The 97,155-nt window shown below is 35.1% G+C and carries 102 protein-coding genes, 2 tRNA genes, 3 pseudogenes and 1 CRISPR repeat array; of the genes and pseudogenes, 57 read left to right on the forward strand and 50 right to left on the reverse strand.

Annotated features, from left to right (window positions below; all coding sequences use genetic code 11):
• Positions 1–131: 131 nt before the first annotated feature.
• Positions 132–1,312 (reverse strand): annotated as a pseudogene (locus GQ594_RS07490) (tyrosine-type recombinase/integrase).
• Between the two features lie 175 nt (positions 1,313–1,487).
• Here GQ594_RS07490 and sbcB point away from each other — a divergent pair.
• The 13 genes from sbcB to GQ594_RS07555 all read left to right on the forward strand — a co-directional run bounded on the left by sbcB (position 1,488) and on the right by GQ594_RS07555 (position 12,458).
• Positions 1,488–2,921: an exodeoxyribonuclease I gene (gene sbcB / locus GQ594_RS07495; RefSeq protein ID WP_160411999.1), complete on the forward strand. Its 1,434-nt coding sequence runs from the start codon at positions 1,488–1,490 to the stop codon at positions 2,919–2,921.
• A 97-nt stretch (positions 2,922–3,018) separates the two neighbouring features.
• The gene (locus tag GQ594_RS07500; RefSeq protein WP_160412000.1) at positions 3,019–3,474 is read left to right on the forward strand and encodes a CidA/LrgA family protein; all 456 of its coding nucleotides are present in this window, start codon (positions 3,019–3,021) and stop codon (positions 3,472–3,474) included.
• Positions 3,471–4,160, forward strand: coding sequence for a CidB/LrgB family autolysis modulator (locus GQ594_RS07505; RefSeq protein ID WP_160399869.1), 690 nt, complete (start codon positions 3,471–3,473; stop codon positions 4,158–4,160). Before GQ594_RS07500 ends, GQ594_RS07505 begins: the two co-directional genes overlap by 4 nt.
• A 52-nt stretch (positions 4,161–4,212) precedes the next feature.
• Complete coding sequence (locus GQ594_RS07510) at positions 4,213–4,809, forward strand: ElyC/SanA/YdcF family protein (protein ID WP_202112525.1); 597 nt, start codon at positions 4,213–4,215, stop codon at positions 4,807–4,809.
• A gap of 164 nt (positions 4,810–4,973) precedes the next feature.
• Positions 4,974–5,702, forward strand: coding sequence for an arginine ABC transporter ATP-binding protein ArtP (gene artP / locus GQ594_RS07515; protein ID WP_160412002.1), 729 nt, complete (start codon positions 4,974–4,976; stop codon positions 5,700–5,702).
• Between the two features lie 23 nt (positions 5,703–5,725).
• Positions 5,726–6,460 carry a transporter substrate-binding domain-containing protein gene (locus tag GQ594_RS07520; RefSeq protein ID WP_160412003.1) on the forward strand — a complete coding sequence of 245 codons (735 nt, stop codon included), beginning with the start codon at positions 5,726–5,728 and terminating at the stop codon, positions 6,458–6,460.
• A 144-nt stretch (positions 6,461–6,604) separates the two neighbouring features.
• Entirely contained in the window at positions 6,605–7,333 is a 729-nt protein-coding gene (gene artQ, locus GQ594_RS07525) for an arginine ABC transporter permease ArtQ (protein ID WP_160399955.1), read from the forward strand.
• Between the two features lie 12 nt (positions 7,334–7,345).
• Complete coding sequence (artM, locus tag GQ594_RS07530; protein WP_160412004.1) at positions 7,346–8,023, forward strand: arginine ABC transporter permease ArtM; 678 nt, start codon at positions 7,346–7,348, stop codon at positions 8,021–8,023.
• Position 8,024: 1 nt separating this feature from the next.
• Entirely contained in the window at positions 8,025–9,860 is a 1,836-nt protein-coding gene (gene uvrC / locus GQ594_RS07535; RefSeq protein WP_160412005.1) for an excinuclease ABC subunit UvrC, read from the forward strand.
• Positions 9,861–9,970: 110 nt separating this feature from the next.
• Positions 9,971–10,525, forward strand: coding sequence for a CDP-diacylglycerol--glycerol-3-phosphate 3-phosphatidyltransferase (gene pgsA, locus GQ594_RS07540; protein WP_160412006.1), 555 nt, complete (start codon positions 9,971–9,973; stop codon positions 10,523–10,525).
• Between the two features lie 208 nt (positions 10,526–10,733).
• A tRNA-Leu gene (locus GQ594_RS07545) sits at positions 10,734–10,821 on the forward strand.
• Positions 10,822–10,839: 18 nt separating this feature from the next.
• Positions 10,840–10,915 (forward strand) — tRNA-Gly (locus GQ594_RS07550).
• Positions 10,916–11,204: 289 nt separating this feature from the next.
• Complete coding sequence (locus GQ594_RS07555) at positions 11,205–12,458, forward strand: toxin-antitoxin system YwqK family antitoxin (protein WP_160412007.1); 1,254 nt, start codon at positions 11,205–11,207, stop codon at positions 12,456–12,458.
• A 205-nt stretch (positions 12,459–12,663) separates the two neighbouring features.
• Here GQ594_RS07555 and GQ594_RS07560 read toward each other — a convergent pair whose 3' ends face one another.
• Entirely contained in the window at positions 12,664–13,251 is a 588-nt protein-coding gene (locus tag GQ594_RS07560; protein WP_160412008.1) for an NAD(P)H oxidoreductase, read from the reverse strand.
• A gap of 98 nt (positions 13,252–13,349) precedes the next feature.
• Here GQ594_RS07560 and GQ594_RS07565 point away from each other — a divergent pair, with 98 nt between their 5' ends.
• The 7 genes from GQ594_RS07565 (at position 13,350) to GQ594_RS07595 (ending at position 20,115) form a co-directional block, all read left to right on the forward strand.
• Entirely contained in the window at positions 13,350–14,234 is an 885-nt protein-coding gene (locus GQ594_RS07565; RefSeq protein ID WP_160412009.1) for a LysR family transcriptional regulator, read from the forward strand.
• A gap of 803 nt (positions 14,235–15,037) precedes the next feature.
• The gene (locus GQ594_RS07570) at positions 15,038–15,457 is read left to right on the forward strand and encodes a PTS sugar transporter subunit IIA (RefSeq protein ID WP_160412010.1); all 420 of its coding nucleotides are present in this window, start codon (positions 15,038–15,040) and stop codon (positions 15,455–15,457) included.
• On the forward strand, positions 15,458–15,931 hold the full coding sequence (locus GQ594_RS07575) for a PTS system mannose/fructose/N-acetylgalactosamine-transporter subunit IIB (protein WP_160412011.1): 474 nt from the start codon (positions 15,458–15,460) through the stop codon (positions 15,929–15,931).
• Between the two features lie 47 nt (positions 15,932–15,978).
• The gene (locus GQ594_RS07580) at positions 15,979–16,797 is read left to right on the forward strand and encodes a PTS mannose/fructose/sorbose transporter subunit IIC (protein ID WP_160412012.1); all 819 of its coding nucleotides are present in this window, start codon (positions 15,979–15,981) and stop codon (positions 16,795–16,797) included.
• A 26-nt stretch (positions 16,798–16,823) separates the two neighbouring features.
• A complete protein-coding gene (locus GQ594_RS07585) occupies positions 16,824–17,645 on the forward strand; it encodes a mannose/fructose/sorbose PTS transporter subunit IID (RefSeq protein WP_442903533.1) in 822 nt (273 codons plus the stop codon).
• A 134-nt stretch (positions 17,646–17,779) separates the two neighbouring features.
• Positions 17,780–19,024: a zinc-binding dehydrogenase gene (locus tag GQ594_RS07590; protein WP_160412014.1), complete on the forward strand. Its 1,245-nt coding sequence runs from the start codon at positions 17,780–17,782 to the stop codon at positions 19,022–19,024.
• Positions 19,025–19,143: 119 nt separating this feature from the next.
• The gene (locus tag GQ594_RS07595; protein ID WP_160412015.1) at positions 19,144–20,115 is read left to right on the forward strand and encodes a sugar-binding transcriptional regulator; all 972 of its coding nucleotides are present in this window, start codon (positions 19,144–19,146) and stop codon (positions 20,113–20,115) included.
• A gap of 237 nt (positions 20,116–20,352) precedes the next feature.
• Here the strand turns inward: GQ594_RS07595 and GQ594_RS07600 are convergent.
• A pseudogene (locus tag GQ594_RS07600) lies at positions 20,353–21,039 on the reverse strand (IS3 family transposase).
• Between the two features lie 205 nt (positions 21,040–21,244).
• On the opposite strand from GQ594_RS07600, the gene ygfZ reads away from it, so the two are divergent.
• Positions 21,245–22,120 carry a tRNA-modifying protein YgfZ gene (ygfZ, locus tag GQ594_RS07605; protein WP_160412016.1) on the forward strand — a complete coding sequence of 292 codons (876 nt, stop codon included), beginning with the start codon at positions 21,245–21,247 and terminating at the stop codon, positions 22,118–22,120.
• A 114-nt stretch (positions 22,121–22,234) separates the two neighbouring features.
• On the opposite strand, the gene GQ594_RS07610 is transcribed toward ygfZ, so the two are convergent.
• The 8 genes from GQ594_RS07610 to ppdD (GQ594_RS07645) all read right to left on the reverse strand — a co-directional run bounded on the left by GQ594_RS07610 (position 22,235) and on the right by ppdD (GQ594_RS07645) (position 28,922).
• The gene (locus tag GQ594_RS07610) at positions 22,235–23,392 is read right to left on the reverse strand and encodes a M20 aminoacylase family protein (RefSeq protein ID WP_160401441.1); all 1,158 of its coding nucleotides are present in this window, start codon (positions 23,390–23,392) and stop codon (positions 22,235–22,237) included.
• Between the two features lie 170 nt (positions 23,393–23,562).
• Positions 23,563–24,357 carry a prepilin peptidase gene (locus GQ594_RS07615; protein WP_160412017.1) on the reverse strand — a complete coding sequence of 265 codons (795 nt, stop codon included), beginning with the start codon at positions 24,355–24,357 and terminating at the stop codon, positions 23,563–23,565.
• A complete protein-coding gene (gene hofC, locus GQ594_RS07620) occupies positions 24,357–25,532 on the reverse strand; it encodes a protein transport protein HofC (protein ID WP_160401439.1) in 1,176 nt (391 codons plus the stop codon). The genes GQ594_RS07615 and hofC overlap by 1 nt, the downstream gene beginning before the upstream one ends.
• Entirely contained in the window at positions 25,529–26,638 is a 1,110-nt protein-coding gene (locus tag GQ594_RS07625; protein WP_160412018.1) for an ATPase, T2SS/T4P/T4SS family, read from the reverse strand. Before GQ594_RS07625 ends, hofC begins: the two co-directional genes overlap by 4 nt.
• Before the next feature lie 39 nt (positions 26,639–26,677).
• Positions 26,678–27,109: a prepilin peptidase-dependent pilin gene (gene ppdD, locus GQ594_RS07630; RefSeq protein ID WP_160401437.1), complete on the reverse strand. Its 432-nt coding sequence runs from the start codon at positions 27,107–27,109 to the stop codon at positions 26,678–26,680.
• A 413-nt stretch (positions 27,110–27,522) separates the two neighbouring features.
• Positions 27,523–27,816, reverse strand: coding sequence for a hypothetical protein (locus GQ594_RS07635; RefSeq protein WP_160401436.1), 294 nt, complete (start codon positions 27,814–27,816; stop codon positions 27,523–27,525).
• A gap of 398 nt (positions 27,817–28,214) precedes the next feature.
• The gene (locus tag GQ594_RS07640; protein WP_160412019.1) at positions 28,215–28,451 is read right to left on the reverse strand and encodes an ATPase, T2SS/T4P/T4SS family; all 237 of its coding nucleotides are present in this window, start codon (positions 28,449–28,451) and stop codon (positions 28,215–28,217) included.
• A gap of 39 nt (positions 28,452–28,490) precedes the next feature.
• Positions 28,491–28,922: a prepilin peptidase-dependent pilin gene (gene ppdD / locus GQ594_RS07645; protein ID WP_160401437.1), complete on the reverse strand. Its 432-nt coding sequence runs from the start codon at positions 28,920–28,922 to the stop codon at positions 28,491–28,493.
• Positions 28,923–29,119: 197 nt separating this feature from the next.
• Between ppdD (GQ594_RS07645) and ampD the strand changes: the two genes are divergently transcribed.
• Positions 29,120–29,971 (forward strand): 1,6-anhydro-N-acetylmuramyl-L-alanine amidase AmpD, encoded by an 852-nt coding sequence (gene ampD, locus GQ594_RS07650; RefSeq protein WP_160412020.1) that lies wholly within the window; start codon positions 29,120–29,122, stop codon positions 29,969–29,971.
• 122 nt (positions 29,972–30,093) lie between these two features.
• Here the strand turns inward: ampD and mltG are convergent, their stop codons facing one another.
• The 3 genes from mltG to GQ594_RS07665 all read right to left on the reverse strand — a co-directional run bounded on the left by mltG (position 30,094) and on the right by GQ594_RS07665 (position 32,735).
• Complete coding sequence (gene mltG, locus GQ594_RS07655) at positions 30,094–31,116, reverse strand: endolytic transglycosylase MltG (protein ID WP_160412021.1); 1,023 nt, start codon at positions 31,114–31,116, stop codon at positions 30,094–30,096.
• Positions 31,117–31,123: 7 nt separating this feature from the next.
• On the reverse strand, positions 31,124–32,209 hold the full coding sequence (gene alr / locus GQ594_RS07660) for an alanine racemase (protein WP_160412022.1): 1,086 nt from the start codon (positions 32,207–32,209) through the stop codon (positions 31,124–31,126).
• 196 nt (positions 32,210–32,405) lie between these two features.
• Positions 32,406–32,735, reverse strand: a complete 330-nt coding sequence (locus tag GQ594_RS07665) for a nitrous oxide-stimulated promoter family protein (protein WP_160412023.1) — start codon at positions 32,733–32,735, stop codon at positions 32,406–32,408.
• Between the two features lie 72 nt (positions 32,736–32,807).
• On the opposite strand from GQ594_RS07665, the gene GQ594_RS07670 reads away from it, so the two are divergent.
• Positions 32,808–33,638, forward strand: coding sequence for a shikimate 5-dehydrogenase (locus tag GQ594_RS07670; protein WP_160412024.1), 831 nt, complete (start codon positions 32,808–32,810; stop codon positions 33,636–33,638).
• 66 nt (positions 33,639–33,704) lie between these two features.
• Here the strand turns inward: GQ594_RS07670 and ycaO are convergent, their stop codons facing one another.
• A complete protein-coding gene (gene ycaO, locus GQ594_RS07675; RefSeq protein WP_160401428.1) occupies positions 33,705–35,471 on the reverse strand; it encodes a 30S ribosomal protein S12 methylthiotransferase accessory factor YcaO in 1,767 nt (588 codons plus the stop codon).
• 123 nt (positions 35,472–35,594) lie between these two features.
• Between ycaO and GQ594_RS07680 the strand changes: the two genes are divergently transcribed.
• Positions 35,595–35,924 (forward strand): DUF4282 domain-containing protein, encoded by a 330-nt coding sequence (locus GQ594_RS07680; protein ID WP_160401427.1) that lies wholly within the window; start codon positions 35,595–35,597, stop codon positions 35,922–35,924.
• 114 nt (positions 35,925–36,038) lie between these two features.
• On the opposite strand, the gene tsaD is transcribed toward GQ594_RS07680, so the two are convergent.
• Genes tsaD through coaE form a run of 4 tightly spaced genes read right to left on the reverse strand, consistent with a single transcriptional unit; the run spans position 36,039 to position 38,665 of the window.
• Positions 36,039–37,064 (reverse strand): tRNA (adenosine(37)-N6)-threonylcarbamoyltransferase complex transferase subunit TsaD, encoded by a 1,026-nt coding sequence (gene tsaD, locus GQ594_RS07685; RefSeq protein ID WP_160401426.1) that lies wholly within the window; start codon positions 37,062–37,064, stop codon positions 36,039–36,041.
• The gene (gene yacG / locus GQ594_RS07690) at positions 37,064–37,282 is read right to left on the reverse strand and encodes a DNA gyrase inhibitor YacG (protein ID WP_160401425.1); all 219 of its coding nucleotides are present in this window, start codon (positions 37,280–37,282) and stop codon (positions 37,064–37,066) included. The genes tsaD and yacG overlap by 1 nt, the downstream gene beginning before the upstream one ends.
• A 35-nt stretch (positions 37,283–37,317) precedes the next feature.
• Entirely contained in the window at positions 37,318–38,055 is a 738-nt protein-coding gene (gene zapD / locus GQ594_RS07695; RefSeq protein WP_160401424.1) for a cell division protein ZapD, read from the reverse strand.
• A 4-nt stretch (positions 38,056–38,059) separates the two neighbouring features.
• Positions 38,060–38,665, reverse strand: a complete 606-nt coding sequence (gene coaE, locus GQ594_RS07700; protein WP_160412025.1) for a dephospho-CoA kinase — start codon at positions 38,663–38,665, stop codon at positions 38,060–38,062.
• 268 nt (positions 38,666–38,933) lie between these two features.
• Here coaE and lexA point away from each other — a divergent pair, with 268 nt between their 5' ends.
• Together lexA and GQ594_RS07710 are read left to right on the forward strand one after the other, a co-directional pair.
• A complete protein-coding gene (gene lexA, locus GQ594_RS07705; protein ID WP_160412026.1) occupies positions 38,934–39,560 on the forward strand; it encodes a transcriptional repressor LexA in 627 nt (208 codons plus the stop codon).
• A gap of 62 nt (positions 39,561–39,622) precedes the next feature.
• Entirely contained in the window at positions 39,623–40,003 is a 381-nt protein-coding gene (locus GQ594_RS07710; protein ID WP_160412027.1) for a hypothetical protein, read from the forward strand.
• A gap of 116 nt (positions 40,004–40,119) precedes the next feature.
• On the opposite strand, the gene hisM is transcribed toward GQ594_RS07710, so the two are convergent.
• The 3 genes from hisM to GQ594_RS07725 are packed head-to-tail and all read right to left on the reverse strand — an operon-like array spanning position 40,120 to position 42,321.
• Entirely contained in the window at positions 40,120–40,839 is a 720-nt protein-coding gene (gene hisM / locus GQ594_RS07715; protein WP_160401420.1) for a histidine ABC transporter permease HisM, read from the reverse strand.
• Positions 40,840–40,845: 6 nt separating this feature from the next.
• The gene (locus GQ594_RS07720; RefSeq protein ID WP_160401419.1) at positions 40,846–41,529 is read right to left on the reverse strand and encodes an ABC transporter permease; all 684 of its coding nucleotides are present in this window, start codon (positions 41,527–41,529) and stop codon (positions 40,846–40,848) included.
• 3 nt (positions 41,530–41,532) lie between these two features.
• Positions 41,533–42,321, reverse strand: a complete 789-nt coding sequence (locus GQ594_RS07725; protein ID WP_160412028.1) for a lysine/arginine/ornithine ABC transporter substrate-binding protein — start codon at positions 42,319–42,321, stop codon at positions 41,533–41,535.
• Positions 42,322–42,719: 398 nt separating this feature from the next.
• Here GQ594_RS07725 and GQ594_RS07730 point away from each other — a divergent pair, with 398 nt between their 5' ends.
• The 3 genes from GQ594_RS07730 to GQ594_RS07740 are packed head-to-tail and all read left to right on the forward strand — an operon-like array spanning position 42,720 to position 44,491.
• Positions 42,720–43,076, forward strand: coding sequence for an ArsC family reductase (locus GQ594_RS07730; RefSeq protein WP_160412029.1), 357 nt, complete (start codon positions 42,720–42,722; stop codon positions 43,074–43,076).
• A gap of 13 nt (positions 43,077–43,089) precedes the next feature.
• Positions 43,090–44,229, forward strand: a complete 1,140-nt coding sequence (gene dapE / locus GQ594_RS07735) for a succinyl-diaminopimelate desuccinylase (RefSeq protein WP_160401416.1) — start codon at positions 43,090–43,092, stop codon at positions 44,227–44,229.
• Between the two features lie 58 nt (positions 44,230–44,287).
• On the forward strand, positions 44,288–44,491 hold the full coding sequence (locus tag GQ594_RS07740; protein WP_160412030.1) for a YpfN family protein: 204 nt from the start codon (positions 44,288–44,290) through the stop codon (positions 44,489–44,491).
• 19 nt (positions 44,492–44,510) lie between these two features.
• Here GQ594_RS07740 and cysZ read toward each other — a convergent pair whose 3' ends face one another.
• The 7 genes from cysZ to GQ594_RS07775 all read right to left on the reverse strand — a co-directional run bounded on the left by cysZ (position 44,511) and on the right by GQ594_RS07775 (position 51,224).
• Positions 44,511–45,332 carry a sulfate transporter CysZ gene (gene cysZ, locus GQ594_RS07745; protein WP_160412031.1) on the reverse strand — a complete coding sequence of 274 codons (822 nt, stop codon included), beginning with the start codon at positions 45,330–45,332 and terminating at the stop codon, positions 44,511–44,513.
• Between the two features lie 87 nt (positions 45,333–45,419).
• Positions 45,420–47,450, reverse strand: coding sequence for a tRNA(Met) cytidine acetyltransferase TmcA (locus GQ594_RS07750; RefSeq protein ID WP_160412032.1), 2,031 nt, complete (start codon positions 47,448–47,450; stop codon positions 45,420–45,422).
• A gap of 3 nt (positions 47,451–47,453) precedes the next feature.
• Complete coding sequence (locus tag GQ594_RS07755; protein ID WP_160401412.1) at positions 47,454–47,909, reverse strand: DUF441 domain-containing protein; 456 nt, start codon at positions 47,907–47,909, stop codon at positions 47,454–47,456.
• A complete protein-coding gene (purC, locus tag GQ594_RS07760) occupies positions 47,909–48,619 on the reverse strand; it encodes a phosphoribosylaminoimidazolesuccinocarboxamide synthase (protein WP_160401411.1) in 711 nt (236 codons plus the stop codon). The genes GQ594_RS07755 and purC overlap by 1 nt, the downstream gene beginning before the upstream one ends.
• A 71-nt stretch (positions 48,620–48,690) precedes the next feature.
• On the reverse strand, positions 48,691–49,455 hold the full coding sequence (gene bamC, locus GQ594_RS07765; RefSeq protein ID WP_160412033.1) for an outer membrane protein assembly factor BamC: 765 nt from the start codon (positions 49,453–49,455) through the stop codon (positions 48,691–48,693).
• Between the two features lie 34 nt (positions 49,456–49,489).
• Entirely contained in the window at positions 49,490–50,368 is an 879-nt protein-coding gene (gene dapA / locus GQ594_RS07770; protein ID WP_160412034.1) for a 4-hydroxy-tetrahydrodipicolinate synthase, read from the reverse strand.
• A 97-nt stretch (positions 50,369–50,465) separates the two neighbouring features.
• A complete protein-coding gene (locus GQ594_RS07775) occupies positions 50,466–51,224 on the reverse strand; it encodes a Nif3-like dinuclear metal center hexameric protein (RefSeq protein WP_160412035.1) in 759 nt (252 codons plus the stop codon).
• Positions 51,225–51,424: 200 nt separating this feature from the next.
• Between GQ594_RS07775 and rnt the strand changes: the two genes are divergently transcribed.
• Positions 51,425–52,108, forward strand: coding sequence for a ribonuclease T (gene rnt, locus GQ594_RS07780; protein ID WP_337189484.1), 684 nt, complete (start codon positions 51,425–51,427; stop codon positions 52,106–52,108).
• A 60-nt stretch (positions 52,109–52,168) separates the two neighbouring features.
• Here the strand turns inward: rnt and GQ594_RS07785 are convergent, their stop codons facing one another.
• The 7 genes from GQ594_RS07785 to GQ594_RS07815 form a co-directional block, all read right to left on the reverse strand.
• Positions 52,169–52,495 (reverse strand): Grx4 family monothiol glutaredoxin, encoded by a 327-nt coding sequence (locus GQ594_RS07785; RefSeq protein ID WP_160412065.1) that lies wholly within the window; start codon positions 52,493–52,495, stop codon positions 52,169–52,171.
• Positions 52,496–52,890: 395 nt separating this feature from the next.
• Positions 52,891–53,158: a CRISPR direct-repeat array (repeat unit 28 nt; unit sequence TTTCTAAACCACCTACACGGCGTTAAAG).
• Positions 53,159–53,354: 196 nt separating this feature from the next.
• Positions 53,355–53,747 carry a hypothetical protein gene (locus GQ594_RS07790; RefSeq protein ID WP_160412036.1) on the reverse strand — a complete coding sequence of 131 codons (393 nt, stop codon included), beginning with the start codon at positions 53,745–53,747 and terminating at the stop codon, positions 53,355–53,357.
• A gap of 63 nt (positions 53,748–53,810) precedes the next feature.
• Entirely contained in the window at positions 53,811–54,404 is a 594-nt protein-coding gene (locus GQ594_RS07795) for a UbiX family flavin prenyltransferase (RefSeq protein WP_160412037.1), read from the reverse strand.
• Between the two features lie 275 nt (positions 54,405–54,679).
• Positions 54,680–55,888: an aldose 1-epimerase family protein gene (locus GQ594_RS07800; RefSeq protein WP_160412038.1), complete on the reverse strand. Its 1,209-nt coding sequence runs from the start codon at positions 55,886–55,888 to the stop codon at positions 54,680–54,682.
• A 187-nt stretch (positions 55,889–56,075) separates the two neighbouring features.
• Complete coding sequence (locus tag GQ594_RS07805) at positions 56,076–56,654, reverse strand: thymidine kinase (RefSeq protein ID WP_160412039.1); 579 nt, start codon at positions 56,652–56,654, stop codon at positions 56,076–56,078.
• 117 nt (positions 56,655–56,771) lie between these two features.
• Positions 56,772–57,524 (reverse strand): 2,3-diphosphoglycerate-dependent phosphoglycerate mutase, encoded by a 753-nt coding sequence (gpmA, locus tag GQ594_RS07810; RefSeq protein ID WP_091123425.1) that lies wholly within the window; start codon positions 57,522–57,524, stop codon positions 56,772–56,774.
• A gap of 118 nt (positions 57,525–57,642) precedes the next feature.
• Positions 57,643–58,665: a peptidoglycan DD-metalloendopeptidase family protein gene (locus tag GQ594_RS07815; RefSeq protein WP_160412040.1), complete on the reverse strand. Its 1,023-nt coding sequence runs from the start codon at positions 58,663–58,665 to the stop codon at positions 57,643–57,645.
• A gap of 466 nt (positions 58,666–59,131) precedes the next feature.
• On the opposite strand from GQ594_RS07815, the gene rsmI reads away from it, so the two are divergent.
• The 3 genes from rsmI (at position 59,132) to moeA (ending at position 62,557) form a co-directional block, all read left to right on the forward strand.
• The gene (gene rsmI, locus GQ594_RS07820) at positions 59,132–59,959 is read left to right on the forward strand and encodes a 16S rRNA (cytidine(1402)-2'-O)-methyltransferase (RefSeq protein ID WP_160401242.1); all 828 of its coding nucleotides are present in this window, start codon (positions 59,132–59,134) and stop codon (positions 59,957–59,959) included.
• Between the two features lie 151 nt (positions 59,960–60,110).
• Positions 60,111–61,202 carry a redox-regulated ATPase YchF gene (gene ychF / locus GQ594_RS07825; protein WP_160401243.1) on the forward strand — a complete coding sequence of 364 codons (1,092 nt, stop codon included), beginning with the start codon at positions 60,111–60,113 and terminating at the stop codon, positions 61,200–61,202.
• Between the two features lie 128 nt (positions 61,203–61,330).
• Positions 61,331–62,557 (forward strand): molybdopterin molybdotransferase MoeA, encoded by a 1,227-nt coding sequence (gene moeA, locus GQ594_RS07830; protein WP_160412041.1) that lies wholly within the window; start codon positions 61,331–61,333, stop codon positions 62,555–62,557.
• 32 nt (positions 62,558–62,589) lie between these two features.
• Here the strand turns inward: moeA and GQ594_RS07835 are convergent, their stop codons facing one another.
• From GQ594_RS07835 to folB, 4 genes are all read right to left on the reverse strand, one after another.
• The gene (locus GQ594_RS07835; RefSeq protein WP_160412042.1) at positions 62,590–63,018 is read right to left on the reverse strand and encodes an EamA family transporter; all 429 of its coding nucleotides are present in this window, start codon (positions 63,016–63,018) and stop codon (positions 62,590–62,592) included.
• Between the two features lies 1 nt (position 63,019).
• On the reverse strand, positions 63,020–63,226 hold the full coding sequence (locus tag GQ594_RS07840; protein ID WP_160401246.1) for a hypothetical protein: 207 nt from the start codon (positions 63,224–63,226) through the stop codon (positions 63,020–63,022).
• Positions 63,227–63,294: 68 nt separating this feature from the next.
• Complete coding sequence (locus tag GQ594_RS07845) at positions 63,295–64,272, reverse strand: MBL fold metallo-hydrolase (protein ID WP_160412043.1); 978 nt, start codon at positions 64,270–64,272, stop codon at positions 63,295–63,297.
• 18 nt (positions 64,273–64,290) lie between these two features.
• Positions 64,291–64,659 (reverse strand): dihydroneopterin aldolase, encoded by a 369-nt coding sequence (gene folB / locus GQ594_RS07850; protein WP_160412044.1) that lies wholly within the window; start codon positions 64,657–64,659, stop codon positions 64,291–64,293.
• 96 nt (positions 64,660–64,755) lie between these two features.
• Between folB and rsmE the strand changes: the two genes are divergently transcribed.
• The 8 genes from rsmE (at position 64,756) to GQ594_RS07890 (ending at position 74,787) form a co-directional block, all read left to right on the forward strand.
• Complete coding sequence (gene rsmE, locus GQ594_RS07855) at positions 64,756–65,481, forward strand: 16S rRNA (uracil(1498)-N(3))-methyltransferase (protein WP_160401248.1); 726 nt, start codon at positions 64,756–64,758, stop codon at positions 65,479–65,481.
• Between the two features lie 197 nt (positions 65,482–65,678).
• Positions 65,679–66,635, forward strand: coding sequence for a glutathione synthase (gene gshB, locus GQ594_RS07860; RefSeq protein WP_160401249.1), 957 nt, complete (start codon positions 65,679–65,681; stop codon positions 66,633–66,635).
• Between the two features lie 3 nt (positions 66,636–66,638).
• Positions 66,639–67,091 carry a GNAT family N-acetyltransferase gene (locus GQ594_RS07865; protein ID WP_160401250.1) on the forward strand — a complete coding sequence of 151 codons (453 nt, stop codon included), beginning with the start codon at positions 66,639–66,641 and terminating at the stop codon, positions 67,089–67,091.
• 21 nt (positions 67,092–67,112) lie between these two features.
• On the forward strand, positions 67,113–67,670 hold the full coding sequence (locus GQ594_RS07870) for a YqgE/AlgH family protein (RefSeq protein WP_160401251.1): 558 nt from the start codon (positions 67,113–67,115) through the stop codon (positions 67,668–67,670).
• A gap of 3 nt (positions 67,671–67,673) precedes the next feature.
• Positions 67,674–68,087, forward strand: coding sequence for a Holliday junction resolvase RuvX (gene ruvX, locus GQ594_RS07875; protein WP_160412045.1), 414 nt, complete (start codon positions 67,674–67,676; stop codon positions 68,085–68,087).
• A gap of 96 nt (positions 68,088–68,183) precedes the next feature.
• Complete coding sequence (purM, locus tag GQ594_RS07880) at positions 68,184–69,221, forward strand: phosphoribosylformylglycinamidine cyclo-ligase (RefSeq protein WP_160412046.1); 1,038 nt, start codon at positions 68,184–68,186, stop codon at positions 69,219–69,221.
• 554 nt (positions 69,222–69,775) lie between these two features.
• On the forward strand, positions 69,776–73,318 hold the full coding sequence (nifJ, locus tag GQ594_RS07885; protein WP_160412047.1) for a pyruvate:ferredoxin (flavodoxin) oxidoreductase: 3,543 nt from the start codon (positions 69,776–69,778) through the stop codon (positions 73,316–73,318).
• A gap of 281 nt (positions 73,319–73,599) precedes the next feature.
• Positions 73,600–74,787 carry a pyridoxal phosphate-dependent aminotransferase gene (locus GQ594_RS07890; protein WP_160412048.1) on the forward strand — a complete coding sequence of 396 codons (1,188 nt, stop codon included), beginning with the start codon at positions 73,600–73,602 and terminating at the stop codon, positions 74,785–74,787.
• 90 nt (positions 74,788–74,877) lie between these two features.
• On the opposite strand, the gene GQ594_RS07895 is transcribed toward GQ594_RS07890, so the two are convergent.
• The 4 genes from GQ594_RS07895 to zapB all read right to left on the reverse strand — a co-directional run bounded on the left by GQ594_RS07895 (position 74,878) and on the right by zapB (position 78,350).
• Positions 74,878–75,411, reverse strand: a complete 534-nt coding sequence (locus GQ594_RS07895) for a C40 family peptidase (RefSeq protein WP_160412049.1) — start codon at positions 75,409–75,411, stop codon at positions 74,878–74,880.
• Positions 75,359–76,717, reverse strand: coding sequence for a DUF3482 domain-containing protein (locus tag GQ594_RS07900; protein WP_160412050.1), 1,359 nt, complete (start codon positions 76,715–76,717; stop codon positions 75,359–75,361). The genes GQ594_RS07895 and GQ594_RS07900 overlap by 53 nt, the downstream gene beginning before the upstream one ends.
• A 1-nt stretch (position 76,718) precedes the next feature.
• Positions 76,719–78,026 carry a DUF2868 domain-containing protein gene (locus GQ594_RS07905; RefSeq protein WP_160401258.1) on the reverse strand — a complete coding sequence of 436 codons (1,308 nt, stop codon included), beginning with the start codon at positions 78,024–78,026 and terminating at the stop codon, positions 76,719–76,721.
• Positions 78,027–78,104: 78 nt separating this feature from the next.
• A complete protein-coding gene (gene zapB / locus GQ594_RS07910; RefSeq protein ID WP_160401259.1) occupies positions 78,105–78,350 on the reverse strand; it encodes a cell division protein ZapB in 246 nt (81 codons plus the stop codon).
• 100 nt (positions 78,351–78,450) lie between these two features.
• Here zapB and tpiA point away from each other — a divergent pair, with 100 nt between their 5' ends.
• The gene (gene tpiA / locus GQ594_RS07915) at positions 78,451–79,215 is read left to right on the forward strand and encodes a triose-phosphate isomerase (protein ID WP_160412051.1); all 765 of its coding nucleotides are present in this window, start codon (positions 78,451–78,453) and stop codon (positions 79,213–79,215) included.
• A 63-nt stretch (positions 79,216–79,278) separates the two neighbouring features.
• On the opposite strand, the gene GQ594_RS07920 is transcribed toward tpiA, so the two are convergent.
• The gene (locus tag GQ594_RS07920; protein ID WP_160401261.1) at positions 79,279–79,506 is read right to left on the reverse strand and encodes a helix-turn-helix domain-containing protein; all 228 of its coding nucleotides are present in this window, start codon (positions 79,504–79,506) and stop codon (positions 79,279–79,281) included.
• Between the two features lie 162 nt (positions 79,507–79,668).
• Between GQ594_RS07920 and GQ594_RS07925 the strand changes: the two genes are divergently transcribed.
• From GQ594_RS07925 to GQ594_RS07960, 8 genes are all read left to right on the forward strand, one after another.
• Positions 79,669–80,358, forward strand: a complete 690-nt coding sequence (locus GQ594_RS07925) for a S24 family peptidase (protein ID WP_160412052.1) — start codon at positions 79,669–79,671, stop codon at positions 80,356–80,358.
• 282 nt (positions 80,359–80,640) lie between these two features.
• Positions 80,641–81,759 carry a tRNA 2-thiouridine(34) synthase MnmA gene (gene mnmA / locus GQ594_RS07930; protein ID WP_160401263.1) on the forward strand — a complete coding sequence of 373 codons (1,119 nt, stop codon included), beginning with the start codon at positions 80,641–80,643 and terminating at the stop codon, positions 81,757–81,759.
• Position 81,760: 1 nt separating this feature from the next.
• Positions 81,761–82,408, forward strand: coding sequence for a high frequency lysogenization protein HflD (hflD, locus tag GQ594_RS07935; protein WP_160412053.1), 648 nt, complete (start codon positions 81,761–81,763; stop codon positions 82,406–82,408).
• 47 nt (positions 82,409–82,455) lie between these two features.
• Positions 82,456–83,826 carry an adenylosuccinate lyase gene (purB, locus tag GQ594_RS07940; RefSeq protein WP_160412054.1) on the forward strand — a complete coding sequence of 457 codons (1,371 nt, stop codon included), beginning with the start codon at positions 82,456–82,458 and terminating at the stop codon, positions 83,824–83,826.
• A 140-nt stretch (positions 83,827–83,966) separates the two neighbouring features.
• On the forward strand, positions 83,967–84,887 hold the full coding sequence (hemC, locus tag GQ594_RS07945; protein WP_202112523.1) for a hydroxymethylbilane synthase: 921 nt from the start codon (positions 83,967–83,969) through the stop codon (positions 84,885–84,887).
• Entirely contained in the window at positions 84,884–85,624 is a 741-nt protein-coding gene (locus GQ594_RS07950) for a uroporphyrinogen-III synthase (RefSeq protein WP_160412055.1), read from the forward strand. Before hemC ends, GQ594_RS07950 begins: the two co-directional genes overlap by 4 nt.
• Positions 85,625–85,641: 17 nt before the next feature.
• Positions 85,642–87,147: a uroporphyrinogen-III C-methyltransferase gene (locus GQ594_RS07955; protein ID WP_160412056.1), complete on the forward strand. Its 1,506-nt coding sequence runs from the start codon at positions 85,642–85,644 to the stop codon at positions 87,145–87,147.
• A gap of 10 nt (positions 87,148–87,157) precedes the next feature.
• On the forward strand, positions 87,158–88,057 hold the full coding sequence (locus tag GQ594_RS07960) for a heme biosynthesis HemY N-terminal domain-containing protein (protein WP_160412057.1): 900 nt from the start codon (positions 87,158–87,160) through the stop codon (positions 88,055–88,057).
• Between the two features lie 89 nt (positions 88,058–88,146).
• On the opposite strand, the gene GQ594_RS07965 is transcribed toward GQ594_RS07960, so the two are convergent.
• Both GQ594_RS07965 and GQ594_RS07970 read right to left on the reverse strand, forming a co-directional pair.
• Positions 88,147–88,470: an AzlD domain-containing protein gene (locus tag GQ594_RS07965; RefSeq protein ID WP_160401269.1), complete on the reverse strand. Its 324-nt coding sequence runs from the start codon at positions 88,468–88,470 to the stop codon at positions 88,147–88,149.
• Entirely contained in the window at positions 88,467–89,162 is a 696-nt protein-coding gene (locus GQ594_RS07970) for an AzlC family ABC transporter permease (protein ID WP_237398392.1), read from the reverse strand. Before GQ594_RS07970 ends, GQ594_RS07965 begins: the two co-directional genes overlap by 4 nt.
• A 218-nt stretch (positions 89,163–89,380) precedes the next feature.
• On the opposite strand from GQ594_RS07970, the gene gmk reads away from it, so the two are divergent.
• Positions 89,381–90,010, forward strand: coding sequence for a guanylate kinase (gene gmk / locus GQ594_RS07975; protein WP_160412058.1), 630 nt, complete (start codon positions 89,381–89,383; stop codon positions 90,008–90,010).
• Positions 90,011–90,061: 51 nt separating this feature from the next.
• Here the strand turns inward: gmk and gloA are convergent, their stop codons facing one another.
• On the reverse strand, positions 90,062–90,469 hold the full coding sequence (gene gloA / locus GQ594_RS07980) for a lactoylglutathione lyase (protein WP_160401271.1): 408 nt from the start codon (positions 90,467–90,469) through the stop codon (positions 90,062–90,064).
• Positions 90,470–90,690: 221 nt separating this feature from the next.
• Positions 90,691–91,188: a glycine zipper 2TM domain-containing protein gene (locus GQ594_RS07985; RefSeq protein ID WP_160412067.1), complete on the reverse strand. Its 498-nt coding sequence runs from the start codon at positions 91,186–91,188 to the stop codon at positions 90,691–90,693.
• 165 nt (positions 91,189–91,353) lie between these two features.
• Here GQ594_RS07985 and GQ594_RS07990 point away from each other — a divergent pair, with 165 nt between their 5' ends.
• The 3 genes from GQ594_RS07990 (at position 91,354) to pgm (ending at position 93,804) form a co-directional block, all read left to right on the forward strand.
• Positions 91,354–91,539, forward strand: coding sequence for a hypothetical protein (locus GQ594_RS07990; RefSeq protein WP_160401272.1), 186 nt, complete (start codon positions 91,354–91,356; stop codon positions 91,537–91,539).
• Positions 91,540–91,561: 22 nt separating this feature from the next.
• Positions 91,562–92,065 carry a replication initiation regulator SeqA gene (locus tag GQ594_RS07995; protein ID WP_160412059.1) on the forward strand — a complete coding sequence of 168 codons (504 nt, stop codon included), beginning with the start codon at positions 91,562–91,564 and terminating at the stop codon, positions 92,063–92,065.
• Positions 92,066–92,166: 101 nt separating this feature from the next.
• Positions 92,167–93,804: a phosphoglucomutase (alpha-D-glucose-1,6-bisphosphate-dependent) gene (pgm, locus tag GQ594_RS08000; protein WP_160412060.1), complete on the forward strand. Its 1,638-nt coding sequence runs from the start codon at positions 92,167–92,169 to the stop codon at positions 93,802–93,804.
• Between the two features lie 123 nt (positions 93,805–93,927).
• Here the strand turns inward: pgm and GQ594_RS08005 are convergent.
• Positions 93,928–95,078, reverse strand: a protein-coding gene (locus GQ594_RS08005) for an IS3 family transposase (protein WP_160412061.1) whose coding sequence is annotated in 2 segments (ribosomal slippage) — positions 93,928–94,832 and positions 94,832–95,078 — 1,152 coding nt in all. Because the reading frame shifts where the segments join, the coding sequence is not laid out codon by codon here.
• 182 nt (positions 95,079–95,260) lie between these two features.
• Here GQ594_RS08005 and GQ594_RS08010 point away from each other — a divergent pair.
• The 3 genes and pseudogenes from GQ594_RS08010 to GQ594_RS08020 form a co-directional block, all read left to right on the forward strand.
• Positions 95,261–95,518, forward strand: a pseudogene (locus GQ594_RS08010) (transposase); the annotation flags it as partial.
• An 83-nt stretch (positions 95,519–95,601) separates the two neighbouring features.
• Positions 95,602–95,883: an IS3 family transposase gene (locus tag GQ594_RS08015; protein ID WP_160412063.1), complete on the forward strand. Its 282-nt coding sequence runs from the start codon at positions 95,602–95,604 to the stop codon at positions 95,881–95,883.
• A 44-nt stretch (positions 95,884–95,927) separates the two neighbouring features.
• The gene (locus GQ594_RS08020; protein ID WP_337189486.1) at positions 95,928–96,311 is read left to right on the forward strand and encodes an integrase core domain-containing protein; all 384 of its coding nucleotides are present in this window, start codon (positions 95,928–95,930) and stop codon (positions 96,309–96,311) included.
• The last annotated feature ends 844 nt before the right edge of the window (positions 96,312–97,155 follow it).

The following is a 97,155-nucleotide window of genomic DNA, read 5'->3' on the forward strand; positions in this document are numbered from 1 at the left end:
GAACAGATAAAGAAAATACAATATCTATTGAACACACGCCAAGAAAACAGCATAAGTTTAAAAGCCCTGCCTCCTTTTATTCGAACGATACAATAAAAAAGTGGTAATTGACTGGTTTAATAATGGCGGAATTAATCAACGTGCTTGATGTGCCAAAGGATCTTATCAGCATATAATTCATATGCCTTTCTTTGATTTTTTAACCAATCATGTTTATTGTAAACAGCCATAACACCACCAAGTTCATGCCCTAACATCCTTTCTGTGATATGGGGCATAACTCCCTCCTCTAATAATCTAGTTGATAATGTACGTCTAAAATCGTGAGAGCTACATTCTGGCATATCTAATTTTTCACGCAATCGCCTTACATACCTATTAGCTGCTGAAATTGTAATAGAGGTATTTAACGATGTTCCTAGAAACATTTTATCATTAAACATATTTTGTAATTTTTCAACCATTGGTCCAATCTGTTCAAAAATAGGTCTTCTTATTAAGTTACCTATTTTGCTATGTTCCTTTGGAACTGTCCAAATCAATTCACCCATATCAAATTCACCAACAGAAGCAAGCCGTAATTCTGAATTTCTAGCCCCCCATAACATTAGCATTTGATGCAGGAGCTTATTTATTGTTGATGCCCTGCTATTTTCAATTACTAGCCATATTTTTGCCAACTCTTTATATGTTAATACCCTATCACCAATTTCAGTTTTAACGCCTATATTTTTAGGGCTTAATTTCATTAACTCACATGAGTCTATAACTTGACGACTAATACACCAATTTATTGCAGATTTAGCCTGCACTAGTATTGTTCTGGCTCTTTTAAGATTAATTTTTTCTTGCTTTTCAAAAAAAGTGACCCAGTCACGCACAGGTATTTCATTAACAGGTATATCAGGAAATTGATTATAAAGATTTTTGCACACAACGGCTTGATATAATGTGGCAGTTTTATCTCTAAGCGTTGATACATATTTTTCCATCCAATAATCAAGGCAAGCATTCAAAGTCATACCTGTGTTGTTTGCTTAATTTCGCTTTTTGAGGGCTATTCCTTTATTATATAAGTCTCTCAGCTCACCAACCAAAATCCTAGCCTCTTTAAGCGATAATGATGGGATAATGATGGATAACGCCCTATTGTCATTCTTTGAGCTTTTCCGTTCCATCTATAACGAAATTGAAACGCAATTGTTCCTTTTTGTGGTATTCTTACTCCTAAACCATCACCATCGGTTAACTCAGGCAACCCAGTGTAAGGTTTATTTAATATTGATTTTAATTTTGTATCACTTAATGCCATTTTATTTTCTACATTCTGTACACACATGAAAATATAATTATGTACTCAATCTGTACACATTTGCAAGTGAACAACTAAAAAATGCTTAAATAGCTAAAAACAAAAATGAACAAAAATTTATTATACCTTATTGAATTTAAATAAATAAAAGAACAATTACGAGCAAAGAAGCACAATGAAAAATAACCAAGAACAGCCAAGTTTTTACTTTCATGATTATGAAACCTTTGGTGTCAACCCAGCTCTAGACAGACCTGTTCAATTTGCCGGAGTTCGAACTGATGAAGATTTTAATATTATTGAAGAACCATTGGTTATATATTGTTCACAATCTCAAGATTACTTGCCAAATCCTGAAGCAGCATTAATTACAGGAATTACCCCCCAAGAAGCAAACCAAAAAGGCCTTTGTGAAGCGGAATTTACTCGTTTAATCCATCAAGCATTTAGTGTGCCCAATACATGTATTTTAGGTTACAACAATATTCGCTTTGATGACGAAGTAACGCGAAATATTTTGTATCGCAATTTTTATGATCCTTATGCCTATAGTTGGAAAAACGGAAATTCCAGATGGGACATTCTTGATGTCGTTCGTGCTTGTTATGCACTTAGGCCAGAAGGTATTAATTGGCCAATAAATAATGAAGATCAGCCAAGCTTTCGCTTAGAACATTTATCAAAGGCGAACAACATTGAACATGAACATGCGCATGATGCTATGTCTGATGTTTATGCAACTATAGCAATAGCCAAATTAATAAAAGAAAAACAACCTAAGCTTTTCAATTATTTTTTTACATTACGCAATAAAAATAGAGTTGCAGAACTTATTAATACCGTCAACATGAAACCTATTGTTCACGTATCAGGCATGCTTGGTAACTATCGTGGCAATATGTCATTAGTTTGCCCAATTGCTTGGCATCCATTACAAAATAACGCAGTGATTGTTTGTGACTTAATGGGTGATATTTATTCAATTATTGATTTACCTGTAGAAAAGATTAAAGAAAAGCTCTATACCAAAACAGAAAATCTTGAGTTTAATGAATCACGAATTCCTTTAAAGTTAATTCATATTAATAAATGTCCTATTGTTGCTCCAATAAAAACATTATTATCACAAAATAGCAAAAGGTTTAATATTGATGTAGATCTTTGTTTAATCAAGCAACAAAAATTATTCCAGCATCAAAAAACACTACAAAATAAAATGGCAGAATTATTTGCAATAAATGAAAATTATTCTACTCATCCTGATGTTGATGCCCAAATATATAATGGATTTTTAAATAAACAAGATAGTTTACGTTGCGAAATAATTCGAACAACACCTGCTAATTTATTAGATACATTATCATTAACATTTGATGATTCTCGCTTAGCCCCTCTATTTTTCAGATACAAAGCACGAAATTATCCACAAACATTAACTGAACAAGAACAACTAATATGGCTAGATCATTGCCGTGACAAACTTAATACATTAAAAGTACAAGATTATTTATTAACATTAGAACAACTTACTGAAAATTATATTCAGCACCCCAAAAAACTAGCAATAATTAAACAGCTTTATAACTATTGTCATTATTTAGTTGGATAATTAATTTTAGCGAGCGTATGATATAAACAAATATATTTCATCCTAACCATAGGGATAATCATCATAATTAAAGATTAAGATAATTAGCATTTATATTATGAAACATTTTTTAGCCAAGCACGCCACAATTAAACATCGACTATATTCTTTATACTATACTACTTTTAGTTATGGTCGAGGTCTTCTTGTTTTAACACTTTCTTTATGGGTAGGTAATATAATATCTAAATTATTACCAATAATAATTCCAGGTAGTATTATTGGATTGTTAATTTTATTTTTTTTACTGGCTTTTCAATTAATACCCACTTGTTGGATAAAAAATAGTTGTAATCTTTTTATGCGCTACATGACATTACTTTTTGTTCCTGCAGCGATGGGGATTATGGATAATTATTCACTTTTATTGCAAAATTGGGTACCAATTATATTTGGCAGTGTTGGCGGTACTCTAATTGTGCTGCTTTTTACTGCTTTTTTAACAGAACATTTCCATAAAACAGTAAATAAAGATCCAACTGTACCACCAAAAAATGAGGATAATCAGCCATGATATGGATGTTACCATTAACGCTTTGTGTTTTTCTCATTGTTCGAAAAATGTCATTTAAAATAAAAAATCCATTATTTAATCCTTTAGTGATTACAGTTATTGTTTTAATTCCAATTTTACTAATAACCAAAACAAATTACACTCAATATGTTAATAATGTGAAAATTATTAATGACTTATTACCTTATTCTGTTGTTGCCCTTGCCTACCCTTTATATGAACTTATTCCACAGATCAAAGCTAGATGGAAATCAATAATGATTATTACGCTAACAGCTTCACTTGCATCAATGATAACCGGAGTTTGCATTGTATTTTGGCTAGGTGGAAATAACGAAATTGCCGCATCAGTATTACCAAAATCAGTCACTACAGCTATTGCGGTAACAATTGCAAGTAACCAAGGTGGAGTTCCATCTATAGCAGCATTATGTGTAATACTTGTTGGAATACTTGGCGGTATATTTGGACACCAGATATTAAATCTAGTAAAAATAAAATCGGCTCCAGCAAGAGGATTATCCATTGGCGCTGTTTCACACGCAGTCGGTACTGCTCGTTGCATTGAGATGGACTATAATGAAGGAGCATATAGTTCATTATCATTAGTTTTATGTGGTATTATAACGTCATTGACAGCTCCGTTTTTATTTCCAATAATGGTTTTTATTTTTAACTGGTTTTAGCATGAAATTTAAAAAAATTATTGCTTATATTGCTAGCTTCTGTTTTTTTTTGATGGCAGTAATTGTCAGTTTAGATTATTGGATTAGTTATAAAACAGCACCTTATATCTACCATGATGAAAATAAACTTCCCTATCGAGAGATTGGTGTTGTACTTGGTACATCAAAATATGTTCGCAACGGTGTTATAAATGGGTTTTACCAAAATCGAATTGATGGAGCAATTGAACTTTATTGGCAAGGTAAAGTTAATTATCTTTTACTTAGTGGAGATAACGCTCTTTTGAGCTACAACGAACCCATTACAATGAAAAAAGATTTAATAAAGGCTGGTATCCCTAGTGACTCAATTGTTTTAGATTATGCAGGTTTTAGAACCCTTGATTCAGTTGTTCGGGCCAATAAAGTATTTGATGCGAATAATTTTACCATCATCACTCAAGAGTTTCATTGCGAAAGAGCAATTTTCATTGCGCTTGCTCAAGGTATACAAGCACAATGCTTTGCAGTACCTTCCCCTAAAAGCATGAAGTTAGTTCGAATCCGAGAAATGTTTGCGCGAGTTAGTGCTTTTATTGATCTTTATATTCTAAAAAAAGAACCTAAATATCTTGGTCCTGTTATTCCAATCCTATCCAATTCTCAATAGCTATTATTAATAATAAAAATTTTGTCAAAAAGTTTCAGGAAAGCTATGACTTTTGTATAAGAACAAAATAAAAACGCAATAGTCTAATAAATTAGATTGCATTTTTATGCAAAAAAAAGTAATATTTAGTCAAATTTATCGTTATACAAAATATTTAATTAACAATGAACATTGAATTAAGTCATATTAACTGCTTTTATGGTGAGCATCAGGCATTAAATGATGTTTCACTCTGCTATCCACTAGGTGAAACTATTGTATTACTAGGTCAAAGTGGAGCAGGTAAAAGCTCTTTATTAAAAGTATTTAATTTACTTGAAATTCCAACATCAGGCAGCATGACTATTGCTAACTCATATTTTGATTTTTCAAAAAAAATCAATGAATCAAAAGTTAGATTATTAAGAAAACATGTTGGTATGGTTTTTCAAAATTATAATTTGTGGCCGCACTTAACCGTACTAGAAAATTTGATTGAAGCACCTTGCCAAGTATTAAAACTATCAAAAAAAGAAGCAAGTGATAAAGCAATGGCTATATTAGAAAGGCTACAAATTAATGATATGGCTCATCGTTACCCTCTCCACCTTTCTGGTGGACAACAACAACGTGTTGCAATAGCTAGAGCATTAATGATGGAGCCAAAAATCTTATTATTTGATGAGCCAACAGCGGCATTAGATCCGGCTATTACTTCACAAGTTGCTGAAATTATTAATGAACTATCGCAGACAGGTATTACGCAAATTATTGTTACTCATGAAGTCGATTTTGCTCGCAAGGTTGCTTCACAAGTAATTTATATGGAACAAGGTAAAATTATAGAGCAAGGGCAACTTGAATGTTTTACTCATCCTAAAACTGAAGAATTTAAAGCTTATTTGTCACATTAATTAAAATAAAATTGGGTGGATATATGAAAAAAACATTACTCGCTATTTTTCTTGCAGGCACAGCCTTTGTTGCTCAAGCAACAGAAACATTAACCATTGGCACAGAAGCAACTTATGCGCCTTTTGAATTTACCAATGAAAAAAATGAAATTATTGGGTTTGATATTGATGTGATTAATAAAATTTGCGAAGACATCAAAGCCTCTTGCAAAATTGTTAATCAATCTTTTGATGGCTTAATTCCAAGCTTAAAAACACGTCGAATTGATGCAGCAATAGCGGGAATTGATGTGACACCTGAGCGTCAAAAACAAGTTGATTTTACAAAAATTTATTATGATGATAGTTCAATCCAGTTTGTTACTTTAAAAGATACCTTAACTAGCCTTGATCAACTAAAAGGCAAACGTGTTGGTATTCAAAAAGGAACAACTTACCCAAAATACCTAAGTGAAAAATACCCTGATGTTAAACAAGTCAGTTACGATAGCTATCAATTTGCTTTTTTAGATTTAAAAGCAAAACGAATTGATGCCATAGTTTCAAGCTCAATTGTTGCTGGTGAATGGCTAGGTAAAGAGACTGATATTGTACCATTAGCTGACAAAATCACCGATCACGAATTTTTTGGTGAAGGCTTAGGTATAGCAGTACGCAAAGGTAATGATCAATTGTTGAATCAATTTAACCAAGCTCTTGATAAACTAAAAGCAAATGGTGAATTAGACGCTATTTATAAAAAATGGTTTAACAAATAGTTATTAAATAGCAAAAATCGACGTCATTATGATCTCGCCGCATACTTTGCGGCGAGTTTATTTTTTATTAAACAATGTTAATTTAACAACGGTTTTCTTATGTCAGACTTTCTAACAAATAAAATAAATTGGATTCTATCTTTGATGGATGGATATATATTGCCACTAGCACAAGCGACATCAATTACATTATCATTAGCTTTAGTATCATTAGTGGTAGGCATATTTTTTGCCTTTATTTTTACGCTATTAGAATTGTCTCCAATTAAACCAGTTGCATGGTTAATGTCACTTTTTAATTTAACGATTCGAGCTTTACCTGAACTATTAATTGTTGTCGCTATTTATAACGGATTACCGTTGTTACTCATATTATTAAATGATGGTTTTACAATTAACCTTTACTTTACCTCATTAACAATACAGCTAGACATTCAAAATTTTAATATTAACCCTTTTTTATGTGGCGTTGCTGCACTTTCCCTTTTATATGCAGTTTATGCCTCACAAACACTGCGTGGTGCATTTAAAGCAATTTCAAATGGACAGTGGCAAGCAGCCCAAGTACTTGGACTTAGCAAATCACGCATATTTTTTCGTATAATAATGCCTCAAATGTGGCGTCATGCATTACCGGGATTAAGTAATCAATGGCTGATTTTATTAAAAGATACAGCACTTGTATCGGCTATTGCCATTAATGATTTAATGATGCAAACAAAAGCAATTATAGCTCGAACAAATCAACCTTTTTTATGGTATTTTATTGCAATGATTATCTATTTAATCATCTCAATTTTAAGTCAAAAAGTTATATCACGAATTGAAAAACGTTCAACCTATTTTGAACAACCAACATCAGCAAAAAATTAGTAAGGTCTTATTATGTTTGATACTTTTATTTATTACCTTAAAATCATACTTCAAGGTCTGCCTAATACATTAAGCTTAGGAATTTTAGGAATTTTATCGGCTGGATTGCTCGCAATCATCTTTTCATGTTTATTGTCACTAAATTCGTATGCTTTAACTAAAGCTATTCGTACATATATTATTTTATTTACGGGCTCCCCACTACTTGTACAACTATTTTTAATTTATTATGGGCCATCACAATTTAGTGATACATTAAGCAAAGTCCCCGTACTTTATGAACTTATCTCATCACCTTGGTTTTGTGCTTATCTAGCATTAACACTCAACAGTGCCGCCTATACAACTCAAATTTTTTATGGTTCATTAAAGGCCTTACCTAAAGGACAGTGGCAAGCTTGTGAAGCACTTGGTATGGATAAAAAACAAACATTAAAAGTTATTTTACCTTATGCATTAAAACGAGCTCTTTCGACTTACTCTAATGAGGTAGTCTTTGTTGTAAAAGGTACGGCATTAGCATCAATGATTCCCGTGATGGACATTATGGGATATAGCAACCAATTAAATGGTGATTATTATGATTTTTCTATTTTTGTTGTTGCAGGCTTAGTTTACCTCTTGATAAATGGCTTACTTAGCACCATTATGAGGATCATAGAGAAAAGAGCCCTCACCTTCGAAAACTAATATGAGCCAATTTGATTCAAATTCTTTTTTAAAAACAGTCCCACATAAACCGGGTATTTATCAAATGTTTAATGATAAAGAAACGATTATTTATGTGGGAAAGGCCAAAGATCTTAATAATCGACTAAAAAGCTACTTTAATAACAGCAAAAAAACATTAAAAACGGATATGTTAGTCAGCCATATTCATCGTATCGAATTCACAATTACCAATACCGAAACAGAAGCATTGCTGCTTGAACAAACTTATATAAAAAAATATCAACCTAGATACAATGTACTTTTAAAAGATGATAAAAGTTATCCATTTATAAAACTAAGCAAAGAACTTCATCCACAACTTTCACTTTATCGGGGAGCGATAAATCGAAAAAAAGATGAGTTTTTTGGGCCTTATCCAAGTGGATACGCAGTAAAACAAATATTAACTTTATTACAAAAAACATTTCCGATAAGGCAGTGCTTAAATTCAACCTATCGCAATCGAACACGTCCTTGTTTACAATACCAAATTAAACGTTGCCTAGGCCCTTGTGTGCCGGGTTTAGTCAGTGATGAAGATTACCTTGAACAAGTTAACTATGTTAGATTATTTTTATCTGGTCAATCAGATCAAATACTACAAAAAATAACTAAAGATATGCAAAAAGCTAGTAGCGAACTTAACTTTGAAAAAGCAACGATCTTGCGTGATCAACTTCAAGCAATAAAACACATTAATGAAAAACAAGCGATATACAACAATAATGATAATCTTGATGTCATCGGTTTTCATTATGAGTTAGGCTTAGCTTGTATCTATGTACTATTTATTCGTAACGGACAAACTTTTGGTCATCGCTCATACTTTCCTAAAGTACCATCAAATACAGAACTAGAAGAAGTTATAGAAACTTTTTTAGGCCAATTTTATCTACAAGGTAATCAGAATAGAAATATTCCTAGAAAAATTTTACTCAATTTTTCGTTATCAGATAAACAACCAATGGAAGATACACTGTCACTTATTGCAGAACATCAAGTTAAACTAATTGATGAGCCTAAAGGAGATAATCTTAAATTACTCAATATAGCAACAGTGAATGCTCAAACTGAAGTTAAAAATAAATTATTAGAAAACTCAACAATAAAACAGAGATATGACGCATTAAAATCTTTTTTGGGAATCGATAAAATTAACCGAATGGAATGCTTTGATATCAGCCACTTTATGGGCAAAAATACCATTGCATCTTGTGTTGTGTTTGACGACAAAGGACCAGTTAAATCTGAATTTCGTCGTTATAATATTACCGACATCACACCTGGTGATGATTATGCCGCAATGAAACAAGTCTTAACACGTCGTTATAGTAAAAAAGATCTACCTGATGGCAAAGTTCCAGATATTATTTTTATCGACGGTGGTAAAGGGCAACTTAATCAAGCTCTAAAGGTATTTGAACAATTAGAGGTAAATTGGAACAAAAATCATCCTATACTAATTGGTGTTGCTAAAGGTGCTGATCGTAAAGAAGGATTAGAAACCCTCTTTTTTGAAGCTCATGGCATAGGATATTATCTTGATGATCACTCCCCTGCGCTATTACTCATTCAACAAATTCGTAATGCATCGCACGATCACGCTATTGTTGGACAACGCAAAAAAGGGACAAAACAACTTACTGACAGTGCCCTAGAACATATTGAAGGCATTGGTTCTAAAAGACGTCAAGCACTATTAAAACATTTTGGCGGATTAAGAGGATTAAAAAATGCCAGTGTTGACGAAATAGCACAAGTACAAGGCATATCTAAGTCATTAGCAGAAAAAATTTACCTAAATTTAAAGCAATAGCACATTGAAAAAATAATGTATTTCAGGCAACATAAACGCCAATAAAATACTATTTATTTACTAATCATTAATGTATTGATTAATAAAGCAAAAAAAAGAGCTTATGTCACATGAAAATTAATTTTCCAACAACCTTAACATTATTTCGAATTATTTTAATCCCTTTTTTTGTGTTGGCATTTTATTTATTTCCTTATGAATGGTCTGGTTTTTTTTCTGCATTAGTTTTTTTAATTGCAGCAGTGACTGATGTATTAGATGGTTATCTTGCTCGTCGTTTAGATCAAACTACGAAATTTGGTGCCTTTTTGGATCCCGTCGCTGACAAAATTATGGTAACGATTGCATTAGTTTTAATTACGCAATATTACCAAGCGTGGTGGATCTCAATCCCTGCAATTATTATTGTTTCTCGTGAAATAATCATATCAGCTCTGCGCGAATGGATGGCCGAAATTGGCAAACGTAACAGTGTTGCTGTTTCATCAATTGGCAAAATCAAAACAATTGTACAAATGACAGCGTTAACTTGGCTGCTTTGGCGACCTTGTGATATGGTCATTTACGCAGGACTTGCCGCCTTATTTATTGCAACATTCTTAACCTTATTATCAATGTTACAATATTTATGGATAGCACACAGTGATCTACTTGATGAAGAATAACTTTTTTTAAAGTATTTTTTACATAAAGTATTTAATTAAAAAATAACACTTTTTATTGTATAAAATTAAAAATAATCTGTTTTAAATATAAAATAAGTCAAACATTGAGCAATTAAACAATTAATTTAAAATTTTTATTGACTGCAATGATAAGATAGGTAAAATGCACACCATTCAAAGCGCAGTTACTTTTAGTAATTTGTTTTGAGCCCGGGTGGTGAAATCGGTAGACACAAGGGATTTAAAATCCCTCGGCCTTTTCGGCCGTGCGAGTTCAAGTCTCGCCCCGGGCACCACTAATAAACGCCTCTCATGCGGGAATAGCTCAGTTGGTAGAGCACGACCTTGCCAAGGTCGGGGTCGCGAGTTCGAACCTCGTTTCCCGCTCCAATTTCATAGTTTAGTATATAAAAACTTTAAATATCATTAAGTCCTATTAAAATTTTAAAAATTACTTTTTCATGGCTAAAATTATTTTTATCACAAAGTAATATTCTACTGTAGCTATACTATTTAAAAAAATAGTTACATTAATAAAGCAAATTTAATTGTCATCTATTGTAAATAAACCTCATTTTTTATAAGTTCATAATTAGCAAAAGATTATTTATTATAGTATTTACTCTAGTTTCAATTTAAAAATAATTATAACCGTATCATAAAAAGGATATTAAAAGTAATGTTTTATAAAGCCAATGAAGTCAAATTAAAAAATAACGATTCATACTGTACAGATAGTTTAGAGGTACCTATCACTGGTACCGTTTTATTTGATGATTCAGAAGAAAGTCTTTTTGAAATTAATTATGTGAACGGAAAAAGACATGGACTAACAAAAATAACAGCTTTAGATGACAGCTTTTATTTCGAAACTAACTACGCTAATGGTGTTGAACATGGAGAGAGTCGCTATTATGAAAAAGGTAAACTATGCATAGTTAAAAATTATAAAAATGGTGTAGAAAACGGTCCATGTGTACAATATTATCCAAATGGCAATATTTATCATCAATATATACTTAACGATGGGGAACCTGATGGGTTGGATACATATTTTTATGAGTCAGGCATTATAGCTAGTGAACAAAATTGGAACAAAGGTGAAACAATTGGCGAGTATCGTGTTTATCACAGAAATGGTAACATTTGGGAAATCTACCCAAAGAAGGGTGGGCTTATTCAGTACTTTTACCCTAATGGAAATATTTATAAAGAAATCCCATATGTAAACAAAAAATACCATGGAGAAGCCCGTTGGTATGATGATAATGGCTCCTTAATTGCCACTCAGCATTATTTGAATGGCGTAAAGCATGGAAATGGTAAACGTTATACGCCACAAGGAAATGTTGATTTTGAAATGCCTTATAACGAGTCTAGAAAACTATTTTATAAAACTTTTGATCATTGTATTATGCTTTATCAACTTTCAGCTTTAACCAATGAATTAATTGGTGACCCACTCATTAGCTTTATTTCCTTACCAGATCAATCGGGTCAACAATCACGACTACAGGGATACTTGACTTCCGCTCTTGATTATTTTCAATATATTTTAAGCAATATCATGTTTGCTCCACATATAAATTTGAGTGCGTGGAAAACAAAAAGTAACATAACAGTGAAATTTGATAATGATGAACCTAAACCATTACGATGCAAATTTTATAACTATGAACTCACTAAACTCCTACAAAATTTTCCTGACGAAATATATCGAGAAAATAACATTCTTCCCAAAAACGATCTAGACACATTAGGGCTGTATGCTTTTGTTAATGAATTTAATCAAATTGGGGGTAACGATGATGCCTTTGAGCATAAAACAGAGGTTACATTTCAGGTTGGTAGGAAAGGAAATATAAAATTTAATCTTTCCTCTTTTGAAAAATGCAAAGAATTTTACATTAACAATTTAGAATTCCTTAGATGATAAATTTTAAAAAATAATAAAATCAATGTCATTCCTAAATATTTTTATAGGTAAAATACCGAATTACACTAGCTACGTGAGATTTGTACTAAAAATGGGGTATTTGTTTTTTCTTAACTTACGTTAATTTTTTTAAAATTTTTATTAAAATTTAGGTCTAGCTATTCAACAAAACTAGACCTAACTAAATAATTTATAGAAACTATTAAACTAATTCAGAGATAATATTACGAGCTTGCTCAAAAAAACGTTGATAATGATCTTCATCAACATTCTCAAGACCAATTGTGTTATAAAGAAAATCAATTTTTATATCATTAACTTGTAGATAATGCATGCCTTTCATAACATAATCAGTCATGTGTTGTTCCCAACCATATTCCAAAAAGCCAGCCTTTGTACCACCAACTAGTGCAACAAATCTGATTTTTTCAACTTTTAACTTAGATCCTTCTCCATACGCTAAACCATAGTTCCATACTCGTTCAAAATACCCTTTCAATATTGCAGGAAAACTATACCACCAAACAGGAAAGACTATTACTATAGTATCTTTATTATCAAGTTCTGCAAACAAACGACGAACTTCTGCAGAGTATTGCTTTGTAGGGTTTTCCCATTCAGGTTCATCTTCTTCTCGTAAAACAGGATCAAAATTACAACGATAAAGATCTAAGTTTGTGACCTCAATTCCTTGCTTTATTGCCTGATTATTCATTTCTTTAACAATATTTGCAGTTAATGAATCCTCTCGAGGATTAGCCCATATGATATATAAATTATTTGTTTTCATTAAATTCTCCCTACCAAAATACAAATTATGAATTTACAGAACGTTTTTTATTCTGTAAAGTGACTTATTTGGCATTATTTAATGAAGAATTTTCACTAATGAAATTGAAATTTGCTGATTTTACAGTATTTATTGCAGTAGCTCGCTACAAAAATTTTCGTGCAGCAGGAAATGCATTAGGTTTATCGCCCTCTGCTATTAGCCACGCCATTAAACAATTAGAACAGCGACTCAAGGTTCAAGTTTTTAAGCGCACAACACGTAGTGTATCGCTAACTGAAGTTGGGTTTACTCTTTATGAACGTTTAAGACCAGCCTTTGATGAAATAGAGACAATATTAGATGAAGTAAACCATTTTCGTAAAACACCAATGGGGACATTAAAAATTAATACGGCCCCTATATTTTCTCGTTTAGTACTGATACCGATTGTTGCTGGATTTACTCGTCAATTTCCAGATATTAGAGTCGAAATTTCAACCGAGGATCAATTAATTGATATTGTACAACATGAATTCGATGCAGGGATACGTTTACATACTACAGTTGAAAATGATATGGTCACCATACCTATTGGTCCAAAAATAAAAATGTGCGTAGTGGCTACTCCAAATTATTTCACTCATTATCCGATTCCAACTCACCCATATGATTTAAGTATTCACAAAAGTATTGTTTTTCGATACAAAAGTGGCAGAACTTATCTTTGGGAATTTGAAAAATCCAATGAAAAAATAGAAGTTATGCCCAAAGGTAATATTATACTTGATGATATGGACTCAACATTAAAAGCAGCATTATGTAATATGGGGATTTGCTATACCAGTTATGAACAAGCAAAATCTTATCTGGAAAGTGGAGAATTGGTTTCAGTTCTTGAATCATGGTTACCTATAAGACCTAGCTTACAACTTTACTATCCACGTAATCAATATATTAGCCATAGTCTGCGTACATTTGTTGATTACATTAAAAATTTATAATAATAAATGATATATCAACACTTTTTAGTAAAAAAAAGATAAGGTTATTGATTTTTTGTGTATCAATATACCTTTAAAGTACACACTAATTATTTCATTTTAACCTAACAATATTATTAACTATTGATGTATCGATCTAAATATCAATAGTGGTAGCGTTTTTGAATAAAATAACTAAGTTAAATAATCAAATAATCAAATAAAACAATTTAAAACGATAAAATAGCTTAAATGATGTAATAAATGCCCACCCTTGCATTTCCATATATCAATCAAAAAAAGACAAATATTATTAAATAACCTATATTAAAACCTTTATTTATAATCATATTAAATGATCATAAGATCGTAGGTAACAAAACCAAATTAACCTATAATATTGGGGAATTTATTTTTTTATAGATATACAATCTGTCGATATGAGAAACACACCAAGTAATTCCAATTATTTAGCCTTATTAATAGAATTTGATTTTTTCGACTTTTCTAATTTACTGTTCAAAACAGAAAAAGTAAACGTGGTAATTATACCACAGATATAATAAATAATTCTCTAAAAACTCATAAAACGTAACCTTGTTTTTATACATCCATGACTCTTATTTATCAAATACTGTAAACAACGCTAGAATTTTCTGCATCACATTACTTTTTTAAAGATGAAAGTCTTATTTCTACTCATTTTTATAAAAAATCCAATCTATATCACAATTTTTCACATTAGTGATTTACTTTGAGAAAATGTGAATGTAAATTTAAATAAACATTTGTGATTATTAAAAAGAATTTGTGAGGGTTGTTAAATGAATATTATTTTGGCAGGGCATGGAAAATTTGCATATGAAATGAAAAATAGTATTGAAATGATTGCAGGAAAATACACTAATTTACATGCGATAACTTTTGAACCAGGAGATAGCATAGATAACCTAAAAGATAAATATCTAAAAATTATTAACCAATCAGAATCAAAACAGTTCATTATTATCGCAGATATATTCTCTGGAAGTCCTTATAACGCAGCCACCATTCTCGCTATGCAATTAGGTAATATCGAAGTAATTAGTGGGCTATCTATGCCGCTTTGCCTTGAATTACTAAATCTCGATTTTTCTTTTATCAACATTGAAAACGTATTTGAACAACTCGATGAAGTTAAATTAGATTTTATTAAATCTTTTAAATTTTTGTCTAAAAATATATCTAGAGAAGAGGAGTTATAAATGATCATAAATTTAGTTCGCATTGATGATAGATTAATTCATGGACAAGTTACTACCGTTTGGACAAAAGAAGCCAAAGCAGAAAGAATTATTATTGTTAGTGATGAGGTTGCTAATGATGAAATTCGTTCAACATTAGTTAAACAAGCAGCACCTCCTGGAATTAAGGTATCGGTGATTAGTATTGATAAAGCTGCTGCGGTCTATAAAAATCCTAAATATGAAACTGATACTGTTTTTTATCTTTTTACCAATCCGACCGATGTTTTACGATTAGTCAATGCAGGCGTTCCTATTAAAGAAGTCAATATAGGAGGAATGTCATTTAAAGAGGGGAAAAAACAAATTACCAAATCCGTTTCTGTTGATGAAAACGATATATCTGCATTCAAAAAAATGCATGAAATGGGCATCAATCTATGCTTAAAAGTCGTTATTACTGATCCAAATGTCGATTTGATTAAACTTCTTTAACAACGTTTTCCATATAAACTAACACAACAAAAGAATAGGAGGAAAACATGGACATCTCAATACTTCAAATCATGTTCATTTTTATTTTCTCATGCATCGCAGGGATGGGGAGTGTACTTGATGAGTTTCAAACACATCGCCCATTAATTGCTTGTACCGTAGTCGGTCTAATATTAGGCGATATTAAAACTGGTATTATTTTAGGTGGCACACTTGAATTAATTGCATTGGGTTGGATGAATATTGGGGCAGCGCAATCTCCAGATTCTGCATTGGCTAGTGTGATATCAACAATCTTAGTTGTTGTAGGAAAACAAGATATCCAAACAGGAATAGCCATAGCCCTTCCTGTTGCAGCTGCTGGACAAATATTAACTGTTTTTGCAAGAACCATTACAGTAATATTTCAGCATGAAGCAGATAAAGCTGCAGAAAAGGTTCAGTTTAGAAAAATTGAACTGCTTCATTTTAGTGCGCTTTTTGTGCAAGCATTAAGAGTTTCTATCCCTGCCACGCTTGTTGCAATTTATGTCGATGCAAACACCGTTCAATCTTTATTAAATATGTTACCAAACATTGTCACTGGTGGGCTTTCAGTGGCCGGTGGATTTATCGTTGTCGTCGGTTATGCAATGGTATTAAACATGATGATTGTTAAATACTTAGCACCGTTTTTCTATTTAGGTTTTGTCTTAGGTGGATATCTAAACTTTAGCTTACTTTCATTCGGCATTTTAGGGGTGATTTTGGCCATTATTTATGTTCAATTAAATCCAAAATTCAATGTAATAAAAAGCAATGGCAAAGTTGTAAATTCGATAGTAAATACCAATCAAGTAATCACTGATGATGAGTTAGAAGATTAATCTACAGGAATTTTATTATGAAAGATATGTTAAAAACTATTCAAAAAAAAGATGTAATTAGCACATTTATTCGTTCTAATTTTCAACAAGCTTCTTTTAATTATGAACGTATTCATGCACTTGCTTTTTGTGTCGATATGATTCCAACAATTAAACGAGTTTATCATACTAAAGATGAGCAGCGCCAAGCATTAAAAAGGCATTTATCCTTTTTCAACACGACGCCTGCGATGTGTGGCCCTGTGCTTGGTGTCACCATAGCGATGGAAGAAGCAAGAGCAAATGGCGCGCCAATTAATGATGGGACAATCAATAGCCTCAAAATTGGATTAATGGGTCCTTTAGCTGGCGTGGGCGATCCTCTTGTATGGGGAACATTACGCCCTATTACTGCAGCACTTGGCGCATCTTTAGCTCTCACTGGCAATGTCGCTGGTCCATTATTATTTTTTATTTTATTTAATTTAGTTAGACTTGCCATGAAATGGTATGGTTTAACCTATGGGTTATCGAAAGGAATAGGTATTGTCAAAGATCTTTCGGGTAATATTTTACCTAAACTAACAGAAGGGGCTTCTATTCTTGGTTTATTTATTATGGGAGTATTGGTGACCAAATGGACATCAATAAATGTTCCTTTAGTGGTATCTAAAACTATGGATACAAATGGTAATGAAATCATTATGACAGTGCAAGGTATACTCAACGATCTTGTACCAGGCTTACTACCGCTAGGTTTAACATTGTTAATGATGAAATTACTCAGAAAAAAGGTCAGCCCAATTATCTTAATTTTCGCACTATTTGCAGTAGGTATCATTGGCTATGGCTTAGGTATTCTAGCTTAAAGTATAAATAAAAATCATAAAAAATATAATTAAAAAAGTTGTTATTAATATTTTTCCTTACAACTATCAGTATGAAAAGGTAAGCAATATTGAGTATAAATTTGTATCAAATTTAATTTATTAAAGAGGAATATATGAAAACTCAAGCCGTTAGATTATATGGGAAAAATAATCTTCAATTAGAATCTTTTGAACTTCCACCTATCACTGACGATGAAGTGTTAGTATCTGTTATTGTTGACAGCATGTGTATGTCTTCACTAAAACTAGTAAATCAAGGAGAAAACCATAAAAAAACACCACCAGATTTAAAAAATAATCCAATCATTATTGGACATGAGTGTTGCGGTGATATTTTGCAAGTAGGTAAGAATTGGCAACATAAATTTAAAGAAGGACAAAAATATGTCATACAAGCTAATTTGCAGCTCACTAATAGCCCTTATTGTGTAGGTTACTCTTATCCTAATACAGGCGGATGTGCAAGCCATATGATAGTTAATCATGACGTATTAAAACAAGATTGTTTGATTCCTTATAATGGAAAAACTTATTTTGAAGGTGCTTTAATTGAACCTCTATCCTGTATCATTGGTGCTTTTAATGCTAACTATCATTTAAAACCAAATAGTTATGATCATATTATGGGGATAAAACCTAATGGAGAGTTGCTCATATTAGGGGGAACGGGTCCTATGGGTATGCTTGCAATAGACTATGCTTTAAGTGGACCTATCAAACCAAATAAAGTGGTTGTAACTGGGCGAAATAAGGAAAAAATAGCACATCTGAAAACATTATATCAATCGCGCAATGGGGTTGAACTTGAATTTGTTGATATATCTAATAATGAAGATCAATTGTCTCTATTGAAAAGCAAAGCTTCGAAAAATAGTTTTGATGATATCTTTATTTTTTTACCATCAAAAGAATTAATTAATTTAGCATCACAATTATTGGCATTTGACGGTTGTCTAAATTTCTTTGCTGGTCCTCAAGATAAGAATTTTGAAGCAGAAATTAATTTTTATAATGTACATTATAATTTTACACATATTGTAGGAACATCAGGAGGAAATACTGATGACATGCGCTTAGCTGTTAAACTAATTGAGTCAGGCAAAGTTGATGTTGCTAAGATTGTTTCTCATATAATGGGAATTGATCAAGCCTGCGAAATAACTCAATTACAAGATAAAATTAAAGGTGGAAAAAAACTGGTCTACACTCACAAAAGATTTGGACTCAAAAGTTTAGAATCTCTAACGAATAGTGCTGATGATGTGGCATTGAAGAAAATATTAAATAAAAGTCATGGTATTTGGTCAAAAGAAGCCGAAGATTTAGTATTAAATGATTTTCCTGATATTGAATTTTAATTTTTGCTATACTTTAATAGCATCAAGATGTCATAATGAGAGATATGCTCAATGACATCTTGATTTTTTTAAAATAAATAGTAATTCTTAATAACAATAACTGATAAAATAAAACAACCATGATCAATAATAACGTTGGTAACTACGATTTCGAGCAACACAAATTATTAATAAAAATAGCTCAACTCTATTATGAAGAAAATAAAACTCAATCTGAAATAGCTAAAATCGTCAATATACATAGATCAAGCATTAGCCGAATGCTAAAAGTTATACGCGAATTAGGGATTGTTTCTATCTCAATTAATTACGATTTACTACCTAATATAGTATTAGAAGAAAAAATTGTTAATAAATTTAATTTAAAACAAGTTATTGTAGTACCTATCAATCAAAATATTAATAATGATAGTAAGAATCAAATTGTTTGTAATGTTGCTGCAAATGTATTAATAAAAAATATTCATGATAATGATGTCATTGGCATTTCATGGGGAAGAACAGTTAACTATATTGTTAGCAATTTAAAAAGTGACAATACTAAGTTGAACAATGTTACCGTTGTCCCCATGATTGGCGGGCCATCTGGCAAAATTGAAACAAAATATCACGTTAATAATATTGCTTATAACCTTTCGAATAAATTAAATAGCCAAGCGATACTAATTGATTATCCTGCTATTGTTGATACCGAACAATTAAAAATAGAGATAGAAAAAACTCAACATATGAAAGAACTAGAAGCTTGGTGGAGTAACATTACAGTAGCTTTATTTAGTATCGGTTGTCCTGCTATATCTAAAAGCTCTATTTGGTATGGTTTTTATGGAGAATTGTTCCAAACAATTGCCAATAAAAAGATTGTTGGTGATATTCTATCGCACTTTTTTGATAACCAAGGAACTGAGTTAAAGACACCATTTTGTAATCAAATTATTGGCGTCACATTAGATAATCTTAAAAAAATTCCTTTAAAAATATGCGCAAGTGGTGATTCCGAAAAAATAAATAGTTTAAAAGCGGCATTAAATGCAAATTATATCGATATATTAGTAATCAGTGATGAAATAGCCAGTCAATTAATCGACTAAACTTTTTAAAAATAATTAACATATCCCGCTCTACATTTTGTATATTTACCAGTTAAAGGTAACGACTGGTTCTATTGCTAATTAGTTTAGTTTTAACGAAATTATCTGTTGTGAATACCTTACCTTTGTTGATAGCATATCACACTATTTCATACTCAATATTACAATGGTGATTAAATGACTTTACCAATATCATAATCATTGCACAAATATTAGATAGTCCCTTCCACTATCGTTTTAGTAATATTGTTGTTCATATTGTTCAGGTGATACCCAACCATTGGTTGAATGATGGCGTATCCGATTATAATAGATTTCAATATATTCAAATAGTGCTTTATTAACCAGTTTCCTCGTTTTGTAGTAATAGTCATGAATAATGTGTGTTTTGAGTGTATAAAAAAACTTTCAATCACCACATTATCAAAGTAGTTGCCTCTTCGGCTCACGCTTTGCCTTAGTCGATATTGTAACAATAACTGCTTGAAATCAGCACTGCAATATTAGCTTCCTTAGTCACTATGAATGAGTACATTAGGAAAGTGACGCCGAAATAAGGCTTGTTTTCATGTATTACACACTAAATCACCGTCTATGTAGCGACTGATATCCTGGTAACGGAATAAAAGCTTCAATGATTTTTCATATAAGCGTACTTCAGCGACTTGGATTGTTGATGAAGTACACATGTGACTTTTTAGTATGTCATTGGCCATTTTCAGTTCTTTAATCTCTTTTTCTAACGCCATAATCCGTTGTTGCTCAGCCGTTAACTCTCGACGTCTGTTTTTATTGGGGGACAGTTGCCTAATCCACTTATATAGAGTTGATCTACCCACACCTAAATGGTTGGCAAGCTTACTGATAAGATCACGCATAATCAACTGATTGTTATTTGAATTCGGCACTAAATTTTTTGACCATGATATTTGTCTCCTATGATTTTTGTTTATATCATAGAGGCGACTTTTGTCCACTTTTTGGGCGAGGAACATCTACAAATAAAATTAATTTCTTAAATATCGCTAATTGATTTTATTGTTATTTTTTGGTTTTTTATATACACTCAGAACTTAAGCATTTCTAAATATAACAGTACTGGAATCCTTCATTACCTAAAGGTACAAATATGAGCAATATTTCTTCTAAACCGACTTCTCTTGCTGACTGGCAATTGGTTAAAGTCTCAGGGGACGATAACCGTGTTTTTTTGCAAGGACAAATAACCAATGATATTAACCGCCTTTCAGAACACGCTACACTCTATGCTGCTCATTGTGACAGTAAAGGCAGAATGTGGAGTACGTTATTGTTATTTCAACGAGGTAACGATATTTACTACATTGAACGTAAAAGCGTTGCAAAAAGACAGGTTGCTGAGCTAGCAAAATATGCCGTTTTTTCTAAGGTATCTATCGAACTAGTCCAAAACTTAAATATGGTTGGATTGGTTGACGATGCCATACCAGCTGCAATTAAAGCTAAATTAATTGATAAAAGCTGTTTAACTGAAAATAACATCACCTACATCAAGTTACCTTTACCTGAAACACGCGTCATTATGATAACGCCGGAATCAATTCCAAATGATTTGAATCCATGTAGTGACTGGTTAAAACTTGATTTTCAGGCTGGTTATCCAGTTATTGATGATATCAATATGGCCATTTTATTACCACAAGCTTGCAATTTACAATCATATGATGCAATCAGCTTTGACAAAGGTTGCTATTGCGGGCAAGAAATGGTTGCTAGAGCGCAGTTTCGTGGTGCAAATACACGGGGTATGTATGTTATTAAAGGAACAAGTAATGTTCTGCCTAAAGTGGGGAGTACACTTGAATACAAACTTACTGGTGGTTGGCGAGAAGGCGGCTTAGTATTAGCTGCAACAAGACTAGATGACAAAGACAGCATTTGTGTCCAAGTTGTACTAAATAATGGAATTGATTTAAATACCGTATTTAGAATCTACGGTAATGACAATAGCCGATTGATGTTTTAATCTGTTATTTAGCTAAAACTGCTGGAATAAATTAATGTTTATTCCGGCAGTTTTATGTATCTACCGTTTCAGCTAGTAGCTTAATCACTTAGTTAACTACTTATAGTTAGTTCGTTACTTAGCCAATTCTTGGTTAACAATTTCAACAAAATAGCTTACACCCGTTGCTAATACTTCGTCATTGAAGTTAAAGGCGGGATTATGTAAGTTAGCACCTTTTCCTGCACCCAACCAAACGTATACACCTGGTATTTTTTGCAACATAAAGGCAAAATCTTCTGATCCCATTGAAGGAAGCGGATCAATAACTAAGTTATCTTGCCCAACAACTTTTTTAGCGGCGGCAATTGCAATATCAGCTTGTTTTGCGTAATTAATTGTTGCAGGGTAACGACGTTGATAATCCACTTCGGCTTTAGCTTCAAATGTTGTGGCAATGCCAGTTGCAATTTGTTTAATTCGTTGTTCAGCCATATCTTGTACTTGAGCACTAAATGTCCTAACTGTACCACGAATCACCGCTTCTTGAGGTAACACATTCCAAGTATCACCGCTATGAATTTGAGTCACACTAACCACTAACGAACTTAGCGGATCAGTATTACGACTCACAATACTTTGCAAACTATTCACTATTTGTGTAGCAGTTAAAATCGTATCTTTACCAAGATGAGGAGCAGCCGCATGCGCACCCACGCCAGTAATTTTAATTTCAAACACATCATACGACGCCATCATTGGACCATGATTAATATAAAAATGATTTAATGCCATGTTAGGTTGATTATGAATACCGTACACCGCTTCAATTGGGAATTGCTCAAATAAGCCATTTTCAACCATAACTCGTGCCCCACCTTCATTTTCCTCGGCTGGTTGAAAAATAACAACAACAGTTCCTGCAAAATCGCGATGTTCGCTTAAATACTTAGCTGTGCCAAGTAACATAGCAGTATGTCCATCATGTCCACAAGCGTGCATTTTGCCACGAATCGTCGAACAATATTCGATGTTATTTTCTTCAATAATATCTAATGCATCAATATCCGCTCTTAGCGCAATCCACCGCCCTTCTTGCTGACCTTTGATAATACCAACAACGCCCGTTGGGGCAAAATGGGTATACAGTTCAGTAATCCCAAAAGACTGGAGTTTTTCAATAATAAATTGTGTTGTGTTAACTTCTTCGAAGGCGGTTTCAGGATGAGCATGAATGTGGTGGCGCCATATTTCCATTTCGTTTTTTAGTTCATTAATGCTATTTGATATCATAAATAATTCCTTAAGTAGTGACTGATTACAGCACAACAAGCTGATCTTGCTGGTACTATAACGCGATTTTCACTTTTATAAAAATAACTATTTTTACTATGAATATCAATTTTAGTTATATGTTGCTAATATTGAAAGGGGTAACAACTTGATGTGCTTTTGATACATGATTAATTAATCAAAAGCGACGTAAATAGCAATATTTTTGAAACACTTTGACCCAAATAAACCATCACATAACCAGAAATTAACAAAAACGGCCCAAAAGGAATACCTTTTAAGGTGCTTTTATTCAGCACATACCGCAAAAAAAGGCAATATAAAATCCCTAATACCGAGGCAAAAAATAGCAATATCGGCAACTCAATATAAGGTAACCAACTGCCTAATGCCGCCAATAATTTAATATCCCCCCCACCTAGTCCTTGTTTTTTGAAAGCTAAATAAAATAAACTAGCAGGCACTTTTAATAATAAATACCCCAAAAAGATACCAAGTAATGAATCAGTTAAGCTGATGTTAGTTATGTTAAAATAGGCAAGTATTACACCAAACCACATCAATGGTTGGGTAAACAAATCAGGTAATAAAAAGTATTTAAAATCGATTAAAGCTAACAGCAAAAAGTAGCAACCAAGTAGCATTAAAATGCCACTTTGATAACTTAAACCAGAATCAAAATAGATAATAACAAATAAAGCCGAGATCAATAATTCGACAATAAGATAATGCCATGAAATCTTAGTGTTACAGTAATGACAACGTCCTTTTAATATCAGCCAAGAAACAATGGGGATTAATAGCCAAACATTAAGTCGATGATGACAGTGAGAGCAAGCGGATCGATAAACACAAATACGGTATAAATATTGGCATGATGTAATTGTTGGCAAATAACGGCAATATGCAACATAAATAAAACTACCAACACAAAGTCCTAAACAAATAATGATAAATGCTAACATTAGTGAATCACTTCGCCCATTTGAAATATCGGTAAATACATAGCCACAATTAGACTGCCAATAATCAAGGCCAATACTAACATTAATAATGGCTCAAACGCTTGTGATAAATTATCGGTTAAGGTTTGATTTTGTTCTTGATAATAGTTAGCGAGCTTATCAAGCATTAAATCTAATGTGCCTGACTCTTCGCCCACATGAATAAGCTGGGCACATAAGCTAGGAAAGTGTAATTGCTGATGCAATACATGGCTAAATGAGTGTCCTTGCTCAATACTAGCTATAATTTTCGAAAGGCTATCACGATAAAGGCAATAATAAGTGGTATTCGCCGCTGCAGCTAAACCTGCTAATAATGGTATGCCTGCTTTTTGGGTGATCGCAATGGTTTGAAAAATTTGCGTTAAGCAGCTAGTTTTGATCACTGGACCAATAAAAGGACTTTTGATTATTATCTTTTCGATTTTATGGCGATAGTGTACTTTTAAATAGCGTTGATAACAAAAATAGCTAATAGAAAAAATCACACACCCAATTAACCAATTTTGTTGCAAATAATTGGAAAAATCAATAACACCTTGTGTAAAAGCAGGTAACTGAGCATCGAAATCTTGATAAATATCCGAAAATTTTGGCAAAACAAACAACAACATCACCAAACTTACAATTACAGCAACCAATAATAAAAACAGTGGATAACGCATTGCCTTTTTCAGACTTTTTTGTAGTTTAATTGATTTTTCAAGCAATACAGCTAACTGCTCAAAACTTTCATCAAGCTGTCCTGTCAGTTCGCCTGTTGCTATAATTTCGCAATACAGGGCAGAAAATACCGAAGAATGTTGTCGTAATACTTGGGATAAAAATTCGCCTTTAGCTATTTGTTGCTTAATATCAAGTAACAAATATTGCCAGTGAGGTTTAGTTTGCTCTTGGGCAAGTAATTGCAATGTATCAATAATAGATAATCCAGCTTTTAACATCGTCGCTAATTGTTTAGTAATCATCAGTAAATCAGTACGATTAAAGCTATGTGCGGTAATAATATTACCTGCTTTAATCTTAATGGCGATTTTACCTTGCAACAATAAATGCCGTTTAACAGCCTGTGATGATTCGGCGATAATTTTGTGTTGATTAAAATCGACATCATACCAATAATAGAGCCGTTTCATGCGGTATCACCCAAAACTCGATTTAATTCAGTTAACGTCGTCACGCCCTGTTTCACTAATTTTTGTCCAGCCATTTTTAGTGAAATCATATTGGAAGAAGAAATAGCCTGATTGACTAATATTTGCTGTTGAATATCGGGCGTGATAACTAAAAATTCATATAACCCAATTCGTCCTTTATAACCACCAATACAGTTTTGGCATCCTGAAGCTAAATAATGGGGTTCGTATTCATTATCTAACTTAACCAAATCACTTGCCACAACTTTGCAATGTGGGCACAATTTTCGAACTAACCGCTGAGCAATGATTAATTTTAAGCTTGATGACAATAGATAATTTTCTATACCCATTTGCTTTAATCGTGTTATTGCCTCGACACTTGAATTAGTATGCAATGTAGATAACACTAAATGCCCAGTTTGCGCAGCTTGGATTGCTATTTCGGCAGTTTCACGATCGCGAATTTCACCGATCATCATTACATCAGGATCTTGCCGTAGTAAGGCACGCAATACTATAGCAAACGTCAAACCTGCCTTAAGATTAATCGCAGTTTGATTAATGCCATCTAAGGGAATTTCAATGGGATCTTCAACACTACAAATGTTACGTTCAGTTTTATTTAACCGCTTTAATCCACTATATAGTGTTACCGTTTTACCACTACCTGTTGGTCCAGTAACTAAAATCAAACCTTGCGGATAGTTTAAAATTTGCTTGAATGTTAAAAGGTCAGCATCTGTTAATCCTAAGTCATTAATTGTTAGTTCTGATTCATGGTTATCCATAACTCTTAAAACAATTTTTTCACCATACATGACGGGTAAAGTGGCAATACGCATGGTATAGCGGTCAATCACAAGTTGCCCATCTTGGGGTAATCTATGCTCAGCAATATTCAATTTAGACATAATTTTTAGCCTTGCAGTAATCTGTTTCGCTAATGCCAGTGGGGGTGATAACATATCGTGCAAAACACCATCAATGCGCATACGAATACGATAGCTATGTTGGTAAGGCTCAAAATGAATATCCGAAGCACGCTTATTTAACGCTTCAAGCAGTAATTTATCAATACTTTCAATTAGCTGTTCTTCTTGCATAAAGGCGCTTCCTTATCTATTAATTTTTAAATATAAACATTAAAATTTGAAAATATCTTCACACGCACTAGTTAAACTGGCATCAACAGGTGATGTGGTGCACACACGGCTCCAATCCAAATTGCCATGAGTGGCATTGATTGTTGGTGTTAGTGTAGTTGTTAATCCTGTTAAAGCACTGGTTCCAACCAAGGTAATAATACCGTTATTGACTGTAATTGAAGTTACATAATTCGACGTTCGACTTGCTGGCACACCATTGTTACCATTGCTACAGTTAGTTAAACCACCTTGTTCAACAGCACAAATTTCAACCGCTGTTTTATATGATGTCATTATTTGTAACATATCAGTCAGCGCAGCTTTTTTTACATATCCTTGATAGGCTGGTACGCCGATAGCGGTTAAAATAGCAATCACAACAATGGCGATCATCAATTCAAATAATGAGAAACCTGATTGATTGGACATAAACACCTCAATTTTTCAGTTAGTTATTTAATAGAGGATTCTTTATAACAAGATAAAAAAATGAAATAATAACGAAATAGCTAGGTTGGGATGCAAAATCCACTATGCACTTAATTGTTACGTTGCATATCTAATTTTCGCGAAGTAGATCGCAAAACAAATCCATATATCGGTTTATTAGAATCGGTTTATTCGTAAACAGGAGTTAATATGCCCCTAAAAATTATGAATGGCTGGTTACAAGGTATAAAATATCCTTGTTCAATACCCACAATCATTTGCACAAGGCTGAAGAGATCTGTTGAACCTCACGATCATGATCATAATGAGGTGATAGAATAATAGAAATGCAGAGACGACGACAAATAGATAAAGAGTTAATACTCAAATTTTTTAAGGAAAAAATTTATTGTTTATGAATCTAATTTACAAGTTATCCATTCTACGAGTTTTTTTTCATCTGACCGTGAGCAATAAACCCAGTATCCTTTGAATTCAGATTTCGTCGATAATCTTATAAACCATTGTTCGTCTTTTGGAATATCTTTTTGTAATTTTACTTTTTTATAAACTACTTTCACATCAGAATTTAACTTTTTAATAATCCACTCTTGTAACGTAATGTTGTTGTTTTCTGCTTGTCTTTTCCATCGAATGAATCTTTTTTTTTCTGTAACAAAAATAAATGATATTAATTTTTGCTCCATTTTAACCTCTTTATAGAAAAGACTATTACATGTTAATAGAGTTATAAGTAAAGACGAAAAACTATCTTTTTTTCGTTGGTTTAGTTACTTTAATACACCATAAAGTGAAAATAAACATAAGTAAACCGAGTAAAAATAGTAACCACATATAAGCTCTCCCATTACTTATTTTTAAGTGTTATGCTACTGAGTATAAGTAATACTCCATAAAAAACACTATAATAGCATTTATATAACCAGACTTTTTCACAAAAATAAGACCATATAGCGCCCATCTCCGCAATTTTATCACAAATATCTTTTCTAGCATTTTTATTTTCAATAAAATTCACGATAAAAAATTAATGAATCTTTCTAAAAAAATCTCATATAAGATATCTTTACGCATGGTATAGCGGTCAACGATAAGTTGGCCATCTTGAGGCGATATTTAACTTAGGCATAATTTTTAGCCTTGCAGTAATCTGTTTCGCTAATGCCAGTGGGGGTGATAACATATCGTGCAAAACACCATCAATGCGCATACGAATACGATAGCTATGTTGATAAGGCTCAAAATGAATATCCGAAGCACGCTTATTTAACGCTTCAAGCAGTAATTTATCAATACTTTCAATTAGCTGTTCTTCTTGCATAAAGGCGCTTCCTTATCTATTAATTTTTAAATATAAACATTAAAATTTGAAAATATCTTCACACGCACTAGTTAAACTGGCATCAACAGGTGATGTGGTGCACACACGACTCCAATCCAAATTGCCATGAGTGGCATTGATTGTTGGTGTTAGTGTAGTTGTTAATCCTGTTAAAGCACTGGTTCCAACCAAGGTAATAATGCCGTTATTGACTGTAATTGAAGTTACATAATTCGACGTTCGACTTGCTGGCACACCATTGTTACCATTGCTACAGTTAGTTAAACCACCTTGTTCAACAGCACAAATTTCAACCGCTGTTTTATATGATGTCATTATTTGTAACATATCAGTCAGCGCAGCTTTTTTTACATATCCTTGATAGGCTGGTACGCCGATAGCGGTTAAAATAGCAATCACAACAATGGCGATCATCAATTCAAATAATGAGAAACCTGATTGATTGGACATAAACACCTCAATTTTTCAGTTAGTTATTTAATAGAGGATTCTTTATAACAAGATAAAAAAATGAAATAATAACGAAATAGCTAGGTTGGAATGCAAAATCCACTATGCACTTAATTGTTACGTTGCATGTCTAATTTTCGTGAAGTAGATCGCAAAACAAATCCATATATCGGTTTATTAGATAAGTCGGAGTCAATATGTCCCTAAAAATTGTAAATGGCTGGTTACAAGGTATAAAGCAGGTTGTTTCGCCTTTTTATAATGAACGTCCAGCAAATAAACCGATATCGTTACTTGTCATCCATAATATCAGCTTGCCACCCAATCAATATGGTGGCCCTTATGTTGAAAAGTTATTCACCGGCAAGCTCGATCCTAAGCAGGATCCGTACTTTACGTCGATTTATCAACTTGAAGTATCCAGTCATCTATTTATTCGACGCGATGGTGAAATAATTCAATTTGTTCCATTTGATAAACGGGCATGGCACGCAGGAAAATCAGTATTTGAAGGACAAGAAAACTGTAACGATTTTTCAATTGGTATTGAAATGGAAGGATGTGATAGTGACAATTTTACCGAGCAACAATATCAACAATTAGCAAACATCACGTTATTATTACAACAGACTTATGCTATCAAAGACATCGCAGGTCATAGCGACATAGCGCCCGATCGCAAAACCGATCCTGGCCCTTGTTTTGATTGGCAATATTATCAAAATTTGCTTGCACAAAAATCACAAACAGACATGTTACTCAAACAACTTGAAAAAATTATGGCAGAATTGCAAAAAATCGACCTATGGCAAACCACACCGCCAAATCCCGATGCCTTTTTAAGCCAAGAACCTTTTGCTATCGACACCATGCAAGCACACGAATGGTTACAGTGGATTTTTATTCCACGAATACAAGCAATGATTGATGCCAAAACAAATTTGCCAAAATTTGCTCTGCACCCTTATTTTGAAGAAGCACTAAAAGAGCAAGAGCAAGATGTTAATCATCTGCTCAATCTTATTAAACAACTTGATGAATTATCGTAAATTAACAAGATAAAAGAACCGCATTTATATGCGGTTCCCTAATGTATATCAATAACTAATACCAAAAGGATACAATAAAAATCGGTCAGGAAAGGTATTGATTTTATTAAAGTTTTTTTGAGTTAATTTCCACTATTCGATAACTGTCTATATACATTCACCGCTTGTTGATGGTTACTATAAGTGGTTGAAAAGGTATGCCCACCGGTTCCATTCGCAACAAAAAATAGATAATTGGTTTTAGCTGGATGCGCTGCTGCTTCAAGTGAAGCAAGGCTTGGCATTGCAATTGGTGTTGGAGGAAGTCCCTCAATGACATAGGTATTATAAGGGTTTTGGGTATCAGTCAAATCAACTCGCCTAATGGTACCTTTGTAGTTATCACCTAAACCATAAATAATGGTTGGGTCAGTTTGTAACTTCATTTTGCTTTTTAGGCGATTAACAAATACTGAAGCCACATTTGCCCTTTCGGAACTAATACCCGTTTCTTTTTCAATAATTGATGCAATAATAAGGAGTTCATAAGGCGATTGATAAGGAAGATTACTATCGCGATTATCCCAGATTTTTTGCAAGTTACTTTTCATTGTCATGTGTGCACGTTTTAAGATATTAATATCTAACGTATCGGCGGTATAAAGATAAGTATCGGGTGATAACCAACCTTCTATCGATCCTTCAATACCCAGTAGTTTAGCAATTTCTTCGTCGGTTTTACCTATTAACGTTTGTTGAATATATGGGGTATTTTGGATGACAGTTAACCAGTCTTTAGCCCGCTTGCCTTCAACAAATTGAATCGAAAAATTGCTCTCTTTGCCTGACACCAACAATTGCAAAAACTCTTCAACTGTCATATGAGGGTGTAATTGATAAGTCCCTGCTTTAATGGATCTTAATGATGGGTTTAGTTTGCACAAATATGGAAGCAAATATGCCCTTTCGAGCAATTGGCTTTCTTTAACTTGTTCAACTAACTGATGCATAGATGTGCCTTTTTTCAAAACAAACATCTGGTTTTCGTTAGTGACTTGCATTTGCTGTTTAGAAAACTGCTGTAAAAAATAATAACCAATACTAATCGAACCACCCACAATTAAGATTAGGGTGAGTAAAGTGTATAAAAATATCTTTTTAATCATAACTTATTTATCTAATATAGTGGATTTTTGCGCGTGAAGTTAAGCGCGTTATTAATTCATAAGCACTAATTCCTGTGTGCTTTGCGATTTCTTCAACGGGGAGTTCTGCCCCCCAAAATATGACTTCATCACCAGGTTTTTCAAGGCTGTTGATGCCTAAATCAACCACAATCATATCCATTGAAACTCGCCCAACAATGGGCACTTTACGGCCATTAATCAAAACTGGGGTATTTTGTGGGATATTTCTTGGATAACCATCACCATACCCCATAGCAACCACACCAAGTTGTGTATCTTGCTCACAATACCAAGTCTGACCATAACCAACCGATTCGCCTTGTTTATGCTTTCGCACGGCGATTAATTCTGATTTAAATGTCATCGCTGGCTTTAAATCAGCAATTGGTGCATCAAAAGGTGAAACACCATATAAAGCGATACCTGGACGCACAGCATCGCGATGAGCCATTGGCCAAGCCAACGTGCCGCCCGATGCGGCAATTGAACATTTGCCAATCAGTGTTTTGTCCTCAATTGAATCAATAAACTGATCAAATAGTTCTATTTGCTTTAACGTTTGATCTGAAGTGAGATCATCAGCTGAACTAAAATGACTCATAATATTAATCGGTTTACAAACCGCAGAACAATTCGCTAAACGATAAAATTCGTCCTTGGCTTCATCAAGACTAAAACCTAATCGATGCATACCTGTATCAAGTTTAAACCATGTAATAATTTGATTTTCAAGCGGTGATGACTGCAATACGTCGATTTGCCATTTACTATGAATGGCTGGTTGAACATTAAAAGTGATTAAATCCCACATATCATCATGCGGGAAAACCCCTTCCAAAGCCATAATGGGGGTATTAATGCCAATATTTCGCAATTGAATTGCTTCTGACAGTCGAGACACACCAAAATAATCAACTTTATCGATTAATAGCTGTGCAATTTCTTCAATACCATGAGAATAAGCATTAGCTTTAATTACTGCAACTAGTTGACTCGTTGGCGCTATTTTTTTTAGATATTCAACATTATGAATAACTGCTTGACGATTGACTTCAACAACGGCGATAGACATGTTATTACCTAAACTTTGATTAAGGGGTTATTTTAAATTTTGTTTTTAATAATAACAAATTTTTATTTTTATATATATCTATTAATAACTTAACATCATTTTTAAGTAATAAAAAGGTTTTATTTACACTCTCAATTCCATCATTTATATTAAATTAATCAATCTTTTTTGTTTATTACTACAAGCCTGCTGTTTACTATCTACTCAATAAATTTTTATAGATATGTCTAAAGGCCATAATGGGGTGGTGAATAATCATCCTTGGACCTGCATAACGCATCACTTGTTTTATTTTTCGTTTATAATCTTTGCGATAACAGTGTTTTGGACAGCGTTCGCAAGTTGTTTTGTGTTCACCAAAGCGACACATGGTTAGGCGTGCCATGGCATAATTTAGCAAATCATGGCATTCATTACATAACTGATTGCGAGGTGTGTGATGATTTTGATGGCAATATAAATAGATCATCGCACTTACTGTGGCTTTTTCTTGCTGTATTTTAGGACCAGTATTATTTGCAACCATAATCACATAACAGGTTAGTAAAGAAAGTGGTAAAATAAAATTTATCGTACTATACCACAAGGATTTGTTGTCATGACAAGAATTATTAATAAAGACACCACTGTTTGTATGTCTCTTTCGGCAAGACCAAGCAATTTTGGTACTCGTTTTCATAATTATTTGTATGAAAAACTTGATCTTAACTACTTATATAAAGCTTTTACCACTAATAACTTAAAAGATGCTATTTATGGCATTAAAGCCTTAGCGATCCGTGGTTGTGCTATTTCAATGCCTTATAAAGAAGCTTGCATTGAATTTATTGATGAATTAGATGATTCGGTAAAATCTATTCAATCGGTTAATACTATTGTTAACACCAATCACTATTTAAAAGCCTATAATACTGACTATATTGCCGTTGCCAAACTTATAGTCCAAAATAAAATTGATAATACCACACCATTTGTTTTAAAAGGTAGTGGCGGTATGGCAAATGCAGTAATTGGTGCTTTTTATGATGCCGGCTTTAAAAATGGTATTATTGCTGCTCGTAACCAATCCAAAGGCGAAACATTAGCCAAACGTTATGGATATCAATGGGTGAAGAACGAGCAAACTATACCGTCCCAACAAGCTAAGCTTATTATTAATGTGACCCCAATTGGTATGCTTGGTGGTGTTGAAGCGCAGGAATTAGCGTTTCCAAAAGAAATGATAAATAATGCTGATGTTGTGTTTGATGTCGTTGCTCTACCCGTTGAAACACCAATGATAAAATATGCCCAACAGTTAAACAAAACTATTATTTCAGGTGCTGATGTTGCGGTACTTCAAGCGCTTGAACAGTTTGTATTATATACAGGTATTACACCTAGCGAAGAATTAGTTAAACAAGCAGGTGAATTTGCAAGGCAAGGTTAAATAACATTATCAACGCCACCGAGTCTATTCGGCGGCGTTGAATATATAAATAATAACATATATAAGTTATAACATCGCCTGATGTAATTTGTTATATACTGCTAATAACTTTTGATGCATGGCAAATTGTTCTAAATTATTATTGGTGGTTTTGTCGTCTTTAGCAAAAGACACCAAACCAAAAAATACTTTTTCACCATTAGCGTACTGCCACATGTCATCAACACACGCTTTGCCATACATTTTATCAAAGGCGGTTTGATAGCTACTAAACTGTTTTTTACCGCGTTGCAAAATAAAATTAACTAACGTTTGTAAACAACGATAAGCATGATTACGCTCTGGGGTAAAGATCGATTCATTCATTTCAAGCGTCCAATCAATCCACTGTTGTGCTTGTGTTAAGTCTTTACCTGCCAATGCTAACATTGCTTTTAATTCACCAACACGCAGTGTTAACCACGCATTATCATTACCTGTTGCAATACCTAGTAATTCACGAACACGCGCATAATCATCAAGCCCTTCATCGTCGAGCTGTTCAATAATGGCTAAGTATTGTTTAGCCGTGTGCTTTTTATTAGGTAACGATAAAATAAGATCACGCAAACCAATAGCCATATTGCTGTTAGCAATTAAAAGATCTTCCGGAGGATAAATTTCAGACATGCCTACAGCTAAAATACGGCAAGCATAAACACCTAGATGTTCGTAATCCATGATTAACACTTCAGTTTTGTGACGAGCAAAAATAGCCATTAAATTTGCAAACTCTTGTTCTGTCGTACCTGAAAAGTCCCAATCGACAAATTCATAATCGGCTTGTTCTTTAAATAGATCCCATGAAATCAAACCGCTTGAATCAATAAAATGTGTTTCTAAATTGCTAAGATCTGCAACATCATCATTATCAAAACTTGGTGGTGAAAACACATCAAGATCTTTTAAACTACGTCCTTGTAACAGTTCGGTTACTGTTCGCTCAAGTGCAACACCAAAATTAGGATGAGCCCCAAACGAGGCATAACAAGTTCCATTTTGTGGATTAAACAGCACGACACAAATAACCGGAAACTCACCACCCAGCGAAGCATCAAAACAGTAAAGCGGAAAGCCTTCGCTTTCAAGCGCATCAATTGCAGCTAAAACGGTTGGGTAACGATTAATCACTTCGGTTGGAATAATCGGCAAACTAATAGCTTCAGCTATAATCTTGTTTTTGGTATAACGCTCAAAAATTTCGGATATCGCCTGCACTCGCGCTTCATTATGTGTGTTACCAGCGGCCATACCATTAGAAGCATATAAATTAGCAATTAAATTAACAGGCACATAAACCGTTTGTTTATCGGACTGTTGTTCAAACGGTAAAGTGCAAATACCTCGTTCGTCATTACTTGATTGTAAATCAACTAAGTCGGTTGCGCTTAACTCACGATCGGGATCATAAAATTTAAGTAGTTTTTGAGATAATAATCCTTTAGGTAAGGAATTATCTTCAGGAATAGAAAACCATTTTTCACTCGGATAATGTACAAAATCAGCATTTGCTGCTTTTTTGCCTAAATAAAAATCGGAAAAAAAGTAATTGGTTGATAATCGCTCAAAATATTCCCCCAAGGCCGATGCCAATGCTGCTTTTTTGCTGGAGCCTTTACCATTAGCAAAGCATAATGGACAGTTAATATTTTGAATATGAACTGACCACACATTGGGCACAGGATTAAGCCAAGATGCTTCTTTTACTTCTAAATCATATTTTGTTAGTTGTTGTTGAAAATAATTAATTGAATCTTCGAGGGCGGCATCTTTGCCGGGGATATACGTTTTCATAGTTAATCTCAAAATAATTTTATGTTACAATCGTCGCGCCTTACAGCCTTTGAAAATTATAACTGTATACGCGAATTAAAAAAATAGAAGCAATAAAATTAACCCATTCACAAAGGAAATATAATGAACAATAAAATCAAATTTTCAGATCTTACTATTAAAGACTTTTTCTTCTTTAATCGAATGATAACACCAACATTTATCACTATTGTATATTGGATTGCATTATTTTTTATTGTAATTGCTTCATTAACAATGATTTTAGGTAGTTTCGCTTTATTTACTTATAGTTTTTCTGCTGGTTTAGTTACCTTTTTTAGTGGCATCGTTACTTTTATTGCTGGCTTTATTTCAACGCGTATTGGTTTTGAATTGATTTGTGTTTTATTCAACATTAACCACAATATTGAAAAATTAGCCAACGAAAAGACTAATTCAGAAACACAAGAATAATCATCTAATATCAATGCTATTAATTAATAGCGTTGACTGAGTTTCAATAAAAAAGTGGGACTTATTCCCACTTTTTTATTTTCTATTTTTTATCACTAAATCTAAAATAATCCCCTAACCTACATTAAGCTCACTAAGTGGCCATCTAGGTCTAACATTGATGGACAAATCAGAATGTAGCCCTGCTTTTAGATGGATCATCCCAGCATAAGCAATCATAGCACCATTGTCAGTACAAAATTCAAGTCTTGGGTAATAAACCTGCCCCTTTCGCTGTGCCATTAATTGTGCAAGCTTATTGCGTAATGTTTTATTGGCACTGACACCACCAGCAACAACGAGGCGATTAAATCCGGTTTGTTCAAGTGCACGGCGAGACTTAATAATCAGCGTATCGACTAAAGCATCTTCAAAAGCCCTCGCAATATCTGCTTTAGTTTGGTCATCTATAACTTGATCGTGCGTATTTTGATGAATAATATTAGCCGCCGCAGTTTTAAGCCCTGAAAAACTAAAATCGAGCCCGGGTCTATCTGTCATTGGTCGTGGAAAGTGAAAGCGAGAATCACAACCTTGTTCAGCTAATTTTGACAATTTTGCACCCCCCGGATAATCAAGCCCAATTAGTTTAGCTGTTTTATCAAAGGCTTCCCCTGCCGCATCATCAATCGACTCTCCCATTAATTGGTATTGTCCAACACCTGTCACCTTAATTAATTGTGTATGCCCCCCTGAAACAAGTAGTGCGACAAAAGGGAATTCGGGCGGATTATCTTCTAACATTGGCGCAAGTAAGTGCCCTTCCATATGGTGCACAGCAACTGCTGGTACATCCCACGCATAAGCCAGTGAACGCCCAATTGACGCACCAACCATTAACGCACCAATCAACCCTGGACCTGCCGTATAAGCAATTCCATTAATATCTTGAGCTGTTAAATTTGCTTCTTTTAGAGCTGCTTGAATTAATGGCACTGTTTTACGAATATGATCACGCGATGCCAGTTCAGGTACCACACCACCATAATCGGCATGTAATTTAATTTGCGAATAAAGCTGGTTTGCAATTAACCCCTCGACATCATCATAAATCGCGATGCCTGTTTCATCGCATGAGGTTTCAATACCAAGGATCTTCATTAATGTCTACCTGCAAAATCGTTAAGATCTTCTTCACTCCAAAGATCTTGTTCAGTAATATCTTTATCAGGAATGCGATGTTCTTCAGTTGCCCAATCGCCTAAATCGATAAGTTGACAGCGTTTACTACAAAATGGACGGTACGGGCTATCTTTGCTCCATACCACTTGTTTTTGACAAGTTGGGCAATTGACATAGGTAACGGTTTCTTTATTCATTGTAACTCTTTTTTAATAATTAGTACTTAATAACGCTAACAACAAGCTAATTCAAAATCAATACTATCGGTATTCACATTATCACAAGCATCAAGCGGTAAAAATCGAATGCTATAGCGTGACATATGACCAGATACTTGAGGGTACATGTTTTTTTCTAACGAAATCCGAATACGAATCAAATTAACATCACCATTAGTTTCTTGAAAAAAGTTGTTAGTATAAATAAATGGTTTAAATTCTCCCAATTGTCTTATTAATTGCATATAACATGTCAAAGACTCATCAAGAATGGATAAGTGTTGTAACCAGTTTTTTACTTGTATATAACGCCTTTCTTGTGGAATTTTTAGCCATAAATGAAATGAAGGCAAATCAAAACTACAACAACCACCTGGTATCATTAAGCGTTGACGAATTGCGGTAATAAAACGATCATCTTTTAACGGTTGTCCCAAACGGGCGATAGCATTAAATTGAGCTAGAAAAACATCAAACTTGTTAATCAAATTGCTAAGTAAATCATAATCCACACCATCAAAAGCTAACCAAGAAGTTAACTTTTGTTTTTGAGATTCAAGCTCTTTAATAAAATCTGCTTTCACATCGTTACGTTCAATAATCTCTAATAACTCGGACAATGCGTGAAAAAAAACCAACGCATTATTTTGATCAAAATGACAATGCGTATTTAACTGATTTAATAAAAATTCAATACGAAGCCAAGTGCGCATTTTCTCATTTAATGGATGTTCAAAAACAATGTTATTCATCTATTCAAATCTTACAATTAAAGTTATCTAAATATTGTTGATGTAATTGGTCGACTTGCGTAGTTAGCGACGCAAAATCACCCTCATTAACAATGATATCATCAGCATAAGATAAACGTTTTTGTAAAGACACTTGTGACAGTATCATTTTTTTGGCTAATGATTCGCTAATATTATCTCTTTTTACTAATCGTGCCAATTGTAACGACACAGGCGTATCGATTATCAATACACGATCAGCCAACGTATGTAAATTATTTTCAACTAACAAAGGAACAACCCAGATCACATACGTTGATTTTTGCATTGCAATTTGTTTTTGGGTTTCTTGCTGAATAATTGGATGCAACAAATGATTAAGCCATAGCCGCTCATGATCATTATTAAAAATAATCTCACGGAGTTGACTGCGATCAAGTTCACCATTTGCAAGTAAAATTTCCTGACTAAAATGCTGAACAATTTGATTAAATGCATCGCTACCAACCTGCACAACTTGCCTTGCAATAATGTCAGCATCAATAATAGGTACTCCCAATTTGTTAAACAAATTGGCGATGGTACTTTTACCACTGGCAATACCACCACTGAGCGCAACAACATAAGGCATACAGCAAATTCCAAGTTAAAAAAATATTGCCCAATTATAGCATATAAGTAACTTGATCATATAACCCTAAATACAAGCAAAACTTATTCGTTAATTGGGAAATTTATTCCCCCCATTAACGCGGTAAAATCATTTACTAAAATAGTACATAAAGCTAAGAATTAGGAAAATTAATCGCCCATTGTCAAATAAATAAAATAAAACAGTTGTTTTATATCATTGGCTGTATATAATTACATATATATGTATATAAAAACAGGAATATGTTATGAGACCATTAACCGAACGCCAACAACAGATTTATGACCTAATTAAAGACAACATCCAAACTACTGGCATGCCTCCTACTCGTGCCGAAATTGCAAAAAAATTAGGATTTCGATCAGCCAACGCCGCTGAAGAACACCTTAAAGCACTCGCCAAAAAAGGGGCAATCGAAATGATCGCAGGATCATCACGCGGAATTCGTCTTTTGCTTGAAAACCCAGTTGAACAAAATGAACTTGAGGGTTTACCATTAATTGGGCAAGTAGCGGCAGGATCACCGATCTTAGCGCAAGAGCATATTGAAAGCCATTACCAAGTTGATCCGTCTCTATTTAAACCTCATGCCGACTTTTTACTAAGAGTGCATGGCATGTCCATGAAAGATATCGGTATATTAGATGGTGACCTGTTAGCTGTACATAAAACCCAAGATGTTAAAAATGGTCAAATTGTTGTTGCTCGCATTGATGACGAAGTTACCGTAAAACGCCTATCACGCAAAGGCAAACATGTCCACTTACTTGCCGAAAATAGTGAATTTTCACCTATAGAAATCGACTTAGAACAACAAAATTTTGCCATTGAAGGGCTTGCTGTTGGCATTATTCGTAACGGTTCATGGATGTAAGTATATAGATGTATGAGCAAAGATGGTATAGAATAGTAAACACTAAAAAGTAGGAGATTACTATGTGGCTATTTTGGTTATACGAAGGTTTAGCATTTGTTGCAGTCATATTGCTCATTTTTGGCTATTGTCGTTTTAGAGGAATTGGTTTTTGGTCTTTCATCTGGAAATATTTAAAATGGGTATCGTTAGCAGTCCTTATTGCTTGGTTAGCAGTTGCAATCCTTTGCCGAGTTGACTTATATAATGCTACCCACTGCTATTTTAGAGGGGAAAGCATGCATGCCAACACCAAATATTCTATCTTCTTAGGTGAATGCCAAGTTGAAACGCCAAGTGGAAGTTATGTACCTATTGAACGAGCTAGAGCATTACCTGGCTCAAGTAACCATGATAATGACGATGGAAACGAATCCACAAGCGAATTCTATCCTGTAAATTAATATATCGGGAATTCAAAATCCGACAAGTGCTACTGTAGTTGTCGGATTTTTCCATTTTTATCTGAATGAAAAATAGAATTGTAAACAAATAAAAAATCAGCACATAACTTAATTTATTAATTATTTTGCGCATTAGTCCGTTGAAAAGCCAAACAAGACTGTTCTAACTTTTTAAACCCCCAAATTAGCATAAAGCTTACACAAAGATAAATTACTGCGGCAATACCAAAAGCATAAAAAGGTTGATAGGTTTCGGCATAGATATCTCGTGCAATCTTCATCACATCTTGTACTGTAACCGTAAAAGCTAGCGCCGTCGAATGCAACATAAATATCACCTCGTTACTATAAGCAGGCAATGCAATACGAAACGCTCTTGGCAAAATAATATAGCGATAAAGTTGAAAACGGTTAAAGCCAAGTGCAGTTGCGGCTTGAATTTCACCATGTGAAACATGTCTAATAGCACCAGCAAAAACCTCGGTCGTGTAGGCACAAGTATTTAAGGTAAAGGCAAGCACAGTGCAATTTAAGCCACTTTGAAAAAAATCGCCCAACCAAGCATTATTTTTAACCACACTTAAAGTATAAATACCTGTGTAAATAATCAATAACTGCACATATAACGGTGTACCACGAAAAATATAGGTAAACAACCAAATAGGTAATTTAATTAGTTTATTTGGCGAATTTCGTCCTACTGCTAACCCTAGCGACAAAGTGCCACCAATTAAAACGGATAAAATCAAAATCCACAGCGTCATGGCAAGGCCGGTGATGTTATAGCCATCAGTCCATAATAATGCTTGCCAATATTGTTGAATAATTTCTAACATGAGTTTTTATAACTTACTTTTAATGGTACCAATGGAATAACGCCGCTCCAGCCACCATAAAACGATATTCGATATTGAGGTAAAAAACAGATAAAATGCGCCAGCGATCAAAGCAAATAACAAGGGTTGATACAAAGCTTCGCCTGCATTTTTAGTTGCTTTGACTAAGTCTGATAACCCCAGCAACGATACCAACGCCGTCGCTTTTAATACTACTAGCCAATTATTCGCAATACCTGGCAACGCAAAACGCATCATTAAAGGAAACATTACATACCGAAACACTTGGACTTTGCTAAGTCCTAGAGCTGTTGCTGCTGCCAATGTATTTTTAGATACTGCAATATAGGCTCCCCGAAAGGTTTCGGTAAAATAAGCCCCATAAATAAAACCTAACGTAATAATGCCGGCTATTAGTGGATCGATTTCAATAAAAGGCATATTAAAATAATCTGTTATATTATTGATTAAAAACTGCAAACCAAAGAAGATCAACATCATCAACACTAAATCAGGCACGCCACGAATTAGCGACGTATAAGCCTGACAAAGTACATTACATATTTTGGAATCAGCCAACTTTCCTAATGCACAAACAATACCAAGAATTATGGCGAACAACAAAGAAGCCAGTGCTAAAACAATGGTTAGCCATGCGCCTTGAAAAATTAACGAAATATAGCCCTGCATGGTTTATTTTTTATTACCATATACATTAAAGTCGAAATATTTATCATTTATTTTTTGATAAGTACCATCGGCTAAAATAGCTTTTAACGCTTGATTAAATGCTTCACGTAGCTCGTTGTCATTTTTACGAAAACCAATGCCTACCCCAACATCAAAATAATTTGCATCAGTCAATGCATCACCCGCAAAAGTAAAACCTTTACCTTGTGGTTGTTTGAGAAAGGCATAACTACCTGTTACTTCATCTTGTAGTGCGGCATCTAAACGACCAGCCACTAAATCAGAAAATACTTGTAATTGATTTTGATAAGGCACAATTATCACCCCATTAGGGCGCCACATTTCGTTAGCAAAATGTTCCTGCGATGTTCCTTGCTCAACCCCAACACGTTTACCTTTTAACGATTCGGCATTAGGTATTAAATTAGATCCTTCTTTAACAATCAAACGCGAATAAGTCATAAAAATCTCGTCCGAGAATGCAATCTGCTTTTTACGCTTTTCAGTCATCATAAGCGATGAGGAAATGATATCAATTTTTCTTGATAGTAACGAAGGAATCAGCGCATCAAAATCGGTCGATTGAAAGGTGCATTTTATGTTAGCCTTTTCACATAAAGCTTTTGTAATTTCAATATTAAAACCTGTAATATTGCCACTAGCGTCAATAAAATCGAAAGGTGCATAAGACGTATCTGAACCAACTTTGATCGACTCAGGTAATGTGGCATAACTTGCTATGGATAAGCTTACCCCCCCCAAAATAGCTAATGCTTTTAACCAATTCTTCATAATTTATCTTCCCCCCATTTTTAACCAAAGGCATAATATAGCGCGTTATGCTATATTTTTATAATAAAAAAAAGTTATTATTGCTGTCCCCAAAATTAGAATTACTTAACAACAAATCCTCCCAAATAATATTTGCTTAATAACTAAAAAGACGATTTTTAACCACAAAAAACTTAAATAAAATCAATACCTTTCCTGACGGTTTTTTGTGCCATTTTTTACTTTTATTTTTTAATTATCTAAAACAGTGTTGAAAATGCGATAATTGCCACATGTTTACAAATGTGTGTAGCTAAAAAATTCAATCAAAAGATCTAAATATAAAACACCCCTTCAATTTGCTGCCTTATACTGATAGCTGTTATAATTTGTTAAACTTTCAAATTGAGATCACCTTTATGTATACTGTCTATGGCATTAAAAACTGCAACACAATGAAAAAAGCCTTTACTTGGCTTGATGAACATCATATCAATTATCAATTCCATAATTATAAAACTGATGGACTATCAGAAGCGCTTTTAGACACATTTTTACAATTGGTGGACTGGCAAAATTTGCTTAATACACGCGGGACAACTTGGCGCAAGTTAGAGGAAACTGTCCGAGCCCAGATAAATAACGAACAAGCGGCTAAAAAAATTATGCTAGCCAATCCATCTATATTAAAACGCCCTTTACTGATTGATGGAAAGCGGGCTTTATTGGGATTTTCAGATCAGCTTTATTCACAATTTACATCGCAATCTAAATAAAATCGAGACCATTATGACTGAACCTGTTATTGCATTAACCAAAGCACTCATTGCAGAAAAATCAATAAGCCCTGACGATAAAAACTGCCAAAAACTGATTATTGACCGACTAAAACCGCTTGGCTTCATCATTGAAGAAGTCAATATAGGGCAAACAAAAAACTTATGGGCCTATCATGGTGATGCTACTAGCAAAACCTTAATGTTTGCCGGTCATACCGACGTTGTACCTGCTGGCGATGAAAGTAAATGGCTTTATCCACCATTTACACCGACTATTGACCAGCACGGTGTGCTTTATGGGCGTGGCGCATCAGATATGAAAAGCGGTGTTGCAGCCATGGTTTGTGCGGCGGAAGATTTTGTTAAACGCAATCCAAATCACTCTGGACGTGTAGCTTTTTTGATCACTTCAGATGAAGAAGCTGATGCAACTGACGGCACCGTCAAAGTGGTTGATTTACTTATGGAACGCCAAGAACGTGTTGATTATTGTATTGTCGGTGAGCCATCGAGCAATGCCGTACTTGGCGATCAAATTAAAAACGGTCGTCGTGGTTCAGTCACAGCTAATCTAATTGTGCATGGCGTTCAAGGTCATGTTGCCTACCCTCACCTTGCCGATAATCCTGTCCACCGTTTTGCACCAGCATTAAACGAATTAGTTACCACTGTTTGGGATGAAGGTAATGAGTACTTCCCTAAAACCACAATGCAAATAGCGAATATTAATGGTGGTACAGGTGCTGAAAACGTTGTACCGGGCGAGCTTCGTGTGCAATTTAATTTTCGGTATAGTAGCGAATTGACAGATGCCATGATTAAAGCGCGTGTTGAGCAGATTTTACAAAAGCACAATGTAAATTATACCTTAACTTGGCGATTATCAGGTCATCCTTTTTTAACACCACAAGGCGATTTAACCAACGCTGCAGCTAGTGCTATCAAAGAGTTGACAGATATTGACACTGAATTATCTACTAGTGGTGGTACATCTGATGGTCGCTTTATTGCCAAAATGGGATGCCAAGTAATCGAACTAGGCGTACTTAATAAAACTATTCACAAAGTCAACGAAAACGCCAACTGCCAAGATATTATTACCTTAACTGCAATTTATTACCGAATTTTGGAAAAATTGTTGCTAGTATAATTGGTTCATGTAGCGATTATAACTTGGTGATTTCGATTTTAATCTAAGAGGAAATACTATGGAATGGCTTAAAGATTATTGGTGGATAATTTTGATCATTTTAATTGGAATTTTTATTAATACGATTAAGGCATTAAATCGGCTAAGTTATAAAGCGTATCTTGAAAAAAAGAAAGGGATAAAATCTATCCCTTATAAAGATGACGACGACGATGATTGGCCAACAACAAATCCCACGTCAACGTCGCCTAAAAAAAAGTAACGCAGTAAAAATAACAAGCCTATTTGCCGCTATTAAATAATGCTTGATGACGGTAGCGATCAACCCACATTGCCGTAGCACCACACACTGCAATAGGCATAATAATTAAATTAAGCACGGGTACCATAGTAAAAAAGCCAACTAGAATACCAAAAGTTAAATTATCGGCTTTATGTTGATTAAGCAACTCACGCATACGGTGAAAAGTGATTTTATGATTATCAAAGGCGTAATCAGCATATTGAATGTTAATTTGCCAAGCGGTAAATAAAAACCAAACCACAGGCGTCACCGATTGCCCAATAACAGGAATAAAATAGGTTAACAGTATTGGAATCGCCCATAATAAATAGTTAAACAATTTTTGAAATTCGCGACCAAAAATCCGAGGAAGATCTTTAATGATACTTATCCACGATGTATCTACTGCTGGCATTCCTGTTAATTGTGCTTCGACTTGTTCGGCCAATAAGCCATTGAACGGCGCAGCAATGATATTTGCTACCGTACTAAAAAAATAACAAAATAAAATCACTAGCGTTAAAATCACAATAAAAACGATAATATAACCCAACCACTGCAACCAACTTGGCACATACGACAATCCCCAATCGACCATACCCGTAATGGTGGTAAAAAACCAATAAAATAGTGCCGACATAATCACAATATTGGCAATTAATGGTAAAAAAACAAATCGCTTGATTCCTGGGCTAAATGCCAAAGACCACCCTTTAAAAAAATACTCAATACCTGTTGTAGGTTGACGGTTTGGGGTGTGGTTATTAGGTTGGTTTTGCGAATGGCGGTGCTGTGTTCGGTTTTCTAATTGATTGTGCATCACATCCGATTCCTTTTAAATTAAAACGAATTGAATTAAAACATGACAACTATTGTAAACATACCTCTTAATAACCTGCAATGACAATTAATTATTTTTACTGTCTATTTTGGCAAAGATTACATTATTGCCTTGCTTTGCTAGCCATGTTCTGACCTCGTTTTTAAGGGTTTGCATTAATGCTTGTTTACCCGCAAGTTGGTATAAATCAATAATCAAAGTCTGATTATTTTTGCTGTTTAATAGTGCTGACAACACAGGTAAATCGTTTGCCTGCGTGGGCTGTGATTGTAAGGATGTTTGAATATGGCGATTTAATCGACACAATGCAGCGTAAGTGGCTTCAAATGGGCGGTGATAATAAGCAAATCCCGTTAGCTCATCAAAATCATTCGTATCTAAGTTTAGTGATAATAACAACTCACTGTCGTTGTTAATCATTTGATTAAAAGGTAAATTGATGATATCGTTAAGCCAAAATATGTTACACTGTAACTTACGTTGTAATTTTAGCGTTAAATACTGACCAGATTCTGTGAGTGGCTTTAACACCATAACCGAATAACTAGCACTGCTGGCTTGTTTATGGCTACTGACATGAACCAAGACAAATCCGCAAGCTGCCCAAAATTGATAATTAGACGGACTATAAGCAAAACTAACCGACACAAAATCACAATCATGCACTTTAGCATCATCAACAATAGTCTGCACAAGTTGCTTAGCAATATGTTGCCGTCGATAAGTGCTAATAACCGCAATACGGTTGATTCTAACCGAACGCAACTTGGCGGCTAATCGTTCGCCAGCATGAGCAACCAGTGACTGTGCCACTAAATTACCTTTAGGACGACGTGTTCCCTGCCATACTTGTTCAATTAAATTATCAGGTAAATTCCCTTCAGTCACAGTCACTGCCGCAGCCACTTTTTTATTACCAACAGTTGCCTGCCAAACTGATAAATTTTGTGCGTCAAACAGACGCCGTAAATCAATAAGTGTAGTCTGATAATGCGCTATTTTTAGTAAATAAAAGATCGACCTTAACGCATGAATATCATTGCGTTCAATCTTGGCATATTTGACGGGTAAAGAACTCGCCTTCCTAGGGTTATTTGGCGTCAATAAACCATTGAGTAACAACCGATCGCTAAATTGTTCCAGCTCATCACCCGCTTGCCAACGAATGGGAGTATGTAGGTGAAAATATTGACATGCTTTATTTGCCAATAATTTCAACAAAAAACCTTGTCCTGTACCTTCATACCCTTCAACGGTTGTAGTTAATAATACTCGACTATTATGGGCAATAGCCAATTGTAACAGTTGTTCAAGCATGGAAAGTGGGATCATGGCGGCTTCGTCAATAATCAGATAGTCAGCAAATCGATTATGCGACTGTGCAATTAATTCATCAGGTGCAAAAAATGGAATATTGGGTTTGGCAAAAGCAAAAAAGGTTGTCAAAGCTGATTTATTGGGAGCGGTTACAATACAACGTTGATAATGGCTAAATAACCCCGCTAATGCTGATTTACCACGCCCACGCTTGGCAACTAATACATTAATCGGTTTATTGCTATCTAATATCTGTTTTAACGTGCTTTGCTGCTGAGTTAAGTCGCAACTGTCATCATTCACTTGCCCAAAAATCACCGGTAATGTTGCTATTTTGGGCAAAGTGGCTTGATTAATATATATGCCAAACTCTGCTAATGTTTGGGTTAAATGTGTGACAAAATTAGGAACGGTGATCGCTGTTTGACATTCATTCCAGCGCAGGCTGTCATGATCGTGCCAAGTAGTTAGGTTATTAGGCAATAACAAAGCTAACACACTGCCTTTTACTAGCGTACCGACTAACATGGCAAAAGCATCAAGATTAAATCCGACCGTAGCATCAAAAACCGCATGCTGATACTGCTGCCCCAATAATTGTCTTGTTTGATTAGGTTGGAGTGCGTTAGCAATCAATGAGCAAGGTAAACAATCGGGCTGATGCGTAACAATAACCCAATCGCCAGCATTTTGCTCAAAGATTGGAATAAGTTGTTCAAATAATTGTGAGGTTTCGCCCTGTAACACCCATAGTTTTCGAGTGTTGTTGGGATTATGCATAGATTAACTTTTTCCAATTAATAACGACAATATCCCTGCAGCAATAAGTGGTCCTACAGGAACGCCTTTGAAAAAGGCAACGCCAATTAGCGTACCAATAATTAAGCCATTAACAATAGTTGGATGTGCACCAATAAGTGATATGCCACGCGTGCCTAGCCAAGATACACAAATACCAACCAAAATAGCCAATAGCGATTGCCAAGTGGTAAACGATTTAGCAATATCAGCAATTTTTAACGAACCATCAGCCAATGGCACCATCATAGCAGCCGTTAAAATAACAATCCCAATGGTTAAGCCATATTGATTTAAAAACGGAAAATAAGTGGCTAGCGGTGTTAGTTTAAAGAGTAACAACAAAAGTACTGCAAATGTCACTGTGTTATTATTCGTTAAATAACATAGTCCCGCTAAACCCAATAGAACAAAAAAAGAAACATCAAACTGCGCAAGCATTACAAAGGCACACCAATCCGTTTTGCCACTTCTTCATAAGCTTCAATTACACCACCTAAACCTTGACGGAATCGGTCTTTGTCCATTTTTTTCAGTGTAGCGCTTTCCCACAAACGGCAACCATCGGGTGAAAACTCATCACCTAACGTAATTTCGCCTTTAAACAAACCAAACTCGAGTTTATAGTCAACCAATATTAGCCCTGCTTTCTCAAATAGTTCAGTCAAAATAGTGTTAATTTTAAAGCTAAGTTCTTTCATTTTAGCTAATTGATCATCACTAGCCCAACCAAAAGCTTTACAGTGCGACTCGTTAACCATAGGATCGTGCAATGCATCGTTTTTTAGAAATAATTCAAAGGTAGGAGGATTTAAAATTTCGCCTTCTTCAACGCCTAAACGCTTAACTAAAGATCCCGCAGCACGATTGCGTACCACGCATTCAACTGGTACCATTTGTAGTTTTTTAACAAGTACTTCATTGTCTGATAATAAGGATTCAACTTGAGTTGGAATGCCCGCTTCACGCAATTTGGTCATAATAAAATAGTTAAATTTATTATTAACCATGCCCTTACGATCTAACTGCTCAATGCGTAAACCATCAAATGCCGATGTATCATTGCGAAACTCAAGGATTAATAAATCGGGGTTTTCAGTCGTGTATACCGTTTTAGCTTTACCACGATAAAGCTCAGCCAACTTTTTCATGTTTATAACCTTATATCAATTACCAATAAATAATTAAGGAGCTATTCGCTCCTTAAATTCCAAATCTATTTTTAATCTGCACCACTCACTGCAGTTGCTGGTTTTTTACTTTCAGACTTGTCCTTTTCTTCATCACTTTTATCTTGTGATTTTGGTGGCACAACACGCATAGAATCAGGTGCTACATCGTCCATAATGTCATTAAATAAACCGACAACATAACGTTGTACTTCAATCGGTTGTGAAGTTAAATCATCAGCACCACGAGTTAAAGAAGTGAGCAAAATGGTGATAGTTTCAGTATCCCCTAGCAATTGACGCTTAATTGAATAAGAAGCTTCAACCGCTTGCTCTTCATCCGCACGAACTATAAAACTTTTACCAGTTTGAATAGAATTACTGTCTTGGCTAGCAATAGAAATATTTCTTTTGCTTAAGCTATTAGGAATACGTTCCCACACTTGACTACTTAATGGTGAATTAAAGGTAACCGTACCACGGTTGTAAATCGCAAACGCATCGGGTATAGTCAAGATTGGTAAACTTGGCGGTCTAATATCAAGCTTTTTACCTAAAGCACCTTTATACTCGGTTTTATCAATATAAAAATCACCGTTTTCAATAGGTACTAAAAAGCCTTCAGGAATAATTAGTGATTTTAAAGAAGGCGACTGAAGATAATCCTCATTACCATCGACTTCACGCTTAAAATTCTGATCATTACCACAACCAGCAAGAAATAAAGATGCTACAATAGTTAAAATTGCTACTTTTTTAACCCCATTGTTTTTAAATAAAGTTCTGCTTAATATTTTATTTAATGAATTATTTAACATAAATATCTGCTTTTTAATTAAAGGTTATACAAAACTACAGTAGATTTGCCTCTTTTAATGCTTGCTCAACCACAGGAATTGATGATTGCGTTAACGCTACCAAAGGCAATCGAATTGTTGCGCTTTGCATTAAACCTAATCTTGCACAAGCCCATTTGGCTGGCGTAGGGTTGGGTTCAATAAATAAATGGCGATGTAACGCCATTAAAGTATCGTTTAAAGTACGGGCTTCTTGAATTTGGTTATTAGCCGCAAGTTCACATACTGTTGCAACAGCTTTGGCAGCCACGTTAGCAGTGACCGAAATCACCCCGTCACCACCTAAAATCATAAAGTCTAAAAATGTCGAATCATCGCCACTTAATAATTTAAAATCAGGACCAACTAATTTACGCGTTGGATAAACTCTTGAAAGGTCACCGGTTGCGTCTTTCAATGCAACAATATTTTTAATTTTAGCTAAACGCCCAACGGTTTCAGGTTTAATATCACTACTCGTACGCCCTGGCACATTATATAAAATTTGTGGCAACGCTGTGCTTTCAGCAATGGCTTTAAAGTGTTGATACATACCTTCTTGTGTTGGTTTGTTATAATAAGGCGCAACGGTTAAACAACCAACAACACCGATATCTTCAACCCGACGAGTCAACTCAATGGCCTCTTTCGTTGCGTTTGAACCTGTGCCTGCAATAATGGCAATGCGACCATCGGCATAATCGATAGTTCGTTTAATCACATCGACATGCTCATGATGATCAAGCGTTGCCGATTCGCCTGTCGTACCGACCGAAACAATGCCTGATGTTCCATTAGCAATATGATATTCGACCAATTTTTTTAAGCTTACGTGGTCTACGTTTCCTTTCGTATCCATAGGGGTAACTAGTGCGACCAGACTTCCTGTAAACATAAAATGACCTCTCATATTTATTGGTTTATAACACAACGTGAAGAATAAAAAATCTGCGGATAAGTATGCGATATTTCTTAATTAAATTCAACTTTTGTTATGCTGGATTATCAATATCAACAAAAATAACATCAACACCATAACGGCTTGCTAACCATTTTCCTAGATTTTCAATGCCATAACGCTCGGTGGCATGATGCCCAGCGGCATAAAAGTTAACACCATATTCACGCGCAATGTGAATAGTGCGTTCTGACACTTCGCCAGTAAAAAAAGCATCCACTTCCATTTGTGCTGCTTGCTCAATATAGTCTTGCCCACCACCACTGCACCAAGCAATACGCTTAATCATTTGCGGTGCATTATCACCACAAAATAACACTTGTCGCTGGTTATGATGTAACACTTGTTCAAGTTGATGTTTAAATTGCAATGTCGTCAATGGGCTATTTAGCACACCTGTAAAAAGTAGATCAGTGATATCATCACGCTTATCAACCGTAATCCCGAGCAAATTAGCTAACGCCACATTATTACCCAACGAAGGGTGACCATCTAACGGCAAGTGATAGCCATACAAATTAATATCATTTGTTAACAACGTCTTAATACGCTGATACTTAATACCAGTAATAGTTTGCACTTCGTTTTTCCAAAAATAACCATGATGCACCAACACCGCATCGGCCTGTAATTCAACTGCTTTATCTAACAATAACTGACAAGCTGTAACGCCTGTTACAACTTTATTAACTTGTCTTCGCCCTTGTACTTGCAGCCCATTTGGTGCATAGTCCCGATAGCGAGTAATTTGTAGTTCATCATTAATAATCTTTTCTAATTCAAAATGGTGCATTGCTTGCTCGGTTTTAAAATGATTTTATAAGGAATGATTATAATCACTTTAAATAACAAACGCATCTACTCGTTTGCCTTAATGTAATTTGCGTAATATTTATCATAAAAAATTAACAACAAACGATTAGCTCCAGTGCTAGGCGAACCGTTTAAAAACTGGCATAATAGCCCTTTTTTGACGAATTAAGATAAATTATTGTGCCAAACGCCAAATTATGTGAACGCTTTCGGGGGTTTTATCCCGTTGTCATTGATATCGAAACCTCGGGGTTCGATCCCAAACTCAATGCCATATTAGAAATCGCCGCCATCACCTTAAAAATGACACCAGACGGCTGGCTAGAACCAGATCAATCGCTACAATTTAATGTCAACCCATTTGACGGCGCCATTTTAGAGCCTGCTGCACTTGCCTTTAACGGCATCGACCCCAGCAACCCATTACGAGCCGCAGTGGACGAAAGACAAGCCCTAGATGAAATATTTAAAATGATCAGAACAGGCATAAAAGACAGCGGTTGCACGCGCGCAGTTATTGTGGCGCATAATGCGCACTTTGATCACAGTTTTTTAATGGCAGCAGCAGAACGTTCAGAAATAAAACGCAACCCATTCCACCCATTTGCTACCTTTGACACCGCATCACTCAGTGGCTTAATGTTTGGACAAACAGTGCTTGCCAAAGCTTGCCAAATGGCGCAAATCACCTTTGATCACAAACAAGCTCACAGTGCGCTATACGACACCCAAAAAACCGCCATACTCTTTTGTAAAATTGTTAATCGACTAAAATCGCTTGGTGGATGGCCTTTGGTTGCTATAGAAATTGATGAGGATTTAGAGACAAAGTCAGATAATACTCAACAAATTGAAGAACAATAAAATAAATTACAATAACAAACAAAAAAGCGCGCTCAACTGGCGCGCTTGATTGATTGGACATTAAGACTTGTGCTTTTCAGCCGTTTGCTTAATGAGCGTTTGCAGTTCGCCAGTTTGGAACATTTCTAACATAATATCACAGCCTCCCACAAGCTCGCCTTCAACCCACAATTGTGGGAATGTAGGCCAATCAGCAAATTTGGGTAATTCGGCACGAATATCAGGGTTTTGCAAAATATCAACATAAGCAAACGCTTCACCACATTGCGACAAAACCTGCACTGCCTGAGCCGAAAAGCCACAACTTGGCAATTTTGGCGAACCTTTCATATATAAAATAATTGGGTTATCGGCAATTTGTTTTTTGATTTTGTCGAGTGTTGTCATTTCAGTTGTCATGCGATTTCCTTGGTAATTTAGCGTAATAACGCTAGTTATTTTAACGTAGAATTAGGGTTGTGACTAATGCTATCTTGAATCATAGCCGCTTAGTGGAGGTTTTTAGAGCAGATTATTGGGGGGATTTTAGTGTTAAAAATCACCAACAAAAACTTAAATAAAATCAATACCTTTCCTGACCTTTTTTTTGTAAAAAATAATACCTTTTTTGGCAGTGAATAGAATGGATTAGGTGCGGTGGCTTGGGATGTTTGGACTTTGGGGGTTCAAAATAGCCAATTATTTTTTGAGATTATTTTTTATAATTAACTGATTTATTTTATTTTTTATTACCACCACACGGCGTTAAAGGTGTTATTTGTCGGTTAAACTTAGCTTGCCTATTTCTAAACCACCTACACGGCGTTAAAGTCAAAAAAAACCTGCTCGGTCAAATTGACCGATTTCTAAACCACCTACACGGCGTTAAAGTTGTCACTCCACGCCTTAGTTGCAGGAGTGTATTTCTAAACCACCTACACGGCGTTAAAGAAGCAGCCTTAACGTCAATCGATGTACCAAGCTTTCTAAACCACCTACACGGCGTTAAAGTGGCGGAACAAAACAGAGTTTATATGAAAAGCTTTCTAAACCACCTACACGGCGTTAAAGTAGAACTTAAGATTCGATAAATCTTGCTATACAAAGATAAACAACAATTTTGGCTTTGAAAACCCTTTTTTTAAACTATTTTTTAATAGATTGATTTTATTTAATTTTAAATTAAAGTAAAAAAAAGGGTTTGTAGGGTTCTGTATTCAAAAAAATGCCTAAAAAACTTTTGAAGGCAGACAATAGTTTTTTTGTTTTATATGTCTTGTTGTTTTACCCAATGCGTTTTATTAGCAAATCCTAATAAGTTGTTGGTCATTTTTATGCTTTGTAGTTCTAATTCCCAAATTGGTGCTTTGATAACCCTTGCAAAAGGAAACGCTCGATAATATTGTCCATAGGCTTGCTTGGCTTGTTCATTTTGTAATTGAGTTGCTTTAGCTTGAAATTGGATGCCTTGGATTTGTGCAATAGTTTTGGGGGTAACGCTAATGGTTCCTGCCACTTGGGGTTGTATTAGCATAGCTTTAGCGTGTTGGGTTTTTAGTTCAGAAAGGAAATATAAATGCATTGGCTGTTCATCAAATACATAAAAAGTATTACATGCCCATGGTGTGTTGTCGGGCAAAATAACGCTGAGTGTTAGCACATGATGCTTTTTGATAAACTTAATAATTTTAGGATCGACTTGCATAGGTTAAATTTGTGTTAGTCATTCGGGTTTGTGATTTAGGTGCAGGTCTTCGCCCCAGCGTGGTAGTGTTGGAATATCAAGACCAAATAAGTCAAGGGCTCGAGCTACGCTGTGGGTAATGATGTCATCAATACTATTAATATGCTGATATAGCGCAGGCACGGGTGGGCAAATAACACCGCCCATAAGGGTGACTGCTTCCATATTTTTTAGGTGTGCTAGATTTAATGGCGATTCGCGCACCATTAGCACTAAACGACGACGCTCTTTTAATACAACATCGGCAGCACGGGTAAGTAAATTATCAGATAGCCCTTGCGCTATGGCGGCGAGCGTGCGCATTGAGCAAGGAGCGATCAGCATACCTATGGTTTTAAATGAGCCACTTGCAATGGCGGCACCAATGTTGTTAACAGAGTATACTTTGTCTGCCATTGATTCTATTTGAGCTAAACTTATGTCTGGTACTTCGTGAATACGTGTGATGTGCGCCGCTTTTGAGATCACTAAATGAGTTTGGATATTGAGTGGCTTTAAAAGCGTCAGGGCCTTTATTCCATAAACAAACCCTGTTGCGCCACTAATACCAATCACTATCCGTTGTTGTGTCATGTTGGTCTCATTATTAATATAGAATTGTAATAAATATCGTTAATCGCTATCTTAATTAGTTAATAAATCAAATGATACTTTAAAAAATAAGTGATACGAAAGCTAGTTATGAAATGAATGACTATACCTATATATTAATAGTGAATCAAGTAGTATCTGGTTACTAGCTAAGTTATTACACTATCAATACGTCAATTAGGGAGGGGGAAAACTAGTTCGTTTATTAGATTGTTTTTATGGCTACCACTATGAGATTAGTAGCCATTTTTAATGATTTATTCTTTAGCCATTGGTTCATTAATAACTTTGGTTTCTTGATCTCTTTGAATAGCTTTAATCTTTTCTGAGTATTTTGTAACAGCATCTTTATTAGATAATAAGCTATAAGTTAGCGTAAACTCTGTGCTTTGTCCTGGCTCTAACTGACGCACGCGTTTTTGCTCACGTTCGATAGTTATTGGATAAGCAAAACTAGTACCTGGCTCTAAACCGGTGACATAGCCTTGTTTTAAAGTATCGGTATTTTTCCACAATGAAAGAACAGGAAGCTGATTGATGTTAAAAGCAATACCTGCTGCTTTATCACCAGCTTTATTAGTTACCATTACCTGTGTTTGTCCATTGGTATCGGCAAAAGGATACACATTAAATACCATTTCATCAAAGCCTTTAGTTGGGCCTAAATAAGTTTGCCATGTATTAAGTCCACCTTTTGCATAATCGTTAAATGGTGAAATTTCTTTAACAGGTGCTACAAATTTAGCTCCTTCTTCAAGAATTGGTGTACCAAAGTTGCTATGATAGATGATTTGATAATCACGAGTATAATCACCTTTATTAGTGACTACATCATGAACAGTAAATTCTTTACTTCCTGGTACATAACTAAGAGATACCCAAGTTTCTAGATTACTTTTTTTAAAAGTATTTTCTTTGATTAGACCTTTGACAGTAATGGTATGCGGTAATTTATCACTAATATCAACGATTAATTTAGATACAGGAGTATTTTGAGCTCGACCATGAAGCGTGTACATCATTCCATCAGCTCGTGCCGCATGACCTGTCCATTCAAAACCACAACGAACCATCATTTCGTTAAAACCATCTAACCAACCTATTCCTCCACGACTTTCTAAATTAATATATTTAGGATTGACGACTTCATCTACTGGCGAGTCCCAACCCATACGTACACCATCACCAACAACAGATAAAATACCTAAACCTCTAGTAGGAATTAATTTAATAGTAAAATTACCGCTAGAAATAGTAAGAAGTTCTGTACCATCTTGTTTTCCACCTTTTAGCACGGTATTTTGAATAGTAAATTTATTACCATTTACCCCTAAGCTTTGATTGGAAATTGACCAGTTACCTTTAGCAATATTCTTTTCGTTATCTGTTAATACAAATTCTTTAGCATTGGTGTTATAACTAATCAAACTAAGTACTACAGCTAATGAAATAGTTTTGATTTTCATAATTTCCCTCATCTCTCATAGTTAATAAAATAGTACTGAATCGTTTCAGTAAATATGGCATAAAATAACAAGAATGAACAAAAGGAAAATCATAAAAATGAGAAGTTATTCACACTTTTTCAACATCAACTAATTGGACATTATAAAAATATATCATTTCTTCGAATCAGTGTGAAATATTCGAAGGTCAGTTCTTAGGCCTTATTTGCCCTGCTTTCCAGTGTTTTCGACATACTGAGTGGTATTCACTGTCACCTAGATGGATAGAGTTACCAAATTTTACAATTTTTCCGTCTTGTCCTTCTAGTAAGATCATGGTAGCTTTTTTGCCACACCAACAGACGGTTTTTAGCTCTCTAAAATTGTCGGCAATTTCGAGCAGTGTTTTGGATCCTTCAAATAGATGCCCCATATAGTCGGTTTTGATACCAAAAAACATAATAGGCACGCCTTTTTCATCACAAACATCGGATAGTTTCCAGATAGTGTTACGAGATAAGAATTGACTTTCGTCAATAAGTATACAAGCGTAGTTACTTTGTTTGATGTGCTCAATGATGCCATCAACCGTTGTGTCGTCAAGCTGTAGCGCCTTTTTGCGTAGCCCCAAGCGCGAGACAATTTCAACCGCCGAATCACGCGTATCAACTGACGATTTAAGCAGTAACGTTTGCATGTTGTTACTTAGGTAGTTGTGGTCAATTTGTAGTAGTTCGGTGGATTTACCGGCATTCATTACGCCATATATGTAATAGATCTTAGACAAAATAACGCTCTCAAAATTAAAATAAATAAAACATAAAAATCAGTGAATAACAGCTATTATGCAGATAATAAAAAAGGTAAGTTAAACAACCTACCTTTTTGTTTGTTTAAGGAATAATTATTTTGCTTTACCTTGGTTTGCAACTGCTGCTTGTTTTGCTGCAATTTCATCTGCGTTGCCTAGGTAATAGTGTTTGATGACTTTCATATTGTCGTCAAATTCATACACTAATGGTACACCTGTTGGGATGTTAAGTTCGATGATGTCGTCATCGCTAATGTTGTCTAGGTGTTTTACTAACGCACGAAGTGAGTTACCATGCGCGGCAATAATAACACGTTCACCTTTAGCTACACGTGGTGCGATGGTTGATTCCCAGTAAGGTAATACTCGTTTGATCGTTAATGCTAAGCTTTCAGTTAATGGTAGTTCTGATTCAGGTAATTTGCTGTAACGTGAATCGTGACCAGGGAAGCGTTCATCTGATTTTTCAAGCGCTGGAGGCGTAATTGCAAAGCCGCGACGCCATAATTTTACTTGGTCATCACCATATTTTGCCGCTGTTTCAGCTTTGTTTAAGCCTTGTAATGCACCATAGTGACGTTCGTTTAATTTCCAGCTTTTTTCAACCGGTAACCATGCTTGGTCGACTTCGTCTAAAACGTGCCATAATGTGTGAATTGCGCGTTTTAATACTGATGTGTAGGCATAATCAAATTCAAAACCTTCTTGTTTAAGTAATTTACCTGCTTCAGCGGCTTCTTGGTTGCCTTTGTCAGATAAATCAACATCAGTCCAACCGCAAAAACGGTTTTCTTGGTTCCAAACACTTTCGCCATGTCGAATAAGCACTAGTTTTTTTACTGCCATGAGTATAACTCCTTAGTTACGTAGATTAAATTTTTAGTATATTCTGTTTTATGGCTATGCTTAGTCCTTGCCTGCACAGCCTTTGATTTTGCGGTTATTAATTAACGCAAAATGTTTATTATTTTGGTAAATATTTTAATGGGTCGACTGATTGCGCTTTGTATCGAATTTCAAAGTGTAATCTAACTGACGATGATCCCGTTGCCCCCATTGTGGCAATTTGTTCACCCGCACGCACGGTTTGTTGTTCTTTAACTAATATAGATTGGTTGTGCGCATAAGCGGTTAAGTAGTCATCGTTATGTTTGATAATAATTAAATTTCCATATCCCGGTAATGCATTGCCCGAATAAACAACTCGTCCATTAGCTGCTGCCATGACTTTACTGCCAAGTGAACCTGATATATCAATACCTTTGCTTACATTAGAGAATTTTTCAATAATTTTACCCTTAGCAGGCCATTGCCATGCAATTCTCGACATTGATGAACTTGCGCTTGGTGCGCTGTTAGCTGAATCTAATGGTTCAGTAACAGTTTCAGTTGTTTCGATCGTTGTTGGTTGTTGATTTGGATTCGTTGTCGTTACCGAAGTGGTAGTTGTTTTACTTGCCGTTGTATCGCTTGTTGTAGTTTTTTCCGTTACCACAACTGTCCCACCACTCACGTCTAACACTTGCCCAACATTTACGGCAAAAGGTTCTTTGATGTTGTTTTTAGCCGCTAACGAGCGATAATCATTACCTGTTACCCATGCAATGTAAAATAATGTATCCCCTCGTTTAACTGTGTAAGTATCACCTTTGTAGCCCCCTTTGGGAATGTCGTCGTAATTACGGTTGTAAACAATCCGTTCATTACTAACTACGGTGCCATTACTGCTAATAGTAGTGTGAGTTGTATTTGTGTTTGCCGCCGTTGTCTGTCTTGATGAAGGTGGATTATAAGTACTAGGCGTAGCAGAAGTTCTACTACCACCTGTTGAAATATTCGTAGGTGGTTTGGTATAGACTGAGGATGTTGATGCCCCTCCTGCACCAGAAATATCTTCAATTTCAGCCTGCTCGGTTTGTGTACAAGCGGCAATTAACAAACTTAAGCAACTTAATGTCAGTATTTTTTTCAAAGCAACACCTTTCATTCGTAAATTTTATTTTTAGCTATTTTGTATTCAATAGCGTTTTTATTAGAGCATTTTAGCGTTTTTGTAGCAAAAAGCTATTATCAAATAAGTTATTATATGGATTACTTATTGATTAAAGCAACAAATTCATCAAGAATTTGCCGATTATGAGTGCTATTTTTGTTTATCATCTTGGTTTATTAAGGTTATTACTCTATTTTTGTGTTCAATAACCATGATTATAATACTAATTTGGTGTCATACCGTTATCTATTTATCTGTATTAATCCATTATTAATTGGCTATTAATTAAAAATAAAATGCAAATAATGTTATTATTAATGAGTTAGTTTGCTAACCCACGATTTGCTATTTAATCTAGCTGGTCCAATTTATTTTGAAAGTAATGAGTGTATACAATAAAATAGGCTTTCGTACAGTATCTTTACCGTATTTCTATAAAAATTTAATGTGATTTAAAATAATGACTTTATATATTGTTGCAACACCAATCGGAAACTTAGATGATATTACGCTTAGAGCGATCAATACACTTAAAAGCGTTGATCTTATTGCGGCAGAAGATACTCGCCATAGCGGTCTACTTTTACAACATCTTGGCATTAAAGCAAAGCTGTTTGCTTTGCATGATCATAATGAGCAAGAAAAGTCTCACCTTTTGATTGAAAAATTAAAATCGGGCTTGTCTATTGCTTTAATTTCAGATGCCGGTACACCATTAATTAACGATCCTGGTTATCACTTGGTTAAAGCTTGTCGTGACAATAATATTCAAGTCGTTCCCATTCCGGGGGCTTGTGCTGCTATTGCTGCATTGTCGGTCGCGGGATTGCCTTCTGATAAATTTAGTTATGAAGGATTTTTACCCGCTAAGAGCAAAGCACGGCAAGATAGTTTAACTAGATTAATTGATGAGCCACGGACTATGATTTTTTATGAATCAACTCATCGTTTGTTAGATACGTTACAAGATATGCAAGCCGTTTTGGGTGCAAATAAGCATATTGTTTTGGCTAAAGAACTCACCAAAACATGGGAAACTATCGTCAGTTTTACCATAAGCGAACTAATTGCGTGGCTAAACGAAGATACTAATCGGCAAAAAGGCGAATTTGTTTTGATTGTTGAAGGTCATGTAAAAACAGATAATGACATTGATCAAAAAGCCATTAATACTCTTAAATTATTACAAAAAGAGTTACCTCTTAAAAAAGCTGCTGCTATTACTGCTGAAATCCATGGACTGAAAAAGAATCAGCTTTATCAAATTGGATTAGTGCAAGAAAAATAACTTTAGCAATTTTACCAAGTTGATATTAAGCCGTTGTGGTTAAAATACGAAACAAAGTAAAATCAGTAACAAGATCATTGGTACTGAGTGCGTTATTTGATATAATCCCCCGCAATTTTTATAACATTTTATGATAAAGGTAACAAACAGTATGGGATTTAAATGTGGGATTGTCGGATTACCGAATGTAGGTAAGTCAACGCTTTTTAACGCACTAACTAAAGCAGGCATTGAGGCAGCTAACTTTCCTTTTTGTACTATCGAGCCAAATACTGGGGTTGTGCCGATGCCCGATCCACGTTTAGATGAGCTGGCTAAAATTGTCAAACCACAACGTACTTTGCCAACAACGATGGAATTTGTTGATATTGCAGGCCTTGTTAAAGGTGCATCAAAAGGTGAAGGGCTTGGTAATCAATTTTTAGCCAACATTCGTGAAACCGAAGCCATTGGGCATGTTGTGCGTTGTTTTGAAAACGAGAACATCGTCCACGTTGCGGGTAAAATCGATCCGGCTGAAGATATCGAAATTATCAATACCGAGCTAGCATTAGCTGATCTTGAAGCCTGTGAACGGGCAATCACTCGCCAACAAAAACGCGCTAAAGGTGGCGATAAAGACGCTAAATTTGAGGTGGAAATTCTTGAAAAATGTTTACCTCATCTTGAACAAGGCAAAAAGCTACTTTTATTAGATTTTAGTAAAGAAGAACTTGAAGCTATCAAATACCTTAGTTTTTTAACACTAAAACCAACTATGTACATTGCCAATGTTAATGAAGATGGTTTTGAAAATAATCCTTATTTAGATAAAGTCAAAGCAATAGCAGAACAAGAAAAGGCAGTTGTAGTGCCGGTTTGTGCAGCAATTGAAGCTGAACTTGCTGAACTTGATGACGATGATCGTGATGAGTTTATGCAAGATTTAGGTTTAACCGAACCCGGTTTAAACCGTGTAATTCGTGCTGGGTATAGTTTGCTTAATCTACAAACTTATTTTACCGCTGGCGTTAAAGAAGTTCGTGCTTGGACAATTTCGGTTGGTGATACGGCTCCGCAAGCGGCAGGTAAGATCCATACTGACTTCGAAAAAGGCTTTATCCGTGCACAAACCATCGCTTTTGATGATTTTATTAAATACGGCGGTGAGCAAGGGGCTAAAGAAGCGGGTAAAATGCGTGCTGAAGGTAAAGATTATATCGTGCAAGATGGCGATATTATGAATTTCTTATTTAATGTGTAGTTGATTATTTTACGTCGCCTTTTGGCGACGTTGTTATGTGGGTAAAGAGGACGTTAACCTTTATCTACAACTTTTGTCAAATCTGCTAATCTGTAGTGGATTGATATACACAAGGACTGCTCACTTTTATGTTACTCACTTTTCAACAAGCCAAACAGCAAGTACTGCAAAGCGTATCAACCATAAAATCACTCTCTTACGAAAAAGTCAGGTTATTTGATGCTCTAGATCGGATCACTGCTGAGAATGTGATTTCGCCGATTAATGTGCCACGATTTGATAATTCTGCGATGGATGGTTATGCTGTTCGATTAGCGGATCTTAAACAATCAACCTTATTACCGTTAGCAGGTGCAATTTTTGCGGGCGATGATATAAGCAATCTTTATTGGCCAAAAGGAACCTGTTTACGCATTATGACAGGCGCTCCCGTACCCAATGATGCCGATGCAGTTGTTATGCAAGAGCAGACCAAAAAATCAGATTTGGGTATTGCTTTTTTGAATCAGGTAAAAGCTGGCGATAACATCCGCCGTATAGGCGAAGATGTTAAGCAAGGTGTAATTATCGTCAACAAAGGGACTAAATTAACAGTACCAACCCTATCGACACTGGCAACGCTGGGCATGAGCGAACTTGTGGTATTTAAAAAGTTAAAAGTCGCTATCTTATCAACTGGGAATGAATTAACCCCCATTGGTGAAAGCTTACCTTGCAATGGTGCTATTTATGATAGTAATCGCTTTACGCTGAAATTATTACTGAGCAAACTTAACTGTGAAATTATTGATCTGGGTATTATTGCTGATGATCCAAACCAAATTAAACAAGCGTTGATGAGTGCATCAAGTCAAGCGGACTTGGTGATAACCAGTGGCGGAGTTTCAGTTGGTGACGCTGATTATACCAAAAACGCTTTAGAGGATCTGGGCACAATCAACTTTTGGAAGATGGCAATAAAACCAGGCAAACCTTTTGCCTTTGGTAAAATTGGCAATGCGCTATTTTGTGGTTTGCCGGGCAATCCTGTTTCAACTTTGGTGACATTTTACCAATTAGTGCAACCATTGATTTTGGCGCTTTCAGGACTTGAAGATTCATCCATGGATTTAAGCTTTAAAGTTAAAACAGCAACAAATCTTAAAAAAAGCGTAGGTAGATTAGACTTTCAACGTGGTGTGTTGCAAATTAATACTCAAGGCGAATTAGAAGTGAGCACAACTGGACAGCAAGGTTCGCATATTACTCAATCGTTTAATCAAGCAAACTGTTTTATTGTGCTTGAACAAGAACGAGGCAATGTAGCTAAAGGTGAACTTGTTACTGTTGAGCTATTTAATGCGCTATTAAAGTAGCCTATATTTAGACTAATGCACTATTTTGAATATCAAAATAGTGCAACTAATATCGCACCAACCGCAATCATCGCAACACCAATTCCGGCTAATAACGAGATCTTTTCACCAAATAAAACCACAGCAAACACCACCGCAAATACAACACTTAATTTGTCAATTGGCGCAACTTGTGACACTTTACCTTCTTTAATTGCCATAAAGTAAAATAACCAAGAAAGCGCACCAGCAATACCACTAAGCGCAATAATGAGTAAAGCTTTTTTGTCGTTAAAAAAGGTACTAATAAGGTTGAGCTTACCTTGAACAACCACAACACCAACTAAAAAAATGGCCATAACAATAGCACGAATGGCTGTTGCGGTGTTTGCATCAAGATGTTGTAAGCCAATTTTTCCTAAGATAGCAACACTTGCAGCAGTAATAGCGGAAAGTAGCGCATAAATAAGCCAAGTACTCATGTTAATACTTGTCTATTTTGATTAGATATTGTTGATTATTTGAATTAGCTTCACATTGTTGTGATTTATTCATTACACCACGACAATCTTCTAAAACGCCGTGGGCTTTTGACCAATGATAAGTTTTACCTTCGTCGTTTTTACCGCCACATCCGACTAATATCACGCTAAACATTAAGCAAGACAACCCAATAATGGCTGATTTCATTTATTCCCCCTCTCTTTTTTGCAAATACATCGAAATAATTAACGGTATTACGTTTGTTTTTATTTAGATTATTCTACTCCAGAATCAATACGATTAATAGCTTGGTTACCGCCTATTTTTATTAGATGAAAAGGACGATTGCCTTTGTAGGAATTTAATAATTGCGGAGGTTCATCTAGTGGTTCATCCGCTAGCTCAAATGCTCCCCAATGGATGGCTATTGCGCAATGACAATTAAGTTCATCATATAACTGCACAGCTTGTTTGGGGTCAATATGTTGAAGGTGCATAAACCAGCGTGGTGCGTAAGCACCGATTGGAATCAAGGCTAAATCAATACTTGAAAAACGTTCACCAATTTCTTTTAAACTCGATGAATAGCCCGTATCCCCCATAAAATAGACGGTTTTAGTTTGTTTTTCATCCGTTACTTTTGATTGAATAATCCAACCACACCAAAGACTTTTGTTGGTATCAAATATTCCTCGATTACTCCAATGCCGTGCAGGTACAGCTGTAAACCTGATACCGTTAATAGTAACAAAATCCCACCAATTGAGTTCAATAACCTGCTTGGCTCCCCACCTTTCTAATTTACGCTTTAATCCTAATGGCACCATAATGACCATGTTGGGAAAACGTGTAATTAATTTTTTAATACTCTGATAATCAAGATGATCATAATGAGAGTGCGAAATCACGATAAAATCAATTTGAGGGAGTTGTTCAATCAATAAAGCAGGTGGCGTACGACGTTTTGGACCAACAAACTGAACTGGTGATACTCGTTTTGAAAACACGGGATCGGTTAAGATCACTTTATCTGCTAAACGCATTAAAGTGGTTGAATGACCTATCCACCATACTCTATCTCCCGCCAACGTTAAATCAATTTTTTCAAACCAAGTTTGATTAAAAGCTAAGTAGCCTGTTTTAGGTGGTAATACTTTACGATGACGATGCCATCGCCATGCATCAAATAGCTTAATTTTAAAAGGTTCACTGTTTTTAAAACGGCGCGTTTTGCGTTGCGTTTTTGTTTTCATAACTTCATATCTTTTGGGCTAATTAGCAAATCGTTCAATCATCACAGCAACATTATTAGCATTAACAATTGCGCTCGGTTTAGAAACTTTGACTTTTAGCCATTGTACCGCAAATTTTTGTATGATTAATTTGGCAACGTTTTCAGCTATCGATTCTATCAATTCAAATTGGTTTGATTCAATAAATTGAGTGATAGCTTGGCTAACTAGAAAATAATCTAAACAAAGTGAAACATTATCACTTTCACCTGCTGGTTTATTGTCCCATGCCATTTCTAGGTCGAGTATGAGTTTTTGTTTGATGGTCTTTTCCCACTCGTAAACACCTATAGTGGTTAAAACAGTTAACCCTTCAATTATTACCCTATCGTTACTATACGTATTCATGCTAGATTCCAAAAGCTTAGTTTATTTAAATAGAGATTACCGAATCTTAGTAAATTACGCTATAATTTATTGCAATATATTTTAAGACTAGCAATTATGACACGAATTTTTCAACCATTTACAATTACCCAAAATAGTATTATTACGTTAGATGATAACGCCTTTAATCATCTTGTTCGCGTTTTGCGGATGAAGGTTGGCGAAAATATTATTTTATTTGATGGTTCGAATCAAATCACACCTGCCGTTATCCATGAAGTTAATAAAAAATCAGTCACGGTGAAAACAGCTTTGACAATAACTGATGACCGTGAATCACCTTTAAACATTCATTTAGGGCAAGTTATTTCTCGTGGTGAGAAAATGGAATTTACAATTCAAAAATCAGTTGAATTAGGTGTAAAAAGTATTACCCCCCTACTTTCTGAACGTTGTGGTGTGAAACTTGATGCCGAAAGACTAGATAAAAAAGTTCAACAATGGCAAAAGATCGTGATTTCAGCTTGTGAGCAATGTGGTCGTAATGTCGTGCCTATCATTCATCCTGTAACCAAACTTGAAACTTGGTGCGCAAGTTTAACAACGCAGCTACGCTTAAATCTTCACCCCAAAGCAAAGCATGGTATTAAGCAGATACCTAGTGGTAAACAGGATATTAGCTTATTGATTGGCCCAGAAGGTGGATTATCAGACAGTGAAATTAGTATGACTCATCGCTATCAATTTACCGATATTTTACTCGGCCCGCGTGTTTTACGCACCGAAACAGCAGCATTAACCGCGATAACCGCTTTGCAAGTGCATTTTGGTGATTTGGGATAATATAAATTAACTCGATATGAGCAATGTTTGCTTTGCATCTTAATCGGTAACGAGTATGATAGTTGAAAATACATTTTTTATAATGATTTAGCACACTAGCTGTTATATGTTCAAAATACCCCAATGAACACATATAAAGTAATACATATTATCAATCGACTATTCGCTAAAACCAAAAGAATCAGTAAGGAGTCACTATGATTAAGCTTGGTATTGTTATGGATCCAATTAGTCATATCAATATAAAAAAAGACACTAGTTTTGCTATGTTGCTTGAGGCACAAAAACGCGGTTATGAGCTTTTTTATATTGAAATGAACGATCTTTTTTTGGACACAGGCGAAGCTTATGCCACAACTCGTGCTTTGACCGTTTATAACGATAAGGATCATTGGTTTGAGTTTGGGCAAGAACAAACCATTGCACTCAGTGACCTTGATACAATTTTAATGCGTAAAGATCCGCCTTTTGATACTGAGTTTATTTATGCCACTTATATTTTAGAACGCGCCGAAGAAAAAGGTGTATTAGTGGTCAATAAACCACAAAGCCTGCGCGATTGTAACGAAAAATTGTTTACTGCTTGGTTTGCACAGTTTACTCCGAAGACACTAGTTACACGCCAAACAACACAAATTAAAGCATTTTTCCAAAAACATCACGATATCATTTTAAAACCATTGGATGGTATGGGGGGGTCGTCAATTTTTAGAATCAAACAAGATGATCCTAATGTTTCGGTCATTATTGAAACATTAACCGAACATAATACACGTTATTGCATGGCTCAAAACTTCATTCCAGAGATTAAAGACGGCGATAAGCGCGTTTTAGTGGTTGATGGTGAACCCGTTCCTTACTGTTTAGCTCGAATTCCACAAAAAGGCGAAACTCGCGGTAACCTTGCTGCTGGCGGCCATGGTGAAGTAAGAGCATTAAGCGAAAGTGATTGGTATATAGCTAAAAGCATCGCCCCTGTTTTAAAAGAAAAGGGCTTACTGTTTGTAGGACTTGATATTATTGGTGATAAATTAACCGAAATTAATGTCACTAGTCCAACTTGTGTCCGTGAAATTGAAGCTGCCAATCCCGATCTTTCAATCACTGGCATGTTAATGAATGCAATCGAATATCGATTAAATAAGAAGAGTTAAATCATGATTAGAGAATATAAAGCAGAAGATTTAGACAGCGTAATGGAAATATGGTTGCAAGGTAATTTGCAAGCGCATGATTTTATTAACCCTGATTTTTTTAAACAAAATTATGATTTAGTAAAAATGCTAATTCCAATGTCTAGGTTATATGTACAAGATCTTAACGGCGTAAAAGGTTTTATTGGTTTAACTGAAAACTATATTTCAGGGCTATTTGTTGATCAAAATTACCGCCACCAAGGCGTCGGTAAAGCATTAGTCAATAAAGCAAAACAGCGCCATAATGAACTGTTAGTACATGTTTATAAAAAAAATGCTGCAGCGATTGATTTTTATCTTTCTCAAAATTTTAATATTGTTTCAGAATCAATCAATGAAGAAACCAACGAACCAGAATTATTAATGCGCTGTAATGTTGAACATAACGTTAAAATTGGCAAATGCGCATTATAAAAGTTACCTAAATGTGAGCTTATGAATTTAAAAGATCATTTTATTATTGCTATGCCAACTTTGGATGACTCCTTCTTTAGTCGTTCTGTTATTTATATTTGTGAACACAATCGTGATGGCGCCATGGGCATTATGATTAATAAACCGATTGTTGATCTTAATGTTGCAACGGTGCTTACACGATTGGAAATTACTTCACCAAAAAGTTGTGCTGAATTAGAACATCCCGTATTTTGTGGCGGCCCACTTGCTGAGGAGCAAGGGTTTATTCTACACACTCCTCAACAAGGATTTGCTTCTAGCATTCAGATTTCTGACGAGGTGATGATTACCACGTCGCTCGATGCACTCAAATCAATCGGCTCACCTGAACAACCGCAAAATATCTTTTTGTCTTTAGGTTATTCAAGCTGGCAATCATTGCAACTTGAGGGTGAAATTGCCCGTAATGATTGGTTAGTGACTCATGCTGTGCCTAAAATTATTTATGAGGTAGCCATTGATGAGCGTTGGCAAAAGGCAGCCGAATCACTTGGTATTAATATCAAAACTATTTCACATCAAATGGGTAATGCATAATCGATGGCTACAATTATTGCATTTGATTTTGGTACGGCAAGTATTGGCGCAGCAATTGGACAAGATATAACTAAAACAGCTAATCCTTTATGTTCTTTTAAAGCGCGTGATGGTATTCCTAACTGGCAAACCATCGAAAAGGTGTTAAATGAGTGGAAACCTGATTTTTTAGTCGTTGGGCTTCCCCTAAATATGGATGGCACCGAACAACCCTTAACCGCGCGAGCTCGTAAATTTGCTAATCGTTTACATGGCAGATTTGGTTATCAAGTACATTTGCAAGATGAGAGGTTATCAACCGTTGAAGCAAAATCACATATTTTTGCTTCACGAGGTTATCGAGCACTTGAAAAGGGACATGTTGATGCAACTTCTGCCATTATTATTTTGGAAAGCTGGTTTGAAAATAATTACTAGTTTTAATTAATTGGTTATTTTGTAAATAATTAATCGCCATTAAATTTCATCCTTGCTAAAATAGTAGCCCACTATTTATTGTAAGGATTGCTTGCTGTGTCAAATAATAAATCTCTCAGTTATAAGGACGCTGGTGTCGATATTGATGCCGGCAATGAACTTGTTAATCGCATTAAATCTGTTGTTAAAGAAACCAAACGACCTGAAGTTATGGGTGGACTGGGTGGCTTTGGTGCACTATGTGCTATTCCACAAAAATATAAAGAGCCTATTTTAGTATCTGGTACCGACGGTGTAGGTACCAAATTACGTCTAGCAATGGATTTAAATCGCCATGAATCAATTGGTATCGATTTAGTCGCAATGTGTGTTAACGATCTGATTGTTCAAGGCGCTGAACCTTTATTTTTCCTTGATTATTATGCTACTGGTAAACTTGATGTTGATGTTGCCGCTACCGTAGTTACAGGCATTGCTGAGGGTTGTAAGCAATCAGGCTGTGCTTTAGTGGGTGGTGAAACAGCTGAAATGCCGGGTATGTATCATGGTAATGATTATGATTTGGCAGGATTTTGCGTGGGTGTTGTTGAAAAGTCAGCCATGATCGACGGTAGCAAGGTGCAAGACGGCGATGTATTAATTGCATTAGCATCAAGTGGTGCTCATTCGAATGGCTATTCATTAGTGCGTAAAATTATTGAAGTCAGTGGCGTAAACCCGGCTACCGAACAATTAAATGGAAAACCACTTGCCGATCACTTACTTGCACCAACTAAGATCTATGTTAAGTCTGTTCTTGACCTTATTGCTCAAGTTGATGTGCACGCCATTGCCCATATCACTGGTGGTGGATTCTGGGAAAACATCCCTCGTGTATTACCCGATAATACACAAGCCGTGATTAACGAAGCAAGCTGGCAATGGCCTGAGATATTTAATTGGCTACAAAAAGCAGGTAATGTCAGCCGTCATGAAATGTACCGTACCTTTAACTGTGGTGTTGGCTTAATTATTGCCTTACCAAAACAGTCAGCCGATAAAGCAATTAACTTGCTAAATAACCATGGCGAAAAAGCATGGTTATTAGGTGAAATTAAACACACCACGTCAAGCGAGCGTGTTGTAATAAAATAAATTTTATTTTCATATTATCCATCTTAACATAATGAATTAGATGGATAATATGCACCTTTGAAGTTCATTATTGCCTAGTATAACCCATTTTTAATTTTTTGCGAGTTTCGGTTTTTATGGCACTGCCAAACCATAATAAAAATTCACCAACGTACATATTAAAAGGTCTCCTGTAGTACTTGATGCCTCTCGGTTAATTCTTCGCATAAATCAGCAAATTTTTCTCACTCAAGTTTATTACTAAATTTGTCCATTTTATCCTGAGGTAGACGATTCCAATAAAATTTTTTCAGACCTTCTTTAGATAGTCCTTCTATAACTACCCTATTTTAGTAACTTTTTTGTATTATTTTATCTGTTTATTATTTAACTAGAATATACTTAACGTGTTAAATTAATTTATTTTTGTTTTTTTATCAATACTTTTGTCTAAAACAGTAATGACAAAAAATTTAACATAAAAATAACGAAAAGCTATATTAGTTTCTGATACAATAATATAAATTTATAATAAGTTTGTAATGCCATAACACTATAAAATACAAGGTTTTTTAATGATCATATCAGACGCTAACAGTGCGGTGTCATCCGTCGCTTATCGTGCAAACGAAGTCATTGCCATATACCCAATCACACCAAGCTCAACCATGGCCGAGCAAGCTAGCACTTGGGCAGAGTTTAATAAACCAAATGTATTTGGTGATACACCAAGAGTGATTGAAATGCAGTCCGAAGCAGGAGCCATTGCAACTGTTCATGGTTCATTAATGACTGGGGCGCTAGCAACTTCGTTTACTTCGTCGCAAGGTTTGCTTTTAATGATCCCATCACTATACAAAATAGCTGGCGAACTTACTCCTTTTGTTTTGCATGTTGCCGCTCGAACTGTTGCAACTCACGCACTTTCTATTTTTGGTGATCATTCTGATGTGATGGCAATTAGGCAAACTGGTTTTGCAATGCTTTGTTCAAGCTCAGTGCAGGAAGCACAAGATTTTGCGTTAATTTCACAAATGGCAACCTTAAATAGCCGAGTTCCTTTTGTTCACTTTTTTGATGGATTTAGGACATCACACGAAGTCAATAAAATCTATCCACTAAGTGATGAACAAATTCATAATTTATTACCGCATGAGGCGATTAAAGCTTATCGTGAACGAGCTTTAACACCCGACAAACCTGTGACTCGTGGCACATCAGCCAACCCTGATACCTATTTCCAATGCCGAGAAGCGATAAATAGTTATTATGATAGTACTTATCAACATGTTGTTGATGCTATGGATTCCTTTGCGGCAGAAACAGGCAGAAGGTATCAACCTTTTGAATATTATGGAGCTTGTGATGCTGAACGTGTTATTGTCATTATGGGCTCTGGAGCAAGCACCACCAAAGAAGTTGTGGATGTTTTACTTAAACAAAACGAAAAAGTTGGTGTTGTGAACGTTCGATTATTTCGTCCTTTTTCAGCCGGCCATTTACTAAGTGTTATTCCTAATACTGTTAATAAAATTGCTGTTCTTGATAGAACTAAAGAGCCTGGAGCGCAAGCCGAGCCACTTTATTTAGATATTATAACCGCATTTTCTGAAAGCTTATCACGAGGGGAACGCACAACTATGCCACTTATTATAGGTGGACGTTATGGGTTATCCTCTAAAGAATTTGATCCTAGATGTGTACTTGCCATTTTTGCTGAACTTAACTTAGCAAAACCAAAGCCACGCTTTACTGTTGGTATTTATGATGATATTACAGGGCTGTCTTTACCATTGCCGGATCAATCTATTCCACAAAAATCTTCACTCGAAGCGCTATTTTATGGACTTGGTAGTGATGGCACTGTATCAGCAACTAAAAATAATATTAAAATTATTGGTGATAGTTCACCTTTTTATGTACAAGGGTATTTTGTATATGACTCGAAAAAAGCAGGCGGTTTAACCACTTCGCACTTACGAGTTAGCTTAGATCCTATTGATTCCCCTTATTTAATTACCAGTGCACACTTTATTGGCTGCCACCAAGATCAGTTTATCGATAAATATCAAATTGTTGATAAGTTAAAAGACGATGGTATTTTTTTACTTAATACACCGTATAGCAAAGATGAAATTTGGCATAGGCTTCCAAAAGAAGTGCAAGTGCAATTAATTAAAAAGCGTGCACACTTTTACATTATAAATGCGGCAAAAATTGCTCGTGAATGTAATTTAGGAGCTAGAATTAATACCGTTATGCAGGCTGCTTTTTTTCATCTTGCTGAAATATTTAAAAATGATTTTAGTATTACTCAATTAAAAGAGGTCATTGCCAAAAGTTATAGTAGTAAAGGGCAAAATTTGGTTGAAAACAACTGGAAAGCACTTGATTTAGCTATTGCTTCATTAGTACAAATACCGCTTAGTTGTGTTGATCAAAGTAGCTCAACTATGCCTCCTATTGTACCAGCTAATGCTCCTAATTTTGTTAAAGCAGTGACAGCTACAATGTTAGCTGGTTTAGGTGATAATTTACCTGTATCAGCATTTCCACCCGACGGCACATGGCCTATCGGTACAACAAAATGGGAAAAACGCAATATTGCAGAGCAAATCCCGATTTGGCAACCAGAACTATGTACTCAATGTAACCACTGTGCGGTTGCTTGCCCTCATGCGGCTATTCGCGCCAAAGTTGTTGATCCTGACGATATGCTAAGCGCTCCAGATTCATTAAGCTCGCTTGAAGTTAAAGCTCGTGATATGAAAGGACAACGCTATGTGTTACAAGTGGCACCGGAAGATTGCACTGGCTGTAACTTATGTGTCGAAGTGTGCCCTGCTCGCGATCGTAATAATTTTGAAATTAAAGCAATTAACATGCAATCACGTATCGACAATATTGATACACAACGTACCAATTTTGAGTACTTTACTGCATTGCCAGATCGAAATATTGATACACTTGAACGTATTGATGTACGTACATCACAATTGCTTACACCGCTATTTGAATATTCAGGCGCTTGTGCTGGCTGTGGCGAAACTCCATACATAAAATTATTGACACAACTTTATGGTGACCATTTAGCCATAGCCAATGCCACTGGGTGTTCATCAATTTATGGTGGTAATCTGCCATCATCACCTTATACGACCGATCGCGATGGGCGTGGACCGGCTTGGGCAAATTCATTATTTGAAGATAATGCTGAGTTTGCATTAGGGTATCGCATTACTTATGATCAACATAAAAAACGTGCGTTACGTTTACTTGATTATGTTGCCGGCGACATTTCGCCCGAAATAATTATCGCCTTAAAATCATCAGAAACCTCTATAGCTGAAAAGCGTCAACAAGTCGAGTTATTACGTGAGCAGCTTGTACACCTAGACTCTGCTCAATCACAAGAGTTGATGCAAGATGCAAATTATTTGGTTGATAAATCAGTTTGGGCTATTGGTGGCGATGGTTGGGCTTATGATATTGGATTTGGTGGGCTTGATCATGTGATGAGTTTAACCGATAACGTAAATATATTAGTATTAGATACACAATGTTATTCCAATACCGGTGGTCAACAATCAAAAGCCACGCCGATGGGTGCGGTATCAAAATTTGCCGATTTAGGTAAGCATAAAGCGCGTAAAGATCTTGGTGTTAGTGTAATGATGTATGGCCATGTCTATGTTGCACAAGTTGCATTAGGTTCACAACTCAACCAAACTCTTAAAGCCCTACAAGAAGCCGAAGCTTATGATGGGCCATCTTTAGTCATCGCTTATAGCCCTTGTGAAGAACATGGCTATGATTTGGCTAAATCACACGAACAAATGAAGGATTTAGTTAAATCAGGGTTCTGGCCTTTATATCGTTACGATCCACGCCGTATGGCTGAAGGTAAACCAGGTTTAGTACTAGATTCTAAAGCACCAAACAGTGATTTATTAACTAGTATCTTACTAAAAGAACAGCGTTTTCGCCGCTTAGAAACACTTGAACCTTTAATGGCAAACACTCTGCATGAACGTTCAACTAAAATGGCAGATTCTAAATATAAATTCTTGCAAATACTGGCAACCTATTCGGATATTGAAACACCAGCAGATAACTAACAATGATCACCTACGGTAAAACAGTTACCCACGGTAATTTACAAATCACTATAAAGGACTGTTATTAAAGCAGTCCTTTTTACACACTATTTTTGATCAATAAAGCACCAAATCTGTGCAAGTTTAGATTAATCTGTCCTGAATAATAACCATCTTATCGTTAACTTTTTGTTATCTAATACTTTACAAATAAGTAATCTTAGTAATCTTTAAAAAGTTGGTATTATTTTTGCTTAATTAATAATTGACCACATAAATATTAATTAAGCGAGAGGTGAATCATGATATCCAATTTAAATGTCAGTAGAAGAAAATTAATCACATTTTCAAGTGCGGCAATTGCAGGGCTATCTATTAATCAATTATTATCTAAAGCCCATGCGATAGAAGCGCAAAACTCAATTTCATTCTCGCTACCTATGCTTGAAAATGTAGCAACACCAGATATTAACAATCCAATAAGACTCAATTTCAATGAAAATGCGCTTGGTATGTCACCACTCGCAAAACAAGCAGCAATCGATGCCGTACCAAAAGCTAATCGCTATGCCAAAGCCGAAATGCCAATGCTTAATAAACGATTAGCTCAACATCATAAAGTTGATGATTCTCAAATTTTATTAACTGCAGGCTCATCGGAAGGTATTCGAAGCGCTATTGCCGCTTTTGTTAAGCCAGATACTCAATTAGTCATTCCAGATCTTACTTATGGTGATGGAGAACATTTTGCAAAGATCTTTAATTTAAAAATTACTAAAGTACCAAGTTTGTCTGATTGGCAGATAGATATAAAAGGCATACAAAAAGCTGCTGAAGATTATAATGGATTTTCAATTGTTTATTTGGTTAATCCAAATAATCCTACTTCGACTGTTTTTACAACAAACGAAATCGAACCTTGGATAAAAAGCAAACCTAAAAATACGATCTTTATTATTGACGAAGCTTATGCTGAATTTGTTAATGATCCTGCTTTTAAATCAGTTGATGAATTAATTGCAAAAGGTTGTGACAATATCATATTACTTAAAACATTTTCAAAAATCCATGCAATGGCAGGATTACGAGTCGGTTATGCAGTCAGCTCACTTGAAAATATTCAAAATATGGCTCAATATGTAGCTGGCGAAAAGCTCAACTATTGTGGTGTTTGTGCTGCACTTGCTTCTATGGATGATCAACCATTTTTAACTTATTCTAAAAAAGCGGTTGATGTATCACGTCAAATCATGGAAAAAGCACTATCAGACTTAGGATTACACTATTTAAAATCACAAACTAATTTTATGTTTCATAAAAGTCCGATTAATTTAAAAGATTATCGTGAATTAATGAAAAATAACTTCATATTGATTGGAAGAGATTTTGAACCAGCAACAAACTGGTGTCGAATATCACTTGGTTCACCGAGCGAAATGCTCTATGTAGCAAATACAATGAACGAATTAAAAAATAAAGGACAAATCTAACAATAGCTTTATTACAGATAAAAAATAAGCTCTTTAATATTGATTAATTTAAAGAGCTTTTTGTTATTACATTATTCTTCAAAAGGAAGCTTAACTACCCATTACACGTCGCGTCATCCAGTAATGCTTCTTCCAATAACTTTCGTTTAAACTTGAATAGATAACACCTTTTGATGTCGAAGCATGTAAAAACTTACCATCAGCATAATAAATACCAACATGCAAACCACTACGGCTCCGACCTGTTTTAAAAAATACTAAATCGCCAGCTTTAGGTGTGTTTACCTTAACACCTAATCGAGCCTGCTCTGCCGCACTTCTTGGTAAGTTTTTTGAAAGCCTATTTTTAAAAAAATTCATCACTAAAGCAGAACAATCACTACCTGACAAAGTTGTACCACCATAACGGTATGGTGTGTTTTGCCATTTTTTATAATGAGATTCTATTTTAGCCAATATAGTCGGATCAGATTTAGTACTTTTAACAGAAACCTGTCCTTGACTAGTACTACAACCGAATAACATAAACAAAGAAAAGATCAATGTACTTATTAAAAAATCTCTCTTTATATTAATGGAATTGCTGAGCAACGTTCCTAATAATCGATTGCCTTTTTTTGTCATTTTTTTTTGTTCCTTTATTTAACGTCGACCAGTACGAATAACGTCTAGCTACCTTTAAACTTTTAGGTAACACACCTTTTTCCCATTCATTTTTATCTAATTTAGATAACCTAACAGGTCTCGTATCCGCATGACCGCGATGATTTAAACTTTCTTTAAGGCGAATTAATCGTAAAGAAAGAAAACAAATAATAACATCATCAACACTTAATTTACTATACCCAGAAAGCTGATACCGCATTCTAGAACCATAATGTTTCGCAGTTTGCACCAAACTGCCAACTACAGCGCCAACCAACGCGGCAGAACCAAGTGAAATACCACCTGTTGCTACATCAATACTTGCACCAATTGTTGCGCCTGACACAAAGCCTTTAGTCAAATGCATACCCACCGTTTTTAGTGCATCAACATTAAAAAGGTCAGCATTATAACGGCCTTTGATTAAAGGCAAGCTCTCTTCACTCTCTTGAGTTAAATCGAATTGATACAATTTTAATAATTCATTAATCGCTGTTTGTTCTCGCTTTCTGACTTTATTTTGCATATCAGCAATGGCTCGGTTATCGTCTAGTTTAGCCATTTTGGAAAAAGCGGTAACATCAACAAGCGTTTCTGCAATAATTCGATTAGCTGTTTTATTTCGAGAATCACGAATTTGTGAGATTTTATCTAGCCAATTATCTAATATTTCTTTAGCAGGTTCAACCAATAAAGCAAGGCTATGATACAATCGCTCTTCACCATCTAAAGATGGGAATATAGCGTCGAACTTAATAATAGCATGAATCCCAACTCGTGACAGCAATCTTTTCCATTCTTTTTCATTTTGGTCATTACCCGATATAAAATTCAAAACTGCTAATATGGGTTTATCACTATTAGATAAAATAGATAACTCATCGTGATACTTTGCCAATATTGGCTCTCTGACATCTATCACATAGATAGCCACATCACTATTTAGTAGCTGTTTGATGACTTTGGCTTCTTGATTAAAAGTGTTTTCAGCCTCTGGACTTTGTAAAAAAAGAGTTAATTTATCAACACCATCAAGTTTTTTATTAGCAGGAACAAGTTGGTTAATATAATCATAAAGCGCCAAACTGTCTTCTAACCCTGGTGTATCATAAAAAACAATCGATTTATTTTGCTCAAGCGGCAAAGTTATTGATTCAACATGTCTTGTGGTGCCAGGATGGTCAGATACATGACCAAAATGGCTATTGCGAATTAAGGTGCGTAATAATGACGTTTTACCAACATTGGCGTGACCAACTACGGCTAATTTTAATGTTGATAGCATACTAAATATCCTCACTTAGCCAATCTGGTTCAGCTAATTGTAAAGAGAGCGATTGCCAATTATGATACTGTTTGCCTTGATTAATAAACCAAATTCGGGTTTGTTGTGATTTGTTAATCAGCTGATTAATAAAATTCAATAACCCTCTATCGGGTGCTCTATCGGTATCAATTGCAATTAGTAATTTTTTAGCTGGTGTTAATTGAAAGTAATCTAAAATATTATTACGTTGTTCTCTTGTATTTAAAAAACCTAAAAATTTAACAGACTCAGGATGATGCCAACTTTCGTGCACATCTACTGCAACCAAAAAAGAGCCCTTACCATCTTCAATTGGATGTACAGGAGAACACCATTGATGGTTACTGTATCCTAATCTATCGGCATCTTCAATGTTAACAATTAATGGCTGCAATTGGTTTGCTAATACTTGATAGTCAGGGTGTGTAATATTGAGTTTAATATAACGACAACTAACCAACCAGTTAACACCGCAGAATATCATACATAACACCCTTACCAATAACCCATAAGCAATAAACACCCCCAACAGCCAAACAGCCCATGACGAACGAACTTCGCCAGTGTTTAAAGCATTTTCGCTTAATTTTATTATGTCATCTTTAGGGATATCAAAACCAAATAATGAAGGTAAATAGCCCAAATAGTGCGTTAACCGAATAATAGTATCAGAACTAAGTAATGTAGTTTGCCATTCAAAACTATAATACTTAGTTGAAAATAACACTACTAACACTAGCAATGCACTACTTAAAATCACAGTCCAAAACAGGTTAAGCACAAAACCGATAAGCCAACGCACGCGGGTTCCAAACAATTCAATAAATGCAGGAAAAAGTTGTTGTATGGTCTTTTTTTGAGAAAGTTTTTTAGCTAACCACAACCAGCAATGAATTAATAAACTACCACCAAAATTAGAAAAGAAAAAAAATGAACAAAGCCAAATAGATAATGTAATTAAGTGCACACCTAATAGGCTAAAAAGCGCCCAATACAAATTGATGGGGTTCTGGTTTACTGCTCCCAAGGCTAAGGAACCACCTAAAAATACAGAGAATAACAGTAATAAGACAAAAGAAAACTTTACAGACTGTATTAGTATTTTTTGCGAAGAATATAGGCCATTTTGCTTTGACAACATAGTTGCTCGCATCACAATTCGATCAGTGAGCGATATTTGTTCAGCTCTTACTTGTCGGTTAATATCTTGGTCAGCAAACCGTCCAGATTCGGCTTCAATTAAATGGATAGTTTCAGTCAGCCAGAGTGATTTTAGCTTTTGTCGCATTAAACTTAGCCTTTACCATTATCAACAATTAAGAATAAAAGAAACGCGACCTAAGTCGCGCTAAAAAATTTGAATCAATTATTGTGTAATTTCGCCAATTTTACTTAATAATGTTTGAATACGTTGTTGCCATATTTGTTGATCTTGTTTGAGTTTTTCGTTTTCATCACGTAATGCTTTCATTTCATCAGAACTATCATTAATCAGTTGTTCCAACTCTTGATTCCCTTGTTTTAAAGTAGCGATCTCTTGTTGTAATGTGGTGATAGTATTAACGGTATGCTGGATTTTATTTTCCAATTGATTCAATATTTCTAATGACATATTTTTCCTCAAGCTCAATTTATTTGGTGTATAATGCTAACTATTATACCGAATTCATTCTAAAATCAACACTATTTTAAACTTTAAGTTGGAGAAAATTATGCGTAAACCACTTGTTATGGGGAACTGGAAGCTCAATGGTAGTAAAAACATGGCTAAAAGCCTAGTTGCAGGGCTACGAAATGAGCTATCAAATAATACTGCGTGCAATGTAGCAATTGCACCACCGGTTGTCTATCTTGATTTTGTAAAACATCAATTAGATGGTTCTAATATCATTTTAGGTGCTCAAGATGTTGGCGTAAATCTTTCTGGTGCTTATACTGGAGAAATATCAATCGAAATGCTAAAAGACGTTGGTGTAACTCACGTTATTATTGGACACTCTGAACGTCGTACGTATCATAAAGAATCAGACGAATTTGTTGCTAAAAAGTTTGGTGTCATTAAAGAAGCAGGATTAGTACCAGTATTATGTATTGGCGAAACTGAAGCTGAAAACGAAGCAGGTCAAACACAAGCTATCTGTGCTCGTCAAATTGATGCTGTGATTAAGGCACTTGGCATTCAAGCATTTAATGGTGCGGTTATTGCTTATGAACCAGTTTGGGCAATTGGAACTGGAAAATCAGCAACTCCAGCACAAGCGCAAGCTGTTCATAAATTTATTCGAGATCATATTGCTAAACAAGATGAAAAAGTAGCGCAGCAAGTGATTATCCAATATGGTGGTTCTGTTAATGATAAAAATGCAGCCGAACTCTTTACTCAACCTGATATTGATGGTGCATTAGTAGGCGGAGCATCATTAAAAGCTGATGCTTTTGCAGCGATCGTTAAAGCAGCCGAACAAGCTAAAAAATAAATCGTCGCATAGCAAATAATAAAAAAGACGCTAATAAGCGTCTTTTTTATTTTCAAACTAATATTATTTTTTAGTTTTTAATTGATAACGTGAAGGCCAAATTTGCTCAACAGGGACTTGTAAATAATCAGAAATAATTCGCTCATACTTTGGACAATGTCGATATAAAGCATTTCTTAAAGTATCAGCCTGTAATCCACTAGATCTCGATAATGCTCTTAAATTTCCGCCTCTAATTTTAATTTCGCCCACCACTCTAGATGGTGTCCAGTCTTGATCTTGTTCTCTCATTATGAGATCCTCTATAGGTTATAGTTTTGCTATTGTAAAGATTATCGGTCTTACAATGTTAAAAATAAATATTCATAAGATAAGAAAATATGGGCAGAGAATAGCACATAAAAAAACGAATTAAAATAAAAAAAACGAAAAGCACACGAAATGGAATAAAAAATGACAGAAAACAAAGTAAAAAAACAAAATGAAAAAGAAAAAATACAGATTTTAACTGATACAGGTGTAATTGGTTTTAGGAATAGACTAAATCTAGTATTAGAAGGTATATCAGGTAATGCCTTTGCCAAAAAAGTTGGTATGTCAGAGGCGGTTATACGAGATTATTTATCAGGGAAAACCTATCCAGCATTAAATAGACTTGCAATTATTGCTCAAAAATGCAACATTCCTATAGAGTGGCTAGCAACAGGAAAAGGAGAATGTAGGTTATTGTCAGAATCTGAATGCCAAGGTTCAGTCCACATTCCATTTCACCATTTAAACGAAACAAGTAAATTTTACCCACAAATAGAATCAATTCCGTTTGATCTATCCTTAATAAAACATCAAGGCTGTAACCACAAAGACTTAACCGCAGTATGGGCTAAAGGTGATAGCATGGAACCAACAATATCAAATCATGATATTCTTATCATCAACAAGACTCATAACAAACCGATTGATGGCTATTTGTATGCTGTTGAGTATGAGGACCAAATTAGTATAAAACGAATACAAAATCAAGGTGCTAACTTAGCATTACTTTGTGATAATCCTAAATACCCAGCAATTATTGGTGATAAGTATGAACAACAAGACTTTAAAATTATAGGACTTGTTGTTTATCTTTTAAAAGACTTTAACTAATTTCCATTTAATCTTTAAATAATAACAGTTTTATAAGTTTTGTTTAATAAGGCTGTTATTATTTTATGATTTCGTTTTTTTATGCGAATATTTAATAAATAAAAATAAAAAAATCGTAAAAGCACCTTTGAATATAAATTTAAAGCAAAAGTTGGTATTAAATTAATATAAATCACAATTGAATATAGTGTTCTTTATCTGCATAACTTTATGCTTTTTGCCTTAGTTATGCTAAAATTGAAACTAAATTTTTTATTAATTTTACCTATTAATATAGCTATTATGACAAATATAAACTCTCGAAAAAAAGTCGTTGTCGGTATGTCAGGTGGCGTCGACTCTTCTGTTTCAGCTTATTTATTACAACAACAAGGATATGATGTTGTTGGGTTGTTTATGAAAAACTGGGAAGAAGACGACACTGAAGAATACTGTTCAGCTGCCATTGACTTAGCTGATGCACAAGCCGTTTGCGATAAATTAAACATCAAATTACATACAGTTAATTTTGCTGCCGAATATTGGGACAATGTATTTGAACATTTTTTATCAGAATACAAAGCAGGCCGAACACCAAACCCAGATATTTTATGTAATAAAGAAATAAAATTTAAAGCTTTTTTAGAATATGCAGCTGAAGATCTTGGTGCTGACTTTATTGCTACAGGACATTATGTTCGCAAACGCGAAACAAATGGAAAAGTTGAATTATTACGTGGTATAGACACCAACAAGGATCAAAGCTACTTTCTTTATACCTTGAGTGAAACACAAGTAAGCCAAAGCCTGTTTCCCGTCGGTGAACTTGAAAAACCACAAGTGCGTCAAATTGCAGAAAAACTTGGTTTAGCGACGGCTAAGAAAAAAGACTCTACAGGTATCTGCTTTATTGGTGAACGAAAATTCACTGACTTTTTGGCTCGTTATTTACCAGCACAAGCAGGCGATATTCGCACTGTTGACGGTGAAATTATTGGCAGACATCAAGGGCTTATGTATCATACGTTAGGACAACGTAAAGGATTGGGTATTGGTGGTTTAAAACAAGCCGATGATACGCCATGGTATGTGGTTGACAAAGATCTAACAAATAACGAGTTAATTGTGGCACAAGGTCACGATCACCCTGCTCTATTTTCACACGGATTAATTGCTCAACAACTACATTGGGTTGACCGTAAAGTGGTCACCGAACCATTCAATTGTACGGTTAAAACACGCTATCGCCAACAAGATATAGCGTGCCAAGTGGTACCATTAGCTGATGATAAAATAAAAGTCATATTTGATAATCCCGTTGCTGCTGTTACACCAGGTCAATCAGCTGTCTTTTATCAAAACGAAGTATGCTTAGGTGGCGGTATTATTGAAGAACAAATAAAAAGCAGTAAGGAGTACTAAAGTGAATAATAAATACCATCATATTGCCATTGCCCTTGCCGGTGCAACACAAAGTGCAATATTGGTACCACAACTAGCTAACACAGGTATTTGTAGTGCAACACTTTATGAACAAGCAATAAAAAGTATATTTAAAACCTCGCCAAAAACAACGGACGATGTTTATGATGGTATTAAAAATATCAAAACAGGATTACAAACACTAATACAATTATTGTCGTCAGGACAAAAAGAGCACGTCCAAACTATTCGTTACCTGTTTGGCTCTCTTAGTATTACAAACAAATTATTAAAAAATAAAGACGCATTAGATAAGATAGACCAACGATTAAAACGCATTTCAGGACTTTATTCTGATATAAATGATCAAACCGTTGGTATTAATGTTGATGATATATCCTATTCATTAGCTGGAATCTATTCTGATATCATTAGCCCGATATCAACTAAAATCAAAGTTATTGGCAAAATTGAATTTCTACAAAACTCATTAGTACAAGCAAAAGTAAGAACAGCACTTTTGGGTTGTGTTCGATCAGCCATTTTATGGTACCAAGTTGGCGGCAGTCGTTTTCAGTTTCTTTTTAGCCGTAAACGCATTTGTGATGCAGCCCAACAACTATTAGACCAAATTAATCGCATAAACTAATTTGTACTTTATAACTGATATTTCAAAATAATAACGGAGTTAAACCGATGGAATTATCTGCACTTACTGCCCTTTCACCAATTGATGGACGTTATGGTGAGAAAACAACAGAATTACGCACCATTTTTAGCGAATGTGGTTTACTAAAATACCGTGTTCAAGTTGAAGTTCGTTGGTTACAAAAGCTAGCCTTACAAGCAGATATTTTAGAGGTACCAACCTTAAGCCAGTCAGCCATCAACCACCTTAACCAAATTGTTGAGCAATTTAGTGAGCAAGATGCTAATCGTATCAAAGAAATCGAAAAAACCACTAATCACGATGTCAAAGCGGTAGAATATTTTTTAAAAGAAAAAGTCAGCACTAATGAAGAATTACATGCAGTTAACGAATTTATTCATTTTGCTTGTACATCAGAAGATATTAATAACTTATCTTATGCATTAATGCTAAAAACAGCCAGAGAAACCGTCTTAGTTCCATATTGGAATAAACTGATCGAAAAAATCACCTCACAAGCCAAGTCTTATCGTGATTTACCGCTACTTTCAAGAACGCACGGACAACCTGCTACACCATCAACAATAGGTAAGGAATTTGCCAATGTTGCTTACCGTTTAAAACGTCAATTAAAGCAACTACAATCGGTTGAAATACTAGGTAAAATTAATGGAGCCACAGGCAATTATAATGCACATATGGTTGCTTATCCTCAAGTGAATTGGCATCAATTTAGCGAAGAATTTGTTAGATCACTAGGGTTAAATTGGAACCCTTATACTACTCAAATCGAACCTCATGATTATATTGCCGAATTTTTCGATTGTGTGGCTCGTTTTAATACCATTATGATCGACTTTGATCGTGATGTTTGGGGATATATTTCGTTAAATCACTTTAAACAAAAAACCATTGCTGGCGAAATTGGCTCATCAACAATGCCACATAAAGTCAACCCAATTGACTTTGAAAACTCAGAAGGAAATTTAGGTATTGCTAATGCTATCATGAACCACTTAGGTAGCAAATTACCTATTTCTCGTTGGCAACGTGACTTAACCGACTCAACAGTATTACGCAATTTAGGTGTAGGTATTGGTTATGCTATTATTGCTTACCAATCAACACTAAAAGGATTAAATAAACTTGAAGTTAACCAAGACTATTTACTTGACGAGCTTAACCGTAACTGGGAAGTATTAGCCGAACCAATCCAAACTGTAATGCGCCGTTACGGCATTGAAAAACCCTACGAAAAACTCAAAGAACTAACCCGTGGTAAACGTGTTGATGCAAAAGGCATGCAAGAATTTATTGACTCATTAGATCTGCCCGAAAGTGAAAAAACACGACTAAAACAATTAACACCAGCTAATTATATTGGTTATGCAGTTAGTTTTGTTGATGATTTAGATTAATAACTTAAATTTAATTAGCCAAATACAGTTTACACTGTATTTGGCTATATTGATTTTTAAGTGATTAAATTAACCAGTACCGATATACAAATTGTGCAATAACACAAACCATTTAAGCAAAAATAAAACGGAAAATTCCATTGAACATTCGCATTGCAACACGAAAAAGCCCTTTAGCGCTATGGCAAGCTAATTTTGTTAAGCAACAATTGCTAGCCGCTCACCCCCATTTAACAGTGGAATTAATTCCTATGGTTACTAAAGGCGACATAATGCTAGACAGCCCCCTATCAAAAATTGGTGGCAAAGGGCTATTTGTTAAACAACTTGAACAAGCCATATTGAATAACGACGCGGATATTGCTGTTCATTCTATAAAAGATATTCCCACCGAGTTCCCAGAAGGATTAACTCTAGCCACCATTTGCAAACGAGGCGATGTTCGTGATGCGTTTATTTCAAATAAATATTCAAGCATAAGCGAACTCCCAGATGGTGCCATTATCGGAACATCAAGTTTACGACGTCAATGCCAATTAAGAGCTAAATATCCACATTTACAAATTAAAGATCTTCGAGGCAATATAGGTACTCGCCTAGCTAAACTCGATAATCAAGAATATGATGCTATTATTTTAGCGTCTGTCGGTTTAAAACGCCTAGAATTAGAAAATAGAATAAAACAATATATTGATACGGACTTAATTTTACCCGCTGTTGGTCAAGGAGCAATTGGAATTGAAACTCGAACAGATGATAAAAAAATATTAGATATTCTTTCCGTGCTTGATGATAAAAATAGCCGCGTTTGTATTCAAGCAGAAAGAGCAATGAACAAAGCGCTACAAGGTGGCTGCCAAGTGCCTATTGCTTGCTATAGCCAACTAAGCAATGATATTTTAACTTTAGAAGGATTTGTTGGACGTATTGATGGTATGCAAATAATTAAAGCTAAATTACAAGGCTCTGCAAACCATGCAGAACAACTTGGCCACAATCTCGCAATACAACTATTAAATCAAGGCGCCGACAAAATATTACAGGAATTAAATGGCGAATGATTTATGTAACAAGACCCTCGCCAGAAGGCGAGGAGCTAGCTAAACAACTAAACTTTGCCAATTTATCAGCAGCTCACCTTCCTTTATTTGATATTTTACCCGGAGCTGAACTGGTTGATTTAGAGCAACAACTTAATTGTCTTTTACCATCAGACATTGTAATTGCACTATCGCCACAAGTTATTCACTCCATCAAAACCTATTTACCCGACTTATCTTTTCCAGCAAATACGCACTATTTTGCAATAGGCAAAAAAACAGCAGAATTATTAAGCCAACTAACTACAACCAAAGTTAATCACCCTAAACAAGAAGATAGCGAAGGTTTATTAGACTTACTAAAGAGCGTAGCACTAGCACATCGTACCATACTAATTTTACGGGGTAATTCAGGAAGAAATTTATTAGCAGACACATTAATAACCCAACAAGCTCAGGTTAAAATACTAGAATGTTATTACCGTAAACCAATAACCTATTGTGACAATATTTTAGCTAACAACATAAACAGCCAAATCATTATTATTACCAGTGTTGAGCACTTAATGCGACTTGAGCTTTATTGTCAAAAACAACACAAACAGCAAGCTCAACTCATTGTTACTAGTGAACGAATTTTAAAAAAAGCACAACAATTAAATTGGCAAAATATTTTACAAATAGCGGGGGCGAATAATCAAATTTTATTTAAAACAATGTTAACTCTATGTCATAATGCCAACATCAATTTCGAATAATCTAAATGAGGTCATTTATGCCGTTAAAATATTATGGTGCCAATGCGACACTTTCAACAATAAGCACAACTTCATTTAGTCAACCAACAATAACAGCGATTGAAAATGAAGCGAATGAAACTATGAAAAAAGACAAAAAAGATCAAACAACCACTCAACCCAATCCTGCAGTAGAATCGAAAGCCCAAACCAAAAACATTAATAGTAATAATGACAATATAGGCAAAACAAAAGTTTCAAAATTATCGATAATAGCTATAGCATTAACCGTTTGCTTAGGTGGATTTGGTTTTTATTATGGCCAACAGCAATTTGCAAAACAACAAAAGACCATCTCAACATTACAAACCGAACTGGCCAATTTAAAACAAACAACCAAGCAGAGCATAACAAATGATTTACACAGCAGCATTGAAGATGCTGTTAATAAACAGAATCAACAGTTCAGCAAATTAGAACAACAAGTAGAACGTCAACTTAGTGATCAACAAAAAGTACAACAACAATTAAGCAACCAAGTGAATGACACATTAAAGCTCAATGAACAAAGCCTACAAAACATCAACGAGCGTTTAGCGGCTATGTCAACCACAGATCATAAAGTTTGGTTAATTTCGCAAGCAAATTATTTAGTCCATTTAGCGGGGCGTAAAATTTGGAATGACCAAGATTACACATCAGCACGACTATTACTTAAAAATGCCGACGAAAGCCTAGCTCAAGCTGATGATCCTAGCCTATTACCAGCACGACAAGCAATTAGTAAAGATATTAACTCACTAGCTCAAGTCAGTTTTGTTGATACTGATGGCATTATTATTAATTTAATTGGATTGTCAGATGCCCTTACCGAATTACCTCTAGTTGGCCATTATCAAGAAATCGACCTTGGAATGACACAATATAGCGAAGACTCAGCCAATAAAAATGAGAACAAAGCAGTCCAAGTCGAGAACATAAACACAGAAAACACTAACACAGAAAATTCTCACGCAGATAACAATCAACAAGTACATACAAATAATACAACTGAAGATAAAAAGAACGAAATAACATCATCAGCCGGCGATTGGTCTAGCAATTTATTAAGTAGTGCTAAGACTTTTATGGATAAATTTATCACCATTGAAAAGCAGGACAATAAAGATAACAACTTCAAAGCATGCTTAGAACAAGCAGGTCAAGATGAAAAACAAATTGTCCATTGCCAAATATTAAAAGCACCATTAAGCATAGAACAATCACTTTACCTACGTGAAAACATCCGTTTCCGCCTATTGATTGCCGCACAAGCAGTGCCAAGACACCAAGACTTAATTTACCAACGCGCACTTAACGACACTGCAACTTGGGTTAATGCTTATTTTGATGGTAACGCACCAAGTGTCAAAGCATTTATCAATGAGCTTGATAATTTACAAAATCAATCAATCAGCAATCAAAGTGTACCGGAAAACCTAACTAGCATCAGCGAACTTGAAAAATTAATGCAAACTCGTGTTCGTTCAATGTTGGCAAAATAGGAGAATAATCATGATAAGAATACTAATTATTTTCTTAGTGCTAGTAGGTGGATTTTTCCTTGGCCCATTATTGCAAGGACACCAAGGCTCAGCAGTATTTGAATTTGCCAACTATCGTGTCAGCATGTCATTTAATTCATTTATGATACTTGAATTAATTGGCTTACTTTGTCTTTATTTAATTTATTGTATCTTCAATAAAATATTTAACTCTAAAACAACGCTTGGCAACTGGTTACGCTTAAAATCACCTAAAAAATCAATAAAACGTCTTGAACAAGCACAATTTTTATTGTTAGAAGGTGATTATCAACAAGCGGCAAAGTTATTTACAAAAAGTGCCAAAGGGGCAAAAAATACCACTTTATCGTATTTACTTGCCGCACAAGCACAAATTGACAACGATGAATTAATTCAAGCCAACCAATCGCTAGAACAAGCGGCTAGAACCTGTCAACCTAAAGAGATATTTGCCTTTCAATTAGTACAAATTCGATTGCAACTAAAAAACCACGAGTACACAGCCGCACGCATCGTGTTAGAACAACTACTAAACGAAAAACCACGTAATGTGGAAGTGCTACGATTAGCCGATCAACTTTATTACGAAACTGGTGATTATCAAGCGGTTATCGATCTATTACCAGCAATGTATAAAGCTAAAGCTTATAATGAATCGCAACTAGATCAATTTAAACAGGTAGCCTATATTGCCCGAATCAAACAATTATCAACTGACTGTGATACGCAAACACTAACCAAATGGTGGCATGCGCAACCACGAGCGATATTGAATAATATGACATATCAAAAAGCGATGGCAACCTATCTTAATCAAATCGGCCAAAATAGCGAAGCTGAAAAACTATTAAAATCGATTAACAAACTTGAACAAAAAGAAAGAACTTAATAAAACATAAAAAAAACAGGGCAACTGCCCTGTTTTTGTTTTAACAAACAATAAAAAATTAACCAAAGCAATTTATTAATAAGTTCAAATTACATAATAAAATAACGAATCAACGCCATAAAACACATACCTGCAACCACAATACACATTAAGTTTTTAGTGATCACAGCAACAATGACTGTTGGAATGGTCGCCAAACAATATTCCACATGAAAATCAGGAAACTGCCCCTCTTTTGCCACAAATAAATTTTGCACAAATAAAGCAGTCAAAATACACAAAGGTACATACGACAAAAAACGAATTACCACATTCGGTAACTGAAACTTTCGAACCAGCATGAAAGGAACCACTCTTGGTAACCAAGTGACTAAACCACACCCTAAAATAATCAATAAACTATAAATTGTCACGCATCACGCTCCATAGCCATACCCATAAAACATCCACCAAAAGTGCTAATTAAAATCGCCATTTCGGGTGACACAAAACGCATTAATAAAATTAGCATAATTGCAACGGTTAACATTACTAATAGTCGATTTTTAAGACTTTTGCTTTTATCACCAATCAGTTGCAAATAAAGTAAACCAATAAACATGGCAACCAAGGCATAATCTAAACCAAACAAGTTTGGATCAGGTAACCATTCACCGATTACTGCCCCTAAAAAACAAGATAAAATCCAAGCCAAATAAGCTGTTACATTAAGCCCATGCATCCAAACAGCATTGACGGGAACTTTATTGGCTATGGCACTCATTACAACGGCAAAACTCTCGTCAGTTAATAAACTACCGATAGCCATATTATTAAAAAATGAGAATCTACGAAAAGCGGGGGCGGTTGCCATGCTCATTAAAAAATGACGGGAATTAACTAAAAAAACAGTAAAAATAATAGCTGAAACAGGTGTAGCCACCATCATTAGACCGGCAATAATAAACTGTGCTGCACCAGCATAAACAATCACAGCCAATAATGTAATTTCAAGTACAGATAAATTTGCTGACTTTCCTACAACACCCGCAGCAATACCAATACCAATATAGCCTAATAAAGTTGGAATACAAGCATAAACACCATCTTTAAAAGTCAAAGACATAATCATTCCTTAACAATAACAATACATGATTTTATAAATTAATATTGTGGATATTGCAAACCAATCATACTGTCCTATAACCTAAAATATTAAACAGTAAATTATTTTATTGGCTCACAATAAACCACATTTTTTTACCAAATTTTGTTATAATATCGCTTAATTTATATCAATGACAATAAAATAACGCAATAGCAACCAACGTGGCAAACATATCTATGTATACAGGAACTTTATTTATTATCTCTGCACCGAGTGGAGCAGGAAAATCAAGCCTTATTCAAGCTTATTTAAACCAAAATCCAAAACAAGCAAAAGTATCAATTTCACATACAACTCGCCAGCCACGACCAGGCGAATTACATGGCGAACATTATTATTTTGTGGATCATAAACTTTTTGAATCCTTAATTGATAAAAATTCTTTTGTAGAATATGCCAACGTATTTGACCACTATTACGGCACATCTAAAGCAGAAATAGAACAAAGCTTATCACAAGGAATTAATGTGTTTTTAGATATTGATTGGCAAGGAGCAAGACAAGTACGCCAAAAAATGCCTCAAGCAAAAAGCATCTTTATATTACCACCATCACTAAAAGAGTTAGAAAACCGCCTAATAAAACGTGGACAAGACAACAGTAGTGTTATAGCCAAAAGAATGCAAAAAGCCCAAGCCGAAATTTCGCATTATAACGAATATGATTATGTTATTATCAATGACGATTTCGACACCTCATTAAGTGCCTTAAGTGCAATTATTACCACTGCTAGCTTAGAGCAAGCAAAACAGGCAACCATTAATCCGCAATTATTAAAAGATTTATTGGGTAGTGATTTAAATTAAAACACCAATAATATCGCCGAAATTTCAATCGGCGATATTATAAAAAAGCCTTTAATTACCTAAAGCTTGATCAGCCTGATCATTTTGAATCAACTCTAACTTATAACCATCAGGATCTTCAACAAAAGCAATAATCGTTGAACCACCTTTTACAGGTCCTGCTTCGCGTGTTACCTTGCCTCCTGCTTGCTTAACAGCATCGCACATTTTAGCCACATCATTAACACCAATAGCAATATGACCAAACGCCGTTCCATGATCATAGTTATCGGTATCCCAATTATAAGTTAACTCAATCACTGAACTCGTTGTCTCATCGCCATAACCAACAAAGGCTAATGAATATTTGTATTGTGTATTTTCACTGGTTCTTAGCACTCGCATACCCATTACACGGGTATAAAAATCAATCGAACGCTGCAAATCACCAACTCGAATCATAGTATGTAAAATACGCATCGGCTTACTGTTCCTTTAATATAATAAATAAAATAATAGAATAAAAATTTTGTTGAGTTTATACGTTAGTGCTTAGACAGGCAAATTTTTGTTATTGATTGGATATTTTATGATACATAATCAAAAGCTAACAACAATCGTATACCTAAAAAACCATTTTGCTCACCATCAAAGTGAGCAAAATTAAGTATTATCTTTTGATTTATTATTTTGATTAGCGGTTATCTTGATTGATTGCTATAACGTGGCGAAGCACTAATTTGCTTACCATTAGTAACTAAACGAACCGCTTGACCAGCAAAGAAATCTTTAGCTGAACCTTTTTGCACAAGCACAATGTTTGAACCATTCTCTTGTTTGATTTCTAGCTCGACAGCACTTGCTTGGCTAGTCTTATCTTGAATGACATCCCCCAAAATTGCACCACCAATAGCACCTGTTGCAGTCGCTAAAACTTGGCCAGAACCATTACCAATAGTATTACCTAAAACACCACCTAAAACAGCACCACCTAAGCTACCTATAATATTTTCGTTTTTACCATTTGTGTTATTAGCTTGAATTTTAACAGGTCGAACTGAAACAACTGTACCATAACTCACTTGCTGAACTTGTTTGGCTTGTTCAGCGGTATAAACATCGCCAGAATAGATATCACTATTGCTACATCCAGATAGAATTGCAGCTAAAATAGTTAGTGTGACGATTTTTTTCATAATTAATTCCTCATATAATATCGGTATCTTTTTATTATACCTTGTTTAGAATAAATTATTAAGAAAAAACGACAATATCATTTTCATTATTTTATCAATAGCTAATACAATTTATGCTTAAGTTAGGTTATACTCAGCACAATAGTTTATTCAGCGTACAATGAGTATATGAAACGGTTATTTTTTCAATTAATATTATCGGTTATGATAACGGCTTGTCATGATGCAAACCAAGCTCCCCAAAAAAGCGAGAGCGTTGAATTTAAACAACCATCAAATGATTGTTTAAATAACGAATCGACTCATGATTCGCATCTTAACAAAATTCCTGCTTTAGGATGTCCCGTAAAATAATTTAATAGGCACATGTAACACAATGAAAACGATAGAAATCGACGAAGAATTATACCAATTTATTGCTGGTCAAACCAAACACATTGGTGAAGATGCATCAAGTATATTACGACGTTTATTGAATATAAACCAATCAACCTCAGCAAAACAAAATACCATCGTCAAAAAAGAAAACCAGTACCCTCTTTTTAACGATTTATTAACTAGCGACACATTCATAAGCGAAAAATCCATTATCAGCCGTTTTATATTATTGCTCAGTGCACTGTATAACTATAATCCAGCGCTTTTTGCTATTGCAGCAACATCACTGCATGGTAGTAAACGACAATACCTAGCTAAAGACAAACAGTCTCTTGAAGCATCGGGCAAAAACACCAAACCCCGCGAAATTACTGGCACACCTTATTGGGTAATTAGCAACACAAATACAGCTAGAAAACAATATATTGTAGAATCGATAATGAGTGACATGGGCATATCTGAAACTATGATAAACCAAGTTACTAACGCTTTCTTACCTTAACAGAAAAAACAAAAACAAATAAAGCTAAAATGTGACAACACACAACGTGTTCACATTTTAGCTATTATAAAAAAACATATTTAATGAAAGAGGATAAAAAAATGGCCAAGCAAAGCCGTGCAGGAATGTTAGCTCAACCATCAGATCTCATTAATGTTGAAACATTACGCAATAACTATTACCAGATTCAACCTGATACGGATAACGCTAGCCAACTAGTCATATTTGGCACATCGGGCCATCGGGGCAGTTCAAACAAAGGCACATTCAACGAAGCACACATATTAGCCGTTGCTCAAGCCATTGCGGAATACCGCAAAGCCAACAAAGTTACAGGGCCATGTTTTATTGGTCAAGACACCCATGCCCTATCAGAACTTGCATTAAAATCAGTGCTTGAAGTTTTTACCGCTAACGAACAAACCGTTGTTATCGCACAAAATTGGGGATATACCCCAACGCCTGTCATATCACATGCAATTTTAACCTACAACCAAGGCAAACAAACCCAACTAGCGGACGGTATTGTCATTACCCCATCGCATAATCCACCAGAGGATGGTGGCATAAAATACAACCCAACTAATGGCGGGCCGGCGGATACTGACATCACCAAACAAATTGAAAACCGTGCTAACGAACTACTAAAAAATAAACTCAATGGCGTAAAACGTATCACCTTAGACAAGGCTATAAATTCAAATTACGTTCATACCAAAGAGTACGAAACCGACTACATCAACGACCTTGAAAACATCTTAGATCTTGCGCTGATCAAATCATCGTCACTAAAAATTGGGGTTGACCCACTTGGTGGTGCAGGCATTACTTATTGGCCTAGAATTGCTGAAAAATACGGTATCAATCTTAATATTGTTAACAACAAAATCGATCCGACATTCAGCTTTATGCACCTAGATCATGATGAAATCATTCGAATGGACTGCTCAAGCCGTTGGGCAATGGCGGGATTGTTAACATTAAAAGACCAATTTGATTTAGCTTTTGGTAACGACACTGACTTTGACCGTCATGGCATTGTCACACCAAAAGGACTAATGAACCCAAATGCCTACCTATCAACTTGTGTCAATTACCTATTCCAAAACCGCCCACAATGGCACAAAGATATCGCTATTGGAAAAACACTAGTTACAAGCTCAATGATCGACCGTGTAGCAAATAGCCTAAACAAACAATACCTAGAATACCCTGTTGGTTTTAAATGGTATGCAGATGGTCTATACAACGGCAAACTCGGCTTTGCAGGCGAAGAAAGCGCAGGCGCATCATTTTTAAGAACCAATGGCAAAGTTTGGACAACCGACAAAGACGGCATAATCCTATGCCTACTTGCTGCTGAAATGACTTCAAAAGTGGGCAAAAACCCACAAGAACAATATCAAGAGCTTGAAGCGAAATTTGGCGTATCTTATTACGGACGAATTCAAGCACCTGCATCGTTTAGTGAAAAACAAAAACTAGCCAAACTTGATGCTAGCCAACTAACGACCGACAGCCTAGCAGGCGAAAAAATCACCCAATGCCTAACCACTGCGCCAGCTAACAATGCCGCAATTGGTGGGCTTAAAGTGATTGCAGAAAACGGCTGGTTTGCTGCTCGCCCATCAGGAACAGAAGACGCCTATAAAATCTATGCAGAAAGCTTTATAAGCAACGAACATTTAAATACACTACAGCAAGAAGCCCAACAAATCGTGGCTAAAGCAATTAAATAATAGTAAAAGCTACAAAAAACAGCAGCTACTTGGTTGCTGTTTTTCTATGTAGAGATTTTACTAAAAAACCTAGATTACACCATGAAGTGCAATTCGTCTTAGCTCCTGCTACTCGCCGAAATATTAGACAGTGCCCACCTCTATCATTTTTTCATTTTGGTAATATTGTTGTTCATATTGTTCAGGTGATACCCAGCCATTGGCTGAATGACGGCGTATCCGATTATAATAGATTTCAATATATTCAAATAGTGCTTTATTAGCCAGTTTCCTCGTTTTGTAGTAACAGTCATGAATAATATGTGTTTTGAGTGTATGAAAAAAACTTTCAACAACCGCATTATCAAAGCAGTTTCCTCTTCGACTCATGCTTTGCCTTAGCTCATATTGTAACAATAATTGCTTGAAATCAGTGCTGCAATATTGGCTTCCTTGGTCACTATGGATGAGTACATTTTTAGGAAATTGACGCCGAAATAAGGCTTGTTTTAATGTATTACACACTAAATGGCGGTCTATGTAGCGACTCGTTTGCCTAGCAATCACTTTTCGTCCATATAAATCGATAATCACCGACAAATATAACCCACCTTCACCCGTTTTAATATAAGTAATATCGGTTACCCATGTCGTATTCGGCTTATCAGGGTTAAATTGCCTATCTAACGTGTTGGGCGCAATATTGTGATGAGCCGTATCTGTTTTATACTTGAATTTACGTGCTGCTTTACTCCGTAATCCCAATTGTTGCAAAACACGGCTAATTGTCCTTTCTGAAACTTGATAGCCCGCTTCTCTTGCATCATGAAGCAGGCTTGGCGCACCCAAACGGGCTTTATGTTGCCAATACTGCTTTTGGATATACTCGCTGAGTTTGGTTGATTTGTTTGCTCTTTTTAACCAAGCATAATAACCCGATGAACTGACACCAAGTAATGAGCATATCCTAGTAACGGGATAGCAGATTAAATGGTTTTTCATATAAGCGTACTTCACCGACTTGGATTGTTGATGAAGTACACATGCGCCTTTTTTAGTATATCATTGGCCATTTTCAGTTCTTTAATCTCTTTTTCTAACGCCATAATCCGTTGTTGCTCAGCCGTTAACTCTCGACGGCTGGTTTTATTCGGGGAAAGTTGCCTAATCCATTTATCTAGGGTTGATTTACCCACACCTAGATGGTTGGCAAGTTCGCTGATAGAAAGGTGTGCATTAGATAACGCATAATCCACTGATTGTTGTTTGAATTCGATACTAAATTTTTTGACCATGATATTTGTCTCCTATGATTTTTGTTTATATCATAGAGGCGACTTTTGTCCACTTTTTGTGCTTATTGGATCGGCTACACTAAATCATACAACTTTTTTAAGGGGTAATGTAAACTTATCACAACTAAAAAGGAACAAATATGAATAAGATTAAACGCAAAAGATGAACATTCACTGATGATTTTAAACACCAAATGGTTAGTCTTTATCAACATGGTAAATCACGTAGTGAAATCGTTGTAGAATATGATTTGACACCATCAGCACTAGACCGTTGGATAACGCAAGCAAGCCAAAGTGGCTCATTTAAAACAAAAGATAATCGTAGTCCACAAGAACAAGAGTTAATCGCTTTGCGTAAAGAACTTAAACAGCTCCGTACGGAAAACGATATTCTAAAGCAAGCAGCACTGATAATAGGGCGAAAATCGCTATCCTAAAAACAAACCGACATCGTTATAACATAACAAAACTATGTCAATATTTAGGATTATCAAAACATTACGCTTATTATCAGTGTAAATTGAATAGACAAAAATCAGTAGGGCTTTATGCCGATAAAATCGTGACGCTATTTAATCAGAGCTATCAGTCTTATGGGACAAGACGAATTCGTTTTGATTTGCAAAAAGAGAATATTTGGGTGTCACGCCGTTACATTGCTTGGGTGATGAAAGCCTTATTTCTAGTATTAAAATACACCGTTAAACGTTATCAATCTCACCATACGGAAGTGAATAAAACAGCCACAGAAAATCACCTGCAACGACAATTTGACGTAGGTGATAATGTTGTTGCGGATTAACCTATATTCGAGTTAAGCAACGTTGGAACCATTTATGTGTTTTAGTGAACTTATCCGATAGGCAGATTGACGGTTATCATGTTGGTAAATATAAAACTGCAGAGCTTGTCATGTCGGCATTAAGCCAAATTAAACAACCATTATCAAAATTGGATTTATTTCATTCAGACCGCGGTAAAGAGTTTGATAATCGGTTATTAGAAAATTGTTTTAAGACATTTAATATCACGCATTCATTAAGCAAGAAAGGATGTCCTTATGACAACGCGGTAGCGGAAGCGACATTTAAAACAATTAAAACGGAATTTGTAAAAGGCCAACGTTTCAAATCAACAACTGAGTTACAACGCGCTTTTTCGGCTTATGCCTACTGGTATAATCATAAACGATTACATTCTCCGTTAGGCTACTTGCCTCCTGTTGAATAAAAAAACACTTACCCCTTAATTTTTTGTTTGAAAATGTGTTGCCATTCCAAAAATAAATCGACAACCAATCTGAACTGTTGGCTATTTTTATATCTAGGTTATTAAAAAATAAATAATCGGGGACAAAATCGATCGGGTGACCAAATCCGTGCTGCACCGCACCCGCCTACAGGATTTTCGCATGAAATATTTTTCAGTTTTTAACTTATAAAAAAGAGCGGGGAAAATAATTAATGTTATAACTAATAATAATATTTTTATTTTAGGTGAACAATAAACAGGTGTATCAAAATCTCAAACAAACCATAATTATTTAATAATCAAGTAATTGCTAAATAATTAAACTGAAATTTATAACGTTTATTAACTTTAGTAAGTTAAATCAAAAAAACTCTATCAATAAAAAGTTTTGGAAAATTTTAACCACCATTTTACCGCCACTTGCTATTATCTATTTAAGGAGTTGTTAGGTAATTCATTGATTTTTATGGGGGCGCGTCCCGGAGTCGAACCGAGGTAGACGGATTTGCAATCCGAAAACATATTATTATAAATCAACTAGTTATAAAAATAACTTAGAATATACAGTGCTTTTTATCGATTTTTTTATCGTTAAATATCAATAAGTTGTTCAATTATGTTCTCATATATTCTAACACTTTTTGCGACCATTTTCTCGAAAATTTCACATCAAAAATAAATCATCATAAAATATTCCCCAAACGAACTTAACTTATCATGATAACAATAAAATACACGCTACCAATTTACATACGTCAAACGCCCGCCGATTACGAAAATGAAATTACGGGCGAGTGCTACATTATCAACAGCGACGACGAGC

The organism is Gilliamella sp. Pra-s52, from assembly GCF_009795805.1.
Classification (GTDB): Bacteria; Pseudomonadota; Gammaproteobacteria; order Enterobacterales; family Orbaceae; genus Gilliamella.

Coding starts and splice junctions, on each gene's coding strand:
- sbcB (WP_160411999.1), top strand. CDS start 1,488: ATGAAAAATAACCAAGAACAGCCAAGTTTTTACTTTCATGATTATGAA.
- GQ594_RS07500 (WP_160412000.1), top strand. CDS start 3,019: ATGAAACATTTTTTAGCCAAGCACGCCACAATTAAACATCGACTATAT.
- GQ594_RS07505 (WP_160399869.1), top strand. CDS start 3,471: ATGATATGGATGTTACCATTAACGCTTTGTGTTTTTCTCATTGTTCGA.
- GQ594_RS07510 (WP_202112525.1), top strand. CDS start 4,213: ATGGCAGTAATTGTCAGTTTAGATTATTGGATTAGTTATAAAACAGCA.
- artP (WP_160412002.1), top strand. CDS start 4,974: ATGAACATTGAATTAAGTCATATTAACTGCTTTTATGGTGAGCATCAG.
- GQ594_RS07520 (WP_160412003.1), top strand. CDS start 5,726: ATGAAAAAAACATTACTCGCTATTTTTCTTGCAGGCACAGCCTTTGTT.
- artQ (WP_160399955.1), top strand. CDS start 6,605: ATGGATGGATATATATTGCCACTAGCACAAGCGACATCAATTACATTA.
- artM (WP_160412004.1), top strand. CDS start 7,346: ATGTTTGATACTTTTATTTATTACCTTAAAATCATACTTCAAGGTCTG.
- uvrC (WP_160412005.1), top strand. CDS start 8,025: ATGAGCCAATTTGATTCAAATTCTTTTTTAAAAACAGTCCCACATAAA.
- pgsA (WP_160412006.1), top strand. CDS start 9,971: ATGAAAATTAATTTTCCAACAACCTTAACATTATTTCGAATTATTTTA.
- GQ594_RS07555 (WP_160412007.1), top strand. CDS start 11,205: ATGTTTTATAAAGCCAATGAAGTCAAATTAAAAAATAACGATTCATAC.
- GQ594_RS07560 (WP_160412008.1), bottom strand. CDS start 13,251: ATGAAAACAAATAATTTATATATCATATGGGCTAATCCTCGAGAGGAT.
- GQ594_RS07565 (WP_160412009.1), top strand. CDS start 13,350: ATGAAATTGAAATTTGCTGATTTTACAGTATTTATTGCAGTAGCTCGC.
- GQ594_RS07570 (WP_160412010.1), top strand. CDS start 15,038: ATGAATATTATTTTGGCAGGGCATGGAAAATTTGCATATGAAATGAAA.
- GQ594_RS07575 (WP_160412011.1), top strand. CDS start 15,458: ATGATCATAAATTTAGTTCGCATTGATGATAGATTAATTCATGGACAA.
- GQ594_RS07580 (WP_160412012.1), top strand. CDS start 15,979: ATGGACATCTCAATACTTCAAATCATGTTCATTTTTATTTTCTCATGC.
- GQ594_RS07585 (WP_442903533.1), top strand. CDS start 16,824: ATGTTAAAAACTATTCAAAAAAAAGATGTAATTAGCACATTTATTCGT.
- GQ594_RS07590 (WP_160412014.1), top strand. CDS start 17,780: ATGAAAACTCAAGCCGTTAGATTATATGGGAAAAATAATCTTCAATTA.
- GQ594_RS07595 (WP_160412015.1), top strand. CDS start 19,144: ATGATCAATAATAACGTTGGTAACTACGATTTCGAGCAACACAAATTA.
- ygfZ (WP_160412016.1), top strand. CDS start 21,245: ATGAGCAATATTTCTTCTAAACCGACTTCTCTTGCTGACTGGCAATTG.
- GQ594_RS07610 (WP_160401441.1), bottom strand. CDS start 23,392: ATGATATCAAATAGCATTAATGAACTAAAAAACGAAATGGAAATATGG.
- GQ594_RS07615 (WP_160412017.1), bottom strand. CDS start 24,357: ATGTTAGCATTTATCATTATTTGTTTAGGACTTTGTGTTGGTAGTTTT.
- hofC (WP_160401439.1), bottom strand. CDS start 25,532: ATGAAACGGCTCTATTATTGGTATGATGTCGATTTTAATCAACACAAA.
- GQ594_RS07625 (WP_160412018.1), bottom strand. CDS start 26,638: ATGCAAGAAGAACAGCTAATTGAAAGTATTGATAAATTACTGCTTGAA.
- ppdD (WP_160401437.1), bottom strand. CDS start 27,109: ATGTCCAATCAATCAGGTTTCTCATTATTTGAATTGATGATCGCCATT.
- GQ594_RS07635 (WP_160401436.1), bottom strand. CDS start 27,816: ATGGAGCAAAAATTAATATCATTTATTTTTGTTACAGAAAAAAAAAGA.
- GQ594_RS07640 (WP_160412019.1), bottom strand. CDS start 28,451: ATGCAAGAAGAACAGCTAATTGAAAGTATTGATAAATTACTGCTTGAA.
- ppdD (WP_160401437.1), bottom strand. CDS start 28,922: ATGTCCAATCAATCAGGTTTCTCATTATTTGAATTGATGATCGCCATT.
- ampD (WP_160412020.1), top strand. CDS start 29,120: ATGTCCCTAAAAATTGTAAATGGCTGGTTACAAGGTATAAAGCAGGTT.
- mltG (WP_160412021.1), bottom strand. CDS start 31,116: ATGATTAAAAAGATATTTTTATACACTTTACTCACCCTAATCTTAATT.
- alr (WP_160412022.1), bottom strand. CDS start 32,209: ATGTCTATCGCCGTTGTTGAAGTCAATCGTCAAGCAGTTATTCATAAT.
- GQ594_RS07665 (WP_160412023.1), bottom strand. CDS start 32,735: ATGGTTGCAAATAATACTGGTCCTAAAATACAGCAAGAAAAAGCCACA.
- GQ594_RS07670 (WP_160412024.1), top strand. CDS start 32,808: ATGACAAGAATTATTAATAAAGACACCACTGTTTGTATGTCTCTTTCG.
- ycaO (WP_160401428.1), bottom strand. CDS start 35,471: ATGAAAACGTATATCCCCGGCAAAGATGCCGCCCTCGAAGATTCAATT.
- GQ594_RS07680 (WP_160401427.1), top strand. CDS start 35,595: ATGAACAATAAAATCAAATTTTCAGATCTTACTATTAAAGACTTTTTC.
- tsaD (WP_160401426.1), bottom strand. CDS start 37,064: ATGAAGATCCTTGGTATTGAAACCTCATGCGATGAAACAGGCATCGCG.
- yacG (WP_160401425.1), bottom strand. CDS start 37,282: ATGAATAAAGAAACCGTTACCTATGTCAATTGCCCAACTTGTCAAAAA.
- zapD (WP_160401424.1), bottom strand. CDS start 38,055: ATGAATAACATTGTTTTTGAACATCCATTAAATGAGAAAATGCGCACT.
- coaE (WP_160412025.1), bottom strand. CDS start 38,665: ATGCCTTATGTTGTTGCGCTCAGTGGTGGTATTGCCAGTGGTAAAAGT.
- lexA (WP_160412026.1), top strand. CDS start 38,934: ATGAGACCATTAACCGAACGCCAACAACAGATTTATGACCTAATTAAA.
- GQ594_RS07710 (WP_160412027.1), top strand. CDS start 39,623: ATGTGGCTATTTTGGTTATACGAAGGTTTAGCATTTGTTGCAGTCATA.
- hisM (WP_160401420.1), bottom strand. CDS start 40,839: ATGTTAGAAATTATTCAACAATATTGGCAAGCATTATTATGGACTGAT.
- GQ594_RS07720 (WP_160401419.1), bottom strand. CDS start 41,529: ATGCAGGGCTATATTTCGTTAATTTTTCAAGGCGCATGGCTAACCATT.
- GQ594_RS07725 (WP_160412028.1), bottom strand. CDS start 42,321: ATGAAGAATTGGTTAAAAGCATTAGCTATTTTGGGGGGGGTAAGCTTA.
- GQ594_RS07730 (WP_160412029.1), top strand. CDS start 42,720: ATGTATACTGTCTATGGCATTAAAAACTGCAACACAATGAAAAAAGCC.
- dapE (WP_160401416.1), top strand. CDS start 43,090: ATGACTGAACCTGTTATTGCATTAACCAAAGCACTCATTGCAGAAAAA.
- GQ594_RS07740 (WP_160412030.1), top strand. CDS start 44,288: ATGGAATGGCTTAAAGATTATTGGTGGATAATTTTGATCATTTTAATT.
- cysZ (WP_160412031.1), bottom strand. CDS start 45,332: ATGCACAATCAATTAGAAAACCGAACACAGCACCGCCATTCGCAAAAC.
- GQ594_RS07750 (WP_160412032.1), bottom strand. CDS start 47,450: ATGCATAATCCCAACAACACTCGAAAACTATGGGTGTTACAGGGCGAA.
- GQ594_RS07755 (WP_160401412.1), bottom strand. CDS start 47,909: ATGCTTGCGCAGTTTGATGTTTCTTTTTTTGTTCTATTGGGTTTAGCG.
- purC (WP_160401411.1), bottom strand. CDS start 48,619: ATGAAAAAGTTGGCTGAGCTTTATCGTGGTAAAGCTAAAACGGTATAC.
- bamC (WP_160412033.1), bottom strand. CDS start 49,455: ATGTTAAATAATTCATTAAATAAAATATTAAGCAGAACTTTATTTAAA.
- dapA (WP_160412034.1), bottom strand. CDS start 50,368: ATGTTTACAGGAAGTCTGGTCGCACTAGTTACCCCTATGGATACGAAA.
- GQ594_RS07775 (WP_160412035.1), bottom strand. CDS start 51,224: ATGCACCATTTTGAATTAGAAAAGATTATTAATGATGAACTACAAATT.
- GQ594_RS07785 (WP_160412065.1), bottom strand. CDS start 52,495: ATGACAACACTCGACAAAATCAAAAAACAAATTGCCGATAACCCAATT.
- GQ594_RS07795 (WP_160412037.1), bottom strand. CDS start 54,404: ATGACACAACAACGGATAGTGATTGGTATTAGTGGCGCAACAGGGTTT.
- GQ594_RS07800 (WP_160412038.1), bottom strand. CDS start 55,888: ATGAAAATCAAAACTATTTCATTAGCTGTAGTACTTAGTTTGATTAGT.
- gpmA (WP_091123425.1), bottom strand. CDS start 57,524: ATGGCAGTAAAAAAACTAGTGCTTATTCGACATGGCGAAAGTGTTTGG.
- GQ594_RS07815 (WP_160412040.1), bottom strand. CDS start 58,665: ATGAAAGGTGTTGCTTTGAAAAAAATACTGACATTAAGTTGCTTAAGT.
- rsmI (WP_160401242.1), top strand. CDS start 59,132: ATGACTTTATATATTGTTGCAACACCAATCGGAAACTTAGATGATATT.
- ychF (WP_160401243.1), top strand. CDS start 60,111: ATGGGATTTAAATGTGGGATTGTCGGATTACCGAATGTAGGTAAGTCA.
- moeA (WP_160412041.1), top strand. CDS start 61,331: ATGTTACTCACTTTTCAACAAGCCAAACAGCAAGTACTGCAAAGCGTA.
- GQ594_RS07835 (WP_160412042.1), bottom strand. CDS start 63,018: ATGAGTACTTGGCTTATTTATGCGCTACTTTCCGCTATTACTGCTGCA.
- GQ594_RS07840 (WP_160401246.1), bottom strand. CDS start 63,226: ATGAAATCAGCCATTATTGGGTTGTCTTGCTTAATGTTTAGCGTGATA.
- GQ594_RS07845 (WP_160412043.1), bottom strand. CDS start 64,272: ATGAAAACAAAAACGCAACGCAAAACGCGCCGTTTTAAAAACAGTGAA.
- folB (WP_160412044.1), bottom strand. CDS start 64,659: ATGAATACGTATAGTAACGATAGGGTAATAATTGAAGGGTTAACTGTT.
- rsmE (WP_160401248.1), top strand. CDS start 64,756: ATGACACGAATTTTTCAACCATTTACAATTACCCAAAATAGTATTATT.
- gshB (WP_160401249.1), top strand. CDS start 65,679: ATGATTAAGCTTGGTATTGTTATGGATCCAATTAGTCATATCAATATA.
- GQ594_RS07865 (WP_160401250.1), top strand. CDS start 66,639: ATGATTAGAGAATATAAAGCAGAAGATTTAGACAGCGTAATGGAAATA.
- GQ594_RS07870 (WP_160401251.1), top strand. CDS start 67,113: ATGAATTTAAAAGATCATTTTATTATTGCTATGCCAACTTTGGATGAC.
- ruvX (WP_160412045.1), top strand. CDS start 67,674: ATGGCTACAATTATTGCATTTGATTTTGGTACGGCAAGTATTGGCGCA.
- nifJ (WP_160412047.1), top strand. CDS start 69,776: ATGATCATATCAGACGCTAACAGTGCGGTGTCATCCGTCGCTTATCGT.
- GQ594_RS07890 (WP_160412048.1), top strand. CDS start 73,600: ATGATATCCAATTTAAATGTCAGTAGAAGAAAATTAATCACATTTTCA.
- GQ594_RS07895 (WP_160412049.1), bottom strand. CDS start 75,411: ATGACAAAAAAAGGCAATCGATTATTAGGAACGTTGCTCAGCAATTCC.
- GQ594_RS07900 (WP_160412050.1), bottom strand. CDS start 76,717: ATGCTATCAACATTAAAATTAGCCGTAGTTGGTCACGCCAATGTTGGT.
- GQ594_RS07905 (WP_160401258.1), bottom strand. CDS start 78,026: ATGCGACAAAAGCTAAAATCACTCTGGCTGACTGAAACTATCCATTTA.
- zapB (WP_160401259.1), bottom strand. CDS start 78,350: ATGTCATTAGAAATATTGAATCAATTGGAAAATAAAATCCAGCATACC.
- tpiA (WP_160412051.1), top strand. CDS start 78,451: ATGCGTAAACCACTTGTTATGGGGAACTGGAAGCTCAATGGTAGTAAA.
- GQ594_RS07920 (WP_160401261.1), bottom strand. CDS start 79,506: ATGAGAGAACAAGATCAAGACTGGACACCATCTAGAGTGGTGGGCGAA.
- GQ594_RS07925 (WP_160412052.1), top strand. CDS start 79,669: ATGACAGAAAACAAAGTAAAAAAACAAAATGAAAAAGAAAAAATACAG.
- mnmA (WP_160401263.1), top strand. CDS start 80,641: ATGACAAATATAAACTCTCGAAAAAAAGTCGTTGTCGGTATGTCAGGT.
- purB (WP_160412054.1), top strand. CDS start 82,456: ATGGAATTATCTGCACTTACTGCCCTTTCACCAATTGATGGACGTTAT.
- GQ594_RS07950 (WP_160412055.1), top strand. CDS start 84,884: ATGATTTATGTAACAAGACCCTCGCCAGAAGGCGAGGAGCTAGCTAAA.
- GQ594_RS07955 (WP_160412056.1), top strand. CDS start 85,642: ATGCCGTTAAAATATTATGGTGCCAATGCGACACTTTCAACAATAAGC.
- GQ594_RS07960 (WP_160412057.1), top strand. CDS start 87,158: ATGATAAGAATACTAATTATTTTCTTAGTGCTAGTAGGTGGATTTTTC.
- GQ594_RS07970 (WP_237398392.1), bottom strand. CDS start 89,162: ATGTCTTTGACTTTTAAAGATGGTGTTTATGCTTGTATTCCAACTTTA.
- gmk (WP_160412058.1), top strand. CDS start 89,381: ATGTATACAGGAACTTTATTTATTATCTCTGCACCGAGTGGAGCAGGA.
- gloA (WP_160401271.1), bottom strand. CDS start 90,469: ATGCGTATTTTACATACTATGATTCGAGTTGGTGATTTGCAGCGTTCG.
- GQ594_RS07990 (WP_160401272.1), top strand. CDS start 91,354: ATGAAACGGTTATTTTTTCAATTAATATTATCGGTTATGATAACGGCT.
- GQ594_RS07995 (WP_160412059.1), top strand. CDS start 91,562: ATGAAAACGATAGAAATCGACGAAGAATTATACCAATTTATTGCTGGT.
- pgm (WP_160412060.1), top strand. CDS start 92,167: ATGGCCAAGCAAAGCCGTGCAGGAATGTTAGCTCAACCATCAGATCTC.